Origin of the sequence: Phaeobacter sp. JH20_02, assembly GCF_048056915.1 — a bacterium.
GTDB classification, from domain to species: Bacteria; Pseudomonadota; Alphaproteobacteria; order Rhodobacterales; family Rhodobacteraceae; genus Phaeobacter; species Phaeobacter bryozoorum.
Genome location: NZ_JAYMVP010000023.1, coordinates 169,860 through 282,445, shown reverse-complemented (window position 1 = coordinate 282,445; position 112,586 = coordinate 169,860). Strand labels below are relative to the sequence as shown.

Here is a 112,586-nt window from a genome sequence, read left to right as displayed (position 1 = left end):
TGGATGGGAAGCCGTGGGTCGGCTGAACATTTCAGGACGGAATATGTGTACCGGGGCCTTGGTGGCACCCGATCTGGTCGTGACGGCGGCGCATTGCGTCTACAACCCCGACACCGGCCGCCAGGTTGATCCGACCAGCATCCGGTTCGAAGCGGGGCTGAACGGGCGACATGCCAAGGCGGCGCGGTCTGTCACCAAGGCGGTTGTCCACCCGAGCTACGAGTATCAGCCACTCGGCGATTCACAATTAGGCAGCGATATTGCGATCCTGCGTCTGGATCGACCAATCAGCCGCAACATGATCCAACCGTTTGAACTGGCCAATCGTCCGGCGCGCGGGGCGTCGGTTGAAGTGCTGTCTTATTCGATGGCGCAGCAGAACCGTCCAAATCTGGAACAGAACTGCCACGTTCTGGCGCGACAGGCGCAGGTCGTGGTGATGACGTGCCGGGTTGATTTCGGTGCGTCAGGCGCGCCTGTCTTTGACGTCGTTCCGGGCCGGATGCCGCGACTGGTCTCGGTTATCTCGGCCAAAGCGGCGATGGGCAATCGTCGGGTCTCAATCGGAACTTCGTTTGATCAGACCGTTCTGGCGATGATGCGGTCCGCCAGCTGATGGTACGATACGGGGACAAACCGGCATTCAGACCGGTCGAGCAGACCCCGTTCATCCATCTTGCGAAGGATCTTTAGGCAGCACCGATCCGAGGAAACCAGCTGACGGCCGCGGATGCACACCGGTTTTCTCCAAGCGATCAACCTCTTAGACAGCCCCCCTGCATCCAATTGGATCGCGGGGTTTCTGGATGTGTTGCCTTAGGGTTCGCGCAGGGCCTCGCGGGATTTATACAGCGGTTTCAGCATGTAGTTCAGGATCGTTTTGCTGCCGGTCTGCAATTCAGCGGTGGCGCGCATCCCGGGGCGGATCTCGATGGCTTGCTGGCGTTCGGTAAATTCGGAACGATCAACCTTCACCGTCACCCGGTAGTACGGCTCTGCACGGGGGTTGCGCTCGTCTTCGAAGGTATCGGGCGAGACAAAATCCACCTTGCCGCGCAGCGATCCGTAGATGGTGTAATCATAAGCTGAAAGCTTGATCGTGGCATCCTGGCCGGGTTGGACGCTGGCGATGTTTTCGGGCTTCACTCGTGCCTCTACAAACATTTCCTCGCCGAGCGGGATGATCTCGACGATTTCCTCACCGGGGCGGATCACGCCGCCGATGGTGGTGACCGCAAGGCTGTTGACGATCCCGGCCATGGGCGAGGTGATCACGGTTCGGTCAAGCTGATCCTGCGCCAGCCGCAGCTCCTGCCGGTATGAGGTCAGCTCGCGAAGGGTTTTGGAGTAATCCTCCGCCAGCTCCAGCTCTGACTGGGTGCCAATTTCATTGTATTTGGCCTGGGCGTCGCTCACGGCCTTTTGCGCGCGGTTGACCTCAATCAACGCCACGATCTCTTTCTTGTAGAGACGCTGCATATTGGCCAGTTCGTCCTTCAGCTGGTCGAGGATCTCGCGGGCGCTGGCGCGGCGACTGGTGAAATCGGTCTGCCGGGCATTCAGCAGCGCACGCTCCGAGGTGTAGATGCCTGGGGAGCGTTCGGCCAGATCGTCGGGAACATTGAAATCAAACGCACCCTCCAGTTCGGCCTCAAGCCTGTATTGTTTGATTTCCAACGCGTCGATCCGGTCCTGCAGATCATCAGCGGCGGCGCGGAACTTGGTGTCCTGCAGACGGGCGAGGATCTGCCCGGCCTTCACCGTGTCGCCCTGATGCACATGGAGTTCGGCAAGAATGCCGCCTTCAAGGTTCTGCACGATCTGAGAGCGCGAGGAGGACACAACCTCGCCGTCGGCACGAACGATTTCGTCGACCCAAGCAAAGCTGGCCCAGATCAGAAACACCACCAGAGCGCCTGCCGCCAGATAGATGATGCGGCTTGCCCCGCGCGAGGTTTCGCGAAGATCGTAGCCGGTCGAGGTCATTTGCCCTCACCTGCGGCAAGATGTGCCAGAACCTGATCACGCGGTCCGTCGACCACCATGCGCCCGGATTGCAGGATCAGCGTCCGGTTGGTCAGCGACAGGATCGGCATCCGATGTGTCGCAATCACGGTCGTGCGACCCTCCAGCCAGGTTTCCAGACGGCTGACCAATGTGCGTTCCAGCGTTTGGTCCAGTGCGGCAGTGGGTTCATCCAGAAGCACAATTGACGGGTTCTGCAACCACAGGCGCGCCCAGCCGATCGACTGGCGCTGCCCGATGGACAGCCCGCCGCCGCCGTCGAAGATTTCCAGATCGAGGCCCTTGTGGTGATTGCGCACATGGGCGCCGAGGCCTGCAAAATCCAGCGCCGTCATCAGCCGGTCGTCGTCGCGTTCCAGCTGGTTGAGGTTCAGGTTCTCGCGCAGCGTCCCGGCAAACAGCCGCACATCCTGGCTGAGATAGCCGATATGGCGGCGCAGGTCGCGCGGGTCGATCTGGGTCATGTCGGTGCCGTCAATCATCACCCGTCCACGGTCCGGCGCATAAAGTCCCGACATCAGTTTCAACAGCGTCGATTTCCCGGAGCCGTTGACGCCAAGAACCGCAACCCGCTGGCCGGGGGTAACGGCAACGCCCGGCACGTCCAGCGTCGGGGCGCCGTCTTCGTCATAGCGAAACATCACTTCGCGCAGTTCGAACCGGCCTTGCAGGCTGTCGCGGCGCAGATAAGAGCGTTCGTCTTCTTTTTCCTGAGCGGAGTTGGCGATGGCGTCCAGTCCTTCCAGCGCACCTTTGACGTTGCTCCAGCGGGCCAGCGTGGCGGCAAACTGGGTCAGAGGTGCCAGCGTGCGGCTGGTCAGAATACCGGTTGCGATGATGGTACCGACGGTGAACTCACCGGCGAAAACCATCAGAGTGCCCACCACGACAGAGCCGATATAGGTGGCCTGCTGGACCCCCTGCGACCAATGGGTTAGCGCGCTGGCAAGGCGGCGCTGCTCGGTCGCGGCATGAGTGGAGAGCGTGTTCAGCTCATCCCAGAGCCGCAGAACCCGGTCTTCGCCGCGCTGGCTCTTCAGCGTGTCCAGCTCGTTCACGACCTCATGCAGCAGGCGTCCGGCTTTGGCATTTGCGCCCTGTGTCTGACGTGTCAGCGCGATCATGCGCTTCTGCATGAAATAGGCGGGCAGCAGCATCAGGATGCCACCTGCAATGATAATCCAGACGATCGGGCCCGCAATCGATGCCACCAGCAGCAGGAACACGGCGATGAACGGAATGTCGGCCAGTGTTGAAATCGTGGTGGAGGTAAAGAACTCGCGCACCGATCCGAAATCGCGCATCGCGGCAAACAGACCTGAGGGGGGCAGTGGTTTCTTGTCAGAGCGCATCCCGATCAACCGCCGCATCAGGTTGTTCTGCACCGACAGCTCGATCTGGCGTCCGGCGGCATCTGTCAGCCGGGCACGGGCCAGCTTCAGCAGTGCTTCCAGCATGATCGCAAGGAAGGCGCCGATTGCCAGCACCCAGAGCGTCGCATGGGACTGGTGAGGAACCACGCGGTCATAGACCTGCAGCGAGAACAGCGCGACTGAGACGGCCAGAATATTGGCAACCAGCGAGCCGAGCATGATCTCGCCGACCTGACGGCGGTATTTGGGGAACTCACCCCAGAACCAGTGATCACTTTCCAGCTGCGGTGTATGGCGGGCGGCGATCTGTTTCAGGGAATTGCGTGCGCCCAGCGTTGTGCCGGTGAAATAGGGACCGAACTCGGCCACCGGCACATCCGCGCGATTATCTGTGCAAGTGGTGTCATAGACGCTCAGCATATCCCGGCTTTGCGACAGGACCAGAACGCATTGACCATTGTTCATCATGGCCAGCGCGGGCCAGCTTTCGGGGATGAGCGGCACCTGATGATTGATCTGCGCCTGCATCCCCGTGGTCTGAAGCGCGCGGGCAAGCGAGTCGACGGAGACATCGCCCGGATCATTGCGCCACATATGTTCGGCAAGGTCGCTGAGGGCGACATTCGTGCCTTTAAGGGCTGCAAAGGTCGCGATGAGCGCGGCGCGATGCTGAATACGCGCTGTTGCGTCCTCGATCAGCGCGCTGACCTCGCCCACGTTTCCATCCTCCAGCAGGCCGGTCAGATCGACATCGGGCATCGGTGGGGTCGCGGGACCGGGGGTCGGCGCAGGGGCAGCCGCGGCCGGCGCCAGATGTGGCGTCGACTGGGTATCAATGGCGCGCAGCACCGGTTTGCCACCACTGGCACGTCCTGCCGTCCCGGTGTCGCGCGGGGCAGGGGGGACGGTCCGCAGTACGGTGTCATCTGTCGGGCGGTTGGAATTGCTCAAATCCGGTCCCCATCGGCCAATAGTCCCATATCGCTTGCCAGCGCCAGCTGGATCAGAACGACTTCGTATTTTGCGTCGATATGGGCGTGTTCGCGGCGTACCACCTCTTCGTAGATGGATACCACATCCATGACCGAGCGTTGCCCGGCCTTAAACTGTGCCTGAAACAGGCGATAAGTCTCGCGGCTGGTCTGCGCCAGGGATGCCGCTTCGGCCTCTTGCCTACGATAAGAGGCGAGGCGTTGCATCTGGCGACTGAAATCGCGGCGTGCATCTTCCTCGGCCTCGGATACCTGCCGTTTGGCAATTTCCTTGGAGGCTTCGATCGCTTTCAGCGCCGCAGGCGTGCCAAGGCCAAAGGGCTGCGCCAGATCAAGGGTCAGTCCGGCTCCCGAACCATCGCTGGTGACATTGCCCGCCGCTGAGACCTGCGGCAGCAGCCCTGCGCGCTCCATCTTGGCCTGTTCGACACTGCGGGTGGCCTCGGCTTCGGCTTTGAGAACGGTGAGATAGGCACCGGCCTCCGGCGGGGTCGCCAGTTGCAGGTGGCTTGGCGTCCCGTCAAAGCTCTGACCGGTCATCGCCCTAAGTTCGGCTGTTGAGGTGGCGGTGGCGTCCTTGGCCGTGGCCACGGCTGAGCGGATGCCGTTGATCTTGCTCTGCACTACGTTGAGGTCGGACCGGTCCGACACGCCGCCATCAACGCGCCCCTTCACGATACGTTCAAATTCATACATCCGCGACAGGGCGCGGGTGCCGATCGCGGCTTTCTCAGCACCGCGCAGGCCCGCGACATAGAGGCCCAAGGCCGTCTCTACACGGCTGTTCATGTCAATCGAGAGGTTGACCGCTGCGACTTCGACATCGGCGGCGGCAAAGGCGCGCTCGGCCTTGCGGCGTCCATTGTCGAACAACACCTGTTCAATCAGGATACCCGCCACCAGATCCCCGAGATCGGTGAGGCTGACAGAGGGGCCAAGCGTCGGCAGCCAGTTCTTGGATTTGGCCTCCGCACGCAGTTTGGCGCTGGTCAGCTCGGCCTCGGCAGCGCGGGCAGAGGCGGAAATCGCGGATTGCGCAACAACGTCATAGACACTGCCGTCTTCAAGCAGGGACTGACGCTGCATCAGGGTTGAGATCACCACCGAGGGGTTTTTGGCATCCGGCTGGGCAAAGCTGCTGGCGCGCCGATTGACATCGGTTTCGGCGCCTTCGCCGGTTTTGGCAAAGGGCAGGGACTGCATGCAGGCCGACAGGCAGCACAACAGTGCCACCGCGCCAATGGGTCGTCCCAATTGCATTCTGCCCCCTCGCATCGCCTGTGCCCTTACCCTTGTTGCCGGGTAGTTTTGCCGGGGGCCGTTGGTTTGCGCCAAACGGCCCCCGGGTGATCGCTGTGGATCAGAAGACCACCTGAACGTCCTGATCGACGATCAGCGTCGTGCCATCGTTGCCAATGGTATAGACATTGTAGAGTTCACCATCGACCACACGGGTCCCCGCGCTCGCGGCGTTGCCGCCGGTGAGGGTGATCTGGTCGTTGTCATTGTCGCTGCCGTGGATCGTCAGGGTGTCGGAATTGTTCGACAGTGCCTTGATGTCAGCTTCATTGAGTGTGAGGTGCACGTCGTTGGCAAATTGCAAGTCCAGATGGTCGATGTTGAACTGGCCCAGCCCGGCGTGATTGATGGTGCCGCTGTTCGTTGCGTTGTCATCAAAGATCACCAAGGTGCTGGAGGTATTGCCAACATCATCGCTGCGCGACAGGACCAGATGTGTTCCATCCGGGATCGGCGTGCCGAAGGCAAACTCGGTGCCATCCTGCGGGTCGACCGTCTTGGTCGCCGCGGGAGAGCCAACAGTGCCTGCCGGGTTCAGCGTATTGACCGCGTAATTGTCGGTCGCGTCCTTGGTTTCCAGCTCAAGAATGCCCTGGCCAGTGATTTTCAGCGCATAGATGGACGCCGGATCAACCAATGTGTCGATGTCGAACTGCTCGGTGATGCTGCGTTCGTTACCGGCAGCGTCGGTCGCGGTAATGGAGGCTGTCACGGTGCGGTCACCGTCCGGCAATGTTGCGTCGTCGAGCGTCGCCGTCCAGTTGCCGAGGGCGTCGACTGTGGCAGTCTGCTCTTTGCCTTCAACGTTGATCACCACCGTCGATCCTGCTTCGACAGTTCCGCTGAAGGTGACACCCGCCTGCTGCTCTGCCTTGTTCACGATGTCGTCCGAGGTCTGGTTCGGTTGCACCGTCAACGGCGTCACCAGCGTATCGAGCGCAACGCTATCCGAAACGCTCGCAGTATTGCCCGCGTCATCGATGATGGAGGCGGTGATCGGCAGGTTGCGGGTGCCGGTCGGGATCTGGGCCGCCGGGAAGGTGGTCGCCCAGTCGCCGTTTGCATCGGCGACGACCTGACGGCTTGCGGTGCCAAGGCCAACGGTCACGGTCAGGCCTGGCGTCGCGGTGCCGCTGATTTCGACACCGTCGGCGCGTTCGACAGCGTTGATCACATCGTCGATCTCGATCGGGTCGGGAGATAGCGTCACAGTGCCCGCAACGGTGTCTACCCGCAGGGCAGAGGAGGCCGAAGCGGTGTTACCCGCCGCGTCCGTTGCCGACACTGTGACCGAGGTATTGTATTCGCCAGCAGCCAGCGCGCCGGGCTCGAACAGCGCACTCCAGTTGCCATTTGAAGCCACGGTTGCGCTGCGGGTCACGCCTGCAACGGTCACCGAAACCACGGAGCCGGGCTCGGCGTTGCCTGTGAGCGTGACACCGGCCTGCGCCTCTGCTGCGTTGACGATATTGTCGCCGCCTGCCTGGTTGGCATCAATGCTGACAGCGGTCGAGGTATCGACACGCAAGGTGCCGGAGGTGCTCTCGCTATTGCCGGCCGCATCGGTCGCGGTGACGCTGATCGGGGCGTCATACTCGCCGGGGGTGATTTCGTTGGTTGCGTAGGGCGCGCTCCAGCGGCCCTGTGCGTCGGCGGTGACGGTCCGGGTGATGCCCTGGAAGGTCACCGCGACAGAGGCGCCTGGCTCGGCGCTGCCGGTCAGGGTCAGACCACCTGCGGCTTCGGCACCGTTCAGCACATCGTCGCCACCGGCCTGCCCGCTATCAAGCCCAACGCTGGTGGTGGTATCCACACGGATCTGGCTGCTGGTCGAGGCGGTATTGCCGTAGGCATCGGTCGCTGTTGCGGTCACCGTTGTGTCATAGGTGCCATCGGCGATATCCGACCCGGCGAAGCTGGCCGTCCATTGCCCCTGGGCGTTGGCTGTCACAGTGCGGGTGGCTGTTCCCAGCTGGACCACAACGCTGGCGCCCGCTTCGGCGGTGCCGGTCAGGTCCAGACCGTTGTTGGCCTCTGCCGCATTGATCATATTGTCGCCCGCCAGCGGATTGCTGAGGGTGATATCGGTTTCGGTATCCACACGGACGGTGCCGGTGGTGGAGGCAGTGTTGCCTAGTGCATCAGTTGCTGTCACCGAAATATTGGCGTCATATTCACCGGTCGGGATCTCGCTGCTGGTGAAATCGGCGCTCCAGTTGCCCTGCGCATCGGCAGTGACCGTGCGTGTCGTTCCCTCGAGCGTCACCGCGACACTGGCGCCTGGCTCGGCCTTGCCGGTCAGGGTTACGCCGCTGGCGACTTCCGGCGCGGAAATCACATTGTCGCCGGCCTGAACCGCGTCGAGCGACGCCATGGTTTCAGTATCGACCGGGATCTTGGTGGAGGTGGAGCTGGTATTGCCGCTGGTGTCTGTTGCCACGGCAGAGACGCTTGCGTCATAGGTGCCGGTTGCGATTTCAGAGCTGAGATAGCTGGCCGACCAGTTACCCTGCGCATCTGCGGTTACGGTACGGCTGACCCCCTGGAAGGTCACCACAACACTCGACCCCGCCTCGGCTGTACCGGTGAGGGTAATGCCCGCTGCCTGTTCCGCGCCGCTGATCATGTGATCAGTGCCCACTTGGGTGTTGATCGTGACCCGGGTTTCGGTGTCGACGTCGACCGTGTGAGTCGTGGTGCTTGTGTTGCCAAAGGAATCGGCGCTGGTGACTTCGATGGTGGAGCTGTAGATGCCCGTCGCCACTTCGTTCACGCTGTAGTTCACCGACCATGTTCCATCATCGGCCACGGTGGTTGTGCGGGTCACACCCTGGAACACAACACTGACGCTGGCCCCTGCTTCGCCGGTGCCGTTGATCACAACACCGTCGGCCACTTCGATATAGTTGATGTGATCGTCGCCTTCGACAGTGTTGACGTCGATTGGCGGCGGGGTGGTGTCGATGATGACCGAGGGACCATCCAGATTGAATTCGGTACCGGCCGGATCTTTTACATAAACTGTGGTCTCGTAGGAGCCATCCGGCGGCAGGTTGGTCACCGGGAAGTTGGCAACCCAGGTGCCATCATCCTTGACCGTGACGGTTTCGGTAATTGTGCCGAGCGTGACTTCCACGGTGGAGCCGGGGGCGCCGGTGCCGCTGACGATCACATCTTCGGTGGTCGAGCCTGCAACCGGATAGGTCGCATCGGGATTGTCGACGGTTGGCGTGACGGCCCCGCCGCCTCCGCCACCACCACCGCCGCCTGCGCCAACAATGGCCGCCGCGCCAACGACGCCAGCTGCGGCGCCTGCGGTGCCGAGGCCGCCGATCAGCGGGGCCACAAGGGGAGCGACAACCGGTTCGATGCGGTCCACGTCAAGGAACACCATGTCATCGTAGGCGCTCCACTTGCCGCTCATGTCGAGAGGTTCGTAGCTGGCATAGAGCATGCCATCGGTGCGGTCCTCCAGAACCACTTCGATGAAGTTGCCTTCCTCGCTGAGGAACAGGTTCTTGCCACCTGTCGCATCGGTGTTGAAGAAATCGTCCAGCACCACCACCTGACCGTCGATCAGCGTAATATGCAGGTCCTGGCCTCGCCGCGCGTAGCTTTCGACATCGGAGGGTCCGAGGTTCAGCGAAATGTCTTTCGCGGTTGCTGTCGCAATTGTCGCCTGGGGGGTGTCAGCAGATGTACCATGCTGCTTGGTGCCCGCCATCTCGCGGACGATGTATCCAACCGTACTCATTTTTATATACCGCTCGTCAAAAGACCAAAGCGCCGAAACCGTGACGCCCAGGTAGCCTGCATTGTTTTGCCCATCAGCCGTCTCCGCGGCCATATTGCCGCCATATTGCTGCCTTCCCAGCGGCCTTGTCTAGGTTTTGATGAGCGGATTTTTACCGAAAAGATCAGGGTGTGGCTAATTTGTATTCAATTTGCATCGAAGTTTATCCGTCGGTTTTTGTTAATGATCCCCTTTGGTTGACGTTAGGGAAGTGGCTGCGGTGGGTTTGCGGTGCATTTGCGATGGGCGCTGCGTTTATTTGCCTTCTGTTTATGGTGGTTCCATGTGTCCGCAGGCTGAAGAGCCGTCAGAAAGGGGGCCGGTTTCGGCTGTTCGGGTCACGTCTATATCGCCAATGTGTGAACAAGCGTTCTATTAAAACGCACTGGCAATTAACCAAAAAGACACCAGTTTCAGATAGGCTGAAGGACATAATTGGTGTAGAGTTGATCCTAAGTACACGACGCCGAAACCCAGGCCACAGCTGGAATGTCACCGCTCAGAGTGACCCGCTGGTCTTGTATCGCCGGATCCGGCGCCGAGCAGAATTCAGACGAATATTTTCACGCGGACATTACTTGGCCCTCGCGCTGGGCGCCCTCTGTCCGTGTGCGATCTTGGACCCCAGGAGGACCGGCGCGCAGTAACTAGGAGGCTAGAGCCAGATGAAAGACATTGCCGAAATTTTTGCCGAACAATACGGCGAAACGCGCGAGCAGGAGATGTCGTTACAGGACTATCTGAATGCTTGTCGCGATGATCCCAGCATGTATGCCAATGTCGCCGAACGTATGCTCAAGGCGATTGGCGAAGAGGAGCTGGTTGATACGTCAAAAGATGCGCGACTGGGTCCGATCTTTCAGAACCGCACCATCAAGCGATACGCTGCCTTCAAAGATTTCTACGGCATGGAGGACACGATCGAGCGGATCGTGGGTTATTTCCGCCACGCCGCGCAGGGGCTGGAGGAGCGCAAGCAGATCCTCTACCTGCTGGGTCCGGTCGGCGGTGGTAAATCCTCGCTCGCGGAACGTCTCAAACGTCTGGTAGAGGAGCAGCCGATCTACGTGCTGAAGGCTGGAGATCAGCTGTCGCCAATCTTCGAGAGCCCGCTTGGCCTTTTCGATCCGGTGCGGATGGGCAAATTGCTGAGCGATGAATATGGCATCGCTCAACACCGGCTGCCGGGGCTGATGTCGCCCTGGGCGGTCCAGCGGCTGGATGAGTTCGGCGGCGATATCAACAAATTCTCGGTGGTGCGGCTCTATCCGTCGCGGCTGCGCCGGATCTGCGTTGCGAAGGTTGAGCCGGGCGATGAGAACAATCAGGACATCTCCACGCTGGTCGGGAAGGTCGATATTCGCCAGCTGGAACATTACAGCCAGGACAATCCCGACGCCTATAGTTTCTCAGGTGGCCTGAATCGTGCGACCCAGGGCGTTCTTGAGTTCGTCGAGATGTTCAAGGCGCCGATCAAGATGCTGCATCCGTTGCTGACGGCGACGCAGGAAGGCAATTACATGGGGACCGAGAGCTTCGGCGCGATCCCCTTCACCGGGCTGATCCTTGCACATTCCAACGAGAGTGAATGGCAGCAGTTCAAGAACAACAAGAACAACGAGGCCTTCATCGACCGTGTGTCGATCGTGAAGGTGCCTTACTGCCTGCGGGTTTCCGAAGAGGCTAAGATCTACGACAAGCTGATCGAACACAGCGAGCTGGCTGCGGCCCCATGCGCGCCTGAAACGCTGAAGATCCTCAGCCGGTTTTCGGTGCTGACCAGGCTGAAACCGCATGAAAACTCAAATCTCTATTCCAAGCTGCGCGTCTACGATGGCGAAAGCCTGAAGGACACCGACCCGAAGGCCAAGACCGTGCAGGAGTATCAGGATCGCGCCGGTGTCGACGAGGGGATGAACGGGATTTCGACCCGTTTTGCCTTCAAGGTGCTGTCGACTACGTTCAACTTTGACACCGATGAGGTGGCGGCGGATCCGGTGCACCTGATGTATGTGCTGGAGCAGATGATCAAACGCGAACAATTCCCGGCGGAGACAGAGGCGAAATACCTTGCCTTCATCAAAACGGAACTGGCCCCGCGCTATGAGGAATTCATCGGCAATGAAATCCAGAAAGCCTATCTGGAGAGCTATACCGAATACGGGCAGAACGTGTTTGATCGCTATATCTCTTATGCCGATGCCTGGATCGAGGAGCAGGATTACAAGGACCCGGACACCGGCCAGCTCTATGACCGCGAGGTTCTGGACGCCGAGCTGAGCAAGATCGAAAAACCGGTAGGCATCGCCAACCCCAAGGACTTCCGCAATGAGGTGGTCAAATTCGCCCTGCGTCATCGCGCCAATACCGGCTCGAACCCGGCATGGAACTCCTACGAGAAGCTGCGGGATGTGATCGAGAAACACATGTTCAGCCAGGTCGAGGAACTGCTTCCGGTTATCTCCTTCGGATCGAAGAAGGACAGCAAGACCGAAGGCAAACATCAGGAGTTCGTCGAACGGATGCGCAGCCACGGCTATACCGACCGGCAGGTTCGCAGGTTGGTGGAATGGTACATGCGCGTAAATAAGGCGGGCTAACAGCAAAGGGTGGGTGGCAGATGCATCACTTTATCGACAGGCGCGCCAATCCCAAGGGCAAGAGTTTGGGGAACCGGCAACGGTTCCTCGAGCGCGCCCGCGAAAGCATCAAGGAGCGCGTGGACAGATCGGTCCGCGACAAATCGATCAAGGATGGTGGCGGTATTCCTGCCGAAGGTGAGAAGGTCACTATTCCCTCACGGGGTTTGAAAGAACCCCGGTTTCACCATTCCGCCAAGGGGGGCCGCCGCCGTCACGTGCTGCCCGGCAACAAGGATTTTGTTGTCGGCGACACGCTCAAGCGACCGCAGGGGGGCGCCGGAGAGGGGGGCAAACAGGCGTCCGAGGATGGCGATGGCGCGGATGAATTTTCCTTTACCCTGACGCGCGACGAATACCTTGAGATCCTGTTTGATGGTCTTGAGCTTCCAGATCTGGTCAAAAAAGCCTCTGTAGAGACTGAAACCATCGGGACACGCCGTGCCGGGCTGACCACTGCGGGCACGCCGAACAACCTCAACCTTGTGCGGACGATGCGCAATTCGCTGGGACGTCGGATCGCACTGCAACGCCCGACTGCCAAATCCATAGCCGAGCTGCAAAAACAGATCGAGGAGCTTCAAGCGCTGGCGGAACGCAGCACCGAACAGGAAGCCTATCTTGAAGAGCTGATCCTCCGGTTGGAGGCTCTGGAGCGCAAACGTCGCGTGGTGGGGTATATTGACCCGCTGGATCTGCGATATGACACCCACGTGCCGGAGAAGATCCGCAACTCCCGTGCGGTCGTGTTCTGCCTTATGGACGTCTCTGGCTCCATGCAGGAGCGGGAGAAGGATCTGGCCAAACGGTTCTTCCTGCTGCTGCATCTGTTCCTGGCGCGCAGCTATGAGCATACCGAACTGGTCTTTGTGCGTCACACCCATCACGCGCAGGAGGTTGATGAAGAAACCTTCTTCTATGCCCGCGAGACAGGCGGCACCATCGTGTCGACCGCGCTGGAGAAGATGAAGGAGATCGTCGCCGAACGCTACCCGCCGGATGAGTGGAACATCTACGGGGCGCAGGCCTCTGATGGGGAGAATTTCGGCAATGACTCGGCGCGTTGCAAGGCGCTGCTTCTGGAAGAGCTGCTGCCGGTCTGCCAGTACTACGCCTATGTCGAAATCGTCGATGAGAACGCCGAGATGCTGTTGAGCAATCCCGAGGCGGGTGAGGATCTCTGGCAGAACTACCGGCAGGTCAAGGCTCAGGTCCCGCATTTTGAGATGCAGCGTGTGTCGCAACCCTCCCATATCTATCCGATTTTCAGGGAGTTCTTCCTCCCCAAGGCAAAAGGGGCGCAGAATGCGGGCGGGTGATACTATCGCGAAGCCACTGTTCACGGGGCCGGAATGGACCTTTGAACTTCTGGAAGTTGCGCGGGACGCGATTGAGGATATTGCGCTGAATGATCTGGGGCTTGATGTATATCCGAACCAGATCGAGATCATCTCGGCCGAGCAGATGCTGGATGCCTATTCCTGCGTCGGTCTGCCGCTGATGTATCAGCACTGGTCATTCGGCAAGCATTTCGCCCGCGACGAGGCGCTGTATCGGACCGGGCGGCAGGGGCTGGCCTATGAGATCGTCATCAACTCAAACCCCTGTATCAGCTACAATATGGAAGAAAATACCATGGCCATGCAGACGCTGGTCATGGCCCATGCGGCCTTTGGGCATAATCATTTTTTCAAGAACAACTACCTGTTTCAGCAATGGACTGATGCGGCCGGCATTCACGACTATCTGGCCTTTGCCAAGAACTACATCGCCGCCTGCGAGGAGCGCTACGGGCTCAGCGCAGTAGAGGAGATCCTGGACGCGGCCCATGCGCTGCAATCGCAGGGGGTCTTTCGCTATGGCCGTCCGCCCAAACCCACCACCGAAGAACTGGCAGCGATGCAGAAGGTGCGTGAAGGTTATGAAAGCGGTCAGAGCGTTCTGGATATCTGGACCGATGCAACCATGGGGGGCGACAAGCTGGAGCAGATCAGGGACGAGCCCTATAGTGCCCGTCGCAAGCTGATGAATCTGCCGCAGGAAAACTTGCTGTATTTTCTGGAGAAACACAGCCCGGTTCTTGATCCCTGGCAATCTGAAATCCTGCGCATCGTGCGGATGCTGGCGCAGTATCTTTACCCCCAGAAACAGACCAAGGTTATGAATGAGGGCTGCGCGACCTTTGTGCATTATTACATTATCAACGAGCTGTTCGAGCAGGGCCGCCTGACCGAAGGCGCCTATATGGAGATGATGCACAGCCATACCAATGTGGTGCTCCAGCCGGAATATGACGACCCGCGGTATTCTGGCATCAATCCCTATGCGCTGGGCTTTGCGATGATGCAGGACATTCGCCGCATCTGCGAGAACCCGACCGATGAAGATCGCGAATGGTTTCCGGATTTCGCGGGTGATCCCGACTGGCGCCGGGTGATGCGGGATGCCTGGGCCAATTACCGCGATGAAAGTTTCATCCAGCAGTTCCTGTCGCCGCATCTCATCCGCAAGTTCAAACTGTTCACCCTCGCTGATGACGCCGAGCAGTCACATCTGGTGGTGAGCCAGATCCACAATCGCAGCGGCTATCGCTCGGTGCGGCGCGATCTCGCGCATTCCTACGATCTGGCCTATTTAGAGCCTGATATTCAGGTCACCGATGCCGATCTGAAAGGTGACCGCGAGCTGAAGCTGACCCATACGGTGCGCGACGGCATTCACCTGTCGGAGGATGACCGCGACGAGGTGTTGAAGCATCTGCGTCGCTTGTGGGGCTACGATGTCAGCCTTGAGGCGGTGGACGCCGGATCCTAGAGGTGCGGTAGGGCGGCAGTGCGGCGTTAGGGGATCTGCGCGCGTAGCTGATCCTCAAGCGAGGTTTTGGCAGCCAGAATATGCTCTGCTGTCAGCTGGGCCGCGAGATCGGCATCACCTGTTTCGCAAGCTGCCAGTATCGCGCGATGCTCCCTGCTGCTGCGGGCCATGCCGTCGCTCATGATAAGCTGCGCGCGAAGGTAGCGATCAATCCGGTCCATCGAGGTTTCGACGATCTCGACGTGATAGGGCAAGCCGCTGACGCTATAGAGCGTGCCGTGAAATTTTCGGTTCAGCGGCCCCCATTGCATTGGCGCATCGCAGGCGGCAAAGGCATCCAGATGCGCGCGCGCCTGTGCGAGGATGTCCATGGTCATGTTCGGGACGGCGGCGCGGATGATATCCGCTTCAAGCTTGGCGCGCAGGTCAAAGATTTCTGAGGCGTCCTGCATCGACAGGGTTGCGACCACGGCACCCTTGTAGCGCTGGGAGGTGACCAGCCCCTGCTGTTCCAAGCGGGCAATCGCCTCGCGAACGGGAAAGCGCGAGGTGTGAAAGGCCTTGGCGATTTCATCCTGCCGCAGGGGGGTTCCATCCGACAGCTCACCGGTGATGATCGCCTTGCGCAGGGTGCGAAAGATGATCGTCGCGGCGGATTCGGTCCGGGAGATGTCAACGGCTTGTAGTTTCAAGCAAGGTCCTCAACCAAAGCGGGGCAGGTGCCGGGCAATTATGCCTTTGGTTGACGCGGCTCGCCACCCCTTGCTGGCAGGACGTTCGCCGAATGCAGGCAGATGAAGTGCAAAAAAAACGCAGGCCCTGCGGCCTGCGTCATGATCTCGGGTATGCGGGTGGATCAGAATTCGACCACGGCGCGGATGGACTTTCCTTCGTGCATCAGTTCGAACCCATGGTTGATCTCGTCCAGCGACAGTTTGTGTGTGATCATCGGGTCGATCTCGATCTTGCCGTCCATATACCAGTCCACGATCTTGGGCACGTCGGTACGTCCGGCGGCGCCGCCAAAGGCGGTGCCACGCCAGCTGCGGCCTGTGACCAGCTGGAACGGACGTGTCGAAATCTCGGCGCCTGCCGGAGCCACGCCGATGATGATGCTCTCACCCCAGCCTTTATGCGCCGCTTCAAGCGCGGTCCGCATGACCTGCACATTGCCCGTCGCGTCGAATGTGTAATCGGCGCCACCCTTGGTCAGCTCAACCAGATGCGCCACCAGATCGCCCTCTACCTCTGAGGGGTTTACGAAGTCGGTCATGCCGAATTTCTTGGCCATCTCAACCTTGCCGGGGTTGAGGTCGACGCCGACGATCTGATCCGCACCTGCCAGTCGCAGACCCTGGATCACGTTGAGTCCAATGCCGCCAAGGCCGAAGACAATCGCGCGCGACCCGATCTCGACCTTGGCGGTGTTGATCACCGCGCCGATGCCGGTGGTGACGCCGCATCCGATGTAGCAGACCTTGTCAAAGGGGGCGTCCTTGCGGATCTTGGCCAGGGCGATCTCAGGCACCACTGTGTGATTGGCAAAGGTCGAACAGCCCATGTAATGGTGGATCGGTGTCCCATCCAGCATCGAGAAACGGGTGGATCCGTCCGGCAGCAGGCCCTGACCTTGGGTAGAGCGGATCGCCTGACACAGATTTGTCTTTGGGTTGAGGCAATACTCGCATTCGCGGCACTCGGGGGTGTAAAGCGGAATGACGTGATCGCCCACTTCAAGGCTGGTGACGCCTTCGCCAACTTCGATCACGACGCCTGCGCCCTCGTGGCCCAGGATGGCCGGGAAGATCCCTTCCGGGTCATCCCCGGAGCGGGTGAATTCATCCGTGTGGCAGAGGCCGGTTGCCTTGATTTCGACCAGCACCTCGCCCTTTTTCGGACCTTCGAGGTTCACTTCCATGATCTCAAGCGGTTTGCCCGGGGCAACGGCCACAGCGGCGCGAGTGCGTATCATTGCGAAATTCCTTTGTTCTGTCAGTGACGGCAGGCGCCAATTGCGCTGAGCGGCATATTGGCAGACCTATTGGGGGGGCGTAAACCATCGGCCGTCGCGGGATGTGTATTTCTTGCGCTACCACACTAGCGGCTTCGGCTGGCTGCGCCTCAGAAGAATACGACGAGGGCCTCTTCGTTCCCGTCACCTGCCGGTCCGGTGGGCGTAAGTATGGCCACATCATCTGTTCGAGAAACCTGCGCTATCTGCCCTTGACCTTCCCCTGACTGGAAGCCTCATATCTGCCGCAAAAGGGGATGATCAGATGTCGAAAGGGGCGAGCCATGGAACAGGCGCGTGTCAGAAAACTGAACGTTAAGGTGACCGGCCTCGGCAACAGCCTGGGCTTGCGTCGGATGAGTTCCGAAATAGATCCCTTAGGAAAGTTCCCAAACGCGCGAGGCGCGCAGCAATTGGCAGAGGTGCGACCATGAATATAGGCGATGTGGCGAACCGCTCCGGCCTACCGGCCAAGACCATTCGATACTATGAGGGCATTGGGCTGATCAAACCGCGGCGCAGCGAAAACGGGTATCGCTGTTTTGCGGAGACCGACCTTCACAAGCTGGCGTTTCTGGGTCGTGCCCGCGCGCTTGGGTTTACGATCGAGGACTGCCGCACGCTTCTTGCGCTTTACGAAGATGAGAGCCGTGCCAGCGCAGATGTCAAACAACTGGCGCAAGAACATCTGGACAAGATCAACCTCAAGATCGCGGATCTGGAAGCGATGCGGGACACATTGTCGGAACTGGTCACCTGCTGTTCCGGCGATAATCGCCCGGACTGCCCGATATTGCGTGATCTGTCGCAGATCCCGGAGCAGCAAGACGTCGCGGATTGAGGAGGCTTGGCGCTATATCTCATGGCCAATGGGATGCGAGGGATGGTAACGCGCGGCGCATTCCAAGCCCTGTGCAACTCGGGAGGGTTAGGCAATCAGGCTACAGCAGCCGAGGGAGGAGCGGCTCTTGCTGCGAATGCGTCGCGCGCATCCTCGAGATAGGGTGCGATATGCGCGCAGGCAAGGGGGGGCAGGCTGGCTGACGCCGCGTCCCTTGGGTTGGGCATGAAACAGCCGAAAGAGGTGTCTTGGGTCGGCCTATTGCTGCGCTGATAGGTGATAGCCGGTCGCCCCGTTTCAGCCGTTGGCTGCGCGCAGGCCCAGAATGCTGCGGGCCTGATGAGCGGTAGCAACGGGTCGCCCGTAGCGTTCGCACAGATCCGCCGTCCGGCGCACCAGTGCGGCATTGGAGGGGGCAAGCGTATGCCGGTCCAGTCGCAGATTATCTTCCAGCCCGGTACGGGTGTGCCCGCCTGCCGCGATGGCCCATTCGTTGACCTCGATCTGTCCGGCTCCGATCCCGGCCGCGCACCACTGCGCATCCGGGGCAAGGCGCTGCATGGTCTCGACGTAGTAGTCAAACACATCACGATCCACCGGCATTGCATTCTTCACGCCCAGTACAAACTGGACGTAGAGTGGGGCCTTCAACCGGCCGTCACGCGACATCGCCACCGCCTGATGAATATGGGAGAGGTCAAAGGCCTCAATTTCCGGTTTCACGTCGTAGGCCTGCATCTGCGCAGCCAGCCAATCGACCAGATCCGGCGGGTTCTCGTAGACGCGGGTTGGAAAATTATTGGAGCCCACCGAGAGCGAAGCCATATCAGGCTGTAGAGACAGCATTCCGCCGCGTTCGCGACCAGCGCCGGAGCGGCCGCCGGTAGAGAGTTGGATAATCATGTCGGGACAGTGCCGCCGGATTCCATCCATCAGTTCAGCAAACCTGTCGGGATCGGAGGTTGGTGTTTCGTCGTCCTGGCGGACGTGGCAATGGGCGATGCTGGCACCGGCTTCATAGGCTTCCTGTGTGCTCTCTACCTGTTCGGAAACAGTGATCGGCACGGCCGGGTTATGGGCCTTGCGCGGCACAGAGCCGGTTATCGCGACGCAGATGATACAGGGATTGGTCATGATCAGCCCTCAGATATCGAAGAACACGGTTTCGTCCGGCCCTTGCAGGTGAATGTCAAAGCGATAGGTCACGGGTGCCTGCGCATCGTCCGCCCTGCCGTGATCCTGGCGGCGGGCGATCAGGGTTTTTTGCCGCTCGGTCTGCTCGATCAGCGCCATGATGGGATCGCTGGCGTTGGCCTCCGGCTCATCGTCGAAGTAGAGCCGGGTATTCAGCCCGATGTTGATGCCACGCGCCACGATCCAGAGGTTGATATGTGGTGCCATGGTCTTCCCGTCACGCCCGCAGACACTTCCCGGTTTCACGGTCTCGAACTGCCAGTCCCCGGTGTCGAAATCAGAAATCGCCCGGCCCCAGCCACGAAAACCGGGTTCGACCTGCCCGCGCGCATCATCGGATGTTGGAGTCTCCGGATGCGGATAGCGCCCGTCGGCATTGGCCTGCCAGACCTCGATTAAAACGTCCTTCAGAGCTGCGCCGGTGCCATCGAAGACCCGGCCTTGAACCCGAATGCGCTGGCCCCTGGCATTAGGCCCGGCGATATCCTGACCCAGCTCGGCCGCATAGATTTCAAACCCGGCGGCACCGGGCGCTAGGCCGATATGCACATAGGGGCCTGCGGTCTGAGACGGGGTTTCCTTCAGTGGCGGCACCATCAGTTCCCCTCCGGCCGGTTTTCAAACAGGGTAGAGCGACGCCCGCGCAGCACGATATCAAAGCGGTAGGCAATCATGTCGAACGGCAGCGTCTCGTTCATGTCGAGCCGCGCAATCAGTTGCTGAACGGCGGCGGGATCGGGGATGGTGCTAACGATAGGGCAGCGGGCAATCAGCGGATCGCCCTCGAAGTAGAGCTGGGTGATCAGCCGCTGCGCAAAGGCGCGGCCAAACACCGAAACGTGTATATGTGGAGGCCGCCAGTCGTTTATGCCATTGCGCCAGGGGTAGGCCCCCGGTTTCACTGTGCGAAAGGCATAGGCGCCCTGATCATCGGTCAGAACACGACCGCAGCCGCCAAAATTGGGGTCCAATGCACCCAGATAGCCGTCCTTTTTATGGCGGTAGCGGCCCGAGGCATTGGCTTGCCAGATCTCGACCAGTGTATTGGGAACGGGACGTGCGTTTTCGTCCAGAACACGCCCATGCAGCAATATGCGCTCGCCGATCGGACTGCCGCCATCGTGGGCGAAATTGGTCAGAAGGTCATTGTCTCCGGGCGCGATATCGCTGGGCGCAAACGTCGGGCCGGTGATTTCGCTGGCAGTGTTTTCGAGGCTGAGCAGCGGCAATCGGGGGGATCGGCTGACCGAGGTTTTGTAGTCCGGCGTGAAGGCAGGAGGGTGCCAGCGGCGGTCGCGGGTAAAATAATCAGGGGGCGTCACAGCTGTCTCCTGCGGGGGGGGCGTCGCCTCGTTCTTCGGCGGCCATTTCGGCATAGGTTCTCTTGGCGAGCTTCAGCGCATGATTGGCGCGCGGCACCCCCGCGTAGATGGCAACATGTTGGAAAACTTCAGCAATATCTTCGGGCGTTGCACCGGTATTTGCGGTTGCGCGTATGTGCATCGGGATCTCATCGAAATTGCCGAGCGCCGCAAGAAGGGCCAGCGTCAGCATCGAGCGTTCGCGTCGGCTGATCTGCTCAGAGGCCCAGACTGTCCCCCAGGCTGCTTCGGTAATCAGGGACTGGAAAGGCGCATCCAGCGCTGTTGTCGCAGCATCTGCGCGGGCCACATGGGCTTCGCCCAATACCTCGCGACGAACCTTCATCCCTGCGTCATACTGCGGCTTGTGCATATGCTCCTCCATGGATTATCCCTTATCTCATATCGTAAATGGTCTGTATAATCCCCTTGTGTGGATATTTTTATGTCGAAAATGATATGCGCCTTTCATCTCAGCTGAAGCTCCGCCATCTGGAGGTCTTTGTCGAGGTTGCCAGAAAGATGAGCGTGACCCAAGCGGCGGAGCGCCTGGGCATGACCCAGCCGGCAGTGACGCGGGCGCTGCGCGAATTGGAAGCGGTCTGCGATAAACCTCTGGTCGAGAAACACGGTCGCGGCATTCGACTCTCCAGCTATGGTGAGATGTTCAGGGACTATGCGGGGCGCAGTCTGGCCCTGACACGCGACGGTGTCGAATTGCTACGTGGGATGGACGAGGCCGCAGGATCCAAGGTCGCGATTGGGGCTTTGCCGACGGTCTCGGCAACCGTTGTCCCGGAGGCACTGGCCAATATCTGGACGCAGGGCGCGCGCAACCGGTTTTCCGTCATGTCGGGAGACAATCACCATCTGCTGGATCTGTTGCGGCGCGGAGAGCTGGATGTGGTCGTAGGGCGACTACCGGCACCCGAAAATATGGTGGGCCTGGATTTCGATCCGCTGTTCCGTGAGCGGGTAACCGTGGTCGTCGCACCGGGCCATCCGCTGACGGAGCTGGCACCGCAGGATCTCCCCTATGCGCTGTTCGGCGCGTTTCCGGTTTTGATGCCGCCGCCGAAGTCAATTATTCGCCCTTCGGTTGAACGCATGTTCCTGGAACAGGGCATTTCGATGCCTGACGCCGCCATTGAAACAGTCTCGTCGACGTTTGGGCGCCAGTTCACATTGGCACATCAGGCGGTCTGGATCATCAGCCATGGGGTGGTGAAATCTGACCTCGCCAGCGGCGCCCTGGTAGAGCTGCCGCTGGACACTGACAGCACTCTTGGGCCGGTCGGGCTCTGCCTGCGGAGTGAGCACCGCTTGTCGGCAGCGGCCGCGAGATTCTGCGCTGCGCTAAAGAGCGTCTGCGGCTGACTGGTCACCTCGCGCACCGGTTCGGCCCAAGATTGCGCCGCGAATGGTAGAGGCATTTTTCGAATGCGGTAGCCTGTTTTTCTGGAGCTGACGCAGTGTCGCGCGGATTGACAGGTGAATTTCAACCTCTCTACTCTGGGTTTAATCGCAGCGGCGTTTTGGCTTGAGGAGGTCTGAAACGCATAGGACCTGCGCAAAAAGAAAAGCCGCCTTGAACGGGTGGGGGAGGACGATTTGGACGGAGTGCAGCTGCTGGTCAGCGGGCTCGCGAACGGCTGTGTTTACGGTCTGATCGCGCTTGGCTTCGTGTTGATCTACAAGGCGACCGAGGCGGTCAATTTCGCTCAGGGCGATTTCATGATGCTTGGCGCCTTCGTTACGCTGGGACTGACCAATGCTGAATATCTGGACTTACCCTTCTGGGTCGCGGCACCGCTGTCGATCGCAATCATGGCCGGGCTTGGGTATCTGCTTGACCTGCTGATCCTGCGTCATCTCTTTGGGCAGAACCAGACGGCGGTTGTCATCCTGACGATCGCGCTGGGCTTTGTCATCCGCTTCTTTGCCGGTGCGATCTGGGGCCATGAGCCACAGACGCTTGAGAGTCCGCTGGCGCTGGGAGATGTACAGCTTGCCGGCGTCGTTCTGGGGCTGGCCGATATAGCGGTGATTGTTGTCACGGTGCTGTTGACCTGGTCGCTCTACCAGTTCTTTCAGCGCACCAAGCTGGGTCTGGCCATGCAGGCGGCCAGCCAAAACCAGATGGCGGCCTATTTCATGGGCATTCCGGTCAGGCGGGTGCAGGGGCTCATCTGGGGGCTCTCGGGAGCGACGGCGGCTGTTGCGGGCATCCTCTTTGCGTCGAAGGGCGCGATTGATCCAAATGCCGGGCTGCTGGGCATCAAGGCCTTTGCTGCGGCGGTGATCGGTGGCTTCGGCTCGCTTCCGGGTGCGTTGGCGGGCGGGTTGATCGTCGGCGTTATCGAACCTTTTGCCGCGCGTTACCTGGCGGCTGGCTATTCGCAGATTGCCCCTTACGTGCTGTTGCTGGCGGTGCTGGTCTTCCGTCCGCATGGTCTGTTCAGCCAAGTGCGCACAAAGAAGGTATAAGGCGATGCGGATTCAGTTCAAAACCAGCTACGACCACGACATCCGCCTGTTTCCTGACCGTCATAGCCTGCTGGTTTATGGTGCGTTGATTGTGCTGGCGCTGGCTTTGCCACTGCTGATCAACGAATTCTACATCGGCGAGGTCACCAATGTTCTGATCTGGGCGATTGCCGGGCTGGGGCTGATGCTGCTGACCGGCCAGACGGGACAGGCCAGCCTTGGCCATGCTGCGTTTCTGGCGATTGGCTGCTATGCCAATACCATCCTGATTGAACAGGGGGTGCCCTTTGTTCTGGCGTTCCCGCTGGCAGGGGTCCTGACCGGGGTTGTTGGGGCCATCATCGCCATTCCGGCCCTGCGATTGCACGGGATCTATCTGGCGATTGCTACCATTGCCCTGTCGATACTGGCCGATGACATCATCGTTCTGCTTGAACCCTGGACCGGTGGTGTGTCGGGCAAATTTCCTGACGTGATCCGTTTATTTGGGATCGAGATTGAACGCTGGACCATGCCGGTGCGCTTTTACTATCTGGTTCTTGGTGTCACGGTGATTTCAACGCTGTTTTACCGCAATCTATTACGGTCACCGCTTGGCCGGGCCTTTGCAGCGGTGCGCGACAGTGAAGTCAGCGCCACCGCGATGGGCGTACATATCGCCCGGACCAAGGCAACCGCCTTTGGGCTAAGCTGCATGATCACCGGTTGGGCCGGGGCGCTGATGGGCTATTACGCCGGTGCCTTTAACAATGAGACCTTCTCTCTGGTGATCTCGATTACGCTGCTGATGATGATCGTGATTGGCGGGCTGGGATCAATACATGGCGCGTTTTTTGGCGCGGTGGTGGTCGCCTTTCTGCCGCAGGGGCTGTCGATCCTGAAAGACAGCGTGCTCGGCAGCGGGGTTGCCATTCCGGGTCTGGAAACCGGCGTCTTTGGCATGATCCTGATCCTGTTCATTCTGTTTGAGCCGATGGGCCTCTATGGACGCTGGCTGAAGATTCGCATCTGGTTCGAGCTGTTCCCCTTCGCACGCAAGGATATGTTCCGGCGTCAGAAATCCTATCTCAAGACGGAGCGCCTCAGATGAGCCTGTTGGAGATTGAACATGCCACGTTGAAATTCGGTGGCGTTGTGGCGGTGAATGATCTCAGCTTCTCGGTTGAGGAAGGTGAGGTCTATGCCATCGTCGGGCCAAATGGGGCGGGGAAGTCCACCGTATTCAACCTGATTTCCAGGTTCTACCAACCACATTCCGGCCAGTTCCGCTTTGATGGGCGTGACCTGTTGCAGTGCAACGCGGATGCGGTGGCGGATCTGGGCATTGCGCGGACGTTTCAGAATATCGAGTTGTTCGATCATGCGACGGTGCTGCAGAACCTGCTGGTCGGTCGGCATCGTCATCGGCGCACTACCCTGATCGAAGAGCTGTTTTTTGCGCCACGTGTCCGGCGCGAGGAACGGTTGCACCGGGCTGCTGTTGAGGAGGTCATCGATTTCCTGGATCTGCAAGCCTACCGCAACAAGATGATTGCCGGGTTGCCCTATGGCATCCGCAAGGTTGTTGAGCTTGGCCGTGCATTGGCCTCGGGGCCGCGGCTTTTGTTGTTGGATGAACCCGCCTCCGGCCTGTCGGTGGAGGAAACCCAGGATATGCGCTGGTGGATCGACGATATCCGCAAACAGATGGGGATCACTGTCCTGATGGTGGAACACGACATGGGTCTGGTGTCCAGCGTGTCGGACCGGGTTCTGGCCCTCGCCGATGGCGCGAAACTGGCCGAAGGCACCCCGGCTGAAGTGCAGGCCGACCCGGCTGTTATCGAAGCCTATCTGGGCGCGGGGGCGGTGTGATGGGCGCGGCCTTGCTGGACATTCGCAATCTTGAGAGTTTCTACGGGCCGATCATGGCCATTCGCGGTGTTTCGCTATCGGTTCAGGCCGGGCAGATCGTCACGGTTCTGGGCGCCAATGGCGCTGGAAAATCTACCCTGCTGAAGACGATTTCGGGTATCATGGATCCTGAGAAGGGCACGGTCAGCTTCGACGGCGAAGAAATCCAAGGTGAGGAACCGCATCGGATCGTCCGCCGGGGCATCGTACATGTGCCCGAGGGGCGCGAGGTCTTTCCGTTGCTCAGCGTTGACGAAAACCTGACCCTCGGGGCCTATACCCGCCGTGATCAGGCTGAGATCGAGCGCGACCGTCAGATGGTGTTTGACTATTTCCCCATCCTGGCTGAGCGGCGCCATCAGGAGGCTGGCACATTGTCAGGCGGTCAGCAGCAGATGCTGGCGATCGGGCGTGGGTTGATGCTCCGTCCGCGCATCATGCTTCTGGATGAACCAAGCCTTGGCCTGTCGCCACTGCTGGTACAGGAAATCTTTGGCATCCTGAAGCGGCTGAACCGCGATGAGGGGGTGACCATGATGCTGGTGGAACAGAACGCGCGGATTGCGCTGGAGTTGGCGCATGTCGGCTATGTCATGGAAATCGGGCGTATCGTCATGGATGGCAGCGCCGACCGGCTGATGGACAGCGAGGATATCAAAGCGTTTTACCTCGGCCATCAGGAGGCCGGGCAGCGCAGCGAGAAACGCTGGAAGCGCAAGAAGACATGGCGCTGATCGGCGCGACTGAGATCAACTAGGGACCTGAATGGATGCGAGGACAGCGGTGACACAGACAGCGTCGGCGGCAGACATAACAACACAGGCGGGCGGCGATGCGGCCCCGCTTCCTCAGGTTGAACTGAACGGCGCCAGCTACAATGCCACGCCGGGGCAGCGGCCCGTCATGGTCGATGGCTGCGATACCGTGGCAAAATTGTTTTCGCTGCGCTGTCATCAACTGGGCAAACGGACGGCTCATCGCGAAAAGGATATGGGCATCTGGAAGGCCTATTCCTGGCAGGACTACTGGGACCATGCGGAAAAGATCGGCCTGGGCCTGATGGCGCTGGGGCTTGAGCGAGGTGAAGTTGTTTCGATCCTGAGCGAAGACCGCAAGGAATGGCTCTATCTCGATATGGGCATCCAGGGCGCCGGGGCCATTGCGTCTGGCGTCTATACGACAGATTCCGCCCAGCAGCTGGCCTATTTGATCAATGACAGCGGCAGCCGGTTTCTGGTGGTGGAAAACGACGAGCAGCTGGACAAGTTCCTGGAGATCGAAGCCGAGGTCCCGCATCTGCGCTGGGTTATCATTCTGGAGCGCGACGGGCTGCATGATCTGGAGCATGACAGATGCCTGTTTCTCGATCAGCTTTATGATCAGGGCGCGGCCTTCAAGATGGCAAATCCAACCGCTTTCGAGGACGCGGTGGCCCGGTCGCGGCCAGATGAAACCGCGCTGCTGATCTATACGTCGGGCACCACTGGCCTGCCCAAGGGCGCCATGTTGAGTCACGAGAACATCCTCGCGACGATGGAGTCAGGCGCGCGTGCACTGGAATGCTACGCCACGGATGAGCAGCTCTGTTTCCTGCCGCTCTGCCATATCCTTGAGCGCAACGTCTCCGTCTACCTGCCAATGGCGGCCGGCAGTACGGTCAATTTCGCCGAAAGCCCGGAAACCGTTTTCGACAATATGCAGGAAGTGTCGCCGGCCACCTTCTTTGCGGTGCCGCGTGTCTGGGAAAAAGTCTATTCCCGCGTTCTGGTCCTGGCGCAGGAGGCGACCTGGCTGGGGCGCTGGGCCTTTGGTCGGGCGGTCGCTGCGGGGGCTGCGCGGGCCGAGTATGTGCTGGCCGCAAAACCCGTCCCTGCGGGTATCGCCCTGCGCTATCGGATCTGGGATATGCTGGTTCTGCGTAATCTGCGCCGAATGCTCGGGCTGGACCGGCTGCGCCGGGGCGGCACCGGGGCGGCACCGATTTCGCCTGAACTGCTGCGTTGGTATTGGTCGATTGGCGTGCCGCTGATCGAGGGCTACGGGATGACCGAAAACGCAGGACTTACCGCGGCAAACCGGGTGTTGTCGCATCGGCCGGGCACTGTTGGCCAGGCCGTGCCGGGCGTTGATATTCGTATCGCGGCGGATGGGGAAATTCAGCTCTGGGGGCTCAACAATTTCCAGGGATATTGGCGCAAGCCTGAAAAAACGGCTGAGACCTATACCGAGGACGGCTGGCTGCGCACTGGCGATGTCGGGCGGCTGGACGAAGATGGGTTCCTGACCATCACCGGGCGGATCAAGGACATCATTATCACCGCTGGCGGCAAGAATATCACACCGGCTGAAATCGAAAGCCGGTTAAAGTTCAGCCACTATATTTCCGACGCAGTGGTGATCGGTGACCGGCGCAAATTCCTGACCTGCCTGATCATGATTGATCAGGAAAACGTCGAGAAATTTGCCCAGGATCGGAAAATCCCGTTTAGTGATTTTGCCTCGCTCTGTGCTGCGGAACCGGTGGTTGATCTGATCCGGGGTGAGGTCGATGCGGTCAACCGTGATTTCGCGCGTGTCGAGCAGATCAAGGATTTCCGTCTGATCAACGTTCTGCTCACGGCCGAGGATGACGAGCTGACCGCGACCATGAAGTTGAAACGTGGGCTGGTCGAGAAAAAGCACAAGAACCTGATCGACCAGATGTACTGACAAACAGGCGCATCCGCGCCGGGGGACACAAGGGAGTAAGCGCAGATGAAGAGATGGACAGCGGGCTTTATCGGGGCCGCACTGGCGGCGGGGCTTGCGCCTCAGGCGATGGCGCAGACCCAAGGAGTGAGCGACAGTGAAATTGTACTCGGCTCGGTCAATGACCTGAGTGGAATATTTGCCGCTGTTGGTGTGCCGGCCGTAAATGGCGCCAATTTGCGGTTTGACGAGGCCAATGCCAATGGCGGCATTCACGGCCGCCAAATTCGTTTCGTGGTCGAAGACAATGGCTATCAGATTCCGCGGGCCATGCAGGGCTACAATAAGCTTCTGAATCGCGATCAGGTCTTTGCAATGCTCCTGTCGTTGGGAACGCCCATGAATATCGCAGGGTTCAAATTGCTGGATCCGAAAGGCATTCCCAATATCAGCCCGCTGACAGCTGCGCGTCAGATGTTGCAGGAGCCGATCGACAATAAGTTCATCGGGTTTTCCAGCTATTACGATCAGGTCCGCGCCGGTGTGACCTATCTGGCGGAAGAATTCGATGCGAAAGAAGTCTGCTCGATGTATATCCCGTCGGATTTCGGCAAGGAGATCAAGGAGGGCAGCCAGGATGTTGCTGCCGAACTAGGGCTGAGTTTCGCTGCCGAGACGACCCATAAGCCGGATGAGCTGGACTTCGTCGGTTCGTTGACGAAACTGAAGTCCGAAGGATGCGATATCATCACCATGGCTCTTGGCGTGCGGCAGGGGATTACCGTGGTTGGCACCGCCAAGAAGCTGGGCTGGACTGAGGCGAAATTCCTCAACACCTCCGCCGGTTTTCTTGAGGTGGTGGCGGCGGTGCCCGGCGGCGTAACGGAGGGTCTCTATGCTGCGGCTGGCTGGGCTGACCTGATCGCGCGGGCTGAGGACGACGTTCCGGCGAAGTTTATGGCGGATTACGAAGCAAAGTTCGGCCAGCCCGCCGGTGGCTTTGCCATGCTCGGGTATAGTGCGGCCAATACCGTGGTGAATGCGCTGGAGGCCGCAGGCCCCGATCTGACTCATGAAAGCTTTATCAAGGGGATGGAAAGCCTCGATTTCTTTGATGCCTTGACCGATACCCAGATCACCTATGGGCCGGATGACCATAGGGGCGCCGATGTCATTGTCATCTCGGTGGTAGAGAATGGCGTCTGGAAAGAGCTGAGCCGGAAATAGGCGGCCGCCTCGAAAACAAAAAGGAAAAGCCGACAGGTTTCTATCTGTCGGTTTTTGCTATTCTTGGATCAGGCCCTCTATCCGGCGTATTGGGCTTCATTTTATGCACATATTTGAATATTATTACTCTTGCGGAAGAGGGAGTCGAACCATGGCAGTAACAAGACGGCATTTTGTGCAGGGGTTGGGGGCCGGGCTCGCGCTGGTGCCCTTCGGGCGTGTTTGGGCGGAAACCAGAGTGTCGCTCGGCGCAGCGGAGCTGCTCAGCCTCTCAGATGGCCGAATGCAGTTGCCACCCTCTTTTCTGTATGGGGATCTGGAGCCATCTGCGCTTGCGCGTGTCCTTGCGGAGCATGGGATGTCTCCTGATGAGCCGCTCACACCGGAGGTGAATGTCACGCTGTTGCGCGACAAGGATCACATCATTCTGTTTGATACCGGTGCGGGGCCCGCCTTTCAGGATGGGACTGGACAGCTGCCCGATGCGCTAGCTGCCGTGGGGATCAGCCCGGAGGATGTCACGCATGTGGTGTTCACGCATTGCCATCCTGACCATCTCTGGGGTGTTCTGGATGATTTCGACGAACCGCTCTTTAGCAACGCTCAACATATGATGGGGCGCAAGGAATGGGACTACTGGTTTGATCCTGCAACCGTGGGGTCAATCGGCGCGGCGCGTGAGACCATGGCGGTTGGCGCACGCCGACGTCTGGAGATCCTTGCCGATGGTATCACCCTGTTCGATGATGACGCCGAGATCCTGCCGGGTGTTGCTGCACACGCGACCTTTGGCCATTCACCCGGCCATATGTCGTTTGAAATTTCAGGTGGCACGGATAACGTGATGGTGCTGGGTGATGCGATCACCAATGCACATGTCAGCTTCTCCGAGCCGGGCTGGGAAATCGCATCCGATCAACTCCCGGCCGCCGCGGCCAGGGTGCGGCAAAAGCTGTTGCAGCGGCTGTCATCTGAGCAGCTGATGGTTGTAGGGTATCACCTACCGAATGGTGGCGTGGGTCGTGTCGATACTGTCGGCAGCGGGTATCGGTTTATATCTGAAAATTAATCAAAACAATCATAGGGTGCATTATTTCGCATCCGTATCCGGTCTCCCGATCAATGACTGTTAGAGAACGGCGTCGGATGTGACGGCTATTCCGCCTGCGCGGCTCGGCTGTCCTGACACCGGATGTACAGTTTCTCCATCTGGAGGAGACAATATATTGCGGCTGTCGTCTCATTCAGCCGTGGCCAATAGCTGGATGCCGATCAGTGGTTTGGATGCTGGAGGGAATACTCCACAAGTGTGCGTTATCCAAACATAATGAAATCCTTTAGGTTGTATTATTTGTGATGACTTTTATTGATTCTTGTGAGATGGTTAATGAGTGGGTAATCAATTCGGTCGGAGTTGGGGTTTATAGGTTCCGGTTGTATTGCTAGAGGTAATGGGTTTGGGATATGGAAAATAAACTTAGAATTCGCCATTTTGGCGCGTTTGGAGTTTTTCTGCCCGACGGAGACAGTCTTCTCCTCGGCTCAAAGCACCAGGCACTGTTGGCACTTTTGTCTACTGCAGAAGGCGGTGTGCGAACACGAGCGTTTTTGGAGCGTACCCTGTGGAGTCTGGCCCAGCCAGAGCAGGCGAAGGCCAGTTTGCGAACCGCGCTCTCGACTCTCCGTCGGCATCTTGGAAGCGAATGTGCGTCCTTTCTGTCCGCCAATCGAGAGCGCGTGGTCCTGGATCTGTCGAAAATCGAAGTAGATGCAGACCCTGCCAAGGGCGATTTCATGGAAGGCTTTGAGCTGCCGCATGAAACGACATTTGCGGTCTGGTTGGAACAGCAGCGCAATGAGCTGACGCGCGCCGATGCCCGCAATCGGGCCGCCACGGGCATGCTGCGTGACTACAGCCGCGCCGTATTGGACAGCCTGTTGCCGCCGATCGCCGTTCTGCCGTTTGTGCACCGCGCGCCGGGGGATGCAAAATCTCCGCTTGGGGCATTGCTCTCGGAGGAGTTGGTGCGCCACCTGTCGCGCAGCCATGCCTTTTGCGTCACGTCATATCTGGCGTCGCGGCAGTTCGATCCGCATCAGATCCGCCCTAGCGAAGTCTATTCGATGGCGGGTGCCAGCTATCTTGTATCGGGGACCGTCAATGTTACGGGCCAGACCTACCGTTTGCAGGTTGACCTGCATGACGCCGAGCGGGAGCGGGTCATCTGGTCGCGAGACTTCACCGAAACCCTCGCGATGCTGACCAATGGGTGCAGCATGGCTTTGCGAGATGTTACCGCGCAGATCGGCTGGACCGTGGTCGGTGAAGCGGTGCGTTTGGTTGGCTTCAGGCCGCTGTCCAAACACGATAGCCATACCTTGCTGATGGCGGCGATCGCGCTGATGCAGGACATGCAGATGCCGCAGTTCAACCAGGCGCAGGAAATCCTCGCAGTCCTGCTGGAACGTGAAGTGCAGCACCCGGTTGCCCTGACGTGGATGGCGATGTGGCATGTGATGCGCGTGCAGAAAGGTTTCTCCACGGATCGTCAGCTTGACGCGCATCTCGCCAACCAGCTGGTGGCAGCGGCGCTCGCCCAGGATCCGACGTTCTCTCTGGCACTGACGGTACGGGGGCTGATAGCCAGCCACCTGATGTTCCGGTTCGATCTGGCGCAGGATTCCTATGACCTCGCACTGAAGGACAATCCGAACGAAGCATTGGCATTGCTGCTGAAGGGCACAACCCTTGCCTATCAGAACCAGCCGGAGGATGCGGTAAGGCTGACGGATGCCGCACGGCGGCTCTCTCCGCTGGGACCGCAGCGCTATTACTTCGATTCGTATTCGGCGACGGCCAATCTGGGCGCGCAGAATTACGAGCGTGCAGTCAACCTGGCGGACCGGTCCTTGCAGGCCAACCCGACCTTCCCGGCAACGTTACGGACCAAAGCCATCGCCCTGCAGGCATTGGGGCAATCGGACAAGGCGCGGGATGTCGTGAAATCGCTGCTCACCGTGCAGCCGGGGTTCAACATTACACGTTACGAAAAAGATCACGCGGCATCCAATGCCCCCTTCGGCAAGGATTGGAGCAAGGCGCTGCGGTCCGCGGGTGTGCCTGCCTGAGCGGTAAAAATCCATCGGGCGGACCATCGACCCGGTGAGAGCGGTGGAGACGCGGGGGCTTGCAGGCCTGCCGTGTCTTCGCTCATCTACGGGGGCAGCAGAGGGTGTGCATCGCGCTCGCCAGTACGAAGAGGTCCCTATCATGAAGGCAGTCACCTATCGCGCGTTTGGAGCGGCAGAAACCGTCCTGCAGCTGGAAGACCTGCCCGATATCGCACCGGGGCCAGGTGAGCTGCGTGTGGAACTGACCTATTCCGGCGTAAACCCCTCTGACGTGAAGGCGAGGGCCGGCGCCCGCGCTGGAGTGACTGAGCTGCCCTATCCGGTGATCATTCCCCATAGTGACGGGTCGGGCGTGATTGCGGAGGTCGGCGAGGGTGTCGATCCGGCGCGTATCGGGGAGGCCGTCTGGATCTGGAACGGTCAGTGGCAGCGGCCGTTCGGGACCGCCGCCACCTCCATAACGCTGCCGGCTGAGCAGGCTGTTCCGCTACCGGAAGGGCTTGACCTGAAACAGGGCGCGGCTCTGGGGATCCCGGCGCTAACGGCTGCTCATGCGGTGTTCTCGGTTGGGGATGTCACCGATCGGACGGTGCTCGTTCAGGGCGGTGCCGGCACCGTTGGCCTATTGGCCGTGCAGCTGGCCAGATGGGGCGGGGCGCGGGTGATCGCGACCTGCGCATCTCACGCGGCGGACCGTGTCCGGCAGGCCGGAGCTGACGCCACCCTGGCCTATGCCGACGGGGACCTGACAGAGCAGATCCTGGCGGCAAATGATGGTCGCCCCGTCGACCATATCGTCGAGGTTGAGTTTGGTGCGAACTGTGCCGTCGACACCGAGGTCATTGCACCAAATGGTCGGATAACGGCCTATGGGTCGGCGCAGCAGATGACACCGCAGCTACCGTTCTACCCGTTGATGTTCAAATCGGTGACGCTGGAGATGATGCTGGTCTATCTGCTGCCGCCCGTGGCCCGTCGTGCAGCGATCAAACGTATCGAACATGCCGCAGCCGCTGGGGCGTTGCATCTGCCCATCGCTGAGGTTTTCGATCTGGTCGATACCGCCAAGGCGCATCACGCCGTCGAACGGGGGCATCGCGCCGGCTCCATCCTTGTAAGGACCGGAAGAGATTGAGAAACCCAGCACCAGAGCTGAGTGTTTCCGGGTCAGAACAGACCAGCCAAAGGGAAGCATGAAAACTGCATTTTTTTCCAAAAACCCTCTTGCACCTGCTGAAATCTGGCATTAGACACCCGCTCACCGATGGGGTGTGGCCAAGTGGTAAGGCAACAGTTTTTGGTACTGAAGATCGTAGGTTCGAATCCTACCACCCCAGCCATTATTCCACATATTTTGATGCTTTTGAGGGTCTGGCTTCTCCGGCCACAATCGGCGTTTCGGTGTGACCAACTGATACCTCGCGGCATATTCGTCTTTAGGTGAAGACCGAGGGGAGGCGCGCTCTACGGTTGTAGTCTCGCTCTGTTCAGCTGCGATATCCGTGCTGAATGCCTCTGGTGCTCGTCAAATCAGAATGGATAAGAGGCAAATACTATTCAAATTTTAATATATTTTACAAAGCAGTATCGATTTTCGGACCGTTGCAGGCCCTGTATTCATTTTGTTTCAACCATAACAGCCTAACCTGATGCACCCGTCGAGACGCGGCAGGCCCACCGGCGCGCACTCGAGGAACGGTAGACTCGGAGGCTGGCCATGACGGTTGGGTATCTTATCACTCTTGGCGACGGCACACTGGATGCCGGCGACGGGATTTCTGCGAACCAATCCAACTTTACTTCAGCCGACGTCATCGGGACTGGCAGCTGGACCTGGAGCGGTGTCTATCAGGGCGACGGTCAGACCTACTCAAACATCAGTGACACTGGCACCTATCACTATGGAAGTGACGGGAATGTCTATTTTGTTCCAGATACTTGGTACACGACCAGCGGATCCGGCAGTGCGACGACGATCCCTGCCAATTCGATGTCGGGCACATCGGGTAATGACGCAATCAACGGCGACGCCAATGACAATGTTATCTATGGCGGTGATGGTGATGACTACCTGACCGGCTCCTCGGGCGATGACATTATCTTCGGCGGCGAGGGGAACGATAACTACGATACCGATACCGGCAATGACACCTTCTACGGTGAGGGCGGAGATGACTGGGTTGCAATCTATGACAACATGGATGGCGAATCGCTCTACGGTGGCGAAACCGGAGAGACCCTGGGCGATATGCTTGAGGTCTACGGCGATTATGCGGGTGTTGATGTCAACGTTACCTTTACCGGCGATGGGGACGGAACCGTCACATTTGCGGGGCAGACGGCCTATTTCTGGGAGTTTGAGCGGTTCTATCTCCATTCGGGAGACGACACGCTGGACGGCTCTGCGGCGACTTCGGCGCTCAACGTGCAAACCGGCAGCGGTGCCAACAGTGTTACGGGTGGGGCTGGTGATGACACGATATCGACCGGCGCGGGAGCGGATGTGGTCGACGGCGGCGCAGGCGACGATCTTGTCTGGGGCGGGGTAGGGTCCGACACGGTTGACGGCGGCGCCGGGGCCGACAGGCTCTTTGGTCAGGACGACAACGACCTCATCTACGGTGGCACAGGGTCTGACACCATCGATGGGGGCTTGGGCGACGACACGATCTACGGGGGTGAAAACTCGGCAACCTCGGTCGGCGGAAGCAATACCGCAGGGAACACCTATACGGTCATTCATCTTGGGACGGCGTCCGAGGTCGACAGCGTCGAGGGGAACGCCGCCAACGAAAACCCGAACGCTCTACTGGGGACATACGGGAGCGCGGGGGCCGAGCTATATAACAACTTCCAGACTGCCATCGCGTCAGACGATAATGCGAATACGCGCATCGACTTCGATGACGAAGCCGCGCCGGAAACGATCAATATCAACGGTGTAGACAAGCTCGTCGACACCGGCATGGTCTATAACGCAACGGTAACGTTCACCGACGGCACCACCGGGACGTTCACGGCTGTGGTCATCCAGACCACGGACGGCCACGTCTACATGATGCCGGAAGCCTCGAACAACGCCGAGAACGTTCTTCTAACCAGCAAGACGATCGAGAGTATTTCGCTTGATAGTGTTGTTGTCGGCTACTCAAACGTCACCGCAACCCGGGTAGATGCCGACTATGCTCTGCCGGGTGACACGGATACCTCGGGCGACAGCATCATTGGCGGTGCCGGCGCAGACGTCATCTATGGCGGTGCCGGGAATGACACCATTGCGGGCGGAACCGGCGCTGACAGCATAGATGCCGGGGACGACGCGGACCTCATCCTTCTCCAGGATGGCTTCGGCAACGACACCATTGTTGGTGGTGAAGGGGGCAACGACAGCGATACGCTTTCCATGTCGAGCCTGACCGGGCCAGTGACTGTGACCTATACCGGCGACGAGATGGGGACGATCACCAACGGAACCGATACGGTCAGTTTCTCGGAGATCGAGCGTCTGAACCTGACCGAGCAGGCCGATGTCGTGAATGCCAGTGCGGATAGTGCCGGGGTCGATATAGATGCTCGAGGCGGTGACGACACCATAACCGGCGGCGCGGGTGCCGATTCCATCAAGGGCGGCAGCGGCAGCGATTCCATCGTTGCCGGGGCTGGTGCTGATACGATTGTCGGCGGCATTGGCGACGACACCATTCGGCTGACTGCGGATGCAGATCGCGATCAGCTGGTGTTGGCCGATGGGGCGGGATCCGATCTGATCTATGATTTCGATCTGACGGACAGCGGTGACGGGACCACGGTTGATCAGCTGGATGTTTCAGGGCTCACCAATTTGGCTGGAGATCCAGTTAAAATCGGTGATGTCGTGGTGACCGATACCAATGGTGACGGGACCGGCGATGCGATCATGACCTTCCCCAATGGGGAGAGCATCACATTGGTCGGGGTGCAGCGGTCGCAGGTGGACAACGGGCCCGAAATGCACGCGATGGGCATACCCTGTTTTACGGCCGGGACGCTGATCCAGACGCCAACCGGGCGCGTCAAGGTCGAATACCTCAGCCCCGGTGATTGTGTCAGCACAATGGGGGCGGGTGCCCAGCAAATCCTATGGGTTGGGGCATCGTCGTTCACCGCCACGCGCAAGCGCCTATCGGAGGCGCTGATGCCGGTGCGACTGGACCCGGACGCCTTTGGAGGTGAGCGGGCGCTGCTTGTTTCGCCTCAGCATTGCGTCCTGATGAAACAGCGCAGTAGCGGGCGCCCGGTGCATGTGCGCGCCAAGCATCTGGCACAGGTAACCGGATTTGCATCGTTCGCACGGGAGGTGACGCAGGTTACCTATGTTCATGTACTACTGAAAAAGCACGAGAATATCCTGTCGAACGGAATCCCCAGCGAGACGTTTTATCCCGGCCTTATGGCGGTCTCCACGCTTGGCCCGGCAGATCGCCTGGGACTGTTTAAATGCCTGCCGCAGCTGATCCTCCATCCGGTAGAGCAGGCTTATGGGCCTCGTGTTCTGCCCGTTCTGACACGCCGGGAGGTGCAATCACTGGCCCGCGCCGGAGACCTGGTGCCTTGGCTGATCGGTGACATATCTCGGCACCCGCCGGCTGAGGGGTGGGCCGAGACAGGCGGCTGGCAGGCAATGTATTCGCCGCGGTACAGCTTTCAATCCGGCGCCGCAGCAGGGTAGGCAGTCGTCTCAGCCTATCCGCTGTATGGACATGGTCAGTGGGTGTCGCGCAGGATCATTTCTGCGTCCAGCCTCACCGTTTCTTCGGGGGCCTGCGGGTAATCCAAGCGCCGCTCCAGGCAGCGCAATACGGCGGCAACCATGCCGTCAATCGGGTTTCGCAACGTGGTCAGTCGTATGGTCGGCCAACGGGCCATTTCGATGTCATCAAAACCGATCACCGAGACGTCTTTGGGAACCACCCGACCGGCATCCCGCAGCGCACCGAGTGCGCCGATGGCCATGGCATCATTGGCACAGAATATCCCATCGAAATCAGTCTGTTCCAGCAGATTGCGGGTGGCGAAATATCCACTCTCGGTGGTGTAGGTTCCGGTGATCTCCCCCGCCAGTGTGATGCCTTTGGCCGTCAACCCGGCAAGCAGTCCGCTGCGGCGTTCAGCGGTCGCGCCGAATTCCCCCGGACCGCCCACCATCGCAACCCGGCGACGGCCGCGTTGCGCAAACAGATCCGCCGCCATCTGTGCGGCTTCGTGGTTGCGCAGACAGATGTTGTCGACGCCCTCTGCTGCGATGATTCGGCCAGAGGCGATGACCGGGATATGCAGTTTGCTACAGAGTTCGACGATTTCGGTCGCAAGACTGCCGCTACGCAGGATCATCGCATCCAGCGGATAGCGGAGCACCTGGGTCACCGCATCGCGGGCATGGTCGCCACCACCGGCGATCACCACCGGCCATTTGCCCGCGGCATTCAGGCCGGCGATCAGGGCAGAGGTCGCCTCCTTGTCGTATTCATTGCGCATCTCACCGGCGAAAACCGCAACCAGATTGGAGCGCGCCCCCTGCAGACTGGCGGCCAGCGCATTGGGCTGGTAGCCGAGTTCATGTGCCGCCAGCAGGATCCGTTCACGTTTTTCTTGATCCAGATAGGCGCCCTCGGTGAAAGCCCGAGAAACAGCCGAACGCGAAACGCCAGCGATTTCAGCCACATCTGCGGCTGTCACCCGGGATTGGCGTTTGCCGCCAGCTGACCCTTGTCGCTTCATCTGTCGTCCCTTTCGGGCATGATGTTTTTTTTGTGAGACACCGAAACCCTTGACACAACCGTTACATAGCGCCCCTATATGAACACGTGTGCAGTTCTGGTGCAACGGACAAGCTCCTGGCAAAAGACACAGGGCGGAAAGACGCAGCGAGCCGCACAGGCCCAGGGGAGGCCATTTCAAAAAACACCATCGGTGGCCGTTTTCGGCTGCCTTGGACAATTGGATCGTTGGCCCGATTGGGCAACGGCAGACCGGAGACTGATGATGAAGCGTATTACGTTTACGACCGCTGCGACGCTGGCTTTTGCTGCAAACGCTGCGTTTGCCGAAACCGAGATCACCTGGTGGCACGCAATGGGTGGAGCGCTGGGCGACACCGTCAACCAGATCGCATCCGACTTCAACGCGAGCCAGGATGAGTACAAGATCACCCCGGTCTTCAAGGGCACCTATGAAGAGACCCTGACCGCAGGTATCGCTGCCTTCCGCGCAGGCGAACAGCCGAATGTGATGCAGGTGTTTGATGCTGGCGCCGCAACCGTGATCGGCGCCAAGGGCGCGACCATTCCGGTTCAGGATCTGCTGGCCAACAATGGTGTTGAATTCGACATCAACGATTACATTGCCGGGGTGCGCTATTTCTACGCCGACAGCGATGGCAAGATGATCGGCATGCCGTTCAACTCCTCCACGCCGATCATGTATTACAACATCCAGGCGCTGGAAAAAGCGGGCGTTACCGCGCCCAAGACCTGGGAAGAGTTCCAGACCGTCACTGCACCAGCGCTGAAAGAGGCAGGCTATACCGCCCTGTCGCAGTCACATCTGCCCTGGATCTTCACCGAGAATTTCCACTCGCGCCACAACCTGCCGTTTGCCACCAACAACAATGGCTATGATGGGGTCGACACCCAGATCCTGGTGAACAACGACGCGATCAAGGCACATTTCACAGCTGTCACCGACTGGCAGAAAAACGGCTACTTCGAATGGTTCGGCACAGGTTGGGGCGACAACCAGACGCCGTTTGAAGAAGGCAAGGTTGCGATGTGGCTGGGCTCCTCCGGCTCCTTCGGTGGTCTGAGCAAGAAAGACCTGCCGTTTGATTTCTCCGCGACCATGCTGCCCTATTGGGAAGCCGTGACAACAGAGCCGACGCAAACCTTCATCGGTGGCGCCTCGCTGTTTGCCATGGCGGGCCATGATGCCGAAGAAAACAAGGCAACTGCTGCGTTCTTCGACTTCCTGACCTCCGCCGAGGTTCAGTATTTCTGGCATAAAGAAACCGGCTATGTGCCGATCACCGAAGCCGCATATGAGATGGCAAAGGCGGACGGCCATTATGACCGCGCCCCTGCGGCCGAGGTCGGCATCCAGCAGCTTTCGCTGGCGGCTGGTGACAACACCAAGGGCTATCGCATGGGCTTCTACGTACAGATCCGTGACGTGATGAACCGCGAATACGGTCGCATCCTGACTGGTGAAACCTCGGTTGAAGACGCCTTCAACGCGATTGAGTCCGAAGCCAACAACCTGCTGGCCCGTTTCGCCAAGACCCAAGGCTAATCGCGGGGAATTCCCCCTTACCTGTGACGGCCGCAGCCCCTGCGGCCGTCACGCATTACAACGAAGAGGCACACCGTGAAACGCGCCGGATTCTCGACCAAGTGGATGCCGATCCTGCTGCTGATGCCGCAGCTCGTCATTATCGCTATTTTCTTCTATTGGCCCGCCTGGCACGCAATCCAGTCGTCCTTTTACCTGCAGGATCCGTTCGGGTTTGGCTCTACCTTTGTCGGTCTGGAAAATTACACCGATCTTATGGGGAACAGTGAATATCGCCGCGTTGCGGTATTCACGCTTGTATTTACGGTTTTGGTGACCTTCTTCTCGCTTGCGATTGCACTGTTGCTGGCGGTGAAGGCGGACAATGTCCTGCGCGGCGCGCGCACCTATCGGACCCTTCTGATGTGGGTCTATGCGGTCGCCCCGCCGGTTGCCGGCTTCATTGGTCTGATCATGTTCGACCAGAGCTGGGGACCATTAACGCGGCTTGCCGGTTTCTTTGGCTGGGACTTTGTTCTGGGCGTGAACTTCAACGATACCGCAGCCGCGATGGTTCTGGTCTCGGTCTGGAAACAGATTCCGGTCAACTTCATCTTCTTCCTGTCCGGTTTGCAATCCATCCCGCGTTCCGTACGTGAGGCGGCTCTGATCGACAACGGATCGGCGACCAGCCGGTTCTGGGATGTGACGTTCCCGCTGCTTGCGCCGACGGGTTTCTTTCTCCTGATCATCAATATCACCTATGCCCTGTTCGACACCTTCGGCATTGTCGATACACTGGTGAAGGGCGAGCCGGGCAACAATCCGATGACCCTTGTTTACAAGGTTTATGTCGATGGTTTCCGTGGCAATGACCTTGGCGGTTCCTCGGCACAGTCGGTGATCCTGATGGTTCTTGTCCTCGCGCTTACGGTCTTCCAGTTCCGGCTGATTGACCGTCGGATCCACTATACCTGAGGGGGCTGACATGGCTGACCAAACACCCGTTCAAACGCCGCGCCGCTCCATCAACTGGGGGGCCGTTGGCGACCACACCGTTCTGATCCTCGGCTCGCTCTTCATGCTGGTGCCGCTGATCATGGTGGTGATGACCACAACCGTGCCGGATGTGGATATCATCAAATACGGACCGCAGCTGAAGATCGGCGACCAGTTCGACGAGAACTTCAACAAGGCGATGTTCGAGGCCTCCGGCTTTTCCGGGGCCAACACCGGCACGCGGATGCTGTTCAACTCCTTTGTTCTCGGCATCGGCTTTGCGCTTGGGAAGATCCTGATTGCGATGATGGCGGCCTATGCCATCGTCTATTTCCGCCTGCGGTTTGCCACGCTGGCATTCTGGGTGATCTTCACCACGCTGCTGCTGCCGCTGGAGGTCCGTATTCTGCCGTCCTATGAGGTGGTGCAGCAGCTGGGCATGCTCAACACCTACCAGGGTCTGATCATCCCGTTGATTGCGTCTGCAACCGCAACCTTCTTCTTCCGCCAGTTTTTCCGGTCTGTGCCGGAAGAGCTGGTCGAGGCTGCGCGCATTGATGGGGCTGGGCCGGTGAAGTTCTTCATCGATATTCTGGTGCCGCTGTCGCGGACCATGATTGCGGCCATGTTCATCATCATGTTTGTCTTTGGCTGGAACCAGTATCTCTGGCCCACCATGATCACCACCGAAGAGGACATGTATACGCTGGTGCGGGGGATCAAACAGATCACCCAGACCCTCGAAGGCACCAATGTCCCCGAATTCGGTCGCGCAAATCTTCTCGCCGTGATCGCCATCCTGCCGCCCGTGGCAGTCGTCATTTTCTTCCAAAGCTGGTTCGTCAAGGGCCTGACGGAATCCGATAAGTAAGGACTTCAAATAATGGCTCAGGTTTCCCTGAATTCTGTACGCAAGGTCTACCCCAATGGGGTCGAGGCCGTCACTTCCTCCAGCTTCAAGATCGAGGATGGCGAATTCGTCGTCCTGGTCGGCCCATCGGGCTGCGGCAAATCCACGTTGCTGCGCATGATTGCCGGTCTGGAGGATATCACCGAAGGCACGCTGGAAATCGGCGACCGGGTGGTCAACAATGTCGATCCGGCGGATCGCGATATCGCGATGGTGTTCCAGAACTACGCGCTCTATCCGCATATGACGGTGCGCAAGAACATCGCCTATGGCCTGAAGAACCGCAAAACCCCCGAGGCTGAGATCAAGCAGAAGGTGGCTGAGGCCGCCAAGATGTTGAACCTTGAGGAATATCTGGACCGCAAACCCTCGCAGCTGTCCGGCGGTCAGCGCCAGCGGGTTGCCATGGGGCGCGCCATCGTGCGCGATCCGGCGCTGTTCCTGTTTGATGAACCTCTGTCGAACCTTGATGCCAAGCTGCGCAACCAGATGCGGATTGAGATCAAGGCCCTGCAACGCCGTCTGGGCGTCACCTCGATCTACGTGACCCACGATCAGGTTGAGGCGATGACCATGGCGGATCGCATCATTGTCCTGAACGGTGGCCGGATCGAACAGATTGGCACCCCGTCTGAGATCTATCACAATCCGGCGTCGGTCTTTGTCGCCTCCTTCATGGGCGCGCCACCGATGAACCTGGTTGATGCCACGATCTCCGATGGTCAGGTCACCCTGCCGGATGGTGTGGCGATGGGGGCACTGGATGGCGCCGCATCAGGTGCCGTCAAGCTCGGCATCCGCCCCGAGGATGTGCAGCTGGTCAGCGAAGGTGGTATTTCGATCAACGTTGAACTGATCGAAGAACTGGGCGCACATCGCCTGCTGCATGGCCATCTCGGCGGGCAGCCGTTCACAATCCACGTCCTGAAGGACATTCCGGTTGATCCCGGACCCCATCAGATCTCGGTGGATCCGGCGGCGATCTGCCTGTTTGATGCAGAAAGCGGCAAACGCAGATGACCGAGGTCCTGGACAGTCTGCCGCCGGTTTCCCCCGAGATGCAGGCCCGGATCAAGGCAGCGCCGCGCACTGCAGAGGCGCATCGCGCGCTCATGGCAGAGGTGCCGGCGATGGCCGCCTTGCAAGGCGGTGGTAAGGGTCATCTGGAGGCGCTGGCCTCCTCGGTGTCGGTTGTGGCCTGGAACGTCGAGCGCTGCCTTTTTCCTGAGGATACCGCGGGCCACATCCGCCCGCTGGCGCCGCAGGTTGTCCTGCTGTCAGAGGTCGACCATGGCATGGCGCGTACCGGTCAGCGCCACACCACCGAGGAGATGGCTGCCGCACTCGACATGGCTTATGTCTTTGGTGTGGAATTCCACGAGCTGGATCTGGGTGGGCCTACAGAACAGGCGTTTTGCACCGATGATTTCAATCTGTTCGGCTGGCACGGTAATGCCATCCTGTCTGCGGTCCCGCCGGAACGGGTGACGCTGATCCGGCTGGATGATCACGGGCATTGGTTCGCCTCGGATGAGGTGCCGGCTGACCCGGACCAGCCGCGCCTTGGTGGCCGCATGGCGATTGCCGCGGTTCTACCGACTGAGGCTGGACCGATCTGCGTGGTTTCCACCCATCTGGAGAGCAACGCCGACGCAGCCCATAGGCATCAGCAGTTTGACAGGCTGCTCCGCGCCATCGACGCATTTGCGCCGGATATGCCGGTACTGATTGGCGGTGATCTGAATACAGGCAATCACCTGCCGCCTGATTTCGACTGGCAGCGCGAGACGCTGTTCGATCTGGCCCGTTCCCATGGCTACGGCTGGAGCGCGACCCCGGATGGTGTCACCACCCGTCCCAGTCTCATCACGCCGCATCCTGATCGGCAGATGAAGCTAGACTGGTTCTGCACCCGCGATATGCGCGCGACCGAGAGCCGGCTGCTGTCTTCGGTTGATCAGAATGGTCGCCCGCTGTCTGATCATGATGCCGTCTGGTGCCGCGTCGCGCTCGATTGATGCCGGCACTGGCCTGATCCATTGACCGGGCGGCATGTGTCCGGCCGGTCAAGGCCCTGAGGTGCTATACGCCCGCGGTATTAAAATACACGCCTGATTATCGGCGGCAGGTCTGCTGTCGCGTGATAAACAGGGCGCATGTTGTTTGATCTTCCTGACCACGAAGCGCTCTATCAGGCGCTGCTGAACCGCGATGACCGTTATGACGGGCAGGCCTATGTCTGCGTGGCCACGACCGGCATCTTCTGTCGCCTGACCTGTCCGGCACGCAAACCTAAGCGGGAGAACTGCCAGTTCTTCGGCAGCGTCGGCGAATGTATCGAAGCCGGGTTCCGGGCCTGCAAACGATGCCACCCGCTGCGCCCGATGGCAGAGGCCGATCCGGCAGTGGCCAGCCTGTTGGCCGCCTTGGATCAACGCCCGGAGCACCGCTGGAGCGAGGGTGATATCCTCCGCATGGGTCTTGATCTCTCGACGGTCAGGCGCAGCTTCAAGCGGCAGTTCGGCATGACCTTTCTTGAGATGGCGCGCCAGCGCCGTCTTCGCGAAGGCTTCACCGTGCTGTCAGACGGCGGCAAGGTCATTGAGGCACAGTTGGATGCGCAATTCGACTCTCCCAGTGCGTTTCGTGCGGCCTTTGCCCGGTTGCTGGGCAGGGCGCCCGGCAGCCTGACCCGCGAAGGCCTTTTGCTGGCCGATTGGATCCCGACACCGCTCGGCGACATGATCGCAGTCAGCAGCCGGACTGAGTTGCACCTGCTGGAATTTGTGGAGCGCAAGGCGCTGAAGGGCGAGCTGGACAAGCTGCAAAAGGCGGTGAAGGGCGATCTTGGTATTGGTCCGACACCACCCGGAGAGCAGATCCGTGCGGAACTGGATGCGTTCTTTGCCGGGATCTCCGCCCGGTTTGAAACGCCGCTGGCCTATCACGGGACACCTTTCATGCAGCAGGTCTGGGATGCCCTACGCCAGATCCCGCCCGGCGTGACGCGTAGCTACTCGGAGATCGCGCGCCAGATCGGACGTCCAGAGGCGACCCGCGCTGTTGCACGCGCCAATGGTGCCAATCAGATCGCGCTGGTGGTGCCCTGTCACCGGGTGGTCGGGGCTGATGGGTCGCTGACCGGTTACGGCGGCGGTCTTTGGCGCAAACAGCGCCTGCTGGATATCGAGCGGCAGTATCGCGCGCCCGTCCGGCATACCGCCAGATCCTGCAAGTAAGGGCGGGAAAGGGCGCCCGGATGCCCAGCAAAGGCCTATCGGCGGTTTCCCAAGCCCCGGCAAATCTGTAGAAGGCGGTAACGCCACTCAGAGCCGGAGCCTGAAACCATGTCGACGCCCAAACCTGTTGTTCTGTGTATCCTTGATGGCTGGGGTAGCGCCGATCCGGGAACCGCCAACGCGCCCTATCTGGCCAAGACGCCGACGCTGGACGAGATTGCGAAGACATGCCCGACAGCACGGTTGATCACGCATGGGCCGGACGTCGGCTTGCCGACCGGGCAGATGGGGAACTCCGAGGTGGGGCATACCAATATCGGTGCTGGTCGCGTAGTGGCGATGGATCTGGGCCAGATTGATCTCGCAATCGAGGATGGCTCATTCTTTGACAATGACGCGCTGCAAGCCTTCATTGCGAAGATGAAGCAGACCGGCGGCACGGCCCATCTGATGGGGCTGGTTTCGGACGGTGGCGTGCACGGCCATATCACCCATATCATTGCGGCGGTAAAGGCGATCCGCGATGCCGACGTCCCTGTCTGGCTGCATGTGATGACGGATGGCCGCGACGTGGCCCCGAAATCTGCTGCCGGTTTCGTCGCTGCCCTGCAATCGGAACTGGCGGCTGGCGCGCGCATCGCAACAGTGACAGGCCGTTACTACGCCATGGACCGCGACAATCGCTGGGAGCGGGTCAGCCAGGCTTATGACGCAATGATCCATGCCAAAGGCCAGCACCGGGCAGCGACAGCGGAGGCTGCTATTGAGGCCAGCTATACCCGCGAGGAGTTCGACGAGTTCATCAAGGCGACAGTGATCGAGGGCTATGATGGCGTGAAAGATGGCGATGGCCTGTTCTGCCTGAATTTTCGTGCCGACCGCGCCCGCGAGATCCTGCGTGCGATTGGCGAGCCGAGCTTTGATGCTTTTGACACCGGCGCACGCCCGGATCTTGCGGCGCTGCTTGGCATGGTGGAATACTCCGAAGGCCACAACAGCTATATGCAGACCGTGTTTCCCAAACGGGCCATCGTCAACACCCTGGGGGCATGGGTGGCAAAACAGGGCAAGCGCCAGTTCCGTCTGGCCGAGACCGAAAAATACCCGCATGTGACCTTCTTTCTCAACGGTGGCAAAGAGGATCCCGAGGACGGCGAAGATCGCGCGATGCCGAAATCGCCGCAGGTGGCGACCTATGATCTGCAGCCGGAGATGTCGGCGCCAGAGGTGACGGAGCGCTTTATCGAGGCTATCGAAGCGGGGTATGACCTGATTGTCACCAATTATGCGAACCCGGATATGGTGGGCCATACCGGTGATCTCGACGCTGCGATCAAGGCCTGTGAGGCCGTGGATCAGGGTCTTGGCAAGGTCGTGGCCGCGCTGACGGCGGCGGGCGGCGTCATGCTGGTCACCGCCGATCACGGCAATTGCGAGGTGATGGTGGACCCCGAAACAGGCGGGCCGCACACCGCCCATACCACCAATCTTGTGCCAGTCGCGCTGGTTGGTGGGCCGACAGGCGCAAAGCTGCGCAACGGTCGGCTCGCGGATCTGGCCCCAACCGTGCTGGAGCTGATGGGCCTTGCGAAACCGGATGAAATGACTGGAGAGAGCCTGCTCGTATGAGGCCTGCGTTTGGCATCACTGGACTGTCGGTAATCCGGCGCGCCCTGCTGATATCGGCGGCGTCGCTTGTCCTGCCGATCCTGGCCGGGACTGCGGCGGCCGCGGATAATCCCGCCGCTGCCGCGCAGCAGGCCGCCAACCAGCTGGAAGCCGCGACGCTGGCCTTGCAGGACGCCGAAAGCGCGCGCGACCGGGTTGCCGCGCTGACCGAGACGGTGCGTGCCTATGAGGCGGGTCTTGCTGCGATGCGCGATGGGCTGCGTCGTGTGGCGCAGCGCGAGGGCCAGCTGGCGGCCCAGCTGAAGGCGCGCGAGGACGATGTGGCGGATCTTCTCGGCGTGTTGCAGACCATTGAAACCTCGCCGCCGCCGGTGTTGATGCTGCACCCCTCAGGCCCTCTTGGCGCGGCGCGCTCCGCCATGACACTGGCAGAGGTGACACCGGCGCTTCAATCGCGCGCAACCGCACTGCGTCGCGACCTTGAGGAGGTCCAGACCTTGCGCCTGTTGCAGCAGAACGCGGCGAATACGTTGCAGGAGGGGCTTAACGGTGTGCAGGAGGCGAGGGCGCAATTGTCTGCCGCTATCGCCGACCGGACCGACCTGCCGCGCCGCTTTACCCAGGACCCGGTGCGGACGGCTATTCTGATTTCATCCACTGAAACCCTCAGCGGATTTGCCAGTGGGCTTGCTGAAATCGCCGAAGGCGAGATTGCAACGACAGACGCTGATATCAGCGCCCTGCGGGGTGAGTTGTCGATCCCGGTCGAAGGGCTGGTTCTGCGCGGCTACGGCGAGAAAGACGCCGCAGGCATCGCCCGGCCCGGCTGGCTTGTTGCGGCACGTCCGCGCGCGCTGGTGGTCTCTCCCACGGCGGCAACGATCCGCTATCAGGGGCCGCTTCTGGATCTTGGCAATGTGGTCATTCTTGAACCACAGCCGGAGACACTGTTTGTACTCTCCGGGTTGGCTGAGGTTTACGGCACCATGGGCGAGGTCATCCCGGCAGGAACCCCGGTTGGCCTGATGGGGGGCAAAAGCCCCGAAATCGGTGCCATTTTGTCACTAAGCGGTGAAGGGGCTGGAACTGACCGCACAGAAACGCTCTATATAGAAGTGAGAATGGACAACAGTCCGGTGGACCCCGAAACCTGGTTCCGCACCGACAAGGATGGAAATTAGTTCATGAGAAAATTTGCGATGGCCGCGGTGGGCGGCACGCTGGCAGGAATCCTTGCCACCACCTATGTAGCTGAGCCGCTTCTGGCTCAGGAAGGCAGCCGAGAGGCCAGCGTCTATGAACAGCTGGATCTTTTTGGCGACATCTTTGAACGCATCCGCGTGCAATATGTCGAAGACGTCGATGAGACCGAGCTGATCGAAGCCGCCATTGGCGGAATGCTGGCCTCGCTGGATCCGCATTCCAGCTATCTGTCGCCCGACGATGCCACCAAGATGCGGGTGCAGACCCGTGGTGAATTCGGCGGTCTCGGGATCGAGGTCACGCAGGAAGAGGGCTTTGTCAAAGTTGTCTCTCCGATCGATGGAACACCGGCGGATGAAGCCGGGATCGAGGCCGGTGATTTCATCACTCATGTGGATGGCGAAAGTGTTCTTGGCCTTTCGCTGGACGATGCGGTTGAGCTGATGCGGGGGCCGGTTGGTTCCGAAATCATCATCACCGTTGTGCGCGAAGGCGAGGCGGAGCCGTTTGACGTCTCGATCATCCGCGACACGATCAAGCTGACAGCGGTGCGGGCGCGGACCGAAGACGACACTGTCGTGCTGCGACTGACCACATTCAACGATCAGACCACGCCGAACCTGGAAGCCGGGCTGAAAAAACAGCTCGAAGAAGCCGGTGGTATGGATAACGTCAACGGGATCGTTCTGGACCTGCGCAACAACCCCGGTGGCCTTCTGACACAGGCGATCAAGGTGGCCGACAGCTTCCTCGACAGCGGTGAGATCGTCTCGACCCGCGGTCGTAACCCCGAGGACGGCGAGCGGTTCAACGCTACGCCGGGCGACCTTGTGGACGGCAAACCGATTGTGGTGCTGATCAACGGTGGATCGGCGTCTGCATCGGAAATCGTTGCAGGTGCCCTTCAGGACCATCGCCGCGCCATCGTGGTCGGCACCAAATCCTTTGGCAAAGGGTCTGTGCAGACGGTGATGCCGCTGAAAGGGGAGGGTGCAATGCGCTTGACCACGGCGCGCTATTACACACCCTCCGGGCGCTCCATTCAGGCCTTGGGTGTCTCACCCGATATCGTCGTGGAACAGCCCCGACGCACCCCGGATACCGAGGAGGAGGACGAGAAGGCCTCCGCAGCACGCCGGACCCGTTCGGAGGCCGACCTGCGCGGACGTCTGAACAATGACAGCCTTTCCGAGGATGAAATCCGCCAGATCGAAGAAGACCGCGCCAAGGCCGAGGCCGCTGCCGAACGTCGCGAAGAGGATTATCAGCTGGCCTATGCCATCGACATTCTGAAAGGTTTGTCGAAGCTGGGGCCGGAGCAGCAGTAAACACCACCTCGCAGATATGACCCATGATAACCGCCCCGGACCTGTTCCGGGGCGGTTTCAGTTTGACCATCTTGATCGCAAATGGGGTTTGGCCAGGGCGGGGCGGCTCACGCGCGGGGCGGTTTTCCCGCAATGATATCGCGACGAAACCGGCGTGGTGGCAGCCCGGTGCCCCGGGTAAAGACGCGGCTGAAATGAGCCGGGTCCGAATAGCCCAGCTCGTAGGCGATTTCTGCCGCACTCAGCGCGGTATAGATCAAAAGTCGCCGCGCCTCGCGCAGCATCCGCTCACTGATAAGTTGCGAGGCTGGCTGACCGGTAGCCTGATGGCAGATCCGATTGAGGTGTGTTGTCGAAACGGCAAGTTCGCGCGCATAGTCGCTCACTTGACGCCGTTTGCGGAAATCCCGGTTCACCAGTGTTTCGAACCGCGCAAACAGCTGGTGCGCCTTGGGGCTCGCGTTGCGATATCGCAAGGCGCCGATAGACTGCGCGACAGTGCCGGTAAGCGCGCCGACAAGCCCGCGCAGGATCTGGCGGCGTGCAAATCCATCGGTTTCATAGGCGTCCCGGATACTCTCGACAAGGCGCTCCAGAGGTGCATCCAGCGGGGTGATGGTTGCGCGGTCTAGCGTGGTCAGGACATCGGGAATGTCATCAAGTACCTGATCAATAAGGTCTGATGTCAGGGTCAGCACCCAGCCGCAGGTGTCACTGTTAAAGCGGAAGCCATGCACCGCACTGCGTGGCACATTGATCACGCAAGGCGGTGTCAACTGTTGAACGATGCCATCCAGGGTAGCCTCACCGCTGCCCCGCATCAGCACGATCAGTTGGTGAAGCCGCGCGTGGCGGTGTGGTTTCAAAGCCCAATCATGCAGCGAGGAACGCGCCTCGATGCTCTCGATATGCAGAAGGTCTGCCAGCTCTCCATGCTCTCCAAACAGGGAGTAGGTATTGATAGCGTATTCTTCGCTCATGTGCGAAATATACAAGAAATCGGCGGTAGGGTCTATTCGCAACCCTGCGTTCTCCGGGCAAGATATGGATGCGAACAGGAGAGAACCGGAATGCCGAACCAGACAACACAGGTGGTCATTGTAGGGGGCGGCCCGTCTGGCTTGTTGCTCTCGCAACTGCTGCACCGGGCCGGTATCGATACGATTGTGCTTGAGCGTCAGACCCGCGACTATGTGCTTGGTCGCATTCGTGCCGGTGTGTTGGAACATGGGTTTGTGGACCTGATGCGCCGGGCAGGAGCCAATGCGCGTATGGACCGCGAAGGCGTGGTTCATCACGGATTTCACATTGCTCATCAGGGCCGCCTGGACCGGATCGACCTTTCGGGCAGAACCGCCGGTCAAACCGTCATGGTCTATGGCCAGACCGAGGTCACGCGCGACCTCTACGACGCCCGCGATGCCATGGGCGGGCAGATCATTCACGAAGCGATGAATGTCGCCCTTCATGATATCCAGTCGGATCAACCCTATGTCACCTATGAGTTGCAGGGCGAAACCCGCCGGATCGATACCAAGTTCATCGTCGGGGCGGATGGGTTTCATGGCGTCAGCCGTCGCTCAATTCCAGCGGATGTGCTGCGTGAATATGAGAAGGTCTACCCTTTTGGCTGGCTTGGCGTGCTCTCACAGACGCCGCCCGCAACGGCTGAGCTGATCTATGCCCGCCATGAACGCGGATTTGCCCTGTGCTCGATGCGCAATGCACAGTTGAGCCGTTACTACATTCAGGTGCCGCTGACCGACCGTGTCGAGGATTGGAGCGATGCGCAATTCTGGGAGGAGTTGAAGAGGCGCTTGCCTGCGGATGTTGCGGACAGTCTGAAAACCGGCCCCTCGATTGAGAAATCCATCGCCCCGCTGCGCAGCTTCGTCGCAGAGCCGATGCGCTACGGCGCGCTGTTACTGGCAGGCGATGCGGCGCATATCGTGCCACCCACCGGGGCCAAGGGGCTGAACCTCGCGGCATCTGATATCTACTATCTGTTCGAGGGGCTGTCGGATCATTTCCAGCGCGGCGATGACGGCGCGCTGGACAGCTATTCAGAGCGCGCACTGGCGCGGATCTGGAAGGCGGAGCGCTTCAGCTGGTGGATGACCAACCTGCTGCATCGGTTCCCCGACATGTCGCCGGCGGATGTACGATTGCAACAGGCCGATCTCGACTATCTGTTTTCCTCCGATGCGGCCCAGGCCTCTCTGGCGGAAAACTATGTCGGCCTGCCTTATTAGGCTCTACCCCAGGCCACTGTCAGCCGTTTATCCGGCCGGTGGTCCTGTTCCGCCAGATCCATAAGCGCACCGCCGAAATCGGCAAAGGAAATCTGTGACTGGCCTTCGTGATCGGTGACCAGCGTGTCAGTTCCCCAGGCGTACCGCCCCTTGCGCGGTCCCTCGTGTAGCATCGCTGGCGGGCGCAGGCAGGTCCAATCCACATCCGGTGTGGAATCCAGTAACTGATCCTGCGCAGCGCAGGCTTCCGCGATCGGGCGCACCGCTTCGGGCAGAAAACCAGGTGCGCTCAGCACGGTCTCGCCGCTGCCATCTGCAAGCTTCAACAGAGCGGCGCCACCGGTGATGAGGGCAGGGATGCCGGCGGAGCGGGCGGCATTCAGGACCGCCCTGGTCAGATCCACCAACAATGCATCCTGCCCGGGCAGCGGGCGGAGGGCGCTGATAATGATCTGGTGTTGCCGGGCCAGCCCCGCCAGCTGGTCTGCACTGGACAGAACATCCAGCGCAACGGCGGTGACCCGGGCGTCGCCGCTATGGCCTGACCGTTCAGGATGACGGGCGACGGCGGTCACGGTATGGCCGCGTTCGATGGCCTGTTGCAGGGTCGCACTCCCGACATCGCCGGTCGCCCCAAAGAGAAGAATATCCATTTCAAACCTTTTATCTTGATATCGAGATAATGGGTATTGATTGTTTATCTTCACGTCAAGATATTTGGTGCAGTGCAAAAACGCACAAAATATTGCGCGCAGGCAAACATTTGGCCTGCATTCCACGCTGGCGATCCGATGACCTGGACGCTAACGTGCACTGAACTGATCAGTTTACTTTTAAGGGAGGCAGCAATGTCAGCCATCCTATCTATCCGTGATTTGGAAAAGACATACGAAGGCGGGTTTCAGGCGCTCAAAGGGGTCTCGCTCGAGATCGAGAAGGGGGAGATCCTCGCCCTTCTGGGGCCGAATGGCGCAGGTAAGACGACGCTGATTTCGACCGTTTGCGGCATCACCACCCCCAGTTCCGGGAAGGTGTCGGTGGGCGGTCACGACATCATCGAAGACTTTCGGGCCGCGCGCAGCCTGATCGGGCTGGTGCCGCAGGAGATCAACCTTGAGCCGTTTGAGACGGTGTGGAATTCGATCAAGTTTTCGCGGGGGCTTTTTGGCAAGCCGCGCAATGATGCGCTGCTTGAGGATATTCTCCGCAAGCTGTCGCTCTGGGACAAACGCAAGAGCCAGATCAAGGAATTGTCCGGCGGCATGAAGCGCCGTGTGCTGATCGCCAAGGCGCTCAGCCACGAGCCGCGCATCCTGTTTCTGGATGAACCGACTGCCGGGGTGGACGTGGAGTTGCGCAAGGATATGTGGGACGTCGTGGCAGAGCTAAAACGCGGCGGTGTCACCATCATCCTGACCACCCACTACATTGAAGAAGCCGAAGCCATCGCGGATCGGGTCGGAGTCATCACCAACGGAGAGATCCTGCTGGTCGAGGACAAGGACAAGCTGATGGCGCAGCTTGGCAAGAAGCAGCTGGAGGTGCAGCTGACAGAACCGCTAACAGCCGTGCCGGAAGGTCTCAGCGGCTATGGTGTGACCCTGACAGAAGATGGCCGAGGCCTGATCTATTCCTATGACACCAACGCCGAGCGGACCGGCATCACTGCCCTGCTGAACGACGTGGCCACCGCGGGTCTGACGCTGGCGGATGTGCAGACCCGGCAATCCAGCCTCGAGGACATATTCGTCGGGCTGGTCTCAGGAGAACCGACATGAATTGGACTGCAATCGCCTCCATCTACCGCTTTGAAATGGCGCGATTTTTTCGCACCCTGATGCAGAGCTTCCTGTCGCCGGTGCTGTCAACCTCGCTTTACTTCGTGGTGTTTGGTGCCGCCATCGGTAGCCGGATCGACCAGGTCGAAGGCGTGCCTTACGGTGCCTTCATCGTTCCGGGTCTGATCATGCTCAGCGTGATGACGCAAGCCACCTCCAATGCCTCTTTCGGGATCTATTTCCCAAAGTTCATCGGCACTATATACGAGCTGCTATCGGCGCCAGTGAACTTCCTTGAGATCGTGATCGGCTATGTCGGCGCCGCCGCCACCAAGGCCCTGTTTATCGGTGTGGTGATCCTGCTGACGGCCTCGCTCTTTGTCGATCTGACCATTGCGCATCCGCTCGCCATGGTGCTGTTCATGGTGCTGACCTGCGTCAGCTTTGCGCTGCTGGGATTCATTATCGGGGTCTGGGCGAAAAACTTTGAACAGCTGCAATTGGTGCCGCTGCTGATTGTCACGCCTCTGGTCTTCCTGGGCGGGTCTTTTTATTCGATTTCGATGCTGCCGCCGATCTGGCAGAAAATCACCCTGTTCAACCCGGTGGTTTATCTGATTTCCGGCTTTCGCTGGTCCTTCTTCGGAACCTCTGACGTGCCGGTCGGGCTCAGCCTTCTGGCCATCGGCGGCTTTACCGCGCTTTGCCTGGCGGTGATCTGGTGGATCTTCAAAACCGGCTGGCGGATCCGCGCCTGACCCTGAGTAACCGCGCGGCAGAATAGGGCCATAACCCGCCCGCCGCGCGGCTTTGGGGCAGCCGCAACATCGCTGCCCCAAGGGAAGGTAAGCCCGGTTAATTCCGCACGTATGTGGCGAACGTTGCAATTTTACCCAAGGTGCGCGGCTTTTTTGCTGCTGCTTTCGCCTCGTTCCGGTGCCATCCCTTGTTTCAGGGCAGTCGGCATTCTACATCGGCGCCATGAACCTGAGATTGCCTTTCTTGAACAAGCCTCCGCTGGTTGCTGTTGTGCGCCTCAATGGCGCCATTGGCATGGCCGGTCGCGGTGCGCTGAATGATGCCACTCTTGGACCGGTGTTGGAGCGCGCCTTTCGAAAGGGAAAGCCGGCAGCGGTCGCCTTTGAAATCAATTCGCCCGGCGGTTCGCCGGTGCAAAGCGCCCTGATTGGTGCCCGCATTCGTCGCCTCTCCGAAGAACTGAAGGTTCCCACTATCGCTTTCGTCGAAGATGTCGCCGCGTCCGGGGGCTATTGGCTGGCCGCCTCGGCGGATGAGATCTGGGCCGATGAAAGCTCGATCCTCGGATCGATTGGGGTGATATCGGCTGGCTTCGGCGCCCATGTCTTTCTGGCCCGCCAGGGTGTCGAACGGCGGGTCTATACAGCGGGCCGCAGCAAATCGATGCTCGATCCCTTCCGCCCGGAAAACGCTGAGGACGTGAAGCGTCTGAAGCAGCTTCTGGGGGACATCCACGACAATTTCATCGCCCATGTCAAAGATCGCCGCGGCGATAAACTGGACACCAGCGAAGATCTCTACACCGGTGAAATCTGGCTGGGACGACGTGCGGTCTCGCTGGGGCTGATTGATGGCATCGGCCATCTGCGCCCCAAGATGCAGGCCCGTTTCGGCGACAAGGTGCGGTTCCGCCGCTATGGCATCAAAAAAACCCTGTTCGGCCGGATCGGTATGCAGATGGCGCAGGATGCGCTGAACGGTATCGAGGAACGCGCTGAATATGCGCGGTTTGGCCTCTGACGTGATCTTCAAAATCGTTTCCCTGTTTCTTGTGGTGATGGCTGTGCTGGCGATGTTCGGCAAGCTGCGGATGCCCGGGCAAAAGCGCCTGGCCTCGCGGCGCTGCGCCAGCTGCGGACGCTTCAAGATCGGAAAAGGCCCCTGTGCCTGCAAAAAGAATGGAGGGCCTCGGCAATGATGCCATGGCTGTTATCTGGACTTGGGCTGGTCATCCTGCTGTTGGCAGGGGACGCGCTGGTACGGGGTGCGGTGAACCTCAGCCTGCGGATCGGCGTGCCTGCATTGATCGTCAGCCTGACCATCGTTGCCTTTGGCACCTCGGCGCCTGAGATGTTGATCTCCATCCGGGCTGTCGGAGACAATGCGGACGGCATCGCCCTTGGCAACGTCGTTGGCTCGAACACGGCAAATATCCTCATGGTTCTCGGCATCCCGGCGTTGATGCGATCGCTTCACACCAGCGAATGCGATACCCGCAAGAACTATGTGTTCATGTTGATCGCATCGGTTCTGTTCATTGCGCTGGCGTTTTACGGAACCTTCACGGTCTGGTCTGGCCTTATCCTGCTGGGCGCGCTGTCGGTTGTTCTGGGCGTGGCCTTCCGCGAGGCGCGCGCCCATCGCCGCAACGGCAAGGATAGTGACCTCGATGAGATTGATGAGGCGGATCCCGATATGCCCTATTGGCGGATCGGCATCTACCTGTTCCTCGGATTGGTCGGATTGCCGCTGGGGGCCGATCTGCTGGTCGACAACGCGTCGATCATCGCGCGGACCTATGGCGTTACCGAAACGGTGATCGGTCTCACGCTGGTGGCCATAGGCACCTCGTTGCCGGAGCTGGCAACCACCGTCATGGCTGCACTGCGTCGGCAGGCGGATGTGGCACTGGGCAATGTGATCGGCTCCAACATGTTCAACCTGCTGGCAATTGTCGGCGTTGCCACCTTTGTCGGCCCGATCAGCGTTGATCCCTCCTTCCTGCGGGTGGATCTCTGGGTGATGCTGGCCTCATCGCTGCTGCTGGTGCCGTTTGTTTTTCTCAAAATGGACATCACCCGCACCTGGGGTGTGATTTTATCGGCGGTTTATGTGGTCTACCTGGTGCAGCTGTTCTAACTCATTGCCAAACAGGCAGATGAGGAGAGAGCAAGATGCGGGCATTGGTAACCGGCGCGGGCAAGCGACTTGGCCGCGCGATGGCACTTGAATTGGCTGCGAGCGGCTATGACGTCGCCGTTCACTACGCCAGTTCCGCAGATGCGGCGGAACGAACGGCGGAAGAGATCCGCGCCATGGGGCGCATGGCTGTCACCCTACAGGCCGATCTTCTGCAGGAGATGGCGACAGCCGCCCTGCTGCCCGCCGCTGCCGAGGCTCTGGGCGGTCCGATCACCTGCCTTGTGAACAACGCGTCAATCTTTGAGCATGACAGTCTGGAAACGGCGACCCGCAGCAGCTGGGATCGTCACATGGACAGCAATCTGCGCGCGCCGTTCATTCTGACACAGCAGCTGGCCGCGCAGGACCTGCCCCAGCAGATGGACGATGAGGGGCGACCGCTGGCTTCTGCCGCTGTCATCAATCTGATCGATCAGCGTGTGCGCAAGCTTACACCGGAGTTCATGACTTATACGCTGGCGAAATCCGCCCTCTGGACGTTGACGCGGACCAGCGCACAGGCGCTCGCCCCGCGCATCCGGGTAAACGGGATCGGTCCCGGCCCAACGCTGAAAGGCCCGCGTCAGAGCGAGAGCCAATTTGCCCGTCAATGTGCAAATACACCGTTGCAGCGCGGCGCTGACCCGGCCGATATCCGCGCGGCTCTGGCCTATCTCCTGCGCGCACCCTCGGTCACCGGGCAGCTGATCTGCATCGACAGCGGTCAGCATCTCAGCTGGGAAACACCCGACGTTGTGGGGTTGGAATAAGGGGCTCTGCGGCCTGGTTCAAAAGTGGTAGCGGCGAAGTTGTGCACGTAGCGTCAACGCGTCGTAAATCCGTTACAAAATTCCTTTTGGAATCATAAACTTGTCAGCAATTGGAAAATTTTACGATTGAAATCAATAACTTATGATAGTGCCTAATTATTAGGCAAACGCTGGAAATCAGCCGAAAATAAGGAAAAATCGCGGATAGCCATAAGATACTACCAGACTTATCCACAGCATCGGTGGATTTGTTCGCTGTTGATCCCGATGCGCTAACATTGCAGACCAGCCCCGGGAATCATAGATCTCGAAACATGACAGACCATCAGCCCGACACCCCATCCGAAACGGCATCTTCCCCGGCATTGACGGGGTATGCCGTGATTCAGGAGTACCTGAAGACACTGGACCACTCGCCCGGTGTTTATCGGATGCTGGATAGCGAAAGCCGCGTGCTCTATGTCGGCAAGGCGCGCAATCTACGGGCGCGGGTGTCGAATTACTCTCGTCCCGGCCATTCGCCGCGGATTGAACGAATGATTGCGGCGACCGCTTCGATGATGTTCCTGACAACCCGGACCGAAACCGAGGCGCTGCTGCTGGAGCAGAACCTGATCAAGCAGCTGAAGCCAAAATACAATGTGCTGCTGCGTGACGACAAAAGCTTTCCGAATATTTTGGTGGCAAAGGATCATGCCTTTCCCCAGATCAAGAAACACCGTGGTGCCCGGCGTGAGAAAGGTAGCTACTTTGGACCTTTCGCCAGTGCGGGCGCCGTAAACCGGACGCTCAATCAGCTGCAAAAGGCATTTCTGCTGCGCAATTGCAGCAATGCCATGTTCGAAAGCCGCACCCGCCCGTGTCTGCAATATCAGATCAAGCGCTGTACTGCGCCCTGCACCGGTGAGATATCGGCCGAGGATTATGCCGCATCCGTACGGGACGCCGAACGTTTTCTGTCCGGTCGCTCGACCAAGATCCAGGAGGAACTCGCCGAGCAGATGACCGCCGCATCCGAGGCCATGGAGTTTGAACGCGCCGCTGCCCTGCGCGACCGGATCAAGGCGCTCACTCAGGTGCAGACGTCTCAGGGCATCAACCCCCGTGGTGTGGCAGAGGCCGATGTGATCGGCCTGCATCTCGACAGCGGACAGGCCTGCGTGCAGGTGTTCTTCATCCGCGCCAATCAGAACTGGGGCAATCAGGATTTCTATCCCCGCACCAGCGGCGATGTCTCCCCGGCGGAGGTGATGGAAGCCTTTATCGGCCAGTTCTATGACAATAAGGAACCGCCCCGGCAGCTGATCCTGTCGGATGAGATCGAGAACTGCGACCTGATGGAACAGGCGCTCAGCGACAAGGCCGGGCGTCGCGTCGAAATTCTGGTGCCGCAGCGCGGGGAAAAGACGGAACTGGTGGCCGGTGCTGTGCGCAATGCTCGCGAATCTCTGGCCCGCCGCATGGCCGAAAGCGCGACGCAGGCGAAACTGCTGCGCGGCGTGGCCGAAGCCTTCGGCCTTGATGGGCCACCCCAGCGGATCGAAGTCTACGACAACTCGCATATTCAGGGCAGCCATGCCGTCGGCGGCATGATCGTCGCAGGTCCCGAGGGTTTCATGAAAAACGCCTATCGCAAGTTCAACATCAGAGGTGAAGAACTGACCCCCGGCGATGACTTCGGCATGATGAAAGAGGTGCTGAACCGACGTTTCTCACGCTTGCTGAAAGAAGATCCCGACCGTGACAAAGGTCTTTGGCCGGATCTATTACTGATCGACGGTGGCGCCGGTCAGGTCAGCGCCGTTGCCGAGATCATGGCCCGCCACGGCGTCGAAGACATCCCGATGATCGGCGTCGCCAAGGGGGTTGATCGCGATCATGGCAAGGAAGAGTTTCACCGTCTCGGCGAAGCGCCCTTTGCTTTGCAGCGCAATGACCCCGTGCTTTATTTCGTGCAGCGGATGCGGGATGAGGCGCACCGCTTTGCCATCGGGACCCATCGTGCCAAACGGGCGAAAGCCATCGGCGCGACCCCGCTGGATGAGGTGCCGGGGGTTGGTGCCGCGCGCAAACGCGCCTTGCTCACCCATTTTGGCAGCGCAAAGGCGGTGAGCCGGGCCAACCTGTCGGACCTGAAAGCGGTCGAGGGGGTCTCGGCAGCGCTGGCGCAGCGGATCTATGATTACTTTCACGGGCAGGGGTAGCCACGCAAACCGGCCGTCCGGTGCCATTGGCGCCTAACCATTGGTTGGGCCGGGCAAGGTCCTGACTTATTGGTCAAAAAACAGCCTCGTAGATGTGACCATTCGCGACGGAAAATTCATCTGTTCCGCTTTCCACCCGTGAAACTGCGGGCTAGTGTGCAGCCATGAAATGGACTGTTCCCAATATCCTCACCCTCCTGCGACTGGTGGCAGCCCCGGGGCTCGCGATCATGTTCCTCTATTTTTCGCGCCCCTATGCCGATTGGTTTGCGCTGATCCTATTTGTCAGCGCGGCCATCACCGACTGGTTTGATGGCTATCTGGCACGCTCCTGGGGGCAGGAGACCAAGATGGGCGCGATGCTGGACCCGATTGCCGACAAGGCAATGGTGGTGATCGCGCTGATGATCCTGGTTGGATATGCTGCCGAGCATTGGACACCCTGGCTGGTCCTGCCTGCAACGGTGATCCTGTTTCGCGAAGTCTTCGTCTCGGGCCTGCGCGAATTTCTTGGAGATACGGCCGGCACGCTCAAGGTGACGTCACTGGCGAAATGGAAAACCACGGCGCAGATGATCGCCATCGCCACCTTGTTTTCGCAAGGGATCTTTGAACACTATCTGGTCATGTCCTCCTTTGGCATGGATCAGGCGATTGTGGATCAGATCATGATGGGGGAGATCAGCGACGAGTTCGGCCTGCGCTGGAAGTTCGAGGGCATGATCTGGACCGGCCGACTCGGGTTGTGGCTGCTTTGGATCGCGGCCGCGCTGACCCTGATCACCGGCGCTGACTACATGCGCAAGGCACTGCCACATCTGAAGGAGACCCGCTGATGGATATCCTCTATTTCGCCTGGGTGCGCGAACGTATCGGCCTGCCGAAGGAAAAGATCGAGACAACTGCCGGCACCGTGCGCGAGCTGGTGGGCGAGCTGAGCGCCCGGGATCCGCGCTATGCGGCCGCATTTGCCGACCTGTCGGCGCTTCGTGTGGCGCTGGATCAGGACCTCTCGGATTTCGATGCCTCGTTGGAGGGCGTGCGCGAAGTGGCGTTCTTCCCGCCGATGACCGGAGGCTGAACCATGCGGATCGCAGTGCAGGAGGCCACCTTTGATCTGGGCGAGGAGAGCCAGCGCTTTGCGGCAGATGTTGCGACGTCCGACGCCAATGCCGGCGCCATCGTGACGTTCACCGGCGTTGTGCGCGGGTCGGACAGCGGCGACATGGTGGCGATGGAGATCGAACATTACCCCGGCATGACCGAGCGTGCGATCGGGCAGATCACGGAGGAGGCGCTGCGGCGCTGGTCTCTGGCCGATGCGCTGGTGATCCACCGCCATGGACGTCTGGTCCCCGGCGAGCAGATCATGATGGTCGCCACTGCCGCACGCCACCGCTCCGATGCTTTTGAGGCGGCGGAATATCTGATGGACTATCTCAAATCCCGCGCGCCCTTCTGGAAGAAAGAGCTGACACAGGACGGTTCGGGCAACTGGGTCGAGGCCAAAGACAGCGATGAAGATGCCCTGACCCGCTGGGACTGACCCGGCGTTCTGCGCCCGGTCAGCGGGCAGCCAGACTGGAACGTTTCTGATTCCGGTATTAACCGTGCAGCTGGCCGCGCAGCTCTTCCGCCTCGCGACGGGCATCGCGCAGCCCATCCATGGCAGCCCGCAACTCGGCCTCGGTCTGAACCAGCTGATTGGACAGCTCTGCCTCACGTTGTTGCAGGTAGGTGATCGCCTGATCGCGGGTTTCCTCCGCTTCGTGCAGCTCCTGGCTCATCCGATCCAGATCGGCGACATCGCTTTGCCGCACGCGGGTGAAACGATGCACCAGCCAATTGGCAAACCACCCCATCGCAAAGGCGACAAACAGGATAATGGCAGTGGTGATGATGAACTCTGTCCTGTTCATTGTCCGGAGGTCTCCTGTTCGCTGTCTGGGGCGGCTTCTTCGGCGGCGGCCTCATCAAGGGTCGTTTCGCTTGTCGGGTCATTGGCCGGGCGGATCAGCCGGAATTCGATACGGCGATTGGCCTCGCGCCCTTCCTCGGTATCATTGGTCGCAATTGGTGTGCTTTCGCCATAGCCCTTGGCGGTAAAGCTGCTGGTCACCAGCCGCCGTCCGCGCAGCTCGTTCAGAACCGATTGGGCCCGCGACTGGCTGAGCGACTGGTTCATTTCCTCGCGCCCCTGACTGTCAGTATGGCCCTGGATCTCCAGCCGCACACCGTTACAGCGCGACAGGATATCGGCGATCTGATCCAGCGTATCGCGGCTGCCCGCGGCGACGGTTGCCGACCCCGGCTCAAAGGTGATTTTCGAAACGGTCTGCACCGCTGCCAGTTCGGCTTCGCAGAGTTCCGGCGACATCGGTTTGTCCGCAGGCTCCGGCGGCTCCTCATAGGAGACGTTCAGCTCATAGCTCTCCGCCTCGCCCAGCTTGGCCGATAGCAGCTTGGCAATTTCAGCCGGGGCGTCTTCGCGGTGGCTCATCCCGCTCAGTGTGAGACTATCCGGCGTCACGGAGACCGCACCGCGTTGCAGAAAGGACAGCGCCTCCAGCCCGGCCAGCACCCGCACAGGCCAGTCGGCAGGCAGGTCTTCGACAACGCGGGTGGCGCTGTGAACATTGTCGGAACCAAACCGGGCCTTGGCATAGCTGCTGCTGATCTGACGCAGCGCCTCATCCGAAATGCGCCCGCGCAGCTGGACCTGGCCCTCCGGGCTCAGGGTTGCGGTGAACTCAGGCGGCCCATTGCCCGCGTTGGCTTCGGGTTGCGGCAGGACCGCGTGAACCGCAAAGACCTGCGGCAGGGCGCTTTCCAGCTCTCCCACGACATGGTCGAACAGCGCCGCTGCGGTGCCTTCGGCGGCGACCAGCGTCATATCGGCATTGGCCAGTGTCATGGATCCAGCGCCCAGCTCGGCCAGTGCCGCGATCCCCAGCTCTGCGGCGCGCGCCCAATTGGGCGAGGGAACGCCCATGCCGATCACGCAGTCAACCTTGCCGTCAAACCCGGCCTTCTCCGCGGCCCGCAGGATGCGGTCGCGGCTCAGCTCGCTTTCGGCGGAACAGGCATCAAAGCGCCCGCCAGAGCCATCAATGCTGTAGCGCAGTGTAAATGGAGTAATGACCGGGCGCGGGGCCGCGATATCCAGCGATAGGCGCAGACCGGCCGGCGCCATCCGTGTCAGGCGTTTCTCGATCTGTTCCTTGGCTTCGATACTGTCCGAGATCGCGGTGATCGAAACTTCCTCGGCCTCAACCGAAATCTTGGACCGGGGCAGCAGGCTCAGCGCGTCCAGCGCGTAATCCATCGCAGGCATCCAGCCCTTCGGAGCGGCGTAATTGGCGGTCTCCAGCAGATCGGCGACCTGATCGGCGCCCGCAATCGTATTCAGCCGCGTGATCACCGTGTCACGGTCCGTGACGCGGGGGATCAGTCCGATGATCGAAATGCCGCTGTCATTGCGCAGGATCTCAGCCGAAAATCGCGGAGGGGCGATCCCTTCGGACGGGGTGATCTGCATGTCGTCGATCACGCGCGCCGCATCGACCACGCCACCCACCAGCGAAATCGCGCCAAAGCGTGTGGCCTCATCGGGGGCGGTGCCGTTCAGGATCACCCGCAGCCCGTCGGCGGTCACCTCGGCCCAGGTGTAGCCTGCCTTGTCCAACGCGCGCCGCACGGCGGTTTCGCTGCCTGCTTCGATCCCCGTCACTGCAAACCCGGCCACAACCAGACTGAGCGCGGCAGCCGCGACAAAGGTCAGGCCAGAGATCAAAAGCGAGGACAGGCGCATGGGCAGACTGGTCTCCGTTGGGGCATCCGTCCGAGACGGCTTTTGTCTGTCTTACAGGGGCGCGGCCGCGGGTTCAATCATGCGAACAGAGCTGCGGCAAAGAAGATCAGCGGAATCAAGCCCGTATCCCGATTGAGCCGAAACAGCTGCAACAGGCGCTCGCCGTTTTCGGCATCAAACACCCTGAGTTGCCAGGTCATGTGCCAGCCCATCGCCCAAGGAGCCACCAGCGCCAGCACCAGCGCCAGCACCGATCCCTGCGGCTGCACCGCAAGAATGATCGCGATCCCCATCAGGCTGACCGTTGCCACGATGAAGCGGCGCAGCCACATCGGCGTTTGCGTGCCAAACAGCCGGGCGGTTGATTTCACGCCGATCAGCGCGTCATCCTCGGTATCCTGATGGGCGTAGATCGTGTCATAGAACAGCGTCCAGGCAATGCCCGCCAGATACAGGATGACCGCAGGCCAGTTCAGGGTGCCGGTATGGGTAACCCAGGCCAGCATCGCACCCCAGTTGAAGGCAAGGCCAAGAAACACCTGCGGCCACCAGGTAAACCGCTTGGCAAAGGGATAGATGGCCACCGGAAACAGCGCGAGGATTCCCATGGCAATGGCCGCCTGATTGAACGTCAGCAGGATGCCAAGGGAGACAAGCGCCTGAAGCCCCATCCAGATCACCGCACCGCGAACGGTCACCTGACCGGATGGAATGGGGCGCGAGCGGGTGCGTTCGACCTGACCGTCAAAATTGCGGTCGGTGATATCGTTCCAGGTACAGCCTGCGCCGCGCATCAGCCAGGCACCGGCACCGCAGGCCACAAAGATCCACAGATCACCCCAGCGCGGGCTTTGATCCCAGAGGATCGCCAGCATCAGGCCCCACCAGCAGGGGATCAGCAGCAGCCAGGTTCCGATGGGGCGATCGGCGCGGCTCAGCCGCAGAAAGGGACGGCTCCATGCCGGGGCGTAGTGATCGACCCAATTGCCTTTGACCGCATCTGCGACCTGTCCATCTGGTGTTGGCGTCCCGCCTTGCATATGTATGCCTCATGAGTGCAAAGATCAGACTGTATGTAGAGCACCCGCTGGGGGCAGGGCAATCGGTTCCTCTGGACCGCGATCAGGCGCATTACCTGTTTGGGGTCATGCGGCAGACGGTGGGGGCGCAGCTGTTGCTGTTCAACGGACGGGACGGCGAATGGCGCGTCGAGGTGGCCGAGGCCAGCAAGCGCAGCGGTGTCCTTATCTGCCAGGAGCAGACCCGGCCATTGGTGCTGCCGCCGGATTTGTGGCTGCTGTTCGCCCCGATCAAGAAGGCGCGAACCGATTTCATCGTGGAGAAGGCCGCTGAAATGGGCGCGGCGCGGATCCTGCCGGTGCAGACCGATTTCACCAATTCCGACCGCATCCGGCAGGATCGACTTCAGGCCCATGCGGTGGAGGCCGCAGAGCAATGTGGCGGCACCTACGTGCCGGAGGTCGCGGATCTTCAGAAACTCTCGCGGCTGCTCGACCATTGGCCCGAAGAGCGCCAGCTGATGTTTTGTGACGAAGCAGAGGTCGGCAGCGCATTGGCACTGGCCAGCGAAGCACAGGCACAGGTACCTTGGGCGATCCTGATCGGTCCCGAGGGCGGGTTTTCCGAGGCAGAGCGCAAGCGTCTCCACGCGTTGCCGCAATCCCATGTCGTGAGCCTTGGTCCCCGCATCCTGCGCGCGGATACCGCAGCGGTGGCGGCGCTGACCGTTTGGCAGCAACGCTATGGGGATTGGTAATGACTTGGCGCCCAGCACAGGACAATGATCTCCCGGCGGTTCAGGATCTGCTGCATCGCCATATCGAAAGCTCCATGTTTCTGCTGATCAACCTGCGTGATCACGGGCTGGCTGGCACCGCGCCAAAGGCGGTGCAGCTCTGGGTGCGCGGTCGTGCAGAGGATGGTGTTGCCGGGCTCACCAATGATGGGAGTCTCTTGATCCAGGCGGGCGCCGCCACCGCAGAGGACTGGCGGCAGCTGCAACAGCTGGTGGATCACCGACTGGCGCAGACAGCGTCGCAACAGCAGGTCGGCGTGTTGGGGGAGACCGCCCAGCTGCGCCGCTACCTCGCTGCCACCGGCCTTGATCAGCGGCCCAAGCGCCTTGACCGCGATGAGCCGGGGCTGGCGCTGACCCTGTCCGATCTGGATCGGAGCAGCCTTGATCGTCCGCAGCTGCGGGGCGCGGTGTTGCATCCGCTATCTGCGGCACCCCGCCCGATGTTGGTACAGTGGCGGGCCGCCTACCATCAGGAAACTCTGGGCACTCCGGCATCAGAGGCCGTCGCCGTCGCGGCCGGCGATATCGACAGCTATCTGCTGCGCGACAGCCATAGGGTGCTTGAGGTGGCGGGCCATTGGGTTGCGATGACCGGCTTCAACGCCCAGCTGCCGAAGGTCGTGCAGATTGGTGGGGTCTATACGCCACAAGAGCAACGCGGGCGCGGCTATGCCCGCTGCGCTCTGGCATTCCACCTGCGAGAGGTCCAGACCGCAGGGGTCGAGAAGGCGGTTCTCTTTGCAGCTGGAGACGCGGCAGTCCGGGCCTATCGTGCCATCGGGTTCCAACCCATCGGGGGCTATTCGCTTGTCCTGTTCGATCAGGAACCCGAGACCGTCGTGACCGAGGGAGCGCTGACAACATGAGCTTCATCCGACCCGAAGCCCGCCGGTCCCTCTGGCGCTGGCGCGAGATGATCGCGGCGGCCGTGCTGGGGGCTCTCGGCTTGTTCTGGGCTTTTGGTGGCTATGGGGTTCAGGCGCTGATCGGCTGGGCTCTGCTGGGCCTTGGGGTGATCATTGCCGTCATCGGTATGCAGCGGATGCGGTTCCGTCTGGGTGGAGGTGGCCCCGGCGTGGTTCAGGTCGACGAAGGCCAGATCGCCTATTTCGGTCCGCTGACCGGTGGGGCCGTTGCGCTATCCGAACTGGAGCGGCTGACACTGGACCACGCCGCGAAACCACCCCATTGGCTGCTGGATCAGCCGGGGCAGGCGGCGCTGGCGATTCCGGTCAATGCGACCAACACGGATGCGCTCTTTGATGCCTTTGCGACCCTGCCGGGGTTGCGTATGGAGCGTATGCTGGCAGAATTGCATAAATCCGGCGCTCACCAGGTCGTGATCTGGGAGCGTGCACCAACACGTCAGACCGTGCACAGGCTGCATTGACACCACCGGAAATACCGACCACGACTTGCAACGCAAGACGGATCAACCTTACGGAGAGCCCCAGATGTCTATTCCTCAATCCGGCGGTGGGCCGATCGAACGTCACGAGCAGCTTGCGGAATATCTTGCCTCCGGCTGCAAGCCCCGTGACCAGTGGCGGATCGGTACGGAGCACGAGAAATTCGGCTACTGCAAGGACTCCCTGAAACCGCTGCCATTTGAGGGCACCCGCTCCATCGTTGCCGTGCTTGAGGGCCTGCGCGACCGCCATGGCTGGTCCGAGGTGCGCGAAGGGGGGCATCTGATCGGTCTGGAAAAGGATGGCGCCAATGTTTCGCTGGAACCCGGTGGTGCCCTGGAACTCTCTGGTGCGCCATTGGAGACCATCCACGAGACCTGCGACGAGGTGAACACCCACCTGCGCGAGGTGAAGGATATCGCCGACGAGATCGGCGTCGGGTTCATCGGTCTGGGCGCGGCTCCGATCTGGACCCATGAAGAAATGCCGCTGATGCCCAAGGGTCGCTACAAGCTGATGGACGCCTATATGGGCAAGGTCGGCACCATGGGGCGGACCATGATGCGGAGGACCTGTACCGTGCAGGTCAATCTCGACTTCGGATCGGAGGCCGACATGGTGCAGAAAATGCGGGTGGCCATCGCGCTGCAACCCGTTGCCACTGCGCTGTTCGCCAATTCTCCCTTCCTTGAGGGAAAACCGAACAACCACAAATCCTGGCGCTCGCGGGTCTGGCGCGATCTGGATGCGGATCGGACCGGCATGGTGCCTTTCGTGTTCGAAGAGGGCTTCGGCTTTGAACGCTGGGTGCAATATGCCCTCGATGTGCCGATGTACTTTGTCTACCGCGACGGCCAGTACATTGACGCGCTGGGCATGTCGTTCCGCGATTTTCTCAACGGGGAACTGCCCGCACTGCCGGGTGAAACCCCGACCCTCAGCGACTGGGCCGATCACCTGACGACGGCTTTCCCTGAGGCACGTATCAAGAAATACATGGAGATGCGGGGCGCCGACGGTGGCCCGTGGCGTCGCCTCTGTGCCCTGCCGGCCTTCTGGGTGGGGATGATGTACGATCAGTCCAGCCTCGATGCCGCCTGGGATCTGGCCAAGGGCTGGGACGCGGAAACCCGTGAAGCCCTGCGTGTCGCCGCTTCGGAGCAGGGGCTGCAGGCACAGGTGGGCAATATCAAGATGCACGATCTGGCGCGCGAAGTGGTGGCGATTTCCGAGGCGGGTCTCAAATCCCGCGGTCGCGCGGGCGCCGGTGGGCTGGTGCCGGATGAAACGCATTTCCTCAACGCGCTGAAGGACAGTATTGAAACCGGCAAGGTCCCGGCGGATGAGCTGCTCGACCGCTACAATGGCGACTGGAACGGCGATCTGAGCCGGATCTACGCGGAATACAGCTACTGAGGAACGCTCAAGATCGCCTCAGACCAATCTCAGGGGGTGCCTATCGGGGCGCCCCTTTTTCATATGGCGGCCGGTTGATACCTGCTCGCTATGACTGGGTGTCGCAGGGGCGTTCACCGGTGGGTTCACTGGCGCTATCCAGCTGGTTTTCCCCCTAAATGACACCTTGCTCACTCATTTACTGGTCCCTAGAAGAGCGCGCATTCTATAGCTCTGAAAGGTGTTGAAATGGGCAATTTCTTTATCTCTGCATTTGAAAAACTTGTAGGCGTATTCATGGTTTTGCTGCTGATCGCCGTCGCAGGGGGTGCTGTGCTTGCGGCCCTGCAGCCCGGTGGCGGCGGTATCCTCGCAGCCCTTGGCGTGCTGGTGGTCGGCGGTCTCTACGTCGTACTGATTGGTGGCTCGCTGTATCTGGCGGTGGGGATCTACAACAACACCAAGCGGACGGCTGATGCGATCGAACGGCTGGCTTCAAAGTAACTATTGTCGGCTGGGGCGATGCTCCCAGCATTGCGGTAATACAAATGGGCGGCAGGTATCCTGCCGCCCATTATTCATGATCTAGCGTCGCGCGCTGGGAAGGTTACTGCAGAAGCTCGGCCGGTTCAGCGTCGGCGATTTCTTTCCAGTTCACATCAGCTTTTTCAATGAAGCCGGGAATGTCCTTGCTCCAGCGTTCCTGAATGTCCTTCGACAGGTTCAGGTAAAGCACATTGTCGACGATTTTCCACTCGTTCGGGTCGCCGTCGAATTTGAAGCCCATCGCGGCGCCAAAGGCGCAGTAGCCACCATAGGCCGGGACATAGGCCTCGGGGCTGGCTTCAAACAGTGCTTTGTTTTCCTCGGTGGCAAACCAGTAGGTGGCGTCATCGAATGTCGCGGTTACCTTGTAGGATCCTTTGGTCGGCTCTCCGGCGTTGAAATATGCGACCGGGTCGTAGCCCTGCATTGCCAGACCGGTGGAGGAGGCGTTGACATCCACGCCGGCTGCCAGTGCCGAGGTTGCCAGTGTCACGGAAAGGGCGATCCCGCCCAGAAGGGATTTTACGGTGTTCATCGGTGTGAACCTTTCGATTTGTCGGATGCCGTGGCACCCGGAGTTGGAATGATAAAAGGCGTGCGTCATCAAAATGTCGGTGTTCGAAATTGGACCGTCCTGGTCACGACACCGATATGAGGGCTCTACCGATCACGTTCAAAACAACTCCTTTTGTATGTGTGTTGATGCACAATCACTCTGCACCGGAGCGCTGGCACATTCGCGTGATGAAAAAAGCCCTCATCCGATGTGGATGAGGGCTTTTCTTTGAAAACAAGTGCTTATATGGCGATGGCCGCTATTTCTGGCCGATCCTCGGTTCGGTGCCCATGCGCAGCCGGGCGATGTTTTCCTTGTGCCGCCAGAGGATGATCAGCGCCAGAAGCGCGGCCAGTGCCGTGATCATCGGGACACCCAGCAGCAGGCACCACAGCGGTGCGGCCACGGCTGAGACCAGAGCGCCCATCGAGGAAATCTTGCTCAGATAGGCTGCCGCCAGCCAGGTGAGACAGCAGGCGATGCCCACCGGCCAGGCCAGTGCCAGCATCAGGCCGAGGAAGGTCGCGACGCCTTTGCCGCCTTTGAACTTCAGCCAGATCGGGAAGCAGTGACCTAGAAACGCGGTGAGACCGGCCAGCTGTGCTGCATCCTCACCGGCCAGAACACGGGCCAGCAGGACCGCCGCCGCGCCCTTGCCGCCGTCCAGCAGCAGCGTCAGCGCTGCGGCCTTTTTCGATCCGGTGCGCAGCACATTGGTGGTGCCGATATTGCCAGATCCAATGGCGCGAAGATTGCCCAAGCCCATGATCCGGGTCAGCAGCAGGCCAAAGGGGATGGACCCCAGACCATAACCGATCACGGCCCAAAGCAGCAGAAATGGGGCGGCAGTCTCAATTGGCGGCATCAGTCTCTCCGATAGACCGGTTCGCCGGCCACATAAGTTGCCAGTACCCTACCTTGCATGCGCTGCCCGTCAAAGGGGGTGTTCTGCGATTTCGAGTGCAGCGAAAAACGGTCCATTACAAAGGGCTGGTCGGCGTCAAACAGCACCAGATCAGCCGGTGCGCCTTCGGCCAGGCGACCGCAGTCGAGCCCCAGTCGTTTGGCCGGGTTGAGGGCCATCGCCCGAAACAGCGTTGGCAGGTCCAGCTGTTCGGCATGATAAAGCCGCAAGGCCGCGGGCAGCAGTGTTTCCAGTGCGACAGCCCCGGCGGCGGCTTCCTCAAACGGCAGGCGCTTGCTTTCTTCATCCTGCGGTGTGTGCATCGAGGAGATCGTGTCGATCAGCCCCTCGCGCAGGGCGTCGATCAATGCCAGCCTGTCCTCCTCGGATCGCAGCGGCGGTTTGACCTTGAAGAAGGTGCGGTAGTCGGCAACGTCCAGCTCGTTCAGGGTCAGGTGATGGATCGAGGTTCCGGCAGTGATGTCCAGCCCGTTGGATTTGGCCCGCTGAAGGGCGGGCAGGGCGCGCGCGGTGGTGATCTGATCTGCGTGATACCGCGCTCTGGTCATTTCCAGCAGGGCGATATCGCGATCCAGTCCCATCCGCTCGGCCATCGGGGTGACGGCGGGCAGCCCACGCAGCGTGGCGAATTTACCCGAGGTTGCGGCGGCCCCTTTGCTCAATCCCGGCTCCTGGGGGTGGGCGATGACCAGCGCGCCGCAGCTGCGCGCGTAAGACAACGCGCGGGAGAACACCTTGGTGTCGGCGACGACATGATCGCAATCGGAAAAGGCAACCGCACCTGCATCCATGAGAAAGCCGATCTCGGTCATTTCTCGGCCCTCGCGCCCCTTGGTCAGGGCGGCCATTGGCAGCACGTTCACCGGTGCATCGGCCTGCGCGCGACGGGTCACGAATTCCAGTGTCTCGGGGCTGTCGATGGCGGGCGTCGTATCCGGCCGAGTTACCATGGTGGTAACCCCCCCTGCCGCTGCTGCAAGGCCTGCGGATTTATAGCTTTCCTTGTGACGTTCCCCGGGTTCGCAGACCTTGACCCCGATGTCGACGATACCCGGCGCAAGACATTTTCCGTGGCAGTCAATAAGGGTCACATCCTCTGCCCCAATGTTTCGCGTGCGAAACAATTGGTCAGGGTCGGTGCCATTCTTTTCAACCGCTGCAATGCGCCCCGAGTGTACCAGAACCGCACCTAGGCTGTCGGTGCCGGCTTCGGGGTCGATCAGTCGGGCGTTGGTGAACAAGAGGGTCATGCGCGTGGACTTTCCGGGTGGTCAGAGAGGGCGGTTTCGATGGCGGTGCGGGTCGCAGCCGGGTCGGGCTGGTATTTGATCAGGTATTTGTGGCCGTCGCGGGTGACGATCTGCACAGTGCTGCCGAGCTGGTTCACCTGGGCAATAGTGGCCAGCGGAATCTGTTGGTGATCCGGGCCGATCACCGATGTGTCGCCAATTGCCCAGACCCGGGTCAGCTCATCCGACATCAGATAGCCACCACGCAGGCCGATCGCGGCGAGCCCGCCAATGGCGCCAGTCCAGACATATGGGTTCCCCATCACCCAGAGAATGCCCATCGCGCCAACCATGGCGATGACCGCGAGCCAGGCGTGGCTGCGCCAGTAGGCCATGCGGTCCGGGGAAAAGCGGGTCTCGGCCATGATGTCAGCTCGCCAGCAACAGCACGACGAGGAGGATCAGTGCCATCACGATGGCAAAGATGGTCGCGCCGATACGTCGGGCGCGTGAGCGTGCCGCGCGCGGGAAGGGGCGTGGAGCCGAATAGGGTTTGGCGCTGTCAGGGGTTTGGTCGGGATTGCTCGGCAGGCTGGCCCAATCCGCACCAAGTTCGCTGTAATCGCCGATATGGCGGATCTGATGCGCCGGGATCAGGCGGGTTTCCTCGCCCCGAAATGCGCGCGACCGCAGCAGCAGCACATAGCCGTCGATTGCCATCAGCCTCTGGGCATCGGCTTCCAGCTGCTCGGCGGGAATGCCGCAGCCGTCGCGCAGGTAACCGATCAGCCCCAGATCTTCCAGATCGCTTACCGGAAAGATTTCGACATGATCGAGGTCGACATACTCAATCCCCAGAACCTGTGCCAATGCGCCGGGCTCTCGCAGGAAACGGGCCTGTTCCGACCGCATGTCGAGATCAAAGACATGGATCATCCGCTGCTCGCCTGCGGGGATGGTCAGGGGCTGCGTTACCGGCTCGGTCATTGATCAGACCACGCCCGGTTGCGCCATGGCAGTCTGACGGCTGGCGCGCAGATTGCGGGCCAGAAGATCCATCACCGCCATGCGAACGGCGACACCCATTTCGACCTGCTCCTGAATGACCGAACGATTGATATCGTCCGCCAGCGTACCGTCGATTTCAACGCCCCGGTTCATCGGGCCGGGGTGCATAACGATGGCGTCGGGTTTGGCCAGCGCCAGCTTCTCGGCATCCAGCCCGTAGCGGTGGTAATACTCGCGTTCTGAGGGAATAAATCCACCGTCCATCCGCTCCCTTTGCAGGCGCAGCATCATGACCACATCCACGTCTTTCAGCCCTTCGCGCATGTCGTCGTAGATTTCGGCACCGAACTCTGCGAAATGGTCGGGCACCAGGGTCGGCGGGCCGATCAGCCGGATGCGGTTTTCCATCTTGCCCAGAAGGATCAGATTGGAGCGGGCTACCCGGGAATGCGCGACATCGCCACAGATCGCAATGTTCAGACGGTGCAGGCGCCCTTTTGCACGGCGGATGGTCAGCGCATCCAGCAGCGCCTGTGTAGGGTGCTCATGCCGCCCGTCGCCTGCGTTGAGCACGGCGCAGTTCACCTTTTGCGCCAGAAGATCCACGGCACCTGAGTGCGGGTGGCGCACAACCAGCAGATCGGGGTGCATCGCGTTCAGTGTCATCGCGGTGTCGATCAGGGTCTCCCCCTTTTTGATCGAGCTGGCCTGCATCGCCATGTTCATGACATCTGCCCCCAGCCGTTTGCCTGCGATTTCAAAACTGGCCTGAGTGCGGGTGGAGTTCTCAAAGAACATGTTGACCTGGGTCAGCCCGGACAGCGCATCGGCGTGTTTGTCAGGGCGTCGGTTCAGCTCGGCATAGCTGTCGGCCAGATCCAGGATGGCGGTAATTTCATGCGGCTTCAGCGGCTCAATACCCAGAAGATGCCGTTGGTTGAAGGACATCGGATCAATCGACGTGGGGGCATTGGGCATGGGCTGGCTCCGTGCTGTTTGGCGCTCTTATAGCAGGGCTGTGGCGTCCGGCAAGACAGCCGGGGCGTGTTCTGGGCCGGGGTGAAGGCTGCGGTGAAGTCAGGTGTTTTGCTTGGCTCCCGAGCAGAGTAGCTTGGGGCCATGGAATCGGCATTGGATTATCACAGCGCGCGGGCGCTCTTGGCGTGGCAGATTGAACTGGGGGCGACCGATGCAATCGGCGATGCGCCGGTTAATCGCTATGAGCTGCAGGCGCGGCTGCCCAAGGCGGCTGCGACGACTGCGGATGCCGCGCCGATCAAACCTCTCGAAATCGACCCGGTTGCGGTGGCGCGACAGATGGCAGGGGCCGCTGGTTCGCTGGCGGCGCTGCGCGATGCGCTGGATCAGTTTGAACATTGCGAGCTGAAAAAGGGCGCGCGTAACCTGGTGTTTGCTGATGGCCACCCCGGTGCCCGCGTGATGGTGGTTGGCGAAGCCCCCGGTCGGGATGAGGATATGGCCGGAAAGCCTTTTGTGGGCCGCGCCGGGCAGCTGCTGGACCGGATGCTGGCAGCCATTGGCCTGTCGCGTGAGGACAGCGTTTATATTGCCAATGTGTTACCGTGGCGACCGCCGCAGAACCGGGATCCGCTGCCTGCGGAAATCGCCATGATGACTCCGTTTCTGGAGCGCCACATTGCCCTTGTGCAGCCGGATATCCTGATTGCCATGGGCAATATCAGCTGTGATGCCCTGCTCGGAAAACGCGGTATCACCCGGATGCGTGGCACTTGGCATGAGGCGCAGGGCAAACCGGTGATGCCGATGTTTCACCCGGCCTATCTGCTGCGTCAACCGGTGCAGAAACGCGCCGCCTGGGCGGACCTGCTTGAGGTGAAGACGCGGCTGACCGCCGGGTGATACGCAACCACTAACGGGGCGGGCCGGAAACGGGCACGACCCAAGGCAGCTGATATTTCAGATGGGGGCCGGAAACATGGCACAACTCGACGACAGCAAGGATTTTATTCCCGTTCGCATTGCAGTGCTGACGGTCTCGGACAGCCGGTCGCTGGCGGAGGATCGTTCCGGTCAGGTTCTTGTGGATCGGCTGGAGGCGGCGGGGCATGTGCTGGCCGATCGCAAGATCCTGCCGGACGAGCGGGCCGAGATCGCAGGCCAGCTGCGTGACTGGATCGCCGACCCAGAGGTCGATGTGGTGATATCGACCGGCGGCACCGGGCTGACCGGCCGCGATGTCACGGTCGAGGCACACCGGGATGTCTATGAAAAGGAAATCGATGCCTTTGGCACGGTTTTCACCATCATTTCCATGCAGAAGATCGGCACATCAGCGGTGCAATCAAGGGCCACTGGCGGCGTCGCTGGCGGCACCTATCTCTTTGCGCTGCCCGGAAGCCCGGGCGCCTGCAAGGATGCCTGGGATGAAATTCTGGTGAAGCAGCTGGATTACCGGCATCGTCCCTGCAATTTTGTGGAAATCATGCCGCGGCTTGACGAACATTTGCGTCGCAAGTGAGACGGAATTGATCCGTGACTGCGTGTAACCTCGTATAGTTTGTACAAACTGGTATTCTTGCGGCTTAAGGTGTTCATTTTGAACGCTGCGGTGGTGGTGTGGCCGGTTCGTTTAGCCGATTGAAGGATAAAGAATGCGCTTTTTGCGGCAAACGGTGATTGGGGTCTTTCTTGCGGCGCTGACAGCGGCGCTGCTGCTTCTGGCGGTGCAGATGGTGGTGTCTGCCATTCAGACCCGTATGGCGGATGAACGTGGCGCGCCGCCGGATCGTGAACGGGTGTTTGCGGTGAATGTCGAGCGGGCTGAGCTGGGTACGGTGCAGCCGCGGCTGACCGCCTTTGGCCGGATCGAGAGCCGCCGCAGGCTGGAGCTGCGTACGGCGGCTGCCGGCCGGGTGGTCGAGCTGGCGCCGGGTTTCGAGGATGGCGGTGACGTGAAGGCCGGGGCGCTTCTGGTGCAGATCGACCCGGCAGATGCGCAGGCCGCCCTGCGACGCGCAGAGGCGGACATGCTGGACGCAGAGGCCGAGACCCGAGAGGCCCGGCGCGGGCTGGCGCTGGCGCAGGATGAACTGGCCGCTGCCGAGGATCAGGCAGAGCTGCGCACGCGCGCGCTGGAGCGGCAGCGCAACCTGGAAACGCGGGGCGTCGGATCGGCGGCAACGGTTGAGGTGGTGGAACTGGCGGCGGCACAGGCCCGGCAGGCGGTGATTTCTCGCAGGCAGGCGGTGTCGCTGGCCGAGGCCCGCATTGATCAAAGCGTCACGCGACTGGCCCGGGCCGAGATCGCACTGGAGGATGCCCGCCGCAACCTGGCCGACACCACGATCACCGCCGCGTTTGACGGGACGCTGCAATCGGTGAACCTGGTGGAAGGGCGGTTGGTTTCGGCCAATGAAAAGCTGGCCGATCTGGTGGATCCGGCGCAGCTGGATGTGGCGTTCCGGGTGTCGACGGTTCAATACGCCCGTCTGCTGGACGCCGATGGGCAGCTGCTTGCGGCCCCGGTTGAGGTCACGCTGGATGCCACCGGCGCCGCATTGAAGGCAACGGGTGTCGCGGTGCGGGTCAGCGGTGATGCAGGCGAAGGGCTGGCAGGGCGGTTGATCTACGCGCGGCTTGATCCGGCACTTGGCTTCAAGCCCGGCGATTTTGTCACCGTTCACGTGCAGGAACCGGAGCTGGCAGAGGTGGCGCGGCTGCCGGCCTCGGCGCTGGGGGCGGATGGGACGGTTCTGGTGCTGGGGGAGGACGACCGCCTAGAGGCGCTTCCTGTAACGCTGGTGCGTCGCCAGGGTGATGACGTGCTGCTGCGCGGCGCAGGTCTGGAAGGCCGCGACGTCGTCACCGGGCGCACGCCGCTGCTGGGGGCGGGGATCAAGGTGCGCCCGCTCCGTCAGGGGGCGGAGGCCAGCAGCGCAGGGGATAGCGCCGCCGCGGAGGTGGATCTGGTTGAGCTGACCGAGGATCGTCGAGCCAAGCTCGTCGCCATGGTCGAAGGCAACAGCAGGATGCCGCAGGCGGTGAAGGCGCGGATGCTGGAACAGCTGGCTGCGGCCAAGGTGCCCGCTGGGCTGATCAACCGGATCGAAACGCGGATGGGAGGGTAGCGGCGATGCTGCGCAATCTCCCCCGATCGGCTGGCGGTGTTCTGAGTTATTTCACTCGCCACCGGACCTTGTCGAACCTGCTGCTGGTCCTGCTCCTGGTGCTGGGTGCGGCGGCGATCCCCAATATGCGGGCGCAGTTCTTTCCCGATGTGATCGTGGACCAGGTGTCGGTGGGAATCGAATGGGAGGGGGCTGGCCCGGAAGATATCGACAGTGCGATCGTGCAGGCGCTGGAGCCGGCGCTGCTGGCGGTTGATGGGGTCGAAAGTTCAAGCGCGACGTCGCGCGAAGGCTGGGCCAGCATCTCCTTGGAATTCGAACCCGGCTGGGACATGGCGCGGGCTGCCGATGACGTGCAAACCGCCGTCGACGGCGTCACCACCCTGCCGGAGGAGGCAGAGGAGCCCAGCGTGCTTCGCGGGGCCTGGCGTGACAGGGTCACGGATGTGGTGATCACAGGCCCGATCGCGCCGCGCCAGCTGGGGCTGTTTGCGGATGAGCTGATCGCGCGCCTGTTCGAGGTCGGGGTGACGCGAACCACGATCCGTGGCATCGCCGCACCGCAGACTATGGTCGAAGTGCCCTCGGCCAGTCTGATTGCCCATGATATCGCGATGACGGATATCGCCGCCGCAATCGCCGCAGAGGTTGATGCCAATCCCGCGGGCGATGTGAGTGGCGCAAATGCCCGGATCCGCACCGGCAGCGAAAAGCGCAGCCCGGAGGAATTGGCAGGCATCGTGCTGCGTACCAACCCCGATGGGTCCGCGCTGACCGTGGGAGATGTCGCCACAATCCGTGTGGAGGGTGTGGATCGCAATCGTTCTTATTTCGTCGGCGACGATCCGGCGATGTCGATCCGGGTGGACCGGTCGGATCAGGGCGATGCGATTAAGATTCAGCATCAGGTCGAAGGGGTGGTTGAGGCCTTGCAGGCCAGCCTGCCGGATGGTGTCAGCGCCAGTCTGATCCGAACCCGAGCCGAGGCGATCACCGGTCGTCTGGATATCCTGCTGGACAACGGGCTGATGGGTCTGGGCCTGGTGTTGGCATTGCTGTTCCTGTTTCTGAACGCACGCATTGCCTTCTGGGTCGCTGCAGGGATCCCGGCGGCGATGTTTGCCGCAGTGGCCTTCATGTATATGGCTGGTCTGACGATCAATATGATCAGCCTGTTTGGCCTGATCATCACGCTGGGCATTGTGGTGGATGATGCGATCGTGGTGGGTGAACATGCCGATTTCCGTGCGCGGCGTCTGGGCGAGCACCCGGTTGCGGCGGCAGAGAACGCCGCGCGCCGCATGGCCATGCCGGTTTTCGCGGCCACATTGACCACGGTGATCGCATTTTTCGGATTGGTGTCGATTGGCGGGCGTTTCGGCGAGCTGATCCGCGATATCCCCCTGACGGTGATTGCCGTGCTTGCGGGGTCACTGATCGAGTGTTTCCTGATCCTGCCCAATCACCTGGCCCATGCCCTGGCCCATAGCGCCAAGGAACATTGGTATGATCTGCCGAGCCGGGTGGTCAATCGCGGGTTTCGCAGGCTGCGCGATGGTCTGTTCCGACCGCTGATGGCGCTGGTCGTACGCGGACGCTACGTAGTGCTCGCGGGTGCTTTGGTGATACTGGCCAGTCAACTGGCGCTGTTCATCGGCGGCGATGTCAAATGGCGGTTCTTCAATGCGCCGGAGCGTGGCTCGGTCACCGGTAATTTCGCGATGGCCGAAGGTGCGACGCGGGCCGATACGCTGGCGATGATGCGCGAGATGCAGCGTGCGGTGGATGAGCTGGGCGCGGAGTATGAGGACCGCTATGGCCGCAACCCCATCGAATTTGTCATGGCTGAGATCGGCGGCAACGCCGGGCGCGGTCTGGCCGGTGTCGATGCCAAGGATAGTGATCTTCTGGGCGGGATTTCGATTGAGCTGATTGATGCGGATCTGCGGCCCTATTCCAGCTTTGCCTTTGTTGCGGAGATCCAGGAGAGGGTGCGCCGTCATCCTATGACGGAGACGCTGTCTTTCCGTGGCTGGCGGTCCGGCCCGGGTGGGGATGCGCTGAATGTGCAGTTCAGCGGTGCGGCGGTCGAAGTTCTGAAAACCGCATCGGAGGATCTGAAGACGGCACTGCTGCGCTATCCTGAGGTTTCCGCTGTTGAGGACAATCTTGCCTATGACAAGGAAGAGCTGGTGCTGGAGCTGACGCCGCAGGGGCGCGCGCTGGCGTTCACGGTTGAGACGCTTGGCCGGGCGCTGCGTGCGCGGCTCAATGGGATCGAGGCGGCAACCTACCCGGAGGGCCCGCGTAGCGCCACGATCCGGGTGGAACTGCCGAAGGACGAGCTGACGGCCGATTTCCTGGAGCGCACGCTGATGCGTAGCCCGGCGGGTGTCTATCTGCCGCTTGCGGATATCGTCTCTGTAAGCCAGCGCACCGGTTTTTCGACAGTGCGGCGGGAAAACGGGGTACGCGTGATCAGTGTCACGGGCGATATCTCCGAGGACGATCCGGCTAGAGCTCAGGCCATAGCAACCGCGCTGGAAGAGGAAATCCTGCCGAGCATCGCCAGCGAACGGCAGGTCGATTGGCAGCTCGCCGGGTTGAGCGAACAGGAGAACGAGTTCCTGAATGACGCGCGAACCGGACTTATACTCTGCCTGACCGGTATCTATCTGGTGCTGTCGTGGATATTCGCCAGCTGGACGCGGCCCTTGGTGGTGATGGCGATTATTCCCTTTGGTCTGGTTGGCACGATCTGGGGCCACTACCTGTGGGACGTGCCGCTGTCGATGTTCACGGTGGTGGGGCTGTTGGGAATGACCGGCATCATTATCAACGATTCGATCGTGTTAGTGACCACGATCGATGAATATGCGCAGGAACGTGGCTTGATACCGTCGATCATTGACGGGGCCGCTGACCGGCTGCGGCCGGTGATGCTGACGACGCTGACAACGGTGCTGGGGCTGGCGCCCTTGATGTACGAGGGTTCGCAGCAGGCGCAGTTTCTGAAGCCGACCGTGATTACGCTGGTCTATGGTCTTGGTTTCGGGATGTTCCTGGTGCTGCTGGTGGTACCGGCGCTGATCGCGGTTCAGGCCGATGTGGCGCGCCCCTTTGCGGCGCTGCGGCGCGGGCTGACATCGCGGGCGGGCGAACTGCGCTGGCTGACGCTGGGGCTGGGAGCGGCGCAGCTGCTGTGGCTCGCGGTAACACTTGGCTATGCGATGGCGGTTGGGCTGCTGCATCCGCTGCTGCGGACGTTTGTGCCGGTGCTGGCGGCGATGGATCCGGTGCGGGCAGCCACGCTGCTGTTCATCGTTGGTGCTGCGCTTCTGAGCCTGTTTGGCTACCTCTGCGCCCGCGCGGTGGGCGCACGCCGCGCCAGGGTCTGAGCGCGCAACAGTTCTGAGCGTCGACCCGGGCTTTATGGATGCAGTGTGAGCGGGATTGCCAAGGCTAACCCGTCATCCGGCGGCGCTGCTGCTGGGCGAGGGCGGCGACCTCCGCCACCTGGTCAATCAGCATCCGGTCAGGAGACCGGTCGAAGCCAGTGGTCAGATCGGAGACCTGCACCCATTGTGCCTGCAGGGCGTCATCATTGGGGGCGGGCTGGCCTGAGACGTAGTCGCAGAGCACGGCGATGAGAAGATATTGCCGCTGCACCTCACCCGCGTCATCCCGCAGCATGACGTCGATATGGGTCAGCACTTCGCGGGGGCTGGCGATGACGCCGGTTTCTTCCAGCAGTTCGCGGGCGGCAGCCTGCATCGCGGTCTCGCCGAGTTCGACATGGCCGCCGGGAAAGCCCCACCAACCTGCATTTGGCGGCGATCTGCGCTGGATGAGGATCACCTGATCACCATCCTGCCGGGGATGGCAGACCACGGCCAACGCCCCCAGGACAGGGCGGCGAGGGGCTTCGTCGGAGGCGGGATTGGCGGACATGGCTGGATCCGGTCGGGCAGATGATCCCTTGTTAGTGCCGGGTGCAGCCCTGAATGTCTACCGCCCGGTTCTGCCCAAGTACGGTGATACGCATCTGCGAGCGATCCACAGCGAAGGGACCGCCATCGGCGGAGATGATTTCGGTTTTCGCCGTCAGCTTGTGGCCCTGTCGGCTGGTCGTCGTTTCGGTTGTGACCAGCGAGGGGACGCCGGGTTCGACAACCACGACCTCCTCACCGCCTGCGCTGGGCATGGTGATCCGGGCAACCAGCTCCATCCCATAGCGGCTGGGGGACAGCGCACAGGTCGCGGCCTGCACCCCTGCCTCCTTTGCGGACCAGGGACGGTCAGCCAGTGCTGCGACAATTGCCGGATTGCGCGGGCTGTCCGGTTTCAGCGCCTGATCGAAACGCAGTTCCGAGGGTATGCAGACATCCTTGCAGATGCCGAGCTCCATGCGGCCCTTCAGCCGCAGCGGCTGCCCGGGTTTGGCCGGGGTGATCTCGACCGGAAGCACCAGCTGATCATGATAGCCGATGGTGCGAAATCCTGAGGTGAGGAACACTTCGGGCGTGGGCCAGCGGATTGCGACGGCCCCGACATTGCGCGAGCCTTGCCAGCTGAAGCGGGGCGGAATGCCGGCATCGCCGGGCGCGCGCCAGTAGGTTTTCCAGCCTTCGGAAAGCGTCAGCCGCAACGCTCCCATATGGGTGCCGCGTCGCGTGGTGCCGCCGTCCAGCACCTCGATACGGACAATATCGGACATCTGCTCGGCGGGGGCCGTGGCAGGCAGGGCCAGAAACGACAGCGCCAGCGGTGCGCAGAGGCATTTCGCCAAGGTCTTGGCCGTCGTGGTGCGGGCCGTCAGGGGCGTCGCAAGCGCCGAGAGAAGGGAGAACATAACCATGCCCATTTACATGCGCATTCCAGCAAGAAAAGCCAAGTCACGTTCCGGTCAACGGCGTTGAGCATTGGCTAAGGCACGGGTTGGTCTTGAACCTCTGCCTGCGGGTGGCCATTGTGACAGGGCAGGCAGGTTGCCCGGTCACGGGTGGCGGCGATTTGAAAAAAGGACGACAGATTCATATGGATCTTACCGGCGAACTGCTGATTGCGATGCCCGGCATCGGTGACCCGAGGTTCGAGCATTCGCTGATCTTGCTATGCTCGCATGAGGACGATGGTGCGATGGGCTTGATCGTGAATAAACCGGCCACCGGCGTTGATTTGTCCAACCTGTTGGAACAGCTGGATATTACTCCGCGCAGTGCAGAAGAGGCCGCGCTACCGGTGCGGTTTGGCGGGCCGGTCGAGACGCAGCGCGGCTTTGTCCTGCATTCACCGGAGTATAAATCCAACGTCAGTTCGCTGCGGGTTTCCGAGGCGTTTTCGATGACCGCGACCGTTGACGTGCTCGAAGATATCGCGATGGGGCGGGGACCTGAGCAGGTGATGGTCATGCTTGGCTACGCCGGCTGGGGGCCGGGGCAGCTTGAGGCCGAGATTGCCAATAATGGCTGGCTGACCGCAACAGCAACGCCGGAGGTGGTGTTCGAGCTGGACGATTTCGCCAAATGGGAGGCGGCGTTGCGCTCCCTCGGCGTCGATCCGCTGACTCTGTCCACCAGTGCCGGTCACGCGTGACCGGCGGCTTACGATGCCCTGAGCAGGCCGCTAGCGTGGCGCGGCGGCGCGGCGCAGCCGGTCGTTGATGGCGACACCCAGCCCGATTTCCGGGATTGGGGCGACAGCGATAGGGCGGGCCTTGGCGTCAAGCTGGTGGAGATGTCCAAACAGCTGCGCCGCAGCCTCGCGCAGATCGCCGCTGGCCGAGAGGTTGAGATCACAGTCCATTTTGCCAAATCCGAGATAGAGCTCGCCCTCTGCTGGGTTTGTGACGTTCAGCCTGACGCTGGCGCGCGGGGCGTAGTGCGACAGCAGCTGCCCCGGAGCGGTCAGTGGATCGCCGACATCGCGCTGCTGCAGCGGGTGTCCCAGAACGGCCTCGATTTCCTCGGCGGCCAGCCCGCCGGGACGCAGCAGCAATGGCGTGCCGGTTGCAAGGCCGACAATGGTGGATTCCACGCCGACGCCGCAGGGACCGTCATCGACCACGGCCGCGATGCGGCCGTCCAGTCCGGCGATGACATGGGCGGCGGTTGTCGGGCTGATCCGGCCCGATGGGTTTGCGGAGGGGGCCGCCACCGGGCCATCCAGAACCGACAAAAGCGCCCGGGCCGCAGGATGGGCCGGGATACGGACGCCGAGGGTGGTCAGCCCGGCGGTGACCAGAGGCGAGATACCGTGGTCCTCACGCAGCGGCAGGACCAGCGTCAGCGGGCCCGGCCAGAAGGCCTCGGCGAGTTTGCTGGCGGTGTCGGACCAGACCACATAGCGCTGGGCGGTCTCCACCGCGTGGACGTGGGCAATCAGCGGGTTGAAACTGGGGCGGCCCTTGGCGGCATAGAGGGCCTCAACCGCGTCGGTCTGGCGCGCATCAGCCCCGAGCCCGTAGACGGTTTCGGTTGGAAATGCGACCAGCCGGCCCTCTTTCAACAGGTCCGCAGCTGTGCTGATCTCCTGTGGTTGCGCGGTCAGGAGGCGGGTTGTGGGGCTGGACATGGCTGGTGACGCGGCGTTTTGGTTGCTTGATTAAAGGGCCCGGTTAGGTAATCGGACAAGACATTCAACATAAAGGTTTGGGGCAATGATGCCAAGGCTGCCCCAACCAGCTCTCTGAAAGAGGCCAGACATGACCTTCCGTGCCCCGGTTCCCGAGTATCAGTTTCTTCTCGAACATATCATCGGTTTTCATGAAATCGCCGCTACCGAGCGCTTTGGCGAGGCCAGCGATGATGTGGTTACGGCGATCCTGACCGAGGCGGGGAAGTTCTGCGATGAAGTTATGGCCCCCTTGAACCGTGGCGGCGATCTGCAACCGGCGCGTCTGGAAAACGGGGTGCTGCGCAGCTCTCCCGGTTATGCCGAAGGCTGGCAGGCGATTTCCGAAGGCGGCTGGATCGGGATGAGCGCGGCAGAGGAATTTGGCGGCATGGGGCTGCCGATGACCCTGACCACCGCGGTCAATGAGATGATGTCGGGCGCCTGCCTGTCGCTGCAACTGGCCCCGCTGATGAGCCAGGGTCAGATCGAGGCGTTGGAACATCACGCCAGCGATGAGCTGAAGTCGCTCTACCTGCCCAAGCTGATTTCGGGGGAATGGTCGGGCACCATGAACCTGACCGAGCCGCAGGCCGGATCGGATGTGGGGGCGCTTAGCTCCAAGGCAGAGCCTCTGGACGACGGCACCTATGCGATCAGCGGTCAGAAGATCTATATCTCCTGGGGCGACAATGATTTTGCGGGCAATATCTGCCATCTGGTGCTGGCGCGCCTGCCTAATGCGGCGCCCAGCACCAAGGGAATTTCCCTGTTTCTGGTGCCCAAGTACCTGCCCGATGCTGATGGCAATCCCGGCAAAGCCAACACGCTGAAGGTGGTGAGCCTTGAGCATAAGATGGGCCTGCACGGTTCGCCGACCTGCGTCATGCAATATGACGGCGCAATCGGCTGGATGGTCGGCAAACCGGGGGGCGGTCTGGCGGCAATGTTCACCATGATGAACAATGCCCGGCTGGGCGTTGGTGGTCAGGGCGTCGGTGTCGCTGGTGCGGCCTATCAAAAGGCGCTGGCCTACGCGCTGGAGCGCAAGCAGGGCAAATCCGCCTCCGGCACCATCGTGGACCATGCGGATGTGCGCCGGATGCTGATGGAAATGAAGGCCGATCTCTTTGCAGCGCGCGCGATCCTGCTGGCCTGTTCGCAGGCCATCGACATGCAGACCGCAACCGGCGCACAGGAGTGGGCCGCGCGGGCAGCGTTTCTGACGCCAATCGCCAAGACCTTTGGCACGGAAACCGGGATGCGTGTTTCGGAAACCGGTGTGCAGGTGCATGGCGGTATGGGGTTCATTGAGGAAACCGGTGCAGCGCAGTTTTATCGTGATGTGCGGGTGACGGCGATCTACGAAGGCACCAACGGCATTCAGGCGATGGATCTGGTTGGGCGCAAGATGATGGACGGCGGCGATATGGCCAACCGTCTGATCGACGAGATCGAGGAGCAGGCCGAGCGCGCCCGAACCACTCATCCGAATATGGCCGAGGCCGTCTGGCAGGCCTGTGAATCCCTGCGCGAAGCGACCGAGTGGTTGACCGCACAGAGCGACATGGATGAGCGTTTCGCAGGAGCGGTTCCCTATCTGCATGCCTTTGCGCGGGTTCTTGGCGGGCATTACCACCTGGCGGCTGCGATGGCCGACATCGGTGGCCCGCGCGAAAAGCTGGCGCGGTTCTACATCAACCGGATGTTGCCGGAACACGCCGCGCTCTTGGCTCATGCGCAGGCGGGTGCGGACGGCGCGCGCGCTCTGACGCTGGATGAATTGGCTGACGGATGACCAGCCCGCGACCCGACGGTCCATGGAACACGCCGCCTGCCGAGGGTGAGGCGATCGAGGTGGCGGAGGGCGTCCTCTGGATGCGGCTGCCGCTGCCGATGAAGTTGGATCATGTGAACGTCTATGCGCTGGATGATGGCGATGGCTGGACCATCGTCGATACCGGCATGTCCTCAAACAAGACCCGCCGCATCTGGGAGCGGCTGATGGCGGGGCCGCTGGAGGGCAAGCCGATCCGGCGCGTGGTGGTCACGCATCATCACCCCGATCACATCGGCAACGCCGGCTGGTTCCAGTCTGAGCATGGGGCTGAGCTGGTGACCACGCGAACGGCCTGGCTGTTTGCTCGAATGCTGACGCTGGACGTGCAGGAAAGCTGGCCTGAGGAAACGCTGGCGTTTTACCGCAGCTCGGGCATGGATCCCGCGATCTATGACGCACGGCTGGCGGAGCGGCCGTTCAATTTCGCCGATACGGTCTATCCGATGCCGCTGGGCTTTACCCGGATCAAACAGGGCGACGTGTTTCGCATGGGCGGGCGCAACTGGGATGTCCACATGGGCAATGGTCACGCGCCAGAGCACGCAACCTTCTGGAGCCGCGATGACAATCTGGTGATCACCGGCGACCAGATCCTGTCCTCGATCAGTCCCAATATTGGCGTCTATGCGACCGAGCCGATGGCGGATCCTGTGGCCGAATGGCTGGAGGCCTGCGAGCGTCTGGCACCGTTGACACGGGGTGATCAGCTGGCTTTGGGCGGGCATAAGTTGCCATTTCGCGGTCTGCCGCATCGGATGGCCCAGTTGATCGACAACCATCACGGGGCGCTGGCGCGGCTTCTTGAGCATCTCGACGAACCGCGCAGCGCGGCCGAATGTTTTGCGCCGCTGTTCAAACGCAAGATCGGCTCCGGGGAATATGGCCTTGCTTTGGTCGAGGCGGTGGCCCATTTAAATCATCTGTACCATCTGGGTCAGGTTGACCGCAGCCGTCGTGCGGACGGGGCTTGGCTTTACCAGCGCAAGGGGTGATCGACCCCTGGAAAGGGAGAGATCATGACCGATGAGATCGCAACCAGCGCCGAGGCGGCAGAGGCGGCCGTTCTGCCCTGCGTTCACGAGGTCCACGCGGATCCCGACGCCTGCACCGGTATCGAAAAAGTGCAGATGCCGTTGCAAAAATCCGTTGCCGAAAAAAGCGCCGCACGCTGGGCCTATGAACGGTTGATCCTTTATATCAAGAATTTCGAGGAGCAGCTGGATAGCGAGCATGAGGTCGCGATGGGGTTTGCCGGCGGCGATGCCGGTGTGATGCGGATCGAGGGCATGGGCTACTTCGACCCCGATATCATCACCTATTACGGCAGCGATTCCAGCGGCGCGCGCACGCAGCTGGTCCAACACGTCAGCCAGCTCAACGTGATGTTGCGGGCCTTGCCGAAGCGGAATGAGGCGGCACCTGCCAACCGGATCGGTTTTCGTTTGGTGTCCGACCTTGAGAGTGATCCGGCTGAGACCTGACGTTCGGGCAGCCTGTTGCGCTGGGGGTGTTGCCGCACTTCTGTTCGGCGCGCTCAGCAGCGTTGCGGCCGCCGAAGACGCGATTGCGGCGGGCTATTGGGCAATGTTGGAGCGTGCAGCTCATCGCGGCCTTATGCAGGAGGTCGCGGCAGCAGGTGGCAGGCCAGCGCCCTTTGCCACCGATGGCTGTAGCGGTGGGTTGTCTGCGATCTGGCGCCAGTTCAGTGGCAGGGAAGAGACAGCCGACGGTCCGCCGTTTGAGGCCTGTTGCGTGGCTCATGACCTGCTCTATCACGATGCCGACGGGATCGGATCATCTGGCCGAATCCTTGATGGTCGCGACGAAGATCTGGCCACCGCCAGCCAGCAGGCAAGACTGGCCGCGGATCAGGCTCTGCGCCGCTGTGTAGAGACGCAACTCAGCAGCCGAGAGTCCCCAACAGCGGCCATCGCCGCACCGGTCGCAACCGCGATATATGCTGCGGTGCGATTCGGTGGCGCGCCTTGCAGCGGGCTGAGCTGGCGCTGGGGCTACGGCTATGGTCACTGCCAAGCGGTGTTTGGCCGGTGAATTGCCCGGTGATTTGCCCTGGCTGCGCCCGATTGACGTGGTGACAGGGTCTGTGAAATCCAGTATTCAGCGGAAAACAGACGCGAATAGGAATGGACACATGGCTGACCATAAGCACGGTTCGATGGATATCACCGTTCAGGAAAAGACCTACAACGGCTTCATCAAGTTCACGACACGGTTCTGCATCGCAGCGCTGCTCTTTGCAGTGTTCCTCGCGATTTTTGCAACCTGATCACCCTCGTGAATGGTTCTGATCTGAGCGGGCGTTGTGGCGCCCGGCACCTTGCGAGCGGGCTAAGGCTTGCGCTTGTGTGCGCCGGTGTGGCGCTGCTCTCGGCCTGTGCCGCCCAGCAGCAGCCCAACGCGGATGACGCCACGCTGGAACGGGTTGCCTATCGGCATAATGGTCCGCCTGCGCTGACGCTTTATACGATGATCAACAATCGTACCGGGCAGGGCGCGCATACCTCGCTGATGATCAATGCCTCGGAACGGGTGATCTTTGATCCTGCCGGGTCATTCTATGCCGATGTGGTGCCGGAGCGGGATGATGTGCTCTTTGGCATCACGCCGGGGGTGGAGAAAGCCTATCGCGGATCACATGCGCGCAGCACCCATCATGTCGTGGTGCAGCGGATCGAAGTGACGCCCGAGCAGGCGCAGCGCGCCTATCAGCTGGTACGGGCAAACGGTCGGGTTCCGGGCGCGTTCTGTGCCAATGCCACAGCCTCGATCCTGAAGCAGGTACCTGGGTTTGAGACGCTGGATGTGACTTTCTACCCTGGCAATCTCTCGGAACAATTTGGCGCCTTGCCGGGGGTGACGACCGAACGCTACCGTGAAAACGACAGCGCAGACTTGCAAGAGGGGCTGGCAAAGAACAATGCGGCGTTGAACGCAGGCGGGTGATGCTGCCACGTTCAGGCACAGCTATAGATGGGAAAAGCCGCAGCATCGTCTGCGGCTTTTGTCTGTTTGTCGGGATGGATCAGCCTGCCAACAGAAAGAGCAGCAGGAAGCCAACAGCACCGCTGCCCATGGCGATCAGGACATTGCGTGTCCAGTACCCGAGCGCGAAGACCGCCGCGGCGACGGCGAGATGGGGCAGGCTGGGGGTGCCACCGGTCGGCGTCGGCCAGACCACCAGCGGCGCCACCAGCGCAGGAATGATCGCCACCGCAGTATAGCGCAGATGGCGCATCAGCCAAACGGGCATGGTCCTGCCGCCCATCAGCCCGATAAAGGCAAAGCGCAGGGCGAAGCTGCCAATGGCAAGGCCGATGATGATCGTCCATAGCAACGTCGGATCGGGGGGCTGGGTCATGACGGATCCTTTGCAATGCTGCGGCGCTCCAGCCAGAGCTCGGCCTGGGCGCCAGCCATCATGCCGATAAGACCGGCAACAATCAGGCCAAGATTGTAGGGCAGCGCGGTGGCCGGCAGCGCGGTGGCGACAGCGGCAAAGCAGGCAATGACATGGGCCGGTGTGCGCAGCATTGGGCCGATCATGGCCAGGAACGCCAGCGGCAGGACAAAGTCGAGGCCCCAGCTGGCCGGGATCTGGGTGCCGACCAACGCCCCGATATAGGTTGCGAGCATCCAGCCCGGGGCAACGCAGCCATTTGTGCCGAAGAAATAGGCCATGCGCTGTGATAGGGTCATCTGCGGATGGGTTTCGAACTGCACGATCGAGAGCGCATAGGATTGGTCGACAGTGAGATAGGCCGCACAGGCGCGTTGCCACAACGGAGCGCCGCCGAGGTACGGCGTCAGTGATGCCGAATACATCGCCACCCGCAGGTTCACCGCAAGCGCTGAAATCAGGATGATCAGAACCGGCGTGTTTTCTTGCATCAGTTGCAGCGCTGTAAACTGGGCCGAACCGGCAAAGACCGACAGGGAGAAGACCATGGCCTCAGGGACAATCAGTCCCGCTTCGGCAGCAAGAACGCCAAACAGCAGCCCAAATGGTCCCGAGACCAGAAGGAAAGGCGCGCCGTCGCGAAACCCCTTCCAAAAGGCCGATTTCGTGGTGGTGATTGCCATGATCAGGTCCTAGGTTATTGCTGAAACGGCATAGGCCTGCTGGCGGAGGTTTGCAATTGATGATGGTTGAGAACAGCTCCGACCTGACGTCGATACTGGCTGAATATGTGATTGCACCTGCGCCGAACGATGCAAGGCTGACGCGGGTGGTTCAGGGGTTTGATCACACGGGGACCGCGACGGAGATCTCTGTCGTCGAGGAACGACCGCTGACGATTTACCTCAACCGTCAGGAAATCGTCACCGCCATGACCATTGGCGATTACCCCGAATATCTGGCGCTGGGGTTTCTGCGCAATCAGGGGATGTTGAATCCTGGTGATGAGGTCACCGCCATCGATTATGATGAAGAGCTGGATACCGTGGTCGTAAGGACCGCAGTTGAGACCTCATACGAAGACAAGCTGCAAAAGAAGACCCGCACGTCAGGCTGTGCGGTGGGCACTGTGTTTGGTGACATGATGGAGGGGCTGGAAGGGGTGAGCTTGCCGCAGACAGCGGTGCGCAGCTCCTGGCTTTATGCGTTGGCGCATAAGATCAACCGCACCCCCTCGCTCTATCTTGAGGCTGGCGCCATTCATGGCACGGTTCTGTGCCAAAAAGATCGCCCATTGGTCTATATGGAGGACGTGGGGCGGCACAATGCGGTGGACAAGATCGCCGGCTGGATCCAGAGCACCGGCGCGGAGGTCTCCGACAAAATCCTCTATACCACCGGGCGGCTCACCTCGGAGATGGTGATCAAAACCGCGATGATGGGGATTCCGGTGCTGGTGTCTAGATCCGGCTTTACCGCATGGGGGGTGGAGATCGCACAGGAGCTGGGTCTCACTTTGATCGGGCGGATGCGGGGGCAGCGGTTTATCTGCCTGTCGGGAGAGGATCGGCTGATCCGGGATGTGGATCCGGCAAAGGTGCCGGTTGAGGCAAAAGCGCATCGGCGCAAGAGTGCGGACCACTAGGCGCAGACCGCCCGCGACATGGTCCGCAGACGATGTGGCATCAGGCGCAGAGAGGAGATGTCGTGAGACAAAGCAAACCATTGGGCATCATCCTTGCTGGCGGGTTGGCCACAAGGATGGGTGGCGGTGACAAGGGACGCTTACGGATTGGGGGACGCAGTCTGATTTCCCATGTGATCGACCGTCTGTCGCCGCAGGTCGAGCGTATCGCGCTGAATGCCAATGGTGATCCTGCGCGCTTTGCCGATCTTGCGTTGCCGGTGATCGCCGACAGTATTGACGGCTTCGCAGGTCCTCTGGCGGGCGTGCTTGCCGGGTTGGACTGGGCGGCAGCGCAGGGAGCCGAGAGCATTGTCACGGTGGCTGCCGACACGCCGTTCTTCCCCAAGGATCTGGTTCTGCGGCTAAAGGAGAGCGCCGCCGGGCAGCAACATCCGCTGGTGCTGGCGACAACGCCAAAGTCCGGCGAGGAGCATCTGAAATCCGGTGGCGGCGGCCGGGTGAACCGGCATCCGACCTTTGGTCTTTGGCCTGTTGCCCTGCGCGATGACCTGCGCGCGGCGCTGGAGGGCGGCCTGCGAAAGGTGGTTTTGTGGACAGACCGTCACGGCGGCCAGGAGGCCCAGTTTGAGGCGGATCCGTTTGACCCGTTTTTCAACGTCAATACGCCTGAGGACCTGGCCCGGGCGGAGGCCTTGCTGCGATGAAAATATATGGCGTCACCGGCTGGAAGAACTGTGGCAAGACCGGGCTGATGGAGCGGTTGGTGGCTGAGTTCTGCAGACGGGGTCTTACCGTGTCGACCTTGAAACATGCCCATCACAGCACTGATGTGGATCAACCCGGTACTGACAGCCATCGCCACCGGATGGCGGGTGCCGCCGAGGTGATCCTTGCCTCGCCCAATCGGGTGGCGATCATGCAGGAGCTGCGTGGCATGGCCGAACCCAGCCTTACCGAGCTGCTGGCCCGTCTGCGGCCTGTGGATCTGGTGCTGGTCGAGGGGTTCAAACGCGAGGTGCATCCGAAGATTGAGGCCTATCGCACAGCGGCGGGCCAGCCGCTCATCGCGCCTGAGGACCGGTCGATTCGTGCCGTTGCCAGTGACATTCCGCTGCATCTGGACAGGCCGGTTTTCGATCTGGACGACACGGTGGCGATTGCCGATTTCATCGCCGGGGAGATTTCCCTTTGAGCGGATGGCAGAGCTTTGCCATGGTGGATTGGTCTGGCGGCAACGACCGCGGGCCAAGCCCTTGCAAGGATTCCATCTGGGCCAGCGTCAGCCGCGATGGATCAGCGGATGAACCGGTATATCTGCGCAATCGGCAGCTGGCGGAGCTGTGGCTCACCAAGCTGGTCGAGGCAGAACTGGCCGCCGGGCGCCGCCTTATGCTTGGGTTTGATTTCCCCTTTGGCTATCCGGCGGGGTTTTGCGATGCAATCACGGGTTCGGATGATCCTCTTGGCCTGTGGGACTGGTTTGAGACACATATTGAGGATGCGCCAAAGTCTAACAACCGCTTTGATCTGGCGGGGGCGATCAATCGCCGCTTTGGTGGGCAAGGGCCATTCTGGGCCAATGGGCTAGCCCGCGACATCGACGGTTTGCCGCGTCGCAAGGACCGCTATCGCAACCCGTTCCCGGACCGCCGCGCGGTTGAGCATCGGGCCAAGGGCAGCTTTACCTGCTGGCAGATGGCCGGGGCAGGTGCCGTGGGCAGCCAGGTGATGATGGGCCTGCCGGTTCTGTCACGCCTGCGAAAGCGTTTTGCCGGGCAGGTCGCTGTCTGGCCGTTTGAATCCCTGGACACGCCGGTGGCTCTGGTGGAGATCTGGCCGACCCTTCTGGCAGGCCCCGCGCCGGATCACTGGATCAAGGATGCCTGGCAGGTGCATAAGGTGTCCCTAGAATTGTCGGGCCTGCACATGGCAGAGTTGGACCAGTTATTGACCGTCACAGCGCCCGAAGAGGGCTGGATCCTGGGAGTGGACCAGATATGAGCCTTGCCCCGCCACCCCTGCGTAATGATTGCTTTGCTCTTCCAGCAGGCGTCGATTGGACACCGGTGGATGACGCGCTGGATCACTTACGGCGAAATCTCACGGCAGTGACGGCGGCAGAGGTTCTGCCATTGGGGCAGGCTTTGGGGCGGGTTCTGGCTGAGGATGTTTTTGCCGCGCGCAGCAACCCGCCGCAGGCGAACACGGCCGTGGATGGCTACGGGTTTGCGGGTGCCGCCGGAGAGGGGCCGCAGGTCATGCCGCTGAGCGAGGGACGTGCGGCGGCGGGGCTGGCCCATGAAGGCGCGGTTGCTCCGGGCCAGGCCATCCGCATTCTGACAGGGGCGGCGTTGCCTAGGGGGGTTGATACCGTCATTCTTGAAGAGGACGTAACCTGCGATGGTGCGCAGATTGCTTTTCACGGACCACTTAAACTGGGCGCCAATACTCGCCGGGCTGGCGAAGATGCCGCCGTCGGCGATCGGATCCTGACCAAGGGTCGCGTGGTGACCCCTGCGGATCTGGCGCTGGCCTCTGCCACGGGATTGTCTGAGCTACCGGTGCGGCAACTGCTGCGGGTGGGTGTGCTGTCGACGGGAGATGAACTGATCGAGCCGGGTGAGACGGCTGCGGCAGGGCAGATTTACGATGCCAATCGCCCGATGCTGCTCGCGCTGCTGGCAAAGATGGGGTTCGACGCTGCGGATCTGGGCAAAGCTGCCGACGATCGTGCCGCGCTGCGACGTCGCCTGGACGCTGCGGCTGAGGCGGTGGATGTGATCCTGACAAGTGGCGGTGCCTCTGCCGGGGATGAGGATCATATGTCGGCGCTGCTGCGCGAAAGCGGGGCCATGCAGCAATGGCGGATTGCCCTGAAACCGGGCCGACCGCTGGCGCTGGGGGTTTGGCAGGGAACGCCGGTGTTCGGTCTGCCGGGCAATCCGGTGGCCGCGATGGTCTGCACGTTGATCTTTGCCCGCCCTGCGATGGGGCTGATGGCGGGGGCAAGCTGGGCTGAGCCGCAGGGGTTTGATTTGCCAGCCGCCTTTGAGAAACGCAAAAAGCCGGGACGGCGAGAATATTTGCGCGCCCGTGTACGCAACGGTCAGGTCGAGGTCTTCAAATCAGAAGGGTCGGGCCGTGTCAGTTCGCTGAGTTGGGCCGAAGGTCTGGTGGAACTGGCGGATGGCGCTGCGGTGATTCAGCCGGGGGATCCCGTCCGTTTTATTCCCTACGCCAGCTTTGGCATGTAACCGGAGCGCGGTCGGAAAGCGTCAGTCAAAGGTGCCAGCGACCCGCCCCAGCAGCATGAAGGCGCGGGCGGTGCGTGTTTCGCCAAGCGATGATATCTCGGCGTCGCTGGCCTCTTGTTCAAATTCCGCCAGCATCTGGTCAAAGCGGCGCAGGAAATGATGTGCGGCATCGCGAAAGATCGGATCCTGTTTCATCCGCGCATTTGTCAGGGCAAGTGAGCTGCGATCCCTCACGCCGCCCAATGCGGCAACGGCGCGACCGCGTGTGCCCTGGGCGAACTGTCGCCAGATCTCTGGTCGGGCCATATCGGGGCGCAGGTCATCCATGTAGATGCCATCCTGGCTGAGCAGGGTGAGCACATCCTGCGCGGCCTGAATGATCTGGGCGGCTTTGCGGTCCCGCAAGGCAAGGCGCAGGGCGGCAAAGCCTTCCTCGTCTTCGGCGGTTTCAGGAAAATTCAGGGCCCGGATCAATTGCGGAGCAGGCAGCGGCGCTGCAAAATCCTCGGCGGGCGTGCCAAGCGCCAGCAGTCCCTGATCGGTCGCGTCGCCGTCCGTCCCCACGGTGGTGGATATACCCGGCATGGGTCGATCACGGCGGCTGGTGTGAAATGTCGCGAGGGCGGTTTCCGTCTTGCGGGTCGCGGCGGCAATCTCGTCCAACTTGCGTGTGACGGAGGGTTCGGAGACCGAAGCCGCCTGCTGCGCATGTGCGATATAGGCGTTGCGCATTCCGTCGATGGCAGCGTGCAGGCGCTGCGATTCATCCCGCATCACCTGGGCGGATCGCAGGGCGATAGCACCGACCCAGATCAGGAGGACAGGCAGGACCACAGCGACAATCCGCAGCAGGATATCCGACCATCCCGCCGCAGGCGTCGCGTCAGGCGTACCACCCAGCACGAAAACTGCGACAACCACGAGCAGCCACAACGCGCTCAACGCAAGCGCCGCAGCCTCGATCAGGCCAAAGACCGGTCGTTCCGGCGGCGCGTCGAGGGCGCTGGTGGGCGGCTTTGCAGCGGTGGAACTGGTGCGGGTCATACTGTTGCTCGAAACAGAGGGTGGCGAGAGAGATTGGCATATGCCGCATGGCGCGGCGGCGAGATGGACATGGCGGGGCGCCGGTGACTGGCGCCCAGCCGGTAATGCGTATCAGGAAAAGACGATCTTGAGGATTTCATAGGCGCGGTCGCCGCCTGGGGTGCGGACCTCGACGCTGTCGCCTTCTTCCTTGCCAATCAGAGCGCGGGCGATCGGGGATTTGATGTTCAGAAGTCCCGCTTCGATATTGGCCTCATGCTCGCCGACGATCTGCCAGGTCTTTTCCTCATCGGTGTCTTCGTCGACGACGGTGACCTTTGCGCCGAACTTGATCGCGCCGGACAGTTTGGCCGGGTTGATCACATCGGCGAGCGACAGGATGCCTTCCAGCTCCTTGATGCGGCCTTCAATGAAGGACTGCTTCTCGCGGGCGGAATGGTACTCGGCGTTTTCCGAAAGATCGCCGAGTTCGCGGGCTTCGGCAATGGCCTTGATGATGGCCGGGCGTTCGACCGACTTCAGGGTCTTCAATTCAGCTTCTAGGGCGGCGTGACCCGCGGGGGTCATCGGGATCTTTTCCATGTCTGTGTCCAGATATCGTGTCAGGTTTGGCCACCGGCCGTGGCGGTTCGCGTCTATAGGAAAACCGGTTTGTCCCACTGTCAGACTGACAGCGGGACAAACCGGTTATGTCTCATTTACCTGACCCAATCCTGCCGCCGAATGCAAGAGGGCGGCAGGGGCTGTCCACAGCGATTTCATGCCAACAGGCGGAAAACTCCGCTTTTTTACGCCTGTCCGCTTTGCGCCTGTCCGGGGCGCGGTGTGGCGGCAAACGCGTCACTGACAGGCGGGACGACGGGCGGGCGCCTCGCAGTCCTGCCGATACGGAGTAAGGTCAGCGAACCTGCGCCGTGGTGGACGTCTTGCCGGTGATGCTGTGACGGGGCACCCGCGGGCGCGGATCCAGTTGCCGCAGCAGCTTTAGCAGACGGCTGTACCCGAGCAGGGTTTCTTCCCGCCCGAAGCGTGGCTGTATCACAGGTTGCCGCTTCGAGCGTTCGGCGTCAGGCGTGATGAGGCGCGGAGGCAGGACCGCGCGCGGGCGGCTGGCGTGCCAGAGCAGATCAAGCATCATATTCCACCACCTCGAATTCGATATTGTCGCGGTCGCGGAAGTAGAACCTGCGACCCGGCTCGTAGTCGTGATGCTCACCTGGGGTGAAGCCTGCATCCCGTACACGGGTCTCGACCGTGCTCAGATCATCAACGACGACGGCAATGTGATTGAGCCCTCCGGTGATGCCGTAGCTGATCGGGGCTTTGGCCAGCGGTTCCGGGGGGCAGTAGAGCGCAAGATAACTGTCAGAACCACCGATATGCAGGCTGTAGCCGCCGTTGATAGCCTCACCCTGCCAGCGAATGCGCCAGCCGAACACATCCTGCATCCAGGCGGCGGTGGCTTCAGGGGAAGAAACGGTGATGTTTGCATGTTCAAGACGTACAGTCATATCAGGCTCCGATGCTTGTCAGTTTGGATCGATTACCTGTAGGCTAATTTCTCAACCTAACTTTAGATCAAGGTTTTTCTTTACCTTGAAGGTGAAGCTGCAAACCTATTATTTTTCAGTTGTTTATCAGAATGATGGAGGGGCTATGGCAAAGTCAGCTGGCGTGTCGATCGGATATCTTGCGGAGCGAACCGGGCTCGCCGTGTCTGCTATCCGCTATTATGAGTCGCAGGGTCTGGTTGAGCCCTGGCGGAATGCGGGAGGACAACGGCGGTTCCACCGGGCGGACCTGCGGCGGCTGAGTTTTGTGATGATCGCGCAGAAGTTTGGGTTTTCCCTGCCTGAGATCCAGGGGTTTCTGAAGAGCCTGCCGGGTGGGCGCACCCCGACCAAGGCTGACTGGACGCGGCTTTCAGCGCAGTTCCGCGAGCACCTGAACGCCCGAATCGAAACGCTGGAGCGGCTTCGTGACAATCTGGATGGCTGCATCGGCTGTGGCTGCCTGTCGCTGCCCAATTGCAAGTTGTACAATCCGGATGATGCTGCCGCTTCCAAGGGGCAGGGGCCGCGCTATCTGATGGGGGACCGGCCAGCGGATCTGGCCAAAGACGGGAACAGCGCGCCAAATGACGATATTTGACGCACCATTTGTCGCAATTGAGGGTTCTAGATCATCGTAACGTAGAGTTTGGATTGACCAGAGCCTCTGGCACCCGCTAAGCAACCGCGAAAGAAAATTGCGCCAAGGACGCACAGCCTACACGGGCTGGTCCTGAGCCATAGCCTAAGGAGCCTTCGATGGCCGAGATTGAACGCGAAGCAATGGAATACGACGTTGTGATCGTTGGGGCAGGCCCGGCTGGTCTGTCTGCGGCGATCCGTTTGAAACAGCTGGACAGCGACCTGCAGGTCGTGGTGCTGGAAAAAGGCTCTGAAGTGGGTGCGCATATCCTGTCCGGCGCGGTGCTGGACCCCTGCGGGCTGGATGCACTGATCCCCGACTGGAAAGAAAAAGGCGCGCCACTGAACGTTCCGGTCAAGGACGACAATTTCTACATGCTGGGTGAGGCGGGGCAGATCCGCATCCCGAACTTCCCGATGCCGCCGCTGATGAACAACCATGGCAACTACATCGTCTCGATGGGCAATGTCTGCCGCTGGATGGCTGAGCAGGCAGAAGAGCTGGGCGTCGAGATCTTCCCGGGTATGGCCTGTTCCGAATTGGTCTATGGTGACAATGGCGAAGTCAAAGGCGTGGTTGCCGGTGTCTTTGGTCTGGAATCCGACGGTACCTATGGTCCGAACACCGAGCCGGGGATGGAACTGCACGGAAAATATGTCTTCCTCTCCGAAGGTGTGCGCGGCTCGCTTTCCAAAGAAGTGATTGCCAAATACGGCCTGTCTGACGGCAAGGAGCCGCAGAAATACGGCGTTGGCATGAAAGAGATCTGGGAAATTGATCCTGCCAAGCACAAAGAGGGCTCTGTCACCCACACCATGGGCTGGCCGCTGGGGTCCAACGCGGGTGGCGGATCCTTTATCTATCACCTCGACAACAATCAGGTTTACGTCGGTTTCGTGGTTCACCTGAACTACAAGAACCCGCATCTGTACCCCTACATGGAATTCCAGCGCTTCAAGCACCATCCGATGGTGGCTGAGCTGCTGAAAGGCGGTAAGCGCGTGGCCTATGGCGCCCGTGCGATCACCGAAGGTGGCTATCAGTCGATGCCGAAGCTGGTCGCCCCCGGTGTGGCGCTCTTGGGTTGCTCGGCTGGCATGGTCAACGTGCCGCGCATCAAGGGCAACCACAACGCCATGCTGTCGGGCAAGGCAGCCGCCGAAGCCGCCTATGACGCGATCAAGGCTGAGCGTTCGGGCGACGAACTTGCCGACTATGAGGTCAGTGTCCGCGACGGCGCGATCGGTGCCGACCTGAAGAAAGTGCGCAACGTCAAACCGATGTGGTCGAAGTGGGGCCTCACCGCCTCGCTGATGCTGGGTGGTCTGGATATGTGGACCAATACGTTGGGCTTTTCGCTGTTTGGCACTTTGGGTCACGGTAAAAATGACGCAGAGGCAACCGAGGAAGCCTCCAAGCACAAACCCATCGACTATCCCAAACCCGATGGTGTGCTGTCGTTTGACCGCCTGACCAACGTTGCCTTTGCGGCGACCAACCACGAAGAGAGCCAGCCCTGCCACCTGCGTCTGGGCAATCTGGACACGCCGATCAGCGTCAACCTGCCAAAGTTCGCGGAGCCTGCGCAGCGCTATTGCCCTGCGGGTGTCTATGAGGTGGTGGAGAAGGACGGCAAGCCGGAGTTCGTGATCAACTTCCAGAACTGCGTCCACTGCAAGACCTGTGACATCAAGGATCCGAGCCAGAATATCACCTGGACCACACCGCAGGGCGGTGACGGGCCGAACTACCCGAATATGTGATCGGTTTCGGCAGGTATTTGCCGGAATAATTGGGGCAGCCTGCGGGCTGCCCCATTGCGTGTTAAGGGGCGGCGTTCTACGCTTTGTGGCGAGGCAGTATTTGACCAGTCACCAACGAGGAGGCCCCCCGTGCCCGTCCCATTCTTTCGCAGCCTGACAAGCGCAGCGGCTCTTGCCGTGGCGACCACCCTGCCGATACTGGTACAGGCCGATGCGGTGCGTGCAGATGGGCTGGCGGGTGCGTATCTGGCGGCACGGGCTGCTACCCTGGATAGTGATTTTCGCGCCTCCGCGGATTATTACAACCGCGCGCTGGTGCGCGACCCGAAGAACCCGCTGCTCATGGAGCATGTCGTGTTTTCCCGGCTTGCGCTGGGTGATATCAAAGGGGCCGCGCCGGTCGCGGCCCGCCTGTCGGAGATGGGCGCGCGCAGTCAGGTCGCCAATATCGTTACCACTGCCAACCTGGTCCTGACCGAGGACTATCAGACCATCATCGAACGCGTGACCTCTCAGCAAGAGGGGCAGTATGAGATCAATGCCCTGGTGGATGGCTTGCTGTTGGGCTGGGCACATCTGGGCGCCGGTTCAGTGTCCGATGCGCTGACACAGTTTGACGTCTTGGGTGAAAAAGAGGGGCTTGGCCTTTTCGCGCGCTATCACCGGGCGCTGGCGCTGGCCTCTGTCGGGGATTACGAGGGGGCGGAGGCCCTGTTTGCTGCCGAGGAGGGCCAGCTGACTAATACCTCGCGTCGGGCGGTGATCGCGCGGCTTGAGATCCTGTCGCAGCTGGGGCGCAATGAACAGGCGCTCGATGTGCTGTCCGACGCCTTCAATGGGCAGCTGGATCCGGGGCTTGCAGCGCTGTCCGCACGGCTGAAGGACGGCGAAACCCTTCCCTATACGCTGGCGGCCACGCCGACACAGGGCATTGCCGAAGTGTTCTTCACCATGGGGGCTGCCCTGAATGGTGAAATGGCCGATGACTATGTGCTGATGTATGCCCGTGTCGCAGCTGCCTTGCGCGAAGATCACGTGGACGCATTGTTGCTGGCTGCGGAGCTCTTTGACCAGCTGGGCCGCTACGCCCTGTCGATCGAGCTTTACAAGCAGGTGCCGCGCGAGCATCCGGATTACCACGCCGCAGAACTGGGACGCGCCGAAGCATTGCGTCGCGCCGCCAAACCTGATGCGGCCGCCGAGGTCCTGCAGCAGCTGGCGCGTGATTTCCCGAAAGAGGCACCGGTCCATACTAATCTGGGTGATCTGTTGCGGCAGCAGGAGGACTACAGCGGCGCCGTCGCTGCCTATGACACCGCGCTAGGGCTGATGGATGAAAGCGTGGAGGGACGTTGGTTCCTGCTGTATGCCCGTGGCATCTGCCACGAGCGGCTGAAAAATTGGGAGCAGGCAGAGGCGGATTTCCGCGCCGCACTCGAAATTCGCCCGGATCAGCCACAGGTTCTGAATTATCTCGGCTATTCTCTGGTGGAGAAGCAGATCAAACTGGACGAGGCGCTGTCGATGATCGAACGCGCTGTCGCCGCGCGCCCTGACGCGGGCTATATCGTCGACAGCCTCGGCTGGGTACTCTATCGGCTGGGTCGCTATGAAGAGGCGGTTGGCCATATGGAAACCGCGGTTGAATTGATGCCGGTCGACCCTGTGGTCAATGACCACCTCGGGGATGTTTACTGGGCTGTCGGGCGGGCGCGGGAAGCTGAGTTCCAGTGGAAGCGCGCGCTGTCGTTCATCGACCCCGAAGATACTGACAGTGAAGCCGACCCTGAGCGCATTCGCCGCAAGCTGGAAAGCGGCCTTGATGCCGTTCTTGCCGAAGAGGGTGCGGCGCCGTTGAACGTGGCACATGACGGTTGAGGGATTTGCCCCGGCCAAGATCAATCTGACCCTGCATGTGACCGGCCAGCGCACAGATGGCTATCATCTGCTGGATTCGCTTGTGGTCTTTGCTGACATCGGGGACCGGATCACGGCTGTATCTGCCGACACCCTGAGCCTGCGGGTGGGGGGCGCCATGGCAAAGGGCGTACCGACCGACAGCTCCAACCTGATGATGAAAGCGGCTGAGCTTTTACAGGTCGAGCGGGGGGCAGAGCTGAGGTTGGATAAGCAGCTGCCACCGGCCTCTGGCATCGGGGGCGGGTCCTCCGATGCGGCGGCGACGTTGCGGGTCCTGTGCGAGCTGTGGCAGGTACCTCTTCCCGGAGTTGCAGAGGTTCTCCCCCTGGGAGCGGATCTGCCGGTTTGCATGGAGCCGGGCGCCCAGCGGATGCGTGGTATCGGTGAGCAGCTGGAGCGGCTGCCAGCCTTGCCCGACTGCGCGATTGTTCTGGCAAATCCGGGGGTGTCAGTCGCCACGCCCGCGATTTTTCGTTCGATGGAGAAACGTGACAACCCACCGATGCCCGAAAGGCTACCCGTTTGGCAGAGCGCAGAGGAGCTGGCGGCCTGGCTTTCGGGTCAGCGCAACGATCTGCAGGGGGCGGCAATCATGCTCGAGCCTCTGATCGGAGCGGTTCTCGACGCGCTGTCGGGTTTGGCCCCGTTGTTTCACGCGATGTCGGGGTCAGGTGCGACCTGCTACGCGTTATTTGCCGACGAGGCGATGGCAGAGGCGGCGGCTGCCACCTTGCAGGCGGCACATCCTGACTGGTGGGTGCGCGCGGGCCGGTTGCTGGCATGACCGGCGCACAGCCAAAAAAGCCTGCGCAGTGGGGTGTGCCTTTCAGGCGTTAATCCGGTTATTCTTTAGGCCTAGGCAAGGCGGGCGACAACATAGTCGGCCAGATCATGCAGCATCTGGCGGATCGGGTCCTCTGGCAGGGAGGTCAAGGCGTCCTGTGCCTTGGCAACCCATTCCATCGCATCGCGGCGGGTTGCGGCCAACGTGTCGTATTTGTCCATCAGGGACAGCGCATGGTCGAGGTCGCCCTCATCCTGACGTCCCTTTTCAATGGTGCGAACCCAGAAGGCGCGCTCTTCTGCGGTGGCCTGTGCAACGGCCTTGATCACCGGCAGGGTCAGCTTGCGTTCGCGGAAATCATCGCCGACGTTTTTTCCCGTCGCGGAGCTATCACCCTGGTAATCCAATAGATCGTCGGCAATCTGGAAGGCGATACCAAGCGCATCGCCATAGGCAAACAGCGCGTTTACCTGCGCTTCGGGTGCGCCGGCGACGACGCCACCGGCCTGAGTTGCGGCGGAGAACAGCGCTGCTGTCTTGCCGCGCACAACCTGCAGGTACACGGCCTCATCGGTGGCAAGATCGCTGGCCGCAGTCATTTGCAGAACTTCACCCTCGGCAATGGTCGCCGAGGCGTTGGCCAGGATATCGAGCACCCGCAGAGAGCCGGTTTCCACCATCAACTGGAAACTGCGCGCAAAGAGGTAGTCGCCGACTAGAACGGAGCTTTTGTTGTCCCACAAGAGATTGGCTGTCGGACGACCGCGGCGCTGTCCGCTTTCGTCAACCACGTCATCATGCAGCAGGGTGGCGGTGTGAATGAATTCAACGGTCGCTGCCAGTTTCACGTGGTTTTCACCGCTGTAGCCACACAGGCGCGCTGCCGCGAGGGTCAGCATCGGGCGCAAACGCTTGCCGCCGGCCTCGACAAGATGGGCCGTTACCTCGGGAATGCGCGGCGCATGTTTCGAGGCCATGCGTGTCTGGATCAGCGTATTGACCGCTGCCATTTCGTCGCTGAGTGTCGCGGCCAGCATGTCATGCGGCTTTTGCGTCAGGATTTGATTCATCGTTTTCCCGCTTGCAAGGCTCGACAAGGCGCAGCCCTTGCCCTTAGATCCATCCCTATGAAGGAACTTTTGCGCAGCACCGACCCAACTGTCATGGCCTTTGCCACCGCCCTTCTTGAGGGTGAGGATATAGACTGCTTTCAAATGGACGTAAATATGAGCATCCTTGAAGGTGGTATCGGGATATTCCCGCGCAGATTGATGGTGCGCAGCGATGATCATGCCGCTGCCGAGCGCGTGATGCGTGACAATGATATTCCGCTGCGCTGATGTCGGGATTTGAGGACAGCGCTCTTAGCCAGGACGCGTTTCTGGGTGGGCGGGTACAGTTGTTGCAACCAAAGCAGGGGTATCGCGCCGGGGTCGACCCTGTCCTGCTGGCCGCAGCCGTTCCTGCACAGCCTGGTGATCGGGTGCTGGAGCTGGGCTGCGGAGGCGGTCCGGCTCTGTTATGTCTGGCTGCGCGGGTCCCGGATCTGGACCTGACCGGGGTCGAGCTTCAGTCCGATTATGCCGATCTGGCGCGACGCAATGCCGCGCTGAACGCAGTCGATATCACGGTCGTCGAGGCTGATCTGGCAGCACTGCCGGTGGATCTGCGCCAGATCCAGTTTGACCATGTCATCGCCAACCCACCCTATTATCGCGCCGGTGCGCACAGTCCGGCGCAGGACGTGGGGCGGCAGATTGCGCTCGGCGGGGCGACGGAGTTGACCGTCTGGTTCGATACCGCCGCGCGACGCCTCACCCATAAGGGATATCTGCACATGATTCAGCGGGCCGATCGCCTGCCGGAAATGCTTGGGGCCTGTCTTGGACGTCTGGGCTCACTTGAGGTGTTGCCATTGGCCGCCCGTGTCGGTCGTGGCGCCGAATTGGTTCTGCTGCGGGCGCGCAAGGGTGGCCGTGCAGGGTTCAGGCTGCATGCGCCGCTGATCCTGCACAACGGTGAAGCACATTTGCGTGACGCCGAAAACTACCAGGCGGAGATCCGGGCTGTTCTTCGTGATGGCCATGGGTTGCCCTGGCCAAGCTGATATTTGCGGGAGACTCGCGGAGAATCGGCTCTCATTCGGCGAGGACATGCCGAAATGACGGTTTCATGACAAAATATATGCTTCTGCAGCGTGACAGAGCAATAATCTTGTGTTCCACTCACTTTGTACGCAACACGCTCAAAGAAGGAGGAATGACATGAGCCTCAGCTCGCATCTGACCGAACTAAAGAAGAAGCACGAGCATCTGAGCATGGAAGTCGAACACGCCCAACGCTCACCCGCGACCGACGGGCTGCGTATCGCGTCGATGAAGAAACAGAAACTGAAACTCAAAGAAGAAATTAAACGTCTCTCGACGGAGGAACTTGCCGTCTGAGAGAGTGGTCTGATCTGAGGTGACCGCAGTCCCGTCGCTGCGGTGCCTGAGGCAGAACCGATTGGTTGTTAGGGGTCATCAGCACGGCTGGTGACCCCTTCTTGTTTCTGCGTCTGGCGCGGGATTTTCTGTTGCGGCCCTTGGGAAGGGATGCGCCGGTAGATGGATGCTTCAGGGCGTCGCATTGGCCCGCGCGGCCAGCAGCGCCCCACCTGTTATCAGACAGGCTGCAATCGCCAGCGTCCATGACGCAGGCGCAATTCCTGCAACAACAAGGATCAGTGTTGAAAGCAAAGGTGCTGCATAAGAGCTGGTGCCGAGCAGTTGGATGTCACCATATTTCACTCCGATGTCCCAGACATAGAACGCAAGGCCGACCGGCCCCAGACCCAGCGCGACTGTCGCTCCCCAACCGCTGATGCCGATGGGCCAATGGCTTTCTTCCAGCGCGAAATGAAGGCCCCAGGATGCTGCCGCAGTGATCAGGCAGAATACGGCAACCGTGCTGGTGGGGGCTGCCCCCAGGCGTCGCGCAAGCACGGAATATCCCGACCACGTCAGTGCACAGAGTAGCGCAAGCCCATAGCCGGGTAGTGCCGTGGCATCAAACTCGGCTCCGCCACCGGTGATGATCGTTGCGGCACCGGCGAAGCCGAGGAGGGCCCCCAGCAAATGCCCCGCGCGCAGTGTTTCCCCGGGAAGCAGGCCGGACAACAGCACAATCAGCAATGGCCAGAGATAGGCAATAAGCCCTGCTTCGGCTGCGGGGGCCATCCTCAGCGCGGAGAAGTAAAGCGCATGATAGCCAAAGAGACCGAGGCTGCCGAAGAGATAGACCCGCCATGACACTCGTCGCAGTGCCGTGAGGCCACCACTGCGCCAACACCAAATGAGGCCCAATGAGCCGCCGATTGTGAAACACAAGGCGTTCAACAGGAGCGGTGGGGTCGGCGCAGTGCCAACGGTGAGAACAGCCAGTAGCGACCAAAGCAATACCGCGACAAAGCCGGTTGCCGTTGCGCGGTTCCTGGTCATGTGAGACTGTCTACCGACACGATTTTCAGCCCATCTGACACAGCGGCGGTCTTTTCGATTTCGGCCAGGATCCAGTCGCGGAATGCCACGATCTGCGGGCGCGTTTCAGCGCCTTTCTGACAGAGGAAGCAAAATCGGGCCTTGCCGGTTAGCGCCGTTTTGAAGGGGGCAACCAGACGCCCTTCGGCAAGATCCTTTACCACCAGCGCGCGCCGCCCTAAAACCACACCGGCCCCTGCCAAAGCGGCATCCACCGCGTGGTCGGCGTTGCTGAAGCGGGCGCCATGGGTGGGGTTGAACTCCTCACCCATCAACTTGAACCAGGCGGTCCAGTCGAGCTGCGGTGACATAAAGTTCAGTGAATCGTCGTGGATTAGCGGCGCGTCTTTCAGCGCGGCGACGGTGGGGTAACGCTGCGCGATATCAGGTGTCATGACCGGCATCACCCACTCCACAGGCAGCGGCATTGAATAGACGTCTGGGTATGGGCCGTAGCCAAAACGGATCGCCACATCGACGTCGTCGCGCATCAGATCAACACGGCGCAGGCTGGCCGAGAACCGAAGGTCGATTTCAGGGTGGGCGCGCGCAAACTCGTAAAAGCGCGGCGCCAGCCATTTCGCGGTAAAGGCAGGGCCGGCCGTGACCGTCAGGACCCCATCGTCCTGTAGCCGGATTGCCGCGCGCCAGGCTGCCGTCAGTGCCTGAAACCCATCAGACGTCCCGGGCGCTAGGGCAGCCCCTGCTTCCGTCAGCTCGACGGCGCGGTTCAGGCGGCGGAATACCGGTGTTCCCAAATGCTCTTCCAGGGATTTGATCTGAAATGACAGCGCTGCCGGGGTCACGTTCAACTCCTGTGCCGCACGGGCAAAGGACATATGGCGGGCGGCGGCTTCAAAGGCGCGCAGGGCGGTCAGTGGCGGCAGGCGATCAGACATGTGAGATAAGTAATACTTAAGTGAAGTGCTGAAAAGTCTCGTTTGTCTGTTGTCACGAAAAGGCGCATATCTAGGTCAAGTTAGCAACACTGATCTGAATGGAGGCCGAAACGATGGAATATTCTGCCAGTGCTACCGTGAAACTCGCCCTGCAACGCGCACATGAGGAGCGCGGCCAGGTCGTACGTGCGCTGTGGGCGCGTATATTTGCACCGCGTCGCGCCACGCGGCTGCGTGCCGGGGTTTCCCGCTGGGCATAGCGCGCATGTCCTTACGGGATTGGAAAAGGGCCGGCCCAGTGGACCGGCCCTTGCCATGTGTGCTTGGTGCGGTCTTACACGAAGAACTGCGCGCCATTGGCCGAAATGGTGGAGCCGTTGATAAAGCCCGAGTCCTCTGATGCGAGGAAGGTCACGCAGCGAGCAATCTCTTCCGGCTCACCCAGGCGGCCAGCTGGGATCTGGCCAATGATCGACTCGCGGACCTTCTCAGGAACGGCCATCACCATCTCGGTCGCGATGTAGCCAGGGCAGATCGCGTTGGCGGTGATGCCCGCCCGCGCGCCCTCCTGGGCCAGAGATTTCACGATGCCGAGGTCGCCTGCTTTGGTCGCGGCATAGTTTACCTGAGCGAACTGCCCTTTCTGACCATTGATCGAGGAGATCACGATCACACGGCCGAACTTGCGTTCGCGCATGCCGGGCCAGATCGGGTGCACGGTGTTGAAGACACCAGTGAGGTTGGTGTCGATCACCTGCTGCCATTGCTCCGGTGTCATCTTGTGGAACGGAGCATCGCGGGTGATGCCTGCATTGGCGACGACGATATCGATCGGGCCGATATCCGCTTCAACCTTGGCGATGCCAGCGGCGCTGTCTTCGTAGCTGGCAACGTCCCACTTGTACGTCTTGATGCCGGTTTCATCGGTAAACTTCGCCGCTGCCTCATCATTACCGGCATAGGTCGCCGCCACAGTATGGCCTTCCGCTTTCAGCGCCTGTGAGATTGCAGCGCCGATGCCGCGAGAGCCGCCGGTGACGAGTGCGTTACGTGCCATGGAAAAGTCCTCCGTTATTTGACTTGGTAATCTTGCTACTATTTTGTTTTTGATTGCGCAATTATATTACTCCGTGAATTCGGGCGCTGGAGCCGATACGGAGTGCGACGCTGCGTCGCCCTCTTCGACAAAGCTATCGTAAAATGCGCTCCATATAGAAAAGGGCGCCAATCGGGCGCCCTTGATATGGTCAGAATAATGCGCCTCAGGGACGCTCCACGCACATGGCAACGCCCATACCGCCGCCGATGCAAAGCGTGGCGAGGCCTTTCTTGGCACCCCGCCGCTTCATTTCAAACAGCAGCGTATTGAGGACGCGGCAGCCGGAGGCACCAATCGGGTGACCAATTGCGATTGCGCCACCGTTGACGTTGACGATTGCCGGATCCCAGCCCATGTCCTTGTTCACGGCGCAGGCCTGCGCTGCGAAGGCTTCGTTGGCCTCAACCAGATCGAGGTCATCCACGGACCAGCCGGCTTTCTCCAGTGCCTTGCGCGAGGCGTAGATCGGACCAACGCCCATGATGGAGGGGTCCAGACCTGCGGTGGCATAGGAGGCGATCCGGGCCAGCGGTTCGATACCCCGCTTTTCGGCGTCATCGGCGCTCATCAACAGGGTGGCCGCGGCGCCGTCGTTCAGGCCTGAGGCATTGGCGGCTGTGACCGAACCATCCTTGGTGAAGGCGGGGCGCAGCTTCTGCATGGCCTCGATGGTGGCACCGTGGCGGATGTATTCGTCCTGATCCACAATGATGTCGCCCTTGCGGGTCTTGACGGTGAAGGCTGCGATTTCATCGGCGAATTTGCCTGCCTTCTGTGCCGCTTCGGCCTTGTTCTGGCTTGCAACGGCAAATTCATCCTGCATGTCACGGGAGATCTGCCATTTCTCGGCAACATTCTCCGCAGTCTGGCCCATGTGGTAGCCGTTGAAGGCATCCCAAAGGCCATCGCGGATCATGGTATCAATATAGCTCATATCGCCCATTTTGTGCCCGGCGCGCAGATTGGCGGCATGGGGCGAGAGGGTCATGTTTTCCTGACCGCCCGCACAGACGATGGCCGCGTCACCGAGTTGGATGTGCTGGGCGCCAAGTGCCACGGCACGCAGACCGGACCCGCAGACCTGATTGATCCCCCAGGCTGCCGATTCCTGTGGCAGGCCGGCATTGATATGGGCCTGGCGAGCAGGATTCTGACCCTGCGCCGCCGTCAGCACCTGACCCAGAATGGTTTCGGAAACTTCGGATTTGTCGATCCCGGCACGTTCAACCACAGCCTCCAGCACTGCGGCGCCAAGATCATGGGCGGGGGTATTGGCGAATGCGCCACCAAAGCTGCCGACGGCGGTGCGTGCGGCGGATGCAATTACTACATTGGTCATCAGTTAGGGTCCTCTGCCATTCATAGTCCCGGGAGGCCAACCGCGCAGTCCGCATTTCGCAGCCGCAGCAACCGGGATCCCCCTGCCTTTTTTTAAAGGCCGTGTGTTTCGCTGCAATTGCAGCACGTGCAAGGTGTCCCACAGGAAGAGCCTGTGTCAATCAATACTATGGCACATATTCTGAGGCAGGTCCGGTCGTTTGCCAAGCGATCATTCCCGACAGAAATTCTCCCTTAAGCTGCGCGGCAGGTATCTGGCGCAAAGATGCGCGAATTCACCCATAAGGCAACGTGCTGTGAGGTCAGGATGCGCGACTGTTCCTGCGCAGCTCTTCCAGCCATGGCGGGCTGACCGAGGGGGCGCCGAACAAATAGCCCTGCAGGCAGTCCACACCGATGGAGATCAGGAATTCGGCGTCAGCTGGGCTTTCGACGGATTCCGCAACCACCAGCATATCGAATTGCTTGGCGATCCCTACCAGCGCGCGGACAACAGCCTGATTGTCATGGTTGGCATGAATGTTACGGATGTACTGCCCGTCAATTTTCACCGCATCAAAGAAGAACTGCCGGAAATAGCTGACGGCCGTTGCCCCGGCGCCGAAGTTATCAAGCGCAAAGGCGATACCGTGTTTCTGCATCCGGTCCATGAAGTCGATGACCAACTCGGGCGCAGCCATGGCAGAGGCCTCAGTGATTTCCAGCACCAGCCTTTCGCCTGCGGCGGCATCTTTCTTCAGATGTTTTTCAAGGACACGCATCCAGCGCTGATAGCCGATCGAGCGCGCGGACATATTGACGGAGAGGCGGATATTGGGGCTGCGCGCAAGTGCCTTCAGGCCATGTTCGAGGGCAAGACAGTCCAGTTCACGCCCGGTTTCCTTATCCTCGACCAGCGGCATGAATTCGCGCGCAGGTATCACGCGACCCGTTGAATCGAGAACCCGGATATACCCTTCGTAAAAGGCAACCCCTTGTGGCGGCATAGCCTGTATGATGGGCTGATAGGCAAGCATCGTCTGGTTGTGGCGAATCGCGTCGCTGACCATGTCGAGAGTCGACCGATCACGCGATACAACCGCAGAGGTCAGCGGGTTATCGCCGCCTTCTGGCATGTCGGCCATGACCTTTTGCTTCTTCTTCACGGGTATATCCCTTGGCGCTGGGGTGGTCTGATCAATATGGATCAGACCGGACTTTGGCGCAAAAGCGTTGAGCTAGGATTAAGGCGACAATTTTACCCAAATTGAGAGCTGCACTCAGGTCTTGTCAAAGCCAGCGCTGCCGATGTCCTCAGGATGACGTTGCAAATGCTTTGCGCGGATTGTGTCGGAGCTGTCGCGGCTGCCGTCATGGCTGTAGCCCGGCGGGGCAACCGCATATAGCAACCGCTGCCTGACCGTCAGCCCGGGTTGGGTCACATCCTTGAAGATGCTGACCCATTCGTGGAAGGCGACACGCAGTGGGTTGAAGGTGCCGATGTTGTGAACCAGGCCGTAATCCGGGCGGTCGTGATCCTGTTCGGGTACGAATGTGCCGAACATCTTGTCCCAGATGATAAAGACGCCAGCATAGTTGCAATCAAGATAGCGCGGATTGCGGCCGTGGTGGGCGCGGTGATGGCTGGGTGTGTTCATCACGGCCTCAAACCAGCGCGGCATCCGGCCGATGGCCTCGGTGTGGATCCAGAACTGGTAGACCAGATTGATGCCTCCGACAAACAGCACCATGGCAGGATGGAAGCCCAGGAGAACCAGCGGCGCGCGCACCACCATCATAAAGGTGAATGTGCCCGTCCAGGTCTGCCGCAGAGCGGTGGTGAGGTTGTAGTGCTGGCTTGAGTGATGATTGACATGGCTGGCCCAGACCCAGCGCACCCGGTGGCCAAAGCGATGCACCCAGTAGTAGCGCAGGTCGTCCAGGACGAAGCACAGAACGATCACCCAGACCGATGTGCCCAGGTCCAACGGCGTGATCTGCCACAAAAGCATGAAGAAGGCCCAGGCGATGAAGCCAAGCGCAATGCCTGACGCCACGCTACCGGCGCCCATAACAAGAGATGTGACGGCGTCGCGGGTTTCATATCGCCCGCCACGTCCCTTGATGGCGATCCAGAGGAACTCAGCCAGAATCGCGGCGATGAAGAAAGGGACCGCCCACTGGGTGACATCAGGGTACGAAATCGTATCAGGCATGTGTCTGTCCTTCTGTCTGCGCTGTCACGGTCGGTGTGTTTGGTTCGCTGTGGTCGCCCATGATGCGCCGTCGCCAATCGTTGCGCTCGGCATCCGACAGGTGGAGCACCACGGAGGGGGTAGCAAAATCGGCGAACCGCAGCTTCAGGCCCTTGGGGTGATCCAATAGTCGCACCCCGGCAAGTGGCCGGGCGATGGTATCGGCGCCAAAACACCAGACCAGACCAAGCCCGAGATCGGTTTCAATCAGGGCCGCCTGACCAAGAGTGCTTGGCCATGTGTTCAGGATTTGAGTATCGGGATCATGACGAGACCAGGCCTTGGCGGCGGTGTCTCGCGTCATCAGAACCGGAGCGGACCGCCCGGTGACATGAAGCAGTATAGCTATGACAACAATGCCGATCAGCACCATCGCCACCAAGATTTCCAGCGGCATCACGTCCTCCCTGCCGCTCAGATTGGCGGCAGGGTGACGGCTCTGTCAAAGGTGGCGTTGGGTCAAGCTCCGAAAGATGCCAGCTATCTGGCCACCGCCCGCGCACGCCCGGGAAAGCTGCTGCACTGCGGTACGGTCGCGGGTCTTCTTAATGAGCGTCAATCAGTCATTCTGCGTCGATCAGAGTTTGCAGGATTGACTTGGCACTGTCAGAGTTCCACTCTGCATCGCCACGCAGGCGGCCGATTTCATTGCCGTCGCGATCGAGGATCATTGTCATCGGTAGGCCAAACACGGCCATTTCCTTGGCCAGCGCACCCTTTGGATCCTGATGGCGGGGCAGATTGGTGATGCCCGTTTCATCAAAGAACTTCTGAATCCCAGCGGGCGAGTTGCGGCCGGTGGCTAGGGTCAGGACCTCAAAATCCTCACCGCCAAATTCACTTTGAAGTTCGGACAGCATCGGCATTTCTTTCCGGCAGGGAGCGCACCAGGTGGCCCAGAAGTTCAGCAGGACAACCTTGCCTTCATAATCGGCAAGCGAGGCGCTGCCCTTGCCGTCTTCCAGTTCAAAGCTGTTGCTGGAGGTCGGTTTTGCTTCCGGGTGGAGGATCAGACGGCGCATGTCACCTTCGCGGAGCTCGGAAAGGGCTGCGGGGTCCGCGGCAAAGGCGGCATTTGCACCGAGGGCAAGGGCCATATAAAGGGTTAGCTGACGAAACAGACGCATATTATCTCCGGGGTTCCACACCATGACAGATCAATCCTCGAACCAGATGTGGGGCGGCCGCTTTGCCGCTGGCCCGGACGCGATCATGGAGGCGATCAATGCCTCGATCGGGTTCGACAAGCGGATGGCGGCCCAGGACATTGCCGGCTCCAGGGCCCATGCGGCGATGTTGGCCGCGACAGGTGTCATTACGGATAATGATGCCGAGGCCATTCGGGAAGGGCTGCTCACCGTATTGTCAGAGATCGAGGGCGGAACCTTCCAGTATTCCACCGCACTGGAAGACATCCATATGAACGTGGAGGCCCGCCTGAAAGAGATCATCGGTGAGCCTGCGGGCCGCCTGCACACGGGCCGGAGCCGCAACGACCAGGTGGCAACCGACTTCAAACTCTGGGTACGTGACCAGCTGGACGCCGCCGAAAGCGGCCTCTTGGCGCTGATCCGCGCGCTTCTGTCGCAGGCGGAGGCTGGCGCCGATTGGGTGATGCCGGGCTTTACTCATCTGCAGACCGCGCAGCCGGTGACCTGGGGCCACCACATGATGGCCTACGTGGAGATGTTCGGCCGCGATCTGTCCCGCGTCCGCGATGCCCGCGCGCGGATGAACGAATCGCCGCTGGGCGCGGCGGCGCTGGCCGGTACCTCCTTCCCGATCGATCGGGAGATGACCGCCAAGGCGCTGGGCTTTGACCGTCCGGCGGCAAATTCGCTCGATGCCGTCTCTGACCGCGATTTCGCGCTGGAGTTCCTGTCCTGTGCCTCGATCAGCGCCATGCACCTCTCCCGCTTTGCCGAGGAGCTGGTGATCTGGTCTTCTGCCCAGTTCCGTTTCGTGACGCTCAGCGATCGTTTCTCCACCGGCTCGTCGATCATGCCGCAGAAGAAGAACCCGGACGCGGCTGAGCTGATCCGCGCCAAGGTGGGCCGGATTTTTGGCGCCAACACCGCGCTGATGATGGTGATGAAGGGGCTGCCGCTCACCTATTCCAAGGACATGCAGGAAGACAAGGAACAGGTCTTTGACGCTGCCGACAACTGGATGCTGGCGCTGGCGGCGATGGAAGGCATGGTCAAGGACATGACCGGCAATCGCGAGTCACTGGCCGCTGCGGCAGGCTCCGGCTTCTCCACCGCCACAGACCTGGCCGACTGGCTGGTTAGGGTGTTGAAGGTGCCGTTCCGCGATGCGCACCACGTGACCGGCACCCTGGTGGCGATGGCCGAAAAGCGCGGCTGCGACCTGCCGGACCTCTCCCTGGAGGATATGCAGGGCGTGCATGCAGGCATCACCGAGGACATCTTCACTGTGCTTGGCGTCGAAAACTCGGTAAACTCGCGCATGTCTTACGGCGGCACCGCACCCGCCCAGGTGCGCGCGCAGGTGGCCCGCTGGCAGAGCCTCCTGGCGGACTGATAGCAGGGCGGTTGCGGTTAAGCGGTGATGTGCCGGTTCAATCGCAACCGCCCAGATCGAAAGGGATCAATATGCAGAAAACCGTTCTGATCCTGGGTATTCTGGTGGCCTGCGTGGGTCTTGCGGCCTGCGGGGTCGACGGAGAGCCGGTACGACCCTCGCTCAATGCCGGAGTTGGCGTGTCCAGCAGCGGCGTCCACGCGGGCGGCGGCCTTGGCCTGCACAAAGGGCCACTCAGCGTCTATCTGGGCGTCTGACCCTGAGCGGAATCATTTGATCCGCGCCCCGGTTCTGGTCTAAGCGCGATCTATGGATCATTTTCTCTATCGTGACGGCGCTCTCTACGCCGAAGATGTGCCGGTGGCCGAGATCGCGGCTGCTGTGGGCACTCCGTTTTACCTGTATTCAACGGCGACACTGCTGCGCCATTTCCACCTCTTTGATGATGCGCTGAAGGAGATGGATCATCTGGTCTGCTACGCAATGAAGGCAGCCAGCAATCAGGCGATCCTGAAAACGCTGGCACAGGCCGGCGCCGGCATGGATGTGGTCAGCAAGGGCGAATATCTGCGCGCCAAGGCGGCCGGGGTTCCCGGTGACAAGATTGTGTTTTCGGGCGTCGGCAAGACCGAGGACGAGATCCGAACCGCCCTGAGCGGTGGTATCCGTCAGTTCAATGTCGAATCCGAGCCGGAAATGGACGTGATCAACGCGGTTGCGCAGGAACTGGGCGTTGTGGCGCCGATCACTGTACGCGTGAACCCGGATGTCGATGCAAAGACTCACGCCAAGATCGCGACGGGCAAGTCTGAGAATAAATTCGGCATTCCGATTGCGCGGGCGCGGGAAGTCTATGCCCGTGCCGCCAGCCTGCCAGGGCTGAAGGTGATCGGCATTGACGTACATATCGGCTCGCAGCTGACCGAACTGGCCCCGTTCGAGCTGGCCTATCAGAAAGTGGCGGAACTGACCGAGCAGCTGCGCGCTGATGGTCATGAGATTCACCGTCTCGACCTTGGCGGTGGCCTTGGTATTCCCTACACCCGCTCGAACGATACGCCACCGTTGCCGGTTGAATACGGCGCTATGGTACAGCGCACCTTGGGGCATCTTGGGTGTGAGATCGAAATCGAACCGGGGCGTCTGATTGCCGGCAATGCCGGCATCATGGTGAGCAAGGTGATCTATGTGAAATCCGGCGAGGACCGGGATTTCCTGATCATCGACGGCGCCATGAATGATCTGATCCGCCCCGCCATGTATGAGGCGCATCACGAGATTGTTCCGGTGATCGAAGCCGACGCCGGAGTGGAGCAGCGTCCATATGATATCGTTGGACCGGTCTGCG

Annotated in this window: 108 protein-coding genes and 1 tRNA gene (2 of these 109 cut by a window edge); 69 read left to right on the top strand and 40 right to left on the bottom strand. The window is 60.7% G+C overall.

Annotation, left to right across the window (positions count from 1 at the left end; genetic code table 11):
• On the top strand, positions 1-616 hold the 3' portion of the coding sequence (locus VWY34_RS13560) for a trypsin-like serine peptidase (protein WP_340544138.1). It extends 98 nt beyond the left edge of the window; 616 of the gene's 714 nt are visible here — the last part of the coding sequence; its start codon lies off the left edge, out of view; the stop codon is at positions 614-616.
• A 200-nt stretch (positions 617-816) separates the two neighbouring features.
• Here the strand turns inward: VWY34_RS13560 and VWY34_RS13555 are convergent, their stop codons facing one another.
• From VWY34_RS13555 to VWY34_RS13540, 4 genes are all read right to left on the bottom strand, one after another.
• The gene (locus VWY34_RS13555; RefSeq protein WP_340544139.1) at positions 817-1,986 is read right to left on the bottom strand and encodes an HlyD family type I secretion periplasmic adaptor subunit; all 1,170 of its coding nucleotides are present in this window, start codon (positions 1,984-1,986) and stop codon (positions 817-819) included.
• Positions 1,983-4,349 (bottom strand): ATP-binding cassette domain-containing protein, encoded by a 2,367-nt coding sequence (locus VWY34_RS13550; protein WP_416544399.1) that lies wholly within the window; start codon positions 4,347-4,349, stop codon positions 1,983-1,985. The genes VWY34_RS13555 and VWY34_RS13550 overlap by 4 nt, the downstream gene beginning before the upstream one ends.
• Positions 4,346-5,650: a TolC family protein gene (locus VWY34_RS13545; RefSeq protein ID WP_416537131.1), complete on the bottom strand. Its 1,305-nt coding sequence runs from the start codon at positions 5,648-5,650 to the stop codon at positions 4,346-4,348. Before VWY34_RS13545 ends, VWY34_RS13550 begins: the two co-directional genes overlap by 4 nt.
• Before the next feature lie 100 nt (positions 5,651-5,750).
• Entirely contained in the window at positions 5,751-9,443 is a 3,693-nt protein-coding gene (locus tag VWY34_RS13540; RefSeq protein ID WP_416549029.1) for an Ig-like domain-containing protein, read from the bottom strand.
• Positions 9,444-10,147: 704 nt separating this feature from the next.
• Here VWY34_RS13540 and VWY34_RS13535 point away from each other — a divergent pair.
• The 3 genes from VWY34_RS13535 to VWY34_RS13525 are packed head-to-tail and all read left to right on the top strand — an operon-like array spanning position 10,148 to position 14,935.
• Entirely contained in the window at positions 10,148-12,082 is a 1,935-nt protein-coding gene (locus VWY34_RS13535) for a PrkA family serine protein kinase (RefSeq protein ID WP_340544146.1), read from the top strand.
• Between the two features lie 20 nt (positions 12,083-12,102).
• Positions 12,103-13,440, top strand: a complete 1,338-nt coding sequence (locus tag VWY34_RS13530; RefSeq protein ID WP_416537134.1) for a YeaH/YhbH family protein — start codon at positions 12,103-12,105, stop codon at positions 13,438-13,440.
• Positions 13,427-14,935, top strand: a complete 1,509-nt coding sequence (locus VWY34_RS13525) for a SpoVR family protein (RefSeq protein ID WP_416544401.1) — start codon at positions 13,427-13,429, stop codon at positions 14,933-14,935. The genes VWY34_RS13530 and VWY34_RS13525 overlap by 14 nt, the downstream gene beginning before the upstream one ends.
• A gap of 26 nt (positions 14,936-14,961) precedes the next feature.
• Here the strand turns inward: VWY34_RS13525 and VWY34_RS13520 are convergent, their stop codons facing one another.
• Together VWY34_RS13520 and VWY34_RS13515 are read right to left on the bottom strand one after the other, a co-directional pair.
• Positions 14,962-15,627 (bottom strand): GntR family transcriptional regulator, encoded by a 666-nt coding sequence (locus VWY34_RS13520; RefSeq protein WP_340544151.1) that lies wholly within the window; start codon positions 15,625-15,627, stop codon positions 14,962-14,964.
• A gap of 164 nt (positions 15,628-15,791) precedes the next feature.
• The gene (locus tag VWY34_RS13515; RefSeq protein WP_340544152.1) at positions 15,792-16,907 is read right to left on the bottom strand and encodes an S-(hydroxymethyl)glutathione dehydrogenase/class III alcohol dehydrogenase; all 1,116 of its coding nucleotides are present in this window, start codon (positions 16,905-16,907) and stop codon (positions 15,792-15,794) included.
• A gap of 469 nt (positions 16,908-17,376) precedes the next feature.
• Here VWY34_RS13515 and cueR point away from each other — a divergent pair, with 469 nt between their 5' ends.
• Complete coding sequence (cueR, locus tag VWY34_RS13510) at positions 17,377-17,787, top strand: Cu(I)-responsive transcriptional regulator (RefSeq protein WP_416549028.1); 411 nt, start codon at positions 17,377-17,379, stop codon at positions 17,785-17,787.
• A 297-nt stretch (positions 17,788-18,084) separates the two neighbouring features.
• On the opposite strand, the gene VWY34_RS13505 is transcribed toward cueR, so the two are convergent.
• Genes VWY34_RS13505 through pcaC form a run of 4 tightly spaced genes read right to left on the bottom strand, consistent with a single transcriptional unit; the run spans position 18,085 to position 20,715 of the window.
• Positions 18,085-18,921: a 3-keto-5-aminohexanoate cleavage protein gene (locus tag VWY34_RS13505; protein ID WP_416544402.1), complete on the bottom strand. Its 837-nt coding sequence runs from the start codon at positions 18,919-18,921 to the stop codon at positions 18,085-18,087.
• Between the two features lie 9 nt (positions 18,922-18,930).
• Positions 18,931-19,578 carry a protocatechuate 3,4-dioxygenase subunit alpha gene (gene pcaG, locus VWY34_RS13500; RefSeq protein WP_416544403.1) on the bottom strand — a complete coding sequence of 216 codons (648 nt, stop codon included), beginning with the start codon at positions 19,576-19,578 and terminating at the stop codon, positions 18,931-18,933.
• Positions 19,578-20,303, bottom strand: a complete 726-nt coding sequence (gene pcaH, locus VWY34_RS13495) for a protocatechuate 3,4-dioxygenase subunit beta (protein ID WP_416544404.1) — start codon at positions 20,301-20,303, stop codon at positions 19,578-19,580. The genes pcaG and pcaH overlap by 1 nt, the downstream gene beginning before the upstream one ends.
• The gene (pcaC, locus tag VWY34_RS13490; RefSeq protein ID WP_340546271.1) at positions 20,290-20,715 is read right to left on the bottom strand and encodes a 4-carboxymuconolactone decarboxylase; all 426 of its coding nucleotides are present in this window, start codon (positions 20,713-20,715) and stop codon (positions 20,290-20,292) included. The genes pcaH and pcaC overlap by 14 nt, the downstream gene beginning before the upstream one ends.
• Positions 20,716-20,801: 86 nt before the next feature.
• Here pcaC and pcaQ point away from each other — a divergent pair, with 86 nt between their 5' ends.
• From pcaQ to VWY34_RS13430, 12 genes are all read left to right on the top strand, one after another.
• Positions 20,802-21,719, top strand: a complete 918-nt coding sequence (gene pcaQ / locus VWY34_RS13485) for a pca operon transcription factor PcaQ (protein ID WP_340544159.1) — start codon at positions 20,802-20,804, stop codon at positions 21,717-21,719.
• 234 nt (positions 21,720-21,953) lie between these two features.
• Complete coding sequence (locus VWY34_RS13480; RefSeq protein ID WP_340544161.1) at positions 21,954-22,829, top strand: branched-chain amino acid ABC transporter permease; 876 nt, start codon at positions 21,954-21,956, stop codon at positions 22,827-22,829.
• Positions 22,830-22,833: 4 nt separating this feature from the next.
• Positions 22,834-23,919, top strand: a complete 1,086-nt coding sequence (locus VWY34_RS13475) for a branched-chain amino acid ABC transporter permease (protein WP_260082436.1) — start codon at positions 22,834-22,836, stop codon at positions 23,917-23,919.
• A complete protein-coding gene (locus VWY34_RS13470) occupies positions 23,916-24,683 on the top strand; it encodes an ABC transporter ATP-binding protein (RefSeq protein WP_340544166.1) in 768 nt (255 codons plus the stop codon). The genes VWY34_RS13475 and VWY34_RS13470 overlap by 4 nt, the downstream gene beginning before the upstream one ends.
• Entirely contained in the window at positions 24,683-25,456 is a 774-nt protein-coding gene (locus VWY34_RS13465; RefSeq protein ID WP_340544168.1) for an ABC transporter ATP-binding protein, read from the top strand. Before VWY34_RS13470 ends, VWY34_RS13465 begins: the two co-directional genes overlap by 1 nt.
• Before the next feature lie 169 nt (positions 25,457-25,625).
• Entirely contained in the window at positions 25,626-27,431 is a 1,806-nt protein-coding gene (locus VWY34_RS13460; RefSeq protein WP_416549267.1) for an AMP-dependent synthetase/ligase, read from the top strand.
• Positions 27,432-27,476: 45 nt separating this feature from the next.
• On the top strand, positions 27,477-28,637 hold the full coding sequence (locus tag VWY34_RS13455; protein ID WP_416536374.1) for an ABC transporter substrate-binding protein: 1,161 nt from the start codon (positions 27,477-27,479) through the stop codon (positions 28,635-28,637).
• A gap of 151 nt (positions 28,638-28,788) precedes the next feature.
• Positions 28,789-29,706 carry an MBL fold metallo-hydrolase gene (locus tag VWY34_RS13450; protein ID WP_416544405.1) on the top strand — a complete coding sequence of 306 codons (918 nt, stop codon included), beginning with the start codon at positions 28,789-28,791 and terminating at the stop codon, positions 29,704-29,706.
• A 395-nt stretch (positions 29,707-30,101) separates the two neighbouring features.
• On the top strand, positions 30,102-31,766 hold the full coding sequence (locus VWY34_RS13445) for a tetratricopeptide repeat protein (RefSeq protein WP_416544406.1): 1,665 nt from the start codon (positions 30,102-30,104) through the stop codon (positions 31,764-31,766).
• Between the two features lie 142 nt (positions 31,767-31,908).
• The gene (locus VWY34_RS13440) at positions 31,909-32,904 is read left to right on the top strand and encodes an NADPH:quinone reductase (RefSeq protein WP_416544407.1); all 996 of its coding nucleotides are present in this window, start codon (positions 31,909-31,911) and stop codon (positions 32,902-32,904) included.
• 130 nt (positions 32,905-33,034) lie between these two features.
• Positions 33,035-33,109: transfer RNA gene (locus VWY34_RS13435), tRNA-Gln, on the top strand.
• A gap of 377 nt (positions 33,110-33,486) precedes the next feature.
• On the top strand, positions 33,487-36,477 hold the full coding sequence (locus VWY34_RS13430; RefSeq protein WP_416549027.1) for a Hint domain-containing protein: 2,991 nt from the start codon (positions 33,487-33,489) through the stop codon (positions 36,475-36,477).
• 35 nt (positions 36,478-36,512) lie between these two features.
• Here the strand turns inward: VWY34_RS13430 and VWY34_RS13425 are convergent, their stop codons facing one another.
• Positions 36,513-37,526, bottom strand: coding sequence for a LacI family DNA-binding transcriptional regulator (locus tag VWY34_RS13425; protein WP_340544178.1), 1,014 nt, complete (start codon positions 37,524-37,526; stop codon positions 36,513-36,515).
• Between the two features lie 264 nt (positions 37,527-37,790).
• On the opposite strand from VWY34_RS13425, the gene VWY34_RS13420 reads away from it, so the two are divergent.
• The 9 genes from VWY34_RS13420 to VWY34_RS13380 all read left to right on the top strand — a co-directional run bounded on the left by VWY34_RS13420 (position 37,791) and on the right by VWY34_RS13380 (position 48,379).
• A complete protein-coding gene (locus tag VWY34_RS13420; RefSeq protein WP_416545636.1) occupies positions 37,791-39,092 on the top strand; it encodes an extracellular solute-binding protein in 1,302 nt (433 codons plus the stop codon).
• A gap of 75 nt (positions 39,093-39,167) precedes the next feature.
• Positions 39,168-40,049, top strand: coding sequence for an ABC transporter permease subunit (locus VWY34_RS13415; protein WP_340544181.1), 882 nt, complete (start codon positions 39,168-39,170; stop codon positions 40,047-40,049).
• Positions 40,050-40,059: 10 nt separating this feature from the next.
• Positions 40,060-40,941, top strand: coding sequence for an ABC transporter permease subunit (locus VWY34_RS13410; RefSeq protein WP_416536387.1), 882 nt, complete (start codon positions 40,060-40,062; stop codon positions 40,939-40,941).
• A 12-nt stretch (positions 40,942-40,953) separates the two neighbouring features.
• Positions 40,954-42,000 (top strand): ABC transporter ATP-binding protein, encoded by a 1,047-nt coding sequence (locus VWY34_RS13405; protein ID WP_416536388.1) that lies wholly within the window; start codon positions 40,954-40,956, stop codon positions 41,998-42,000.
• Positions 41,997-42,998, top strand: a complete 1,002-nt coding sequence (locus VWY34_RS13400) for an endonuclease/exonuclease/phosphatase family protein (RefSeq protein ID WP_416545634.1) — start codon at positions 41,997-41,999, stop codon at positions 42,996-42,998. Before VWY34_RS13405 ends, VWY34_RS13400 begins: the two co-directional genes overlap by 4 nt.
• A gap of 138 nt (positions 42,999-43,136) precedes the next feature.
• The gene (locus tag VWY34_RS13395; protein WP_416537150.1) at positions 43,137-44,219 is read left to right on the top strand and encodes a bifunctional transcriptional activator/DNA repair enzyme AdaA; all 1,083 of its coding nucleotides are present in this window, start codon (positions 43,137-43,139) and stop codon (positions 44,217-44,219) included.
• A 108-nt stretch (positions 44,220-44,327) separates the two neighbouring features.
• On the top strand, positions 44,328-45,848 hold the full coding sequence (gene gpmI / locus VWY34_RS13390; protein WP_416536391.1) for a 2,3-bisphosphoglycerate-independent phosphoglycerate mutase: 1,521 nt from the start codon (positions 44,328-44,330) through the stop codon (positions 45,846-45,848).
• Entirely contained in the window at positions 45,845-47,029 is a 1,185-nt protein-coding gene (locus VWY34_RS13385) for a murein hydrolase activator EnvC family protein (RefSeq protein WP_340544189.1), read from the top strand. The genes gpmI and VWY34_RS13385 overlap by 4 nt, the downstream gene beginning before the upstream one ends.
• A 3-nt stretch (positions 47,030-47,032) precedes the next feature.
• Entirely contained in the window at positions 47,033-48,379 is a 1,347-nt protein-coding gene (locus VWY34_RS13380) for a S41 family peptidase (protein WP_340544191.1), read from the top strand.
• Between the two features lie 107 nt (positions 48,380-48,486).
• On the opposite strand, the gene VWY34_RS13375 is transcribed toward VWY34_RS13380, so the two are convergent.
• Entirely contained in the window at positions 48,487-49,359 is an 873-nt protein-coding gene (locus tag VWY34_RS13375; RefSeq protein WP_416545632.1) for a helix-turn-helix domain-containing protein, read from the bottom strand.
• 90 nt (positions 49,360-49,449) lie between these two features.
• Here VWY34_RS13375 and pobA point away from each other — a divergent pair, with 90 nt between their 5' ends.
• Positions 49,450-50,631, top strand: coding sequence for a 4-hydroxybenzoate 3-monooxygenase (pobA, locus tag VWY34_RS13370; protein WP_416545630.1), 1,182 nt, complete (start codon positions 49,450-49,452; stop codon positions 50,629-50,631).
• Here pobA and VWY34_RS13365 read toward each other — a convergent pair.
• A complete protein-coding gene (locus tag VWY34_RS13365; protein ID WP_416536394.1) occupies positions 50,628-51,284 on the bottom strand; it encodes an NAD(P)-dependent oxidoreductase in 657 nt (218 codons plus the stop codon). The genes pobA and VWY34_RS13365 overlap by 4 nt on opposite strands.
• A 195-nt stretch (positions 51,285-51,479) precedes the next feature.
• Between VWY34_RS13365 and VWY34_RS13360 the strand changes: the two genes are divergently transcribed.
• The 10 genes from VWY34_RS13360 (at position 51,480) to VWY34_RS13315 (ending at position 59,869) form a co-directional block, all read left to right on the top strand.
• Positions 51,480-52,409 carry an ABC transporter ATP-binding protein gene (locus tag VWY34_RS13360; protein WP_340544196.1) on the top strand — a complete coding sequence of 310 codons (930 nt, stop codon included), beginning with the start codon at positions 51,480-51,482 and terminating at the stop codon, positions 52,407-52,409.
• A complete protein-coding gene (locus tag VWY34_RS13355) occupies positions 52,406-53,167 on the top strand; it encodes an ABC transporter permease (RefSeq protein WP_340544197.1) in 762 nt (253 codons plus the stop codon). The genes VWY34_RS13360 and VWY34_RS13355 overlap by 4 nt, the downstream gene beginning before the upstream one ends.
• A 223-nt stretch (positions 53,168-53,390) precedes the next feature.
• Positions 53,391-54,188: a S49 family peptidase gene (locus tag VWY34_RS13350; RefSeq protein ID WP_416545628.1), complete on the top strand. Its 798-nt coding sequence runs from the start codon at positions 53,391-53,393 to the stop codon at positions 54,186-54,188.
• Complete coding sequence (locus VWY34_RS13345; protein ID WP_340544199.1) at positions 54,169-54,366, top strand: hypothetical protein; 198 nt, start codon at positions 54,169-54,171, stop codon at positions 54,364-54,366. Before VWY34_RS13350 ends, VWY34_RS13345 begins: the two co-directional genes overlap by 20 nt.
• On the top strand, positions 54,363-55,307 hold the full coding sequence (locus VWY34_RS13340) for a calcium/sodium antiporter (protein WP_340544200.1): 945 nt from the start codon (positions 54,363-54,365) through the stop codon (positions 55,305-55,307). The genes VWY34_RS13345 and VWY34_RS13340 overlap by 4 nt, the downstream gene beginning before the upstream one ends.
• Before the next feature lie 35 nt (positions 55,308-55,342).
• A complete protein-coding gene (locus VWY34_RS13335; protein WP_416536396.1) occupies positions 55,343-56,119 on the top strand; it encodes an SDR family oxidoreductase in 777 nt (258 codons plus the stop codon).
• Positions 56,120-56,433: 314 nt separating this feature from the next.
• Complete coding sequence (gene uvrC, locus VWY34_RS13330) at positions 56,434-58,323, top strand: excinuclease ABC subunit UvrC (RefSeq protein ID WP_340544204.1); 1,890 nt, start codon at positions 56,434-56,436, stop codon at positions 58,321-58,323.
• Between the two features lie 164 nt (positions 58,324-58,487).
• Complete coding sequence (gene pgsA / locus VWY34_RS13325) at positions 58,488-59,159, top strand: CDP-diacylglycerol--glycerol-3-phosphate 3-phosphatidyltransferase (protein WP_416545626.1); 672 nt, start codon at positions 58,488-58,490, stop codon at positions 59,157-59,159.
• The gene (moaD, locus tag VWY34_RS13320) at positions 59,159-59,404 is read left to right on the top strand and encodes a molybdopterin converting factor subunit 1 (RefSeq protein WP_340544208.1); all 246 of its coding nucleotides are present in this window, start codon (positions 59,159-59,161) and stop codon (positions 59,402-59,404) included. Before pgsA ends, moaD begins: the two co-directional genes overlap by 1 nt.
• 3 nt (positions 59,405-59,407) lie before the next feature.
• Entirely contained in the window at positions 59,408-59,869 is a 462-nt protein-coding gene (locus tag VWY34_RS13315; RefSeq protein ID WP_416545624.1) for a molybdenum cofactor biosynthesis protein MoaE, read from the top strand.
• Between the two features lie 58 nt (positions 59,870-59,927).
• Here the strand turns inward: VWY34_RS13315 and VWY34_RS13310 are convergent, their stop codons facing one another.
• From VWY34_RS13310 to ubiA, 3 genes are all read right to left on the bottom strand, one after another.
• Complete coding sequence (locus VWY34_RS13310) at positions 59,928-60,242, bottom strand: hypothetical protein (RefSeq protein WP_340544210.1); 315 nt, start codon at positions 60,240-60,242, stop codon at positions 59,928-59,930.
• Positions 60,239-62,134: an OmpA family protein gene (locus VWY34_RS13305; RefSeq protein ID WP_416545622.1), complete on the bottom strand. Its 1,896-nt coding sequence runs from the start codon at positions 62,132-62,134 to the stop codon at positions 60,239-60,241. Before VWY34_RS13305 ends, VWY34_RS13310 begins: the two co-directional genes overlap by 4 nt.
• 77 nt (positions 62,135-62,211) lie before the next feature.
• A complete protein-coding gene (gene ubiA / locus VWY34_RS13300; protein ID WP_416545620.1) occupies positions 62,212-63,174 on the bottom strand; it encodes a 4-hydroxybenzoate octaprenyltransferase in 963 nt (320 codons plus the stop codon).
• Between the two features lie 11 nt (positions 63,175-63,185).
• On the opposite strand from ubiA, the gene VWY34_RS13295 reads away from it, so the two are divergent.
• From VWY34_RS13295 to VWY34_RS13275, 5 genes are all read left to right on the top strand, one after another.
• Positions 63,186-63,911, top strand: a complete 726-nt coding sequence (locus VWY34_RS13295) for a 16S rRNA (uracil(1498)-N(3))-methyltransferase (RefSeq protein WP_260099592.1) — start codon at positions 63,186-63,188, stop codon at positions 63,909-63,911.
• Positions 63,911-64,819, top strand: a complete 909-nt coding sequence (locus tag VWY34_RS13290; protein WP_416545618.1) for a GNAT family N-acetyltransferase — start codon at positions 63,911-63,913, stop codon at positions 64,817-64,819. Before VWY34_RS13295 ends, VWY34_RS13290 begins: the two co-directional genes overlap by 1 nt.
• Positions 64,816-65,343, top strand: coding sequence for a hypothetical protein (locus VWY34_RS13285; RefSeq protein WP_260099594.1), 528 nt, complete (start codon positions 64,816-64,818; stop codon positions 65,341-65,343). Before VWY34_RS13290 ends, VWY34_RS13285 begins: the two co-directional genes overlap by 4 nt.
• Positions 65,344-65,407: 64 nt before the next feature.
• Positions 65,408-66,778 carry a glutamate--cysteine ligase gene (locus VWY34_RS13280; RefSeq protein WP_416536404.1) on the top strand — a complete coding sequence of 457 codons (1,371 nt, stop codon included), beginning with the start codon at positions 65,408-65,410 and terminating at the stop codon, positions 66,776-66,778.
• Between the two features lie 228 nt (positions 66,779-67,006).
• The gene (locus VWY34_RS13275; RefSeq protein ID WP_340544218.1) at positions 67,007-67,261 is read left to right on the top strand and encodes a hypothetical protein; all 255 of its coding nucleotides are present in this window, start codon (positions 67,007-67,009) and stop codon (positions 67,259-67,261) included.
• A 103-nt stretch (positions 67,262-67,364) separates the two neighbouring features.
• On the opposite strand, the gene VWY34_RS13270 is transcribed toward VWY34_RS13275, so the two are convergent.
• The 6 genes from VWY34_RS13270 to VWY34_RS13245 form a co-directional block, all read right to left on the bottom strand.
• On the bottom strand, positions 67,365-67,838 hold the full coding sequence (locus VWY34_RS13270; RefSeq protein WP_416536406.1) for a YHS domain-containing (seleno)protein: 474 nt from the start codon (positions 67,836-67,838) through the stop codon (positions 67,365-67,367).
• Between the two features lie 280 nt (positions 67,839-68,118).
• Complete coding sequence (gene plsY / locus VWY34_RS13265; RefSeq protein WP_416536407.1) at positions 68,119-68,724, bottom strand: glycerol-3-phosphate 1-O-acyltransferase PlsY; 606 nt, start codon at positions 68,722-68,724, stop codon at positions 68,119-68,121.
• Complete coding sequence (pyrC, locus tag VWY34_RS13260; protein ID WP_416545616.1) at positions 68,724-70,034, bottom strand: dihydroorotase; 1,311 nt, start codon at positions 70,032-70,034, stop codon at positions 68,724-68,726. Before pyrC ends, plsY begins: the two co-directional genes overlap by 1 nt.
• Positions 70,031-70,438 (bottom strand): hypothetical protein, encoded by a 408-nt coding sequence (locus tag VWY34_RS13255; RefSeq protein ID WP_340544222.1) that lies wholly within the window; start codon positions 70,436-70,438, stop codon positions 70,031-70,033. The genes pyrC and VWY34_RS13255 overlap by 4 nt, the downstream gene beginning before the upstream one ends.
• A gap of 4 nt (positions 70,439-70,442) precedes the next feature.
• Entirely contained in the window at positions 70,443-71,000 is a 558-nt protein-coding gene (locus VWY34_RS13250; RefSeq protein ID WP_416545614.1) for a hypothetical protein, read from the bottom strand.
• Positions 71,001-71,003: 3 nt separating this feature from the next.
• Positions 71,004-71,999: an aspartate carbamoyltransferase catalytic subunit gene (locus tag VWY34_RS13245; RefSeq protein ID WP_340544224.1), complete on the bottom strand. Its 996-nt coding sequence runs from the start codon at positions 71,997-71,999 to the stop codon at positions 71,004-71,006.
• Between the two features lie 141 nt (positions 72,000-72,140).
• Between VWY34_RS13245 and VWY34_RS13240 the strand changes: the two genes are divergently transcribed.
• From VWY34_RS13240 to VWY34_RS13225, 4 genes are all read left to right on the top strand, one after another.
• The gene (locus VWY34_RS13240) at positions 72,141-72,902 is read left to right on the top strand and encodes a uracil-DNA glycosylase (RefSeq protein ID WP_340544225.1); all 762 of its coding nucleotides are present in this window, start codon (positions 72,141-72,143) and stop codon (positions 72,900-72,902) included.
• A 76-nt stretch (positions 72,903-72,978) separates the two neighbouring features.
• Positions 72,979-73,521, top strand: a complete 543-nt coding sequence (gene moaB, locus VWY34_RS13235; protein WP_416537166.1) for a molybdenum cofactor biosynthesis protein B — start codon at positions 72,979-72,981, stop codon at positions 73,519-73,521.
• A gap of 133 nt (positions 73,522-73,654) precedes the next feature.
• Complete coding sequence (locus tag VWY34_RS13230) at positions 73,655-75,130, top strand: efflux RND transporter periplasmic adaptor subunit (protein ID WP_416545612.1); 1,476 nt, start codon at positions 73,655-73,657, stop codon at positions 75,128-75,130.
• A gap of 5 nt (positions 75,131-75,135) precedes the next feature.
• A complete protein-coding gene (locus VWY34_RS13225) occupies positions 75,136-78,528 on the top strand; it encodes an efflux RND transporter permease subunit (protein ID WP_416545610.1) in 3,393 nt (1,130 codons plus the stop codon).
• A 64-nt stretch (positions 78,529-78,592) separates the two neighbouring features.
• Here VWY34_RS13225 and VWY34_RS13220 read toward each other — a convergent pair whose 3' ends face one another.
• The gene (locus tag VWY34_RS13220; RefSeq protein ID WP_416545608.1) at positions 78,593-79,081 is read right to left on the bottom strand and encodes an NUDIX hydrolase; all 489 of its coding nucleotides are present in this window, start codon (positions 79,079-79,081) and stop codon (positions 78,593-78,595) included.
• 31 nt (positions 79,082-79,112) lie between these two features.
• The gene (locus tag VWY34_RS13215) at positions 79,113-79,982 is read right to left on the bottom strand and encodes a protein-disulfide reductase DsbD domain-containing protein (protein ID WP_340544231.1); all 870 of its coding nucleotides are present in this window, start codon (positions 79,980-79,982) and stop codon (positions 79,113-79,115) included.
• Between the two features lie 185 nt (positions 79,983-80,167).
• Here VWY34_RS13215 and VWY34_RS13210 point away from each other — a divergent pair, with 185 nt between their 5' ends.
• The gene (locus tag VWY34_RS13210; RefSeq protein WP_340544233.1) at positions 80,168-80,725 is read left to right on the top strand and encodes a YqgE/AlgH family protein; all 558 of its coding nucleotides are present in this window, start codon (positions 80,168-80,170) and stop codon (positions 80,723-80,725) included.
• A 30-nt stretch (positions 80,726-80,755) separates the two neighbouring features.
• Here VWY34_RS13210 and VWY34_RS13205 read toward each other — a convergent pair whose 3' ends face one another.
• Positions 80,756-81,703, bottom strand: coding sequence for an L-threonylcarbamoyladenylate synthase (locus VWY34_RS13205; RefSeq protein ID WP_416545606.1), 948 nt, complete (start codon positions 81,701-81,703; stop codon positions 80,756-80,758).
• 130 nt (positions 81,704-81,833) lie between these two features.
• Between VWY34_RS13205 and VWY34_RS13200 the strand changes: the two genes are divergently transcribed.
• From VWY34_RS13200 to VWY34_RS13175, 6 genes are all read left to right on the top strand, one after another.
• Positions 81,834-83,540 (top strand): acyl-CoA dehydrogenase, encoded by a 1,707-nt coding sequence (locus VWY34_RS13200; protein ID WP_416545604.1) that lies wholly within the window; start codon positions 81,834-81,836, stop codon positions 83,538-83,540.
• Positions 83,537-84,574: an MBL fold metallo-hydrolase gene (locus VWY34_RS13195; protein ID WP_416545602.1), complete on the top strand. Its 1,038-nt coding sequence runs from the start codon at positions 83,537-83,539 to the stop codon at positions 84,572-84,574. Before VWY34_RS13200 ends, VWY34_RS13195 begins: the two co-directional genes overlap by 4 nt.
• A gap of 24 nt (positions 84,575-84,598) precedes the next feature.
• Positions 84,599-85,063, top strand: coding sequence for a DUF6173 family protein (locus tag VWY34_RS13190; RefSeq protein ID WP_340544237.1), 465 nt, complete (start codon positions 84,599-84,601; stop codon positions 85,061-85,063).
• Positions 85,044-85,634, top strand: a complete 591-nt coding sequence (locus VWY34_RS13185; protein WP_416549026.1) for a hypothetical protein — start codon at positions 85,044-85,046, stop codon at positions 85,632-85,634. The genes VWY34_RS13190 and VWY34_RS13185 overlap by 20 nt, the downstream gene beginning before the upstream one ends.
• Before the next feature lie 100 nt (positions 85,635-85,734).
• A complete protein-coding gene (locus tag VWY34_RS13180) occupies positions 85,735-85,869 on the top strand; it encodes an aa3-type cytochrome c oxidase subunit IV (RefSeq protein ID WP_340544239.1) in 135 nt (44 codons plus the stop codon).
• A gap of 8 nt (positions 85,870-85,877) precedes the next feature.
• Positions 85,878-86,546, top strand: a complete 669-nt coding sequence (locus VWY34_RS13175; protein ID WP_416536420.1) for a hypothetical protein — start codon at positions 85,878-85,880, stop codon at positions 86,544-86,546.
• A 79-nt stretch (positions 86,547-86,625) separates the two neighbouring features.
• On the opposite strand, the gene VWY34_RS13170 is transcribed toward VWY34_RS13175, so the two are convergent.
• Both VWY34_RS13170 and VWY34_RS13165 read right to left on the bottom strand, forming a co-directional pair.
• On the bottom strand, positions 86,626-86,961 hold the full coding sequence (locus VWY34_RS13170; protein ID WP_340544242.1) for an AzlD domain-containing protein: 336 nt from the start codon (positions 86,959-86,961) through the stop codon (positions 86,626-86,628).
• A complete protein-coding gene (locus tag VWY34_RS13165; RefSeq protein WP_416536421.1) occupies positions 86,958-87,683 on the bottom strand; it encodes an AzlC family ABC transporter permease in 726 nt (241 codons plus the stop codon). The genes VWY34_RS13170 and VWY34_RS13165 overlap by 4 nt, the downstream gene beginning before the upstream one ends.
• 59 nt (positions 87,684-87,742) lie before the next feature.
• Between VWY34_RS13165 and VWY34_RS13160 the strand changes: the two genes are divergently transcribed.
• The 5 genes from VWY34_RS13160 to glp all read left to right on the top strand — a co-directional run bounded on the left by VWY34_RS13160 (position 87,743) and on the right by glp (position 91,902).
• Entirely contained in the window at positions 87,743-88,645 is a 903-nt protein-coding gene (locus tag VWY34_RS13160) for a formate dehydrogenase accessory sulfurtransferase FdhD (protein ID WP_416545598.1), read from the top strand.
• A gap of 62 nt (positions 88,646-88,707) precedes the next feature.
• Complete coding sequence (gene mobA / locus VWY34_RS13155) at positions 88,708-89,352, top strand: molybdenum cofactor guanylyltransferase MobA (protein ID WP_416545596.1); 645 nt, start codon at positions 88,708-88,710, stop codon at positions 89,350-89,352.
• A complete protein-coding gene (gene mobB, locus VWY34_RS13150; protein ID WP_416545594.1) occupies positions 89,349-89,840 on the top strand; it encodes a molybdopterin-guanine dinucleotide biosynthesis protein B in 492 nt (163 codons plus the stop codon). The genes mobA and mobB overlap by 4 nt, the downstream gene beginning before the upstream one ends.
• On the top strand, positions 89,837-90,649 hold the full coding sequence (locus tag VWY34_RS13145) for a molybdopterin guanine dinucleotide synthesis (RefSeq protein ID WP_416545592.1): 813 nt from the start codon (positions 89,837-89,839) through the stop codon (positions 90,647-90,649). The genes mobB and VWY34_RS13145 overlap by 4 nt, the downstream gene beginning before the upstream one ends.
• Positions 90,646-91,902: a gephyrin-like molybdotransferase Glp gene (gene glp / locus VWY34_RS13140; RefSeq protein WP_416545590.1), complete on the top strand. Its 1,257-nt coding sequence runs from the start codon at positions 90,646-90,648 to the stop codon at positions 91,900-91,902. The genes VWY34_RS13145 and glp overlap by 4 nt, the downstream gene beginning before the upstream one ends.
• Before the next feature lie 21 nt (positions 91,903-91,923).
• Here glp and VWY34_RS13135 read toward each other — a convergent pair whose 3' ends face one another.
• From VWY34_RS13135 to VWY34_RS13120, 4 genes are all read right to left on the bottom strand, one after another.
• Positions 91,924-92,946: a hypothetical protein gene (locus VWY34_RS13135; RefSeq protein ID WP_416540734.1), complete on the bottom strand. Its 1,023-nt coding sequence runs from the start codon at positions 92,944-92,946 to the stop codon at positions 91,924-91,926.
• Positions 92,947-93,057: 111 nt separating this feature from the next.
• The gene (gene greA / locus VWY34_RS13130) at positions 93,058-93,528 is read right to left on the bottom strand and encodes a transcription elongation factor GreA (RefSeq protein ID WP_340544253.1); all 471 of its coding nucleotides are present in this window, start codon (positions 93,526-93,528) and stop codon (positions 93,058-93,060) included.
• A 316-nt stretch (positions 93,529-93,844) separates the two neighbouring features.
• Complete coding sequence (locus VWY34_RS13125; RefSeq protein WP_416536426.1) at positions 93,845-94,084, bottom strand: hypothetical protein; 240 nt, start codon at positions 94,082-94,084, stop codon at positions 93,845-93,847.
• The gene (locus VWY34_RS13120) at positions 94,074-94,457 is read right to left on the bottom strand and encodes a VOC family protein (RefSeq protein WP_340544255.1); all 384 of its coding nucleotides are present in this window, start codon (positions 94,455-94,457) and stop codon (positions 94,074-94,076) included. Before VWY34_RS13120 ends, VWY34_RS13125 begins: the two co-directional genes overlap by 11 nt.
• A gap of 145 nt (positions 94,458-94,602) precedes the next feature.
• On the opposite strand from VWY34_RS13120, the gene soxR reads away from it, so the two are divergent.
• The 4 genes from soxR (at position 94,603) to VWY34_RS13100 (ending at position 99,606) form a co-directional block, all read left to right on the top strand.
• Positions 94,603-95,097 (top strand): redox-sensitive transcriptional activator SoxR, encoded by a 495-nt coding sequence (gene soxR, locus VWY34_RS13115; protein ID WP_416545588.1) that lies wholly within the window; start codon positions 94,603-94,605, stop codon positions 95,095-95,097.
• 158 nt (positions 95,098-95,255) lie between these two features.
• Complete coding sequence (locus VWY34_RS13110; protein ID WP_416536428.1) at positions 95,256-96,902, top strand: 4Fe-4S dicluster domain-containing protein; 1,647 nt, start codon at positions 95,256-95,258, stop codon at positions 96,900-96,902.
• A gap of 129 nt (positions 96,903-97,031) precedes the next feature.
• On the top strand, positions 97,032-98,780 hold the full coding sequence (locus VWY34_RS13105) for a tetratricopeptide repeat protein (protein ID WP_416536429.1): 1,749 nt from the start codon (positions 97,032-97,034) through the stop codon (positions 98,778-98,780).
• Positions 98,770-99,606: a 4-(cytidine 5'-diphospho)-2-C-methyl-D-erythritol kinase gene (locus VWY34_RS13100; protein WP_416545586.1), complete on the top strand. Its 837-nt coding sequence runs from the start codon at positions 98,770-98,772 to the stop codon at positions 99,604-99,606. Before VWY34_RS13105 ends, VWY34_RS13100 begins: the two co-directional genes overlap by 11 nt.
• A 71-nt stretch (positions 99,607-99,677) precedes the next feature.
• Here the strand turns inward: VWY34_RS13100 and VWY34_RS13095 are convergent, their stop codons facing one another.
• The gene (locus VWY34_RS13095; protein WP_416545584.1) at positions 99,678-100,676 is read right to left on the bottom strand and encodes a polyprenyl synthetase family protein; all 999 of its coding nucleotides are present in this window, start codon (positions 100,674-100,676) and stop codon (positions 99,678-99,680) included.
• Between the two features lie 57 nt (positions 100,677-100,733).
• Between VWY34_RS13095 and VWY34_RS13090 the strand changes: the two genes are divergently transcribed.
• From VWY34_RS13090 to VWY34_RS13080, 3 genes are all read left to right on the top strand, one after another.
• Positions 100,734-100,946, top strand: coding sequence for a DUF2007 domain-containing protein (locus VWY34_RS13090; RefSeq protein WP_340544262.1), 213 nt, complete (start codon positions 100,734-100,736; stop codon positions 100,944-100,946).
• Positions 100,946-101,713: a tRNA1(Val) (adenine(37)-N6)-methyltransferase gene (locus VWY34_RS13085; protein WP_416545582.1), complete on the top strand. Its 768-nt coding sequence runs from the start codon at positions 100,946-100,948 to the stop codon at positions 101,711-101,713. Before VWY34_RS13090 ends, VWY34_RS13085 begins: the two co-directional genes overlap by 1 nt.
• Positions 101,714-101,870: 157 nt before the next feature.
• Positions 101,871-102,050: a YdcH family protein gene (locus VWY34_RS13080; RefSeq protein ID WP_340544264.1), complete on the top strand. Its 180-nt coding sequence runs from the start codon at positions 101,871-101,873 to the stop codon at positions 102,048-102,050.
• 171 nt (positions 102,051-102,221) lie between these two features.
• On the opposite strand, the gene VWY34_RS13075 is transcribed toward VWY34_RS13080, so the two are convergent.
• Both VWY34_RS13075 and VWY34_RS13070 read right to left on the bottom strand, forming a co-directional pair.
• Positions 102,222-103,085 carry a DMT family transporter gene (locus VWY34_RS13075; RefSeq protein WP_416545581.1) on the bottom strand — a complete coding sequence of 288 codons (864 nt, stop codon included), beginning with the start codon at positions 103,083-103,085 and terminating at the stop codon, positions 102,222-102,224.
• Positions 103,082-104,023, bottom strand: a complete 942-nt coding sequence (locus tag VWY34_RS13070; RefSeq protein ID WP_416543370.1) for a transcriptional regulator GcvA — start codon at positions 104,021-104,023, stop codon at positions 103,082-103,084. The genes VWY34_RS13075 and VWY34_RS13070 overlap by 4 nt, the downstream gene beginning before the upstream one ends.
• Before the next feature lie 98 nt (positions 104,024-104,121).
• Between VWY34_RS13070 and VWY34_RS13065 the strand changes: the two genes are divergently transcribed.
• Positions 104,122-104,283, top strand: coding sequence for a hypothetical protein (locus VWY34_RS13065; RefSeq protein ID WP_416537179.1), 162 nt, complete (start codon positions 104,122-104,124; stop codon positions 104,281-104,283).
• A 74-nt stretch (positions 104,284-104,357) separates the two neighbouring features.
• Here the strand turns inward: VWY34_RS13065 and phbB are convergent, their stop codons facing one another.
• The 6 genes from phbB to VWY34_RS13035 form a co-directional block, all read right to left on the bottom strand.
• Positions 104,358-105,080, bottom strand: a complete 723-nt coding sequence (gene phbB / locus VWY34_RS13060) for an acetoacetyl-CoA reductase (protein WP_416536434.1) — start codon at positions 105,078-105,080, stop codon at positions 104,358-104,360.
• Positions 105,081-105,285: 205 nt separating this feature from the next.
• Complete coding sequence (locus VWY34_RS13055) at positions 105,286-106,461, bottom strand: acetyl-CoA C-acetyltransferase (protein ID WP_340544269.1); 1,176 nt, start codon at positions 106,459-106,461, stop codon at positions 105,286-105,288.
• Positions 106,462-106,762: 301 nt separating this feature from the next.
• Positions 106,763-107,584, bottom strand: coding sequence for an EAL domain-containing protein (locus VWY34_RS13050; RefSeq protein WP_416537323.1), 822 nt, complete (start codon positions 107,582-107,584; stop codon positions 106,763-106,765).
• A 135-nt stretch (positions 107,585-107,719) separates the two neighbouring features.
• Entirely contained in the window at positions 107,720-108,655 is a 936-nt protein-coding gene (locus VWY34_RS13045) for a sterol desaturase family protein (RefSeq protein WP_340544270.1), read from the bottom strand.
• Positions 108,648-109,091: a hypothetical protein gene (locus VWY34_RS13040; RefSeq protein WP_416545579.1), complete on the bottom strand. Its 444-nt coding sequence runs from the start codon at positions 109,089-109,091 to the stop codon at positions 108,648-108,650. Before VWY34_RS13040 ends, VWY34_RS13045 begins: the two co-directional genes overlap by 8 nt.
• Positions 109,092-109,257: 166 nt before the next feature.
• On the bottom strand, positions 109,258-109,821 hold the full coding sequence (locus VWY34_RS13035) for a TlpA disulfide reductase family protein (RefSeq protein WP_416545577.1): 564 nt from the start codon (positions 109,819-109,821) through the stop codon (positions 109,258-109,260).
• A 22-nt stretch (positions 109,822-109,843) separates the two neighbouring features.
• Between VWY34_RS13035 and argH the strand changes: the two genes are divergently transcribed.
• From argH to lysA, 3 genes are all read left to right on the top strand, one after another.
• Positions 109,844-111,238: an argininosuccinate lyase gene (gene argH, locus VWY34_RS13030; RefSeq protein ID WP_416537182.1), complete on the top strand. Its 1,395-nt coding sequence runs from the start codon at positions 109,844-109,846 to the stop codon at positions 111,236-111,238.
• Between the two features lie 71 nt (positions 111,239-111,309).
• Positions 111,310-111,495 carry a hypothetical protein gene (locus tag VWY34_RS13025; RefSeq protein ID WP_416545575.1) on the top strand — a complete coding sequence of 62 codons (186 nt, stop codon included), beginning with the start codon at positions 111,310-111,312 and terminating at the stop codon, positions 111,493-111,495.
• 52 nt (positions 111,496-111,547) lie between these two features.
• Positions 111,548-112,586: the 5' portion of a diaminopimelate decarboxylase gene (gene lysA / locus VWY34_RS13020; RefSeq protein WP_340544278.1), read on the top strand. 227 nt of this gene lie beyond the right edge of the window; 1,039 of the gene's 1,266 nt are visible here — the first part of the coding sequence; it begins with the start codon at positions 111,548-111,550; its stop codon lies beyond the right edge, outside the window.

What these genes read in the sequence shown, in the direction of transcription:
- VWY34_RS13555 (WP_340544139.1), bottom strand. Translation starts at nt 1,986, where the DNA reads ATGACCTCGACCGGCTACGATCTTCGCGAAACCTCGCGCGGGGCAAGC.
- VWY34_RS13545 (WP_416537131.1), bottom strand. Translation starts at nt 5,650, where the DNA reads ATGCAATTGGGACGACCCATTGGCGCGGTGGCACTGTTGTGCTGCCTG.
- VWY34_RS13540 (WP_416549029.1), bottom strand. Translation starts at nt 9,443, where the DNA reads ATGAGTACGGTTGGATACATCGTCCGCGAGATGGCGGGCACCAAGCAG.
- VWY34_RS13535 (WP_340544146.1), top strand. Translation starts at nt 10,148, where the DNA reads ATGAAAGACATTGCCGAAATTTTTGCCGAACAATACGGCGAAACGCGC.
- VWY34_RS13530 (WP_416537134.1), top strand. Translation starts at nt 12,103, where the DNA reads ATGCATCACTTTATCGACAGGCGCGCCAATCCCAAGGGCAAGAGTTTG.
- VWY34_RS13525 (WP_416544401.1), top strand. Translation starts at nt 13,427, where the DNA reads ATGCGGGCGGGTGATACTATCGCGAAGCCACTGTTCACGGGGCCGGAA.
- VWY34_RS13515 (WP_340544152.1), bottom strand. Translation starts at nt 16,907, where the DNA reads ATGATACGCACTCGCGCCGCTGTGGCCGTTGCCCCGGGCAAACCGCTT.
- cueR (WP_416549028.1), top strand. Translation starts at nt 17,377, where the DNA reads ATGAATATAGGCGATGTGGCGAACCGCTCCGGCCTACCGGCCAAGACC.
- VWY34_RS13505 (WP_416544402.1), bottom strand. Translation starts at nt 18,921, where the DNA reads ATGACCAATCCCTGTATCATCTGCGTCGCGATAACCGGCTCTGTGCCG.
- pcaG (WP_416544403.1), bottom strand. Translation starts at nt 19,578, where the DNA reads ATGGTGCCGCCACTGAAGGAAACCCCGTCTCAGACCGCAGGCCCCTAT.
- pcaC (WP_340546271.1), bottom strand. Translation starts at nt 20,715, where the DNA reads ATGCACAAGCCGCAGTATGACGCAGGGATGAAGGTTCGTCGCGAGGTA.
- pcaQ (WP_340544159.1), top strand. Translation starts at nt 20,802, where the DNA reads ATGCGCCTTTCATCTCAGCTGAAGCTCCGCCATCTGGAGGTCTTTGTC.
- VWY34_RS13475 (WP_260082436.1), top strand. Translation starts at nt 22,834, where the DNA reads ATGCGGATTCAGTTCAAAACCAGCTACGACCACGACATCCGCCTGTTT.
- VWY34_RS13470 (WP_340544166.1), top strand. Translation starts at nt 23,916, where the DNA reads ATGAGCCTGTTGGAGATTGAACATGCCACGTTGAAATTCGGTGGCGTT.
- VWY34_RS13465 (WP_340544168.1), top strand. Translation starts at nt 24,683, where the DNA reads ATGGGCGCGGCCTTGCTGGACATTCGCAATCTTGAGAGTTTCTACGGG.
- VWY34_RS13460 (WP_416549267.1), top strand. Translation starts at nt 25,626, where the DNA reads ATGGTCGATGGCTGCGATACCGTGGCAAAATTGTTTTCGCTGCGCTGT.
- VWY34_RS13455 (WP_416536374.1), top strand. Translation starts at nt 27,477, where the DNA reads ATGAAGAGATGGACAGCGGGCTTTATCGGGGCCGCACTGGCGGCGGGG.
- VWY34_RS13450 (WP_416544405.1), top strand. Translation starts at nt 28,789, where the DNA reads ATGGCAGTAACAAGACGGCATTTTGTGCAGGGGTTGGGGGCCGGGCTC.
- VWY34_RS13445 (WP_416544406.1), top strand. Translation starts at nt 30,102, where the DNA reads ATGGAAAATAAACTTAGAATTCGCCATTTTGGCGCGTTTGGAGTTTTT.
- VWY34_RS13440 (WP_416544407.1), top strand. Translation starts at nt 31,909, where the DNA reads ATGAAGGCAGTCACCTATCGCGCGTTTGGAGCGGCAGAAACCGTCCTG.
- VWY34_RS13430 (WP_416549027.1), top strand. Translation starts at nt 33,487, where the DNA reads ATGACGGTTGGGTATCTTATCACTCTTGGCGACGGCACACTGGATGCC.
- VWY34_RS13425 (WP_340544178.1), bottom strand. Translation starts at nt 37,526, where the DNA reads ATGAAGCGACAAGGGTCAGCTGGCGGCAAACGCCAATCCCGGGTGACA.
- VWY34_RS13420 (WP_416545636.1), top strand. Translation starts at nt 37,791, where the DNA reads ATGAAGCGTATTACGTTTACGACCGCTGCGACGCTGGCTTTTGCTGCA.
- VWY34_RS13410 (WP_416536387.1), top strand. Translation starts at nt 40,060, where the DNA reads ATGGCTGACCAAACACCCGTTCAAACGCCGCGCCGCTCCATCAACTGG.
- VWY34_RS13405 (WP_416536388.1), top strand. Translation starts at nt 40,954, where the DNA reads ATGGCTCAGGTTTCCCTGAATTCTGTACGCAAGGTCTACCCCAATGGG.
- VWY34_RS13400 (WP_416545634.1), top strand. Translation starts at nt 41,997, where the DNA reads ATGACCGAGGTCCTGGACAGTCTGCCGCCGGTTTCCCCCGAGATGCAG.
- VWY34_RS13395 (WP_416537150.1), top strand. Translation starts at nt 43,137, where the DNA reads ATGTTGTTTGATCTTCCTGACCACGAAGCGCTCTATCAGGCGCTGCTG.
- gpmI (WP_416536391.1), top strand. Translation starts at nt 44,328, where the DNA reads ATGTCGACGCCCAAACCTGTTGTTCTGTGTATCCTTGATGGCTGGGGT.
- VWY34_RS13385 (WP_340544189.1), top strand. Translation starts at nt 45,845, where the DNA reads ATGAGGCCTGCGTTTGGCATCACTGGACTGTCGGTAATCCGGCGCGCC.
- VWY34_RS13380 (WP_340544191.1), top strand. Translation starts at nt 47,033, where the DNA reads ATGAGAAAATTTGCGATGGCCGCGGTGGGCGGCACGCTGGCAGGAATC.
- VWY34_RS13375 (WP_416545632.1), bottom strand. Translation starts at nt 49,359, where the DNA reads ATGAGCGAAGAATACGCTATCAATACCTACTCCCTGTTTGGAGAGCAT.
- pobA (WP_416545630.1), top strand. Translation starts at nt 49,450, where the DNA reads ATGCCGAACCAGACAACACAGGTGGTCATTGTAGGGGGCGGCCCGTCT.
- VWY34_RS13365 (WP_416536394.1), bottom strand. Translation starts at nt 51,284, where the DNA reads ATGGATATTCTTCTCTTTGGGGCGACCGGCGATGTCGGGAGTGCGACC.
- VWY34_RS13360 (WP_340544196.1), top strand. Translation starts at nt 51,480, where the DNA reads ATGTCAGCCATCCTATCTATCCGTGATTTGGAAAAGACATACGAAGGC.
- VWY34_RS13355 (WP_340544197.1), top strand. Translation starts at nt 52,406, where the DNA reads ATGAATTGGACTGCAATCGCCTCCATCTACCGCTTTGAAATGGCGCGA.
- VWY34_RS13350 (WP_416545628.1), top strand. Translation starts at nt 53,391, where the DNA reads ATGAACCTGAGATTGCCTTTCTTGAACAAGCCTCCGCTGGTTGCTGTT.
- VWY34_RS13345 (WP_340544199.1), top strand. Translation starts at nt 54,169, where the DNA reads ATGCGCGGTTTGGCCTCTGACGTGATCTTCAAAATCGTTTCCCTGTTT.
- VWY34_RS13340 (WP_340544200.1), top strand. Translation starts at nt 54,363, where the DNA reads ATGATGCCATGGCTGTTATCTGGACTTGGGCTGGTCATCCTGCTGTTG.
- VWY34_RS13335 (WP_416536396.1), top strand. Translation starts at nt 55,343, where the DNA reads ATGCGGGCATTGGTAACCGGCGCGGGCAAGCGACTTGGCCGCGCGATG.
- uvrC (WP_340544204.1), top strand. Translation starts at nt 56,434, where the DNA reads ATGACAGACCATCAGCCCGACACCCCATCCGAAACGGCATCTTCCCCG.
- pgsA (WP_416545626.1), top strand. Translation starts at nt 58,488, where the DNA reads ATGAAATGGACTGTTCCCAATATCCTCACCCTCCTGCGACTGGTGGCA.
- moaD (WP_340544208.1), top strand. Translation starts at nt 59,159, where the DNA reads ATGGATATCCTCTATTTCGCCTGGGTGCGCGAACGTATCGGCCTGCCG.
- VWY34_RS13315 (WP_416545624.1), top strand. Translation starts at nt 59,408, where the DNA reads ATGCGGATCGCAGTGCAGGAGGCCACCTTTGATCTGGGCGAGGAGAGC.
- VWY34_RS13310 (WP_340544210.1), bottom strand. Translation starts at nt 60,242, where the DNA reads ATGAACAGGACAGAGTTCATCATCACCACTGCCATTATCCTGTTTGTC.
- VWY34_RS13305 (WP_416545622.1), bottom strand. Translation starts at nt 62,134, where the DNA reads ATGCGCCTGTCCTCGCTTTTGATCTCTGGCCTGACCTTTGTCGCGGCT.
- ubiA (WP_416545620.1), bottom strand. Translation starts at nt 63,174, where the DNA reads ATGCAAGGCGGGACGCCAACACCAGATGGACAGGTCGCAGATGCGGTC.
- VWY34_RS13295 (WP_260099592.1), top strand. Translation starts at nt 63,186, where the DNA reads ATGAGTGCAAAGATCAGACTGTATGTAGAGCACCCGCTGGGGGCAGGG.
- VWY34_RS13290 (WP_416545618.1), top strand. Translation starts at nt 63,911, where the DNA reads ATGACTTGGCGCCCAGCACAGGACAATGATCTCCCGGCGGTTCAGGAT.
- VWY34_RS13285 (WP_260099594.1), top strand. Translation starts at nt 64,816, where the DNA reads ATGAGCTTCATCCGACCCGAAGCCCGCCGGTCCCTCTGGCGCTGGCGC.
- VWY34_RS13280 (WP_416536404.1), top strand. Translation starts at nt 65,408, where the DNA reads ATGTCTATTCCTCAATCCGGCGGTGGGCCGATCGAACGTCACGAGCAG.
- VWY34_RS13275 (WP_340544218.1), top strand. Translation starts at nt 67,007, where the DNA reads ATGGGCAATTTCTTTATCTCTGCATTTGAAAAACTTGTAGGCGTATTC.
- VWY34_RS13270 (WP_416536406.1), bottom strand. Translation starts at nt 67,838, where the DNA reads ATGAACACCGTAAAATCCCTTCTGGGCGGGATCGCCCTTTCCGTGACA.
- plsY (WP_416536407.1), bottom strand. Translation starts at nt 68,724, where the DNA reads ATGCCGCCAATTGAGACTGCCGCCCCATTTCTGCTGCTTTGGGCCGTG.
- pyrC (WP_416545616.1), bottom strand. Translation starts at nt 70,034, where the DNA reads ATGACCCTCTTGTTCACCAACGCCCGACTGATCGACCCCGAAGCCGGC.
- VWY34_RS13255 (WP_340544222.1), bottom strand. Translation starts at nt 70,438, where the DNA reads ATGGCCGAGACCCGCTTTTCCCCGGACCGCATGGCCTACTGGCGCAGC.
- VWY34_RS13250 (WP_416545614.1), bottom strand. Translation starts at nt 71,000, where the DNA reads ATGACCGAGCCGGTAACGCAGCCCCTGACCATCCCCGCAGGCGAGCAG.
- VWY34_RS13245 (WP_340544224.1), bottom strand. Translation starts at nt 71,999, where the DNA reads ATGCCCAATGCCCCCACGTCGATTGATCCGATGTCCTTCAACCAACGG.
- VWY34_RS13240 (WP_340544225.1), top strand. Translation starts at nt 72,141, where the DNA reads ATGGAATCGGCATTGGATTATCACAGCGCGCGGGCGCTCTTGGCGTGG.
- moaB (WP_416537166.1), top strand. Translation starts at nt 72,979, where the DNA reads ATGGCACAACTCGACGACAGCAAGGATTTTATTCCCGTTCGCATTGCA.
- VWY34_RS13230 (WP_416545612.1), top strand. Translation starts at nt 73,655, where the DNA reads ATGCGCTTTTTGCGGCAAACGGTGATTGGGGTCTTTCTTGCGGCGCTG.
- VWY34_RS13225 (WP_416545610.1), top strand. Translation starts at nt 75,136, where the DNA reads ATGCTGCGCAATCTCCCCCGATCGGCTGGCGGTGTTCTGAGTTATTTC.
- VWY34_RS13220 (WP_416545608.1), bottom strand. Translation starts at nt 79,081, where the DNA reads ATGTCCGCCAATCCCGCCTCCGACGAAGCCCCTCGCCGCCCTGTCCTG.
- VWY34_RS13215 (WP_340544231.1), bottom strand. Translation starts at nt 79,982, where the DNA reads ATGTTCTCCCTTCTCTCGGCGCTTGCGACGCCCCTGACGGCCCGCACC.
- VWY34_RS13210 (WP_340544233.1), top strand. Translation starts at nt 80,168, where the DNA reads ATGGATCTTACCGGCGAACTGCTGATTGCGATGCCCGGCATCGGTGAC.
- VWY34_RS13205 (WP_416545606.1), bottom strand. Translation starts at nt 81,703, where the DNA reads ATGTCCAGCCCCACAACCCGCCTCCTGACCGCGCAACCACAGGAGATC.
- VWY34_RS13200 (WP_416545604.1), top strand. Translation starts at nt 81,834, where the DNA reads ATGACCTTCCGTGCCCCGGTTCCCGAGTATCAGTTTCTTCTCGAACAT.
- VWY34_RS13195 (WP_416545602.1), top strand. Translation starts at nt 83,537, where the DNA reads ATGACCAGCCCGCGACCCGACGGTCCATGGAACACGCCGCCTGCCGAG.
- VWY34_RS13190 (WP_340544237.1), top strand. Translation starts at nt 84,599, where the DNA reads ATGACCGATGAGATCGCAACCAGCGCCGAGGCGGCAGAGGCGGCCGTT.
- VWY34_RS13180 (WP_340544239.1), top strand. Translation starts at nt 85,735, where the DNA reads ATGGCTGACCATAAGCACGGTTCGATGGATATCACCGTTCAGGAAAAG.
- VWY34_RS13170 (WP_340544242.1), bottom strand. Translation starts at nt 86,961, where the DNA reads ATGACCCAGCCCCCCGATCCGACGTTGCTATGGACGATCATCATCGGC.
- VWY34_RS13165 (WP_416536421.1), bottom strand. Translation starts at nt 87,683, where the DNA reads ATGGCAATCACCACCACGAAATCGGCCTTTTGGAAGGGGTTTCGCGAC.
- VWY34_RS13160 (WP_416545598.1), top strand. Translation starts at nt 87,743, where the DNA reads ATGATGGTTGAGAACAGCTCCGACCTGACGTCGATACTGGCTGAATAT.
- mobB (WP_416545594.1), top strand. Translation starts at nt 89,349, where the DNA reads ATGAAAATATATGGCGTCACCGGCTGGAAGAACTGTGGCAAGACCGGG.
- glp (WP_416545590.1), top strand. Translation starts at nt 90,646, where the DNA reads ATGAGCCTTGCCCCGCCACCCCTGCGTAATGATTGCTTTGCTCTTCCA.
- VWY34_RS13135 (WP_416540734.1), bottom strand. Translation starts at nt 92,946, where the DNA reads ATGACCCGCACCAGTTCCACCGCTGCAAAGCCGCCCACCAGCGCCCTC.
- greA (WP_340544253.1), bottom strand. Translation starts at nt 93,528, where the DNA reads ATGGAAAAGATCCCGATGACCCCCGCGGGTCACGCCGCCCTAGAAGCT.
- VWY34_RS13125 (WP_416536426.1), bottom strand. Translation starts at nt 94,084, where the DNA reads ATGATGCTTGATCTGCTCTGGCACGCCAGCCGCCCGCGCGCGGTCCTG.
- VWY34_RS13120 (WP_340544255.1), bottom strand. Translation starts at nt 94,457, where the DNA reads ATGACTGTACGTCTTGAACATGCAAACATCACCGTTTCTTCCCCTGAA.
- soxR (WP_416545588.1), top strand. Translation starts at nt 94,603, where the DNA reads ATGGCAAAGTCAGCTGGCGTGTCGATCGGATATCTTGCGGAGCGAACC.
- VWY34_RS13110 (WP_416536428.1), top strand. Translation starts at nt 95,256, where the DNA reads ATGGCCGAGATTGAACGCGAAGCAATGGAATACGACGTTGTGATCGTT.
- VWY34_RS13100 (WP_416545586.1), top strand. Translation starts at nt 98,770, where the DNA reads ATGACGGTTGAGGGATTTGCCCCGGCCAAGATCAATCTGACCCTGCAT.
- VWY34_RS13095 (WP_416545584.1), bottom strand. Translation starts at nt 100,676, where the DNA reads ATGAATCAAATCCTGACGCAAAAGCCGCATGACATGCTGGCCGCGACA.
- VWY34_RS13090 (WP_340544262.1), top strand. Translation starts at nt 100,734, where the DNA reads ATGAAGGAACTTTTGCGCAGCACCGACCCAACTGTCATGGCCTTTGCC.
- VWY34_RS13085 (WP_416545582.1), top strand. Translation starts at nt 100,946, where the DNA reads ATGTCGGGATTTGAGGACAGCGCTCTTAGCCAGGACGCGTTTCTGGGT.
- VWY34_RS13080 (WP_340544264.1), top strand. Translation starts at nt 101,871, where the DNA reads ATGAGCCTCAGCTCGCATCTGACCGAACTAAAGAAGAAGCACGAGCAT.
- VWY34_RS13075 (WP_416545581.1), bottom strand. Translation starts at nt 103,085, where the DNA reads ATGACCAGGAACCGCGCAACGGCAACCGGCTTTGTCGCGGTATTGCTT.
- VWY34_RS13070 (WP_416543370.1), bottom strand. Translation starts at nt 104,023, where the DNA reads ATGTCTGATCGCCTGCCGCCACTGACCGCCCTGCGCGCCTTTGAAGCC.
- VWY34_RS13065 (WP_416537179.1), top strand. Translation starts at nt 104,122, where the DNA reads ATGGAGGCCGAAACGATGGAATATTCTGCCAGTGCTACCGTGAAACTC.
- phbB (WP_416536434.1), bottom strand. Translation starts at nt 105,080, where the DNA reads ATGGCACGTAACGCACTCGTCACCGGCGGCTCTCGCGGCATCGGCGCT.
- VWY34_RS13055 (WP_340544269.1), bottom strand. Translation starts at nt 106,461, where the DNA reads ATGACCAATGTAGTAATTGCATCCGCCGCACGCACCGCCGTCGGCAGC.
- VWY34_RS13050 (WP_416537323.1), bottom strand. Translation starts at nt 107,584, where the DNA reads ATGGCCGACATGCCAGAAGGCGGCGATAACCCGCTGACCTCTGCGGTT.
- VWY34_RS13045 (WP_340544270.1), bottom strand. Translation starts at nt 108,655, where the DNA reads ATGCCTGATACGATTTCGTACCCTGATGTCACCCAGTGGGCGGTCCCT.
- VWY34_RS13040 (WP_416545579.1), bottom strand. Translation starts at nt 109,091, where the DNA reads ATGCCGCTGGAAATCTTGGTGGCGATGGTGCTGATCGGCATTGTTGTC.
- VWY34_RS13035 (WP_416545577.1), bottom strand. Translation starts at nt 109,821, where the DNA reads ATGCGTCTGTTTCGTCAGCTAACCCTTTATATGGCCCTTGCCCTCGGT.
- argH (WP_416537182.1), top strand. Translation starts at nt 109,844, where the DNA reads ATGACAGATCAATCCTCGAACCAGATGTGGGGCGGCCGCTTTGCCGCT.
- VWY34_RS13025 (WP_416545575.1), top strand. Translation starts at nt 111,310, where the DNA reads ATGCAGAAAACCGTTCTGATCCTGGGTATTCTGGTGGCCTGCGTGGGT.